The 110,146-nt window shown below is 73.0% G+C and carries 100 protein-coding genes and 1 tRNA gene (2 of these 101 running past the window's edge); 43 read left to right on the top strand and 58 right to left on the bottom strand.

Annotation, left to right across the window (positions count from 1 at the left end):
- Both DRV84_RS02640 and DRV84_RS02635 read left to right on the top strand, forming a co-directional pair.
- A protein-coding gene (locus DRV84_RS02640; protein ID WP_115978308.1) for an efflux RND transporter permease subunit crosses the window boundary here: on the top strand, window positions 1-1,862 show its 3' portion. Its footprint begins 1,264 nt before the window's first position; 1,862 of the gene's 3,126 nt are visible here — the last part of the coding sequence; its start codon lies beyond the left edge, outside the window; the stop codon is at window positions 1,860-1,862.
- Window positions 1,863-1,963: 101 nt separating this feature from the next.
- The gene (locus tag DRV84_RS02635; RefSeq protein ID WP_115978307.1) at window positions 1,964-3,394 is read left to right on the top strand and encodes a hypothetical protein; all 1,431 of its coding nucleotides are present in this window, start codon (window positions 1,964-1,966) and stop codon (window positions 3,392-3,394) included.
- 315 nt (window positions 3,395-3,709) lie between these two features.
- Here the strand turns inward: DRV84_RS02635 and DRV84_RS02630 are convergent, their stop codons facing one another.
- Genes DRV84_RS02630 through DRV84_RS02620 form a run of 3 tightly spaced genes read right to left on the bottom strand, consistent with a single transcriptional unit; the run spans window position 3,710 to window position 7,801 of the window.
- Window positions 3,710-4,759, bottom strand: coding sequence for a lipocalin-like domain-containing protein (locus DRV84_RS02630; RefSeq protein WP_115978306.1), 1,050 nt, complete (start codon window positions 4,757-4,759; stop codon window positions 3,710-3,712).
- Window positions 4,749-7,148, bottom strand: a complete 2,400-nt coding sequence (locus DRV84_RS02625; protein ID WP_115978305.1) for an ABC transporter permease — start codon at window positions 7,146-7,148, stop codon at window positions 4,749-4,751. The genes DRV84_RS02630 and DRV84_RS02625 overlap by 11 nt, the downstream gene beginning before the upstream one ends.
- On the bottom strand, window positions 7,145-7,801 hold the full coding sequence (locus DRV84_RS02620; RefSeq protein WP_115978304.1) for an ABC transporter ATP-binding protein: 657 nt from the start codon (window positions 7,799-7,801) through the stop codon (window positions 7,145-7,147). Before DRV84_RS02620 ends, DRV84_RS02625 begins: the two co-directional genes overlap by 4 nt.
- 147 nt (window positions 7,802-7,948) lie before the next feature.
- Between DRV84_RS02620 and DRV84_RS02615 the strand changes: the two genes are divergently transcribed.
- Complete coding sequence (locus tag DRV84_RS02615) at window positions 7,949-8,587, top strand: alpha/beta family hydrolase (protein WP_115978303.1); 639 nt, start codon at window positions 7,949-7,951, stop codon at window positions 8,585-8,587.
- Window positions 8,588-8,865: 278 nt separating this feature from the next.
- On the opposite strand, the gene DRV84_RS02610 is transcribed toward DRV84_RS02615, so the two are convergent.
- The 4 genes from DRV84_RS02610 to DRV84_RS15545 form a co-directional block, all read right to left on the bottom strand.
- The gene (locus DRV84_RS02610; protein ID WP_115978302.1) at window positions 8,866-10,203 is read right to left on the bottom strand and encodes an HlyD family type I secretion periplasmic adaptor subunit; all 1,338 of its coding nucleotides are present in this window, start codon (window positions 10,201-10,203) and stop codon (window positions 8,866-8,868) included.
- Entirely contained in the window at window positions 10,200-12,698 is a 2,499-nt protein-coding gene (locus DRV84_RS02605) for a type I secretion system permease/ATPase (RefSeq protein WP_239994967.1), read from the bottom strand. Before DRV84_RS02605 ends, DRV84_RS02610 begins: the two co-directional genes overlap by 4 nt.
- Window positions 12,699-12,725: 27 nt before the next feature.
- Complete coding sequence (locus DRV84_RS02600) at window positions 12,726-14,540, bottom strand: hypothetical protein (RefSeq protein WP_115978301.1); 1,815 nt, start codon at window positions 14,538-14,540, stop codon at window positions 12,726-12,728.
- 113 nt (window positions 14,541-14,653) lie between these two features.
- The gene (locus tag DRV84_RS15545; RefSeq protein WP_158547729.1) at window positions 14,654-16,105 is read right to left on the bottom strand and encodes a hypothetical protein; all 1,452 of its coding nucleotides are present in this window, start codon (window positions 16,103-16,105) and stop codon (window positions 14,654-14,656) included.
- Window positions 16,106-16,707: 602 nt separating this feature from the next.
- Here DRV84_RS15545 and DRV84_RS15935 point away from each other — a divergent pair.
- The 8 genes from DRV84_RS15935 (at window position 16,708) to DRV84_RS02555 (ending at window position 23,795) form a co-directional block, all read left to right on the top strand.
- Window positions 16,708-17,307, top strand: a complete 600-nt coding sequence (locus DRV84_RS15935; RefSeq protein WP_158547727.1) for a helix-turn-helix transcriptional regulator — start codon at window positions 16,708-16,710, stop codon at window positions 17,305-17,307.
- The gene (locus tag DRV84_RS02585) at window positions 17,288-17,809 is read left to right on the top strand and encodes a hypothetical protein (protein ID WP_115978299.1); all 522 of its coding nucleotides are present in this window, start codon (window positions 17,288-17,290) and stop codon (window positions 17,807-17,809) included. Before DRV84_RS15935 ends, DRV84_RS02585 begins: the two co-directional genes overlap by 20 nt.
- A gap of 302 nt (window positions 17,810-18,111) precedes the next feature.
- Window positions 18,112-19,110: an ABC transporter ATP-binding protein gene (locus tag DRV84_RS02580; RefSeq protein ID WP_115978298.1), complete on the top strand. Its 999-nt coding sequence runs from the start codon at window positions 18,112-18,114 to the stop codon at window positions 19,108-19,110.
- Between the two features lie 40 nt (window positions 19,111-19,150).
- Window positions 19,151-20,422, top strand: coding sequence for an ABC transporter substrate-binding protein (locus DRV84_RS02575; RefSeq protein ID WP_115978297.1), 1,272 nt, complete (start codon window positions 19,151-19,153; stop codon window positions 20,420-20,422).
- The gene (locus tag DRV84_RS02570) at window positions 20,419-21,369 is read left to right on the top strand and encodes an ABC transporter permease (protein WP_239994966.1); all 951 of its coding nucleotides are present in this window, start codon (window positions 20,419-20,421) and stop codon (window positions 21,367-21,369) included. Before DRV84_RS02575 ends, DRV84_RS02570 begins: the two co-directional genes overlap by 4 nt.
- A gap of 1 nt (window position 21,370) precedes the next feature.
- Entirely contained in the window at window positions 21,371-22,246 is an 876-nt protein-coding gene (locus tag DRV84_RS02565; protein WP_115978296.1) for an ABC transporter permease, read from the top strand.
- Window positions 22,246-22,962 carry an aspartate/glutamate racemase family protein gene (locus tag DRV84_RS02560; protein WP_115978295.1) on the top strand — a complete coding sequence of 239 codons (717 nt, stop codon included), beginning with the start codon at window positions 22,246-22,248 and terminating at the stop codon, window positions 22,960-22,962. The genes DRV84_RS02565 and DRV84_RS02560 overlap by 1 nt, the downstream gene beginning before the upstream one ends.
- Window positions 22,963-22,979: 17 nt before the next feature.
- On the top strand, window positions 22,980-23,795 hold the full coding sequence (locus DRV84_RS02555; RefSeq protein WP_115978474.1) for a GNAT family N-acetyltransferase: 816 nt from the start codon (window positions 22,980-22,982) through the stop codon (window positions 23,793-23,795).
- 68 nt (window positions 23,796-23,863) lie between these two features.
- Here DRV84_RS02555 and DRV84_RS02550 read toward each other — a convergent pair whose 3' ends face one another.
- Window positions 23,864-25,093 carry an MFS transporter gene (locus DRV84_RS02550; RefSeq protein WP_115978294.1) on the bottom strand — a complete coding sequence of 410 codons (1,230 nt, stop codon included), beginning with the start codon at window positions 25,091-25,093 and terminating at the stop codon, window positions 23,864-23,866.
- A gap of 106 nt (window positions 25,094-25,199) precedes the next feature.
- Between DRV84_RS02550 and DRV84_RS02545 the strand changes: the two genes are divergently transcribed.
- Window positions 25,200-25,841: a DNA-3-methyladenine glycosylase family protein gene (locus tag DRV84_RS02545; protein ID WP_115978293.1), complete on the top strand. Its 642-nt coding sequence runs from the start codon at window positions 25,200-25,202 to the stop codon at window positions 25,839-25,841.
- Entirely contained in the window at window positions 25,838-26,503 is a 666-nt protein-coding gene (locus DRV84_RS02540) for an alpha/beta hydrolase (RefSeq protein ID WP_115978292.1), read from the top strand. The genes DRV84_RS02545 and DRV84_RS02540 overlap by 4 nt, the downstream gene beginning before the upstream one ends.
- Window positions 26,504-26,691: 188 nt before the next feature.
- On the opposite strand, the gene DRV84_RS02535 is transcribed toward DRV84_RS02540, so the two are convergent.
- Entirely contained in the window at window positions 26,692-27,624 is a 933-nt protein-coding gene (locus DRV84_RS02535) for an MBL fold metallo-hydrolase (protein WP_115978291.1), read from the bottom strand.
- 160 nt (window positions 27,625-27,784) lie between these two features.
- Between DRV84_RS02535 and gltX the strand changes: the two genes are divergently transcribed.
- Window positions 27,785-29,110 carry a glutamate--tRNA ligase gene (gltX, locus tag DRV84_RS02530; RefSeq protein WP_115978290.1) on the top strand — a complete coding sequence of 442 codons (1,326 nt, stop codon included), beginning with the start codon at window positions 27,785-27,787 and terminating at the stop codon, window positions 29,108-29,110.
- A gap of 231 nt (window positions 29,111-29,341) precedes the next feature.
- Here gltX and DRV84_RS02525 read toward each other — a convergent pair whose 3' ends face one another.
- Window positions 29,342-30,763 carry a protein adenylyltransferase SelO gene (locus tag DRV84_RS02525; protein ID WP_115978289.1) on the bottom strand — a complete coding sequence of 474 codons (1,422 nt, stop codon included), beginning with the start codon at window positions 30,761-30,763 and terminating at the stop codon, window positions 29,342-29,344.
- Between the two features lie 121 nt (window positions 30,764-30,884).
- Between DRV84_RS02525 and DRV84_RS02520 the strand changes: the two genes are divergently transcribed.
- Window positions 30,885-31,421 carry a CBS domain-containing protein gene (locus DRV84_RS02520; protein ID WP_115978288.1) on the top strand — a complete coding sequence of 179 codons (537 nt, stop codon included), beginning with the start codon at window positions 30,885-30,887 and terminating at the stop codon, window positions 31,419-31,421.
- Window positions 31,422-31,484: 63 nt separating this feature from the next.
- Here the strand turns inward: DRV84_RS02520 and DRV84_RS02515 are convergent, their stop codons facing one another.
- From DRV84_RS02515 to mazG, 3 genes are read right to left on the bottom strand one after another with little or no spacing between them, the layout of a single operon-like run.
- Entirely contained in the window at window positions 31,485-31,934 is a 450-nt protein-coding gene (locus DRV84_RS02515; protein WP_115978287.1) for a GNAT family N-acetyltransferase, read from the bottom strand.
- Window positions 31,931-32,872 (bottom strand): nucleoside hydrolase, encoded by a 942-nt coding sequence (locus DRV84_RS02510; RefSeq protein WP_115978286.1) that lies wholly within the window; start codon window positions 32,870-32,872, stop codon window positions 31,931-31,933. Before DRV84_RS02510 ends, DRV84_RS02515 begins: the two co-directional genes overlap by 4 nt.
- 54 nt (window positions 32,873-32,926) lie before the next feature.
- Entirely contained in the window at window positions 32,927-33,739 is an 813-nt protein-coding gene (gene mazG / locus DRV84_RS02505; RefSeq protein ID WP_115978285.1) for a nucleoside triphosphate pyrophosphohydrolase, read from the bottom strand.
- A 60-nt stretch (window positions 33,740-33,799) separates the two neighbouring features.
- Between mazG and DRV84_RS02500 the strand changes: the two genes are divergently transcribed.
- The 6 genes from DRV84_RS02500 (at window position 33,800) to DRV84_RS02475 (ending at window position 39,239) form a co-directional block, all read left to right on the top strand.
- Window positions 33,800-34,957: an amidohydrolase gene (locus DRV84_RS02500; protein WP_115978284.1), complete on the top strand. Its 1,158-nt coding sequence runs from the start codon at window positions 33,800-33,802 to the stop codon at window positions 34,955-34,957.
- Between the two features lie 4 nt (window positions 34,958-34,961).
- Entirely contained in the window at window positions 34,962-35,954 is a 993-nt protein-coding gene (gene speB, locus DRV84_RS02495) for an agmatinase (protein ID WP_115978283.1), read from the top strand.
- Complete coding sequence (locus DRV84_RS02490; RefSeq protein ID WP_115978282.1) at window positions 35,951-36,373, top strand: DUF1499 domain-containing protein; 423 nt, start codon at window positions 35,951-35,953, stop codon at window positions 36,371-36,373. Before speB ends, DRV84_RS02490 begins: the two co-directional genes overlap by 4 nt.
- 122 nt (window positions 36,374-36,495) lie before the next feature.
- Window positions 36,496-37,545, top strand: a complete 1,050-nt coding sequence (gene prfA, locus DRV84_RS02485) for a peptide chain release factor 1 (RefSeq protein WP_115978281.1) — start codon at window positions 36,496-36,498, stop codon at window positions 37,543-37,545.
- Complete coding sequence (gene prmC / locus DRV84_RS02480; RefSeq protein ID WP_115978280.1) at window positions 37,542-38,387, top strand: peptide chain release factor N(5)-glutamine methyltransferase; 846 nt, start codon at window positions 37,542-37,544, stop codon at window positions 38,385-38,387. Before prfA ends, prmC begins: the two co-directional genes overlap by 4 nt.
- A gap of 201 nt (window positions 38,388-38,588) precedes the next feature.
- Entirely contained in the window at window positions 38,589-39,239 is a 651-nt protein-coding gene (locus tag DRV84_RS02475) for a DUF4167 domain-containing protein (RefSeq protein WP_115978279.1), read from the top strand.
- 4 nt (window positions 39,240-39,243) lie between these two features.
- On the opposite strand, the gene rsmA is transcribed toward DRV84_RS02475, so the two are convergent.
- From rsmA to lptF, 6 genes are all read right to left on the bottom strand, one after another.
- A complete protein-coding gene (gene rsmA / locus DRV84_RS02470; RefSeq protein WP_115978278.1) occupies window positions 39,244-40,083 on the bottom strand; it encodes a 16S rRNA (adenine(1518)-N(6)/adenine(1519)-N(6))-dimethyltransferase RsmA in 840 nt (279 codons plus the stop codon).
- 97 nt (window positions 40,084-40,180) lie between these two features.
- Complete coding sequence (pdxA, locus tag DRV84_RS02465; protein ID WP_115978277.1) at window positions 40,181-41,152, bottom strand: 4-hydroxythreonine-4-phosphate dehydrogenase PdxA; 972 nt, start codon at window positions 41,150-41,152, stop codon at window positions 40,181-40,183.
- Window positions 41,149-42,396, bottom strand: a complete 1,248-nt coding sequence (locus DRV84_RS02460) for a peptidylprolyl isomerase (protein WP_115978276.1) — start codon at window positions 42,394-42,396, stop codon at window positions 41,149-41,151. Before DRV84_RS02460 ends, pdxA begins: the two co-directional genes overlap by 4 nt.
- Window positions 42,387-44,525 (bottom strand): LPS-assembly protein LptD, encoded by a 2,139-nt coding sequence (locus DRV84_RS02455; RefSeq protein WP_115978275.1) that lies wholly within the window; start codon window positions 44,523-44,525, stop codon window positions 42,387-42,389. The genes DRV84_RS02460 and DRV84_RS02455 overlap by 10 nt, the downstream gene beginning before the upstream one ends.
- Window positions 44,525-45,616: an LPS export ABC transporter permease LptG gene (lptG, locus tag DRV84_RS02450; protein WP_115978274.1), complete on the bottom strand. Its 1,092-nt coding sequence runs from the start codon at window positions 45,614-45,616 to the stop codon at window positions 44,525-44,527. Before lptG ends, DRV84_RS02455 begins: the two co-directional genes overlap by 1 nt.
- Window positions 45,613-46,740 carry an LPS export ABC transporter permease LptF gene (lptF, locus tag DRV84_RS02445; RefSeq protein ID WP_239994965.1) on the bottom strand — a complete coding sequence of 376 codons (1,128 nt, stop codon included), beginning with the start codon at window positions 46,738-46,740 and terminating at the stop codon, window positions 45,613-45,615. The genes lptG and lptF overlap by 4 nt, the downstream gene beginning before the upstream one ends.
- Window positions 46,741-46,874: 134 nt before the next feature.
- Between lptF and DRV84_RS02440 the strand changes: the two genes are divergently transcribed.
- Together DRV84_RS02440 and DRV84_RS02435 are read left to right on the top strand one after the other, a co-directional pair.
- Window positions 46,875-48,359, top strand: coding sequence for a leucyl aminopeptidase (locus DRV84_RS02440; RefSeq protein ID WP_115978273.1), 1,485 nt, complete (start codon window positions 46,875-46,877; stop codon window positions 48,357-48,359).
- A complete protein-coding gene (locus DRV84_RS02435) occupies window positions 48,359-48,817 on the top strand; it encodes a DNA polymerase III subunit chi (RefSeq protein ID WP_115978272.1) in 459 nt (152 codons plus the stop codon). Before DRV84_RS02440 ends, DRV84_RS02435 begins: the two co-directional genes overlap by 1 nt.
- A gap of 3 nt (window positions 48,818-48,820) precedes the next feature.
- On the opposite strand, the gene DRV84_RS02430 is transcribed toward DRV84_RS02435, so the two are convergent.
- Window positions 48,821-49,702 (bottom strand): hypothetical protein, encoded by an 882-nt coding sequence (locus DRV84_RS02430; RefSeq protein WP_115978271.1) that lies wholly within the window; start codon window positions 49,700-49,702, stop codon window positions 48,821-48,823.
- A 346-nt stretch (window positions 49,703-50,048) separates the two neighbouring features.
- Here DRV84_RS02430 and DRV84_RS02425 point away from each other — a divergent pair, with 346 nt between their 5' ends.
- Entirely contained in the window at window positions 50,049-50,630 is a 582-nt protein-coding gene (locus DRV84_RS02425) for a TetR/AcrR family transcriptional regulator (RefSeq protein WP_115978270.1), read from the top strand.
- A 29-nt stretch (window positions 50,631-50,659) separates the two neighbouring features.
- Here the strand turns inward: DRV84_RS02425 and DRV84_RS02420 are convergent, their stop codons facing one another.
- From DRV84_RS02420 to DRV84_RS02395, 6 genes are read right to left on the bottom strand one after another with little or no spacing between them, the layout of a single operon-like run.
- Window positions 50,660-52,039, bottom strand: a complete 1,380-nt coding sequence (locus DRV84_RS02420) for an FAD-dependent oxidoreductase (protein ID WP_115978269.1) — start codon at window positions 52,037-52,039, stop codon at window positions 50,660-50,662.
- On the bottom strand, window positions 52,036-52,905 hold the full coding sequence (locus DRV84_RS02415) for an isocitrate lyase/PEP mutase family protein (RefSeq protein ID WP_115978268.1): 870 nt from the start codon (window positions 52,903-52,905) through the stop codon (window positions 52,036-52,038). Before DRV84_RS02415 ends, DRV84_RS02420 begins: the two co-directional genes overlap by 4 nt.
- A complete protein-coding gene (locus DRV84_RS02410) occupies window positions 52,905-53,525 on the bottom strand; it encodes a cysteine hydrolase family protein (RefSeq protein WP_115978267.1) in 621 nt (206 codons plus the stop codon). Before DRV84_RS02410 ends, DRV84_RS02415 begins: the two co-directional genes overlap by 1 nt.
- A complete protein-coding gene (locus DRV84_RS02405; RefSeq protein WP_115978266.1) occupies window positions 53,522-55,588 on the bottom strand; it encodes a hydantoinase/oxoprolinase family protein in 2,067 nt (688 codons plus the stop codon). Before DRV84_RS02405 ends, DRV84_RS02410 begins: the two co-directional genes overlap by 4 nt.
- On the bottom strand, window positions 55,585-57,276 hold the full coding sequence (locus DRV84_RS02400) for a hydantoinase B/oxoprolinase family protein (protein WP_192881386.1): 1,692 nt from the start codon (window positions 57,274-57,276) through the stop codon (window positions 55,585-55,587). The genes DRV84_RS02405 and DRV84_RS02400 overlap by 4 nt, the downstream gene beginning before the upstream one ends.
- Window positions 57,273-57,839, bottom strand: a complete 567-nt coding sequence (locus DRV84_RS02395; RefSeq protein ID WP_115978265.1) for a tautomerase family protein — start codon at window positions 57,837-57,839, stop codon at window positions 57,273-57,275. Before DRV84_RS02395 ends, DRV84_RS02400 begins: the two co-directional genes overlap by 4 nt.
- A gap of 143 nt (window positions 57,840-57,982) precedes the next feature.
- Between DRV84_RS02395 and DRV84_RS02390 the strand changes: the two genes are divergently transcribed.
- The 6 genes from DRV84_RS02390 (at window position 57,983) to DRV84_RS02365 (ending at window position 63,780) form a co-directional block, all read left to right on the top strand.
- On the top strand, window positions 57,983-58,786 hold the full coding sequence (locus DRV84_RS02390) for a GntR family transcriptional regulator (protein ID WP_115978262.1): 804 nt from the start codon (window positions 57,983-57,985) through the stop codon (window positions 58,784-58,786).
- Window positions 58,783-60,192 carry a 3-isopropylmalate dehydratase large subunit gene (gene leuC, locus DRV84_RS02385; protein WP_115978260.1) on the top strand — a complete coding sequence of 470 codons (1,410 nt, stop codon included), beginning with the start codon at window positions 58,783-58,785 and terminating at the stop codon, window positions 60,190-60,192. Before DRV84_RS02390 ends, leuC begins: the two co-directional genes overlap by 4 nt.
- Window positions 60,189-60,821: a 3-isopropylmalate dehydratase small subunit gene (leuD, locus tag DRV84_RS02380; protein WP_115978258.1), complete on the top strand. Its 633-nt coding sequence runs from the start codon at window positions 60,189-60,191 to the stop codon at window positions 60,819-60,821. Before leuC ends, leuD begins: the two co-directional genes overlap by 4 nt.
- Window positions 60,822-60,882: 61 nt before the next feature.
- Complete coding sequence (gene dctP / locus DRV84_RS02375) at window positions 60,883-61,902, top strand: TRAP transporter substrate-binding protein DctP (RefSeq protein WP_115978255.1); 1,020 nt, start codon at window positions 60,883-60,885, stop codon at window positions 61,900-61,902.
- A 70-nt stretch (window positions 61,903-61,972) separates the two neighbouring features.
- Window positions 61,973-62,479: a TRAP transporter small permease gene (locus tag DRV84_RS02370; RefSeq protein WP_115978253.1), complete on the top strand. Its 507-nt coding sequence runs from the start codon at window positions 61,973-61,975 to the stop codon at window positions 62,477-62,479.
- Window positions 62,479-63,780, top strand: coding sequence for a TRAP transporter large permease (locus tag DRV84_RS02365; protein ID WP_115978471.1), 1,302 nt, complete (start codon window positions 62,479-62,481; stop codon window positions 63,778-63,780). Before DRV84_RS02370 ends, DRV84_RS02365 begins: the two co-directional genes overlap by 1 nt.
- A gap of 9 nt (window positions 63,781-63,789) precedes the next feature.
- Here the strand turns inward: DRV84_RS02365 and DRV84_RS02360 are convergent, their stop codons facing one another.
- The 5 genes from DRV84_RS02360 to metF form a co-directional block, all read right to left on the bottom strand.
- Window positions 63,790-64,452: an ATP-binding cassette domain-containing protein gene (locus DRV84_RS02360; RefSeq protein ID WP_239994964.1), complete on the bottom strand. Its 663-nt coding sequence runs from the start codon at window positions 64,450-64,452 to the stop codon at window positions 63,790-63,792.
- 90 nt (window positions 64,453-64,542) lie between these two features.
- Entirely contained in the window at window positions 64,543-66,273 is a 1,731-nt protein-coding gene (locus tag DRV84_RS02355; RefSeq protein ID WP_115978250.1) for an ABC transporter permease, read from the bottom strand.
- Between the two features lies 1 nt (window position 66,274).
- Complete coding sequence (locus tag DRV84_RS02350; RefSeq protein ID WP_115978248.1) at window positions 66,275-67,471, bottom strand: ABC transporter substrate-binding protein; 1,197 nt, start codon at window positions 67,469-67,471, stop codon at window positions 66,275-66,277.
- Window positions 67,468-68,097 (bottom strand): CDP-alcohol phosphatidyltransferase family protein, encoded by a 630-nt coding sequence (locus DRV84_RS02345; protein WP_115978245.1) that lies wholly within the window; start codon window positions 68,095-68,097, stop codon window positions 67,468-67,470. Before DRV84_RS02345 ends, DRV84_RS02350 begins: the two co-directional genes overlap by 4 nt.
- A 130-nt stretch (window positions 68,098-68,227) precedes the next feature.
- A complete protein-coding gene (gene metF, locus DRV84_RS02340; protein WP_115978469.1) occupies window positions 68,228-69,097 on the bottom strand; it encodes a methylenetetrahydrofolate reductase [NAD(P)H] in 870 nt (289 codons plus the stop codon).
- 95 nt (window positions 69,098-69,192) lie between these two features.
- Between metF and DRV84_RS02335 the strand changes: the two genes are divergently transcribed.
- Window positions 69,193-70,098 carry a LysR family transcriptional regulator gene (locus tag DRV84_RS02335; protein ID WP_115978243.1) on the top strand — a complete coding sequence of 302 codons (906 nt, stop codon included), beginning with the start codon at window positions 69,193-69,195 and terminating at the stop codon, window positions 70,096-70,098.
- Window positions 70,099-70,104: 6 nt separating this feature from the next.
- On the opposite strand, the gene DRV84_RS02330 is transcribed toward DRV84_RS02335, so the two are convergent.
- Complete coding sequence (locus DRV84_RS02330; protein ID WP_115978240.1) at window positions 70,105-70,311, bottom strand: cold-shock protein; 207 nt, start codon at window positions 70,309-70,311, stop codon at window positions 70,105-70,107.
- 200 nt (window positions 70,312-70,511) lie between these two features.
- Here DRV84_RS02330 and DRV84_RS02325 point away from each other — a divergent pair, with 200 nt between their 5' ends.
- The gene (locus DRV84_RS02325) at window positions 70,512-70,826 is read left to right on the top strand and encodes an ArsC/Spx/MgsR family protein (RefSeq protein WP_115978237.1); all 315 of its coding nucleotides are present in this window, start codon (window positions 70,512-70,514) and stop codon (window positions 70,824-70,826) included.
- Between the two features lie 88 nt (window positions 70,827-70,914).
- Here DRV84_RS02325 and DRV84_RS02320 read toward each other — a convergent pair whose 3' ends face one another.
- The 9 genes from DRV84_RS02320 to DRV84_RS02280 all read right to left on the bottom strand — a co-directional run bounded on the left by DRV84_RS02320 (window position 70,915) and on the right by DRV84_RS02280 (window position 82,510).
- Window positions 70,915-71,229, bottom strand: coding sequence for a phosphoribosyl-ATP diphosphatase (locus DRV84_RS02320; RefSeq protein WP_115978236.1), 315 nt, complete (start codon window positions 71,227-71,229; stop codon window positions 70,915-70,917).
- Window positions 71,226-71,987 carry an imidazole glycerol phosphate synthase subunit HisF gene (gene hisF / locus DRV84_RS02315; protein ID WP_115978234.1) on the bottom strand — a complete coding sequence of 254 codons (762 nt, stop codon included), beginning with the start codon at window positions 71,985-71,987 and terminating at the stop codon, window positions 71,226-71,228. Before hisF ends, DRV84_RS02320 begins: the two co-directional genes overlap by 4 nt.
- Before the next feature lie 152 nt (window positions 71,988-72,139).
- A complete protein-coding gene (hisA, locus tag DRV84_RS02310; protein ID WP_115978231.1) occupies window positions 72,140-72,859 on the bottom strand; it encodes a 1-(5-phosphoribosyl)-5-[(5-phosphoribosylamino)methylideneamino]imidazole-4-carboxamide isomerase in 720 nt (239 codons plus the stop codon).
- Between the two features lie 28 nt (window positions 72,860-72,887).
- Window positions 72,888-73,526, bottom strand: a complete 639-nt coding sequence (gene hisH / locus DRV84_RS02305; protein ID WP_115978228.1) for an imidazole glycerol phosphate synthase subunit HisH — start codon at window positions 73,524-73,526, stop codon at window positions 72,888-72,890.
- Between the two features lie 152 nt (window positions 73,527-73,678).
- Window positions 73,679-76,774 carry a valine--tRNA ligase gene (locus DRV84_RS02300; protein WP_115978226.1) on the bottom strand — a complete coding sequence of 1,032 codons (3,096 nt, stop codon included), beginning with the start codon at window positions 76,772-76,774 and terminating at the stop codon, window positions 73,679-73,681.
- Window positions 76,775-76,938: 164 nt separating this feature from the next.
- A complete protein-coding gene (locus DRV84_RS02295) occupies window positions 76,939-78,522 on the bottom strand; it encodes a Ppx/GppA family phosphatase (RefSeq protein WP_115978224.1) in 1,584 nt (527 codons plus the stop codon).
- A 20-nt stretch (window positions 78,523-78,542) separates the two neighbouring features.
- Window positions 78,543-80,717 (bottom strand): RNA degradosome polyphosphate kinase, encoded by a 2,175-nt coding sequence (locus DRV84_RS02290; protein WP_115978221.1) that lies wholly within the window; start codon window positions 80,715-80,717, stop codon window positions 78,543-78,545.
- A gap of 48 nt (window positions 80,718-80,765) precedes the next feature.
- Window positions 80,766-81,437: an HdaA/DnaA family protein gene (locus DRV84_RS02285; protein ID WP_115978219.1), complete on the bottom strand. Its 672-nt coding sequence runs from the start codon at window positions 81,435-81,437 to the stop codon at window positions 80,766-80,768.
- Window positions 81,434-82,510 (bottom strand): AI-2E family transporter, encoded by a 1,077-nt coding sequence (locus DRV84_RS02280; RefSeq protein WP_115978216.1) that lies wholly within the window; start codon window positions 82,508-82,510, stop codon window positions 81,434-81,436. Before DRV84_RS02280 ends, DRV84_RS02285 begins: the two co-directional genes overlap by 4 nt.
- Before the next feature lie 141 nt (window positions 82,511-82,651).
- Here DRV84_RS02280 and proS point away from each other — a divergent pair, with 141 nt between their 5' ends.
- The gene (gene proS / locus DRV84_RS02275; protein ID WP_115978213.1) at window positions 82,652-83,989 is read left to right on the top strand and encodes a proline--tRNA ligase; all 1,338 of its coding nucleotides are present in this window, start codon (window positions 82,652-82,654) and stop codon (window positions 83,987-83,989) included.
- A gap of 329 nt (window positions 83,990-84,318) precedes the next feature.
- On the opposite strand, the gene DRV84_RS02270 is transcribed toward proS, so the two are convergent.
- Window positions 84,319-87,066, bottom strand: a complete 2,748-nt coding sequence (locus tag DRV84_RS02270) for a hypothetical protein (protein ID WP_115978211.1) — start codon at window positions 87,064-87,066, stop codon at window positions 84,319-84,321.
- Between the two features lie 161 nt (window positions 87,067-87,227).
- Between DRV84_RS02270 and DRV84_RS02265 the strand changes: the two genes are divergently transcribed.
- A complete protein-coding gene (locus DRV84_RS02265) occupies window positions 87,228-87,920 on the top strand; it encodes an SIMPL domain-containing protein (protein ID WP_115978209.1) in 693 nt (230 codons plus the stop codon).
- Window positions 87,921-87,955: 35 nt separating this feature from the next.
- Here the strand turns inward: DRV84_RS02265 and DRV84_RS02260 are convergent, their stop codons facing one another.
- Window positions 87,956-89,257: an O-acetylhomoserine aminocarboxypropyltransferase/cysteine synthase family protein gene (locus DRV84_RS02260; protein WP_115978207.1), complete on the bottom strand. Its 1,302-nt coding sequence runs from the start codon at window positions 89,255-89,257 to the stop codon at window positions 87,956-87,958.
- 490 nt (window positions 89,258-89,747) lie between these two features.
- Between DRV84_RS02260 and DRV84_RS02255 the strand changes: the two genes are divergently transcribed.
- Window positions 89,748-90,206, top strand: a complete 459-nt coding sequence (locus DRV84_RS02255; RefSeq protein WP_115978468.1) for a c-type cytochrome — start codon at window positions 89,748-89,750, stop codon at window positions 90,204-90,206.
- A gap of 3 nt (window positions 90,207-90,209) precedes the next feature.
- Window positions 90,210-90,860: a cytochrome b/b6 domain-containing protein gene (locus tag DRV84_RS02250; RefSeq protein WP_115978204.1), complete on the top strand. Its 651-nt coding sequence runs from the start codon at window positions 90,210-90,212 to the stop codon at window positions 90,858-90,860.
- A 62-nt stretch (window positions 90,861-90,922) separates the two neighbouring features.
- Here the strand turns inward: DRV84_RS02250 and DRV84_RS02245 are convergent.
- A tRNA-Val gene (locus tag DRV84_RS02245) sits at window positions 90,923-90,998 on the bottom strand.
- Window positions 90,999-91,100: 102 nt separating this feature from the next.
- Between DRV84_RS02245 and DRV84_RS02240 the strand changes: the two genes are divergently transcribed.
- Both DRV84_RS02240 and DRV84_RS02235 read left to right on the top strand, forming a co-directional pair.
- Window positions 91,101-91,949 carry a bifunctional allantoicase/(S)-ureidoglycine aminohydrolase gene (locus DRV84_RS02240; RefSeq protein ID WP_115978201.1) on the top strand — a complete coding sequence of 283 codons (849 nt, stop codon included), beginning with the start codon at window positions 91,101-91,103 and terminating at the stop codon, window positions 91,947-91,949.
- Window positions 91,950-92,100: 151 nt separating this feature from the next.
- The gene (locus DRV84_RS02235; RefSeq protein WP_115978199.1) at window positions 92,101-93,105 is read left to right on the top strand and encodes a hypothetical protein; all 1,005 of its coding nucleotides are present in this window, start codon (window positions 92,101-92,103) and stop codon (window positions 93,103-93,105) included.
- A gap of 261 nt (window positions 93,106-93,366) precedes the next feature.
- Here DRV84_RS02235 and DRV84_RS02230 read toward each other — a convergent pair whose 3' ends face one another.
- Together DRV84_RS02230 and DRV84_RS02225 are read right to left on the bottom strand one after the other, a co-directional pair.
- Window positions 93,367-93,753: a HesB/IscA family protein gene (locus tag DRV84_RS02230; RefSeq protein WP_115978197.1), complete on the bottom strand. Its 387-nt coding sequence runs from the start codon at window positions 93,751-93,753 to the stop codon at window positions 93,367-93,369.
- Between the two features lie 72 nt (window positions 93,754-93,825).
- Entirely contained in the window at window positions 93,826-94,188 is a 363-nt protein-coding gene (locus DRV84_RS02225) for an SUF system Fe-S cluster assembly protein (RefSeq protein WP_115978195.1), read from the bottom strand.
- 125 nt (window positions 94,189-94,313) lie between these two features.
- Between DRV84_RS02225 and DRV84_RS15930 the strand changes: the two genes are divergently transcribed.
- Complete coding sequence (locus DRV84_RS15930) at window positions 94,314-94,733, top strand: DUF6525 family protein (RefSeq protein WP_147298820.1); 420 nt, start codon at window positions 94,314-94,316, stop codon at window positions 94,731-94,733.
- Window positions 94,734-94,772: 39 nt separating this feature from the next.
- Here the strand turns inward: DRV84_RS15930 and rimK are convergent, their stop codons facing one another.
- Window positions 94,773-96,182: a 30S ribosomal protein S6--L-glutamate ligase gene (gene rimK, locus DRV84_RS02215; RefSeq protein WP_115978191.1), complete on the bottom strand. Its 1,410-nt coding sequence runs from the start codon at window positions 96,180-96,182 to the stop codon at window positions 94,773-94,775.
- Window positions 96,183-96,386: 204 nt separating this feature from the next.
- Here rimK and msrB point away from each other — a divergent pair, with 204 nt between their 5' ends.
- On the top strand, window positions 96,387-96,857 hold the full coding sequence (msrB, locus tag DRV84_RS02210; protein ID WP_115978189.1) for a peptide-methionine (R)-S-oxide reductase MsrB: 471 nt from the start codon (window positions 96,387-96,389) through the stop codon (window positions 96,855-96,857).
- A gap of 167 nt (window positions 96,858-97,024) precedes the next feature.
- Here msrB and DRV84_RS02205 read toward each other — a convergent pair whose 3' ends face one another.
- Entirely contained in the window at window positions 97,025-97,654 is a 630-nt protein-coding gene (locus DRV84_RS02205; RefSeq protein ID WP_115978186.1) for a J domain-containing protein, read from the bottom strand.
- 74 nt (window positions 97,655-97,728) lie between these two features.
- Here DRV84_RS02205 and DRV84_RS02200 point away from each other — a divergent pair, with 74 nt between their 5' ends.
- Entirely contained in the window at window positions 97,729-97,986 is a 258-nt protein-coding gene (locus DRV84_RS02200) for a BolA family protein (protein WP_115978184.1), read from the top strand.
- Window positions 97,987-97,990: 4 nt separating this feature from the next.
- On the opposite strand, the gene DRV84_RS02195 is transcribed toward DRV84_RS02200, so the two are convergent.
- The 7 genes from DRV84_RS02195 to pepN all read right to left on the bottom strand — a co-directional run bounded on the left by DRV84_RS02195 (window position 97,991) and on the right by pepN (window position 105,689).
- Window positions 97,991-98,410 carry a DUF4177 domain-containing protein gene (locus DRV84_RS02195; RefSeq protein WP_115978182.1) on the bottom strand — a complete coding sequence of 140 codons (420 nt, stop codon included), beginning with the start codon at window positions 98,408-98,410 and terminating at the stop codon, window positions 97,991-97,993.
- Window positions 98,411-98,597: 187 nt separating this feature from the next.
- On the bottom strand, window positions 98,598-98,828 hold the full coding sequence (locus DRV84_RS02190; protein ID WP_115978180.1) for a hypothetical protein: 231 nt from the start codon (window positions 98,826-98,828) through the stop codon (window positions 98,598-98,600).
- A 6-nt stretch (window positions 98,829-98,834) separates the two neighbouring features.
- A complete protein-coding gene (gene gatB, locus DRV84_RS02185; RefSeq protein ID WP_115978177.1) occupies window positions 98,835-100,346 on the bottom strand; it encodes an Asp-tRNA(Asn)/Glu-tRNA(Gln) amidotransferase subunit GatB in 1,512 nt (503 codons plus the stop codon).
- A 66-nt stretch (window positions 100,347-100,412) separates the two neighbouring features.
- Window positions 100,413-101,615, bottom strand: coding sequence for a hypothetical protein (locus tag DRV84_RS02180; protein ID WP_115978175.1), 1,203 nt, complete (start codon window positions 101,613-101,615; stop codon window positions 100,413-100,415).
- Window positions 101,616-101,716: 101 nt separating this feature from the next.
- Window positions 101,717-102,607 carry a lysophospholipid acyltransferase family protein gene (locus tag DRV84_RS02175; protein ID WP_420541632.1) on the bottom strand — a complete coding sequence of 297 codons (891 nt, stop codon included), beginning with the start codon at window positions 102,605-102,607 and terminating at the stop codon, window positions 101,717-101,719.
- Between the two features lie 108 nt (window positions 102,608-102,715).
- Window positions 102,716-103,147, bottom strand: coding sequence for a hypothetical protein (locus DRV84_RS02170; RefSeq protein ID WP_239994963.1), 432 nt, complete (start codon window positions 103,145-103,147; stop codon window positions 102,716-102,718).
- Window positions 103,140-105,689, bottom strand: a complete 2,550-nt coding sequence (gene pepN, locus DRV84_RS02165) for an aminopeptidase N (RefSeq protein WP_115978173.1) — start codon at window positions 105,687-105,689, stop codon at window positions 103,140-103,142. Before pepN ends, DRV84_RS02170 begins: the two co-directional genes overlap by 8 nt.
- A 77-nt stretch (window positions 105,690-105,766) precedes the next feature.
- Here pepN and DRV84_RS02160 point away from each other — a divergent pair, with 77 nt between their 5' ends.
- Together DRV84_RS02160 and DRV84_RS02155 are read left to right on the top strand one after the other, a co-directional pair.
- Window positions 105,767-107,317, top strand: coding sequence for an FAD-binding domain-containing protein (locus tag DRV84_RS02160; protein WP_115978171.1), 1,551 nt, complete (start codon window positions 105,767-105,769; stop codon window positions 107,315-107,317).
- Window positions 107,317-107,484, top strand: coding sequence for a DUF2256 domain-containing protein (locus tag DRV84_RS02155; RefSeq protein ID WP_192881385.1), 168 nt, complete (start codon window positions 107,317-107,319; stop codon window positions 107,482-107,484). The genes DRV84_RS02160 and DRV84_RS02155 overlap by 1 nt, the downstream gene beginning before the upstream one ends.
- Window positions 107,485-107,829: 345 nt before the next feature.
- Here DRV84_RS02155 and DRV84_RS02150 read toward each other — a convergent pair whose 3' ends face one another.
- From DRV84_RS02150 to DRV84_RS02140, 3 genes are all read right to left on the bottom strand, one after another.
- Window positions 107,830-109,347: a methyl-accepting chemotaxis protein gene (locus DRV84_RS02150; protein WP_115978168.1), complete on the bottom strand. Its 1,518-nt coding sequence runs from the start codon at window positions 109,345-109,347 to the stop codon at window positions 107,830-107,832.
- Entirely contained in the window at window positions 109,344-109,871 is a 528-nt protein-coding gene (locus DRV84_RS15540) for a hypothetical protein (RefSeq protein WP_158547725.1), read from the bottom strand. The genes DRV84_RS02150 and DRV84_RS15540 overlap by 4 nt, the downstream gene beginning before the upstream one ends.
- A 72-nt stretch (window positions 109,872-109,943) precedes the next feature.
- On the bottom strand, window positions 109,944-110,146 hold the final stretch of the coding sequence (locus DRV84_RS02140) for a transglycosylase SLT domain-containing protein (RefSeq protein WP_115978165.1). It continues 610 nt past the right edge of the window; 203 of the gene's 813 nt are visible here — the last part of the coding sequence; its start codon lies off the right edge, out of view; its stop codon occupies window positions 109,944-109,946.

Genomic DNA, 110,146 nt, shown 5'->3' with positions numbered 1-110,146 from the left:
CCGCCGCGGCCAAGCGCATGGCCTGGCCGATCATCGCCTCGACGGTGACGACGCTCAGCGTGTTTTTTCCGCTTCTCTTCTGGACCGGCACGGTGGGCGAGTTCATGCGCTTCCTGCCGCTGACGGTGATCCTGACGCTCTCGGCCTCGCTCGCCATGGCGCTCGTCTTCATTCCGGTGCTCGGCGGGGTGATCGGGCGGGCGCAGCCGCAGTCGGCCGCGGCGAAGCGCCTCCTGCACGAATCCGAGGCGGGCGACCCGCGCCGCGCCGGGGGCTGGACGGGGCGCTACGCGCGGCTCGTCGAATGGGCGGTGCTGCGGCCCTGGGCGGTGCTCGGCCTCGCCGTCGCGCTCTTGATCGGCTCGGTGGGCGGCTACGCCGAGTACGGGCGCGGCGTGATCTTCTTTCCGGAGGTCGAGCCCGACTTCATGCAGGTGACGCTGCGCGCGCGCGACAATTTCTCGATCCACGAGCAGGATACCCTCGTGCGCGCGGTCGAGCGCCGGCTCATCCGCTACGACGGCGTCGAGACCGTCTATGCCCGCACCGGCGGCACGCAGCGCGCCGACGAGGAGGTGATCGGCACCCTGCAACTCGAGCTCACGGAGTGGGACAGGCGCCGCCCGGCCGAGGAGATCGGCGCCGACATCCGCGCCGAGATGGCCGAAATTCCCGGCATCGAGGCCGAGGTGCAGGCCCAGCAGCAGGGCCCCTCGCAGGGCAAGCCCGTGCAACTCGAACTGCGCGCCTCCGATCCGGAGGTGCAGGACGCCGCGGTCGAGCAGGTGCTCGCCCGCATGGCCGGGATCGGCGGCTTCACCGACGTCACCGACACCCGCCCGCTGCCCGGCGTGGAGTGGAGCCTCCAGCTCGACCGCAGCCAGGCGGCGCGCTTCGGCGCGGACGTGACGCTCCTCGGGCAGGCGGTGCAGCTGCTGACGCGGGGCATCACCGTGGCCGACTATCGCCCCGGCTACGCCGACGGCACGGTGGACATCCGCGTGCGCTTCCCGTCGGCGAGCCGCAGCTTCGAGGAGCTCCGCGGCCTGCGCGTGCCCACCGCGCAGGGGCTCGTGCCCATCGGCAACTTCGTGAGCTTCGAGCCGGTGCCGCGCACCGGCACACTCAACCGCATCGACCAGCGCCGCGTGGTGACCATCGCCGCCGACGTGGCGCCGGGGCTTCTCGTCAACGACCAGACCGAGGCGCTGCGCGCCGCGCTCGAGGAGACGGAGCTGCCCGACGGCGTGACCTGGAGCTTCGCCGGCGAGGCGGAGGAACAGAGGAACGCGGCGCAGTTCCTCTCGGTCGCCTTCGCCGTGGCGGTGGCGCTCATGTTCACGGTGCTGGTGCTGCAGTTCAACAGCTTCTTCCAGGCGTTCGTCGTGATGTCGGCGATCGTCTTTTCCGTCGCCGGCGTCATGCTCGGGCTTCTGGTGACGGGGCGGCCCTTCGGCGTGGTGATGGGCGGCATCGGCGTGATCGCGCTCGCCGGGATCGTGGTGAACAACAACATCGTCCTGATCGACACCTACAACGTGCTGCGCCGGGAGGGGCAGAGCCCCTTCGAGGCCGCGCTCCGCGCCGGGGCGCAGCGCCTGCGGCCCGTGGTGCTGACCTCGGTGACGACGGCGCTCGGCCTCCTGCCCATGGTGATCGGCGTCTCGATCGACTTCTTCCGCCGCGAGGTCGTCTACGGCGCGCCCTCGACGCAGTGGTGGACCGAGCTCGCCTCCTCCATCGCGGGCGGGCTGGTCGTGGCGACGGTGCTGACCCTGGTGGTGACGCCCGCGCTCCTGATGCTCGGCGAACGCCGGGCCGAGCGCCCGGCCGCCCGCGCCCGCACCGCGCAGGCGGCCTGAGCCGCGCCGCTCGGCGGGCTGCGGGGCCTGTCACGGTCCTGTGACCTCCTCTCTCTCTAAGGCGTGCCCCAGCGGAACGCAGGACAGAGAGGACACCCGCAATGCGCAAGACACATCTGAAATCCGGCCTGTCGGCGGCGGCGCTCGCCCTCGGCGCGCTCGCCACCCCGGCGCTCGCCGAGGCGCCGATCCTCGTCACCACGGCGGCCGACACGGGCGCGGGCTCGCTGCGCGCGGCGCTCGCCGCGGCGGCCGAGCGCGAGGGCGGCGCCCAGATCGCCATCGTCACGGCCGAGGACATCGAGATCGCCGAAACGCTCGACTACGCCGGGACCGGCCCGCTCACCATCCTCGGCAACGGGCAGACCATCTCGACCGCGGCGAACACGACGCTCCTCGCCGCGAGCGCGGGCGCCGATCTGACGGTGACCGATCTCACATTCCGCGGGCCGGGCGGCTTCGACATCGAGGCGCGCGGCGACCTCGACGGCGCCACCGCCGGCAAGGGCATCTTCGTGGACGTGCGCGACGACCAGCAGGGCACCGTGCGCCTGACCCTCGACAACGTGACGGTGGCGGGCGTCGCCAACCACGGCGTCCATGTCTCCGACTGCTCGCTCGCCGACGCCTGCGGCGGCGGGGGCGGCGGCGCGGGCGACGGCTCGCCCGCCTCGATCGCCGTGCATCTGAACGCGGTCACCATCGACGACGTGGGCAACGGCAAGTTCGACGCCGACGGCCTGCGCGTGGACGAGCGCGCCGGGGGCGACATCCGCCTCGTCGCGCTCGACAGCACCTTCACCCGCGTCGGCGCCGACGGCGTCGAGCTCGACGAGGGGCAGGCGGGCCACGTGATCGCCACCATCCGGGGCGCGCGCTTCGTCGATAACGGCGCCTACTGCCACCCGGACCTGCTCGCCGCCTTCATGCCGGAGGCGCCGGAGGGCGAATTCGAGGCCGGCGCGCGCGCCGAGGCCGACATCCCCGGCGACGTCACCGGCACGCCGGACGACCGCTGCTTCGAGCGCGAGGTCGATCTGCACGACGACGGCAGCGTCGCGGAATACGAGATCGGCATCGACGTGGACGACGGCATCGACTTCGACGAGGCGGGCGCGGGCGACCTGCGCAGCCTGATGATCGACAGCGAGATCCGCGGCAACTTCGACGAGGGCGTGGACTACGACGAGGAGGGCGCGGGCCACATCCTCGCGAGCTACCTACGCGCCACCGGCACCGGGAACGCCGACGACGCGTTCAAGCACTCGGAGGCGGACGCCGGCGGCGTCGTCGGCGCGATGACCGCGAGCATCGCGACCGCCAACGGCGGCAAGGGCGCGGTCTTCGAGGAAGAGGACGGCGGCGACGTCACCGTGACCGTGACCGGCACGATCACCGGCAACAACGACGACGGCGACGACACGGGCCTCGAGCTGGTGCAGGAGGACGCGGGCGCGGGCGCCGCCACCGTGACCGGCTCCACGCTCGCCGACGGGATCGACGCCGAGGGCGTGACCGTCACGCGGGACTGACCGTCCCGGCACGGAGATCCGGCAGCCCCGCGGCGCATCGCGGGGCTGTCGGGCGCGCGGGCGGGCCGCTCGCAGAGCACCGTCCGGGGCCAACGCCGGGGCACCGCCCCCTGTGCGGGGCTTCCGGCTTCGCGTTCCGCCCGGGCGCGCCCCGCCGCAGAATCCGGACCCGATCCGCGGCACCGCCCCCTGCGCGCGGCCTCCGGCCTCGCGCCGCCCGAGCGCGCCCCGCCGCACAATCCGGGCCCGACGACACGGCACAGCCCCCGGAGCCCGGCTGCCGGCCTCGCGCGAGCCCGGGCGCGGCGCGCGCGCCTACTCGTAGCCCGTCATCTCGAGATATCCGCGGCCCGCGTGGCTGCCCGCGACGCGCACTGGGCCTTCCCAGTAGGGCACGCTGGTGTCCATCCAGGACCGCGGGTTCAGCGCCGCGACCGTCACCGCGACGTCGCGCGCGGGCACCTCGAGGCGCCAGCGCGTCGGCACCATGCGGCCCGCGACCTGCGTTTCCTCCAGCGGCGTCGCCGTGAGCGCCCCGTCGCCGAGCGCCTCCGTCGTGCCGTCCGGCGCGATCCATGTGCCGGACGCGAAGGTGCCGCCGTCGGTCTGGCGAAGCTGGAAGGCCATCAGCTTCGCGCCGCTCTCGAAGGTGAGCGAGAACCAGTCCCAGCCCGTCTGGTCCGCCGCGAGCGGCTGCGAGGACCACTCCCGGTCGAGCCACGCGCTGCCCGTCACCGCCACCTCGCCCCCGGGCAGCGTCAGGGTGCCGGCGGCGCGGTAGAAGGGCTGCGAATAGTAATAGCTCGCCTGCCCCGCCTCGGACTTGACCGAATAGCCCCCGTCGCCGTGAAAGACGAGCGGCCCCTCGGCCGTGAGCTCCACCTCGTAGGCGAACTCGGGCCCGGTCGCCCTAAGCGTCAGGTCGTCGAAGCTCTCGCCCGCCATGCGCCAGTCGTCGATCCAGGCGGCGAAGGGGTCGGGGCGCACGCCCGCCTGCCCGGTGCCGCCGCGGGCGAAGCGCTCGGCGGCGTGGTGCGCCTCGGGCGTGGTGACGGCGGCGTGGGCGAACCAGATCTGCGGGCTCTCCCAGCCCTCCGCCTCGCCCGGGGCGAGGGCGGAGCGGAAGAGCGTCCATTGCAGCCCGTAGGCCGTGCCCTCCGGCCCCTCGAGGTTGGCGGTCAGGTACCACCATTCGATCCGGTAGTCTGGATGCGCCCCGTGATCGGCCGGAAACTCGAAGCGCGGATCGGGCGCCGGGGTCGCGAAGCCCTCGGCGTCGGTGCCCATCCCGGCGAACCCCTGCGCGCCGGCCGGCAGGGGCGCGGCGAGGAGCGCGGTGAGCGCGAGGAGCGTCTCATGCCTCATTGGCGAACACCTTCAGAAGCGCGGAGGGCGGCGTCCGCGCGAGCCGGAGCGCCGGCCAGGCCGCCGCCGCGAGCGCCGCGGCGAGCGCGAGCAGGCCGAGCCGCGCGTAGTCCAGCGGGAAAAGGAACATCGGCAGCCGCCAGCCGAAGGCCTCCACGTTGACGACGGCGAGCAGCATCCACGCGAGCGCGAGGCCGAGCGGCGCCGCGGCCGCCGCCGTCAGCCCCGCGAGCACCCCGGCGCGCAAGAGCTCCAGTCGCCCGAGCGTGCGCCGCGTCACCCCGAGCGCCCAGGCCGGCGCGAGCTGCGGCACGCGCATGCCGGCGAGCGTCAGGAGGCTCATCAGCATGGCGAAGCCCGCCACGGCGAGGGTGAGCACGTTGAGCGCCGCCGTGACCGTGAAGGTGCGGTCGAAGACCTCGAGCGAGAAGGCCTTGAGCGCCGACTGATCCGTGATCTGCCCGGGGTCGAGCCCCGCCTCCTCGACGAGCGCGGTGCGCAGCGCCTGCGGCGTTTCGGTGCGCAGGCCGAAGCGCGTCGCGGTCTCCTCCGGGAAGAGATCGCGGAAGAGCGCCTCGCCCACGATCACCTGCCCGAGCGGGTTGCCGTAATCGCCCGCGACGCCCGCGACCGGCAGGCTGCGCCCGGGCGCGAGCTCCAGCGTGGCGCCCGGCCAGAGGTCGGCGCGGCGGGCGAGCTGTTCGTTGACGATCACCGCCTCGCCCGCCGCGACCCGGTCCCAGACGGCGCCTTCCCGCGCGAGGAAGGTCCAGTTCTCGGAATAGGTCGGTCCGACGCGCAGCCCGCGCAGCTGCGCCCGGCGCCCGGCGAGACGGGTCTCGACCGTCAGCACGGGCAGGAGCGCACGGGCCTCGCGCGCGGCGAGTGTGCGGAGCGCCGCGCGTTCCGCGGCGCTCTCGGTCTCGACGTAGAGTTCCGCGGTCAGCCGCTGGTCGAGAAAGCCGGTGAAGGTGAGCCGGAAGCTCGACACCATGGTCGAGACGCCCACGTTCGCCGCCATCGCCAGCAGGAGCGCCATCAGCGCGAGGCTGAGCCCCGGCAGCTGCTGGCGCGTGTCGGCCCAGAACCACTCAGCCCGCACGCCGCGCGCCCAGCGCGCGCCGAGCGCGAGCGCCCGGTCCAGAAGCGGCGGCAGCGCCAGCGCCGCGCCGAGCAGAAGCGCGCCGAGCGCCACGAAGCCCGCGACCAGCCCGTCGGCGACCCAGAGCACCAAAGGCGTGGCCGCCATCAGCGCCACCGCAAGCGCCGCCTGCCGCCCGTGGCGCCGCCCCGCCGGGAGGGCGACCGCGCGCCGCCCGCCCCCCGCGAGCACCGGCATCCGCGCGATGCGCCAGAAGGCGCCCGAGGCCGCGAGCGCCGTGCCGAGGAGCGCGATGCCGAGCCCCGAGAGCCACCACGCCGGGCGCAGCGAAAGCGCGCCCGAGACCTGCGCGCCGTAGAGCCCCTCCAGCGTCGCGGCGACGTTCGGCAGGAGGCTCGCGGCGAGCGCGTAGCCGAGCGCCACGCCGATCCCCCCGGCGACGAGCGCGATCGCGGCGAGCTCGGCGGCCATCAGCGCGATCAGCCGGCCGAGCGGCAAGCCGAGCGTGCGCAGCGTGCGCACCATCGGGCGGCGCTGCTCGAAGGCGAGGCCGATCGCGCCGTGCACGATGAAGAGCCCGACGGCGAAGCTCAGCAGGCCGAAGGCGGTCAGGTTCAGGTGGAAGCTGTCGGTGAGCTGCCCGATGTCCGCGCTCTGGCGCGAGGTCTGGCGCACGAGCTCCGGCGCGATCTCGGCGAGCGGCGGGCGGCCGAGGGGTTGCGTCTCGGCCAGCACGAGGCGGCTGAGCGCGCCGGGGCGGTTGAGGATCTCCTGCGCGACGCCGATGTCCGTGATCGCCGTGCCGGGGGCGAGGCCGGGGTCAGCCACCACGGGCCGGGGCAGGGCGGCCGTGAGCGCCCCGGCCACCTCCGGATGGGCGAAGAGCGTGCCCTCGCGGAGGAAGGTGGCGAGCGGCGCGTCGCCCGCCTGCGTCACCGGCCCGGCGCCGCCCGGCATGGTCAGCGGGTCGAGCCCGACGATCCGCACCGATGTCTCGCCCGCGCGGAGGCGTCCCTCGAGCACCGGGCCGGCCTGCCAGCCCGCGCGGCGCAGCGTGAGCCATGTTTCCTGCGGGATCGTCTCGCCCGAGCGGGGGACGAGCTGATCGTAGCGCCCCTCGCCCAAGACGGCCGCCGCGGCGTCGTAGCTCGACCGCGCCTCGGCGTTGAGCGCCTGCACCCCCGACCAGAGCGCCGTGGCCAGCGCGAGCCCCGCCACCAGCGTGAAGAGCTGAAGCGGATTGCGCCGCCAGAAGGACCAGAGCGCCGAGAGCGCGGCGCGGGTCATGCGAGCCGCCCGCGCGAGAGGTGCAGCCGCCGCTCCATCCGCGCGGCGAGCGCCTCGGAATGCGTCACCATCAGGAGCGCCGCGCCCGTCTCGGCCACCAGCGCGAGCATCTCCTCGAGCACCGCGCCCGAGGTCGTCTCGTCGAGGTTGCCGGTGGGCTCGTCGGCGAGCACCAGCTTCGGACGCGCGGCGAGCGTGCGCGCGATCGCCACCCGCTGCTGCTGCCCGCCCGAAAGCTGCTCGGGGTATTTGGCGAGATGCGGCGTGAGGCCCAGCGCCCCGGCGAGGCGCGCGTCGCGTTCGGGCTCGTGCCGCCCGGCGAGGCGCGCCTGAAAGGCGATGTTGGCGGCGACGTCGAGCGAGGGGATCAGGTTGAACTGCTGAAAGACGATGCCGACGCGCCCGCGCCGGAGCGCCGCGCAGCCCGCGTCGTCGAGCGCCGTGACCTCCGCCCCGTCGAGGCGGATGCGCCCGGCCTCGGCCGTGTCGAGCCCGGCGATCAGGTGCAGGAGCGTGCTCTTGCCCGAACCCGAGTCGCCCGTCAGCGCGAGCGTGCGGCCCGCGTCGAGCGCGAGGTCCACCCCGCGCAGCACCTCCACCGGCCCCTCCGGCCCGGCGTAGGACTTGGTCAGCCCGTCGACCTCGAGCAGCATCGCGTTTCCCTCCGTCCGCCGAAGGTATCGCCGGCGGCGGGAATGGAAAGGCGCGAGCGCGCGCCTTTCCGTCGCGTCCGTACGCCTCGCGCGGCACGGGGCGGTCGGTGTAGGCTCGGCCGCGACGCGAGGGTCGGGAGAGCGCGCATGGACGTCCTGTTCGACGGCGAGGCGGACGCGCCCGCGACGGTGCTGCTCGCCCATGGCGCGGGCGCGCCGATGGACACGCCCTTCATGGACGGCGTCGCCGCCGGGCTCGCCGCGGCGGGGCTGCGCGTCGCGCGGTTCGAGTTCGCCTACATGGCCGCGCGGCGGCAGGGCGGGGCGAAGCGGCCGCCGCCGAGGGCCGAGCGGCTATGCGACGACTACCGCGCCGCGGTGGCGGCGCTCGGGGCCGGCGGCCCGCTCGTGATCGGCGGCAAGTCGATGGGTGGCCGGGTGGCGAGCCTCGTCGCGGACGAGCTGCGGGGCGCGGGCCGCGTCGCCGGGCTCCTCTGTCTCGGCTATCCCTTCCACCCGCCGGGCAAGCCCGAGCGGCTGCGCACGGCGCATCTCGAGGCGATCGAAACGCCGACGCTCATCTGTCAGGGCACGCGCGATCCCTTCGGCCGGCGCGAGGAGGTGGAGACCTACGCCCTCTCGCCGCGCGTCTCCCTGCTCTGGCTGGAGGACGGCGACCACGACCTGAAGCCGCGAAAGGGCGTGACGGGGGCGACGCAAGACGACCATCTCGCCGCGGCGGCGCAGGGCGCGGCGGACTGGATCGGCGATCTCGTGAGGGGCTAGGTAGCCACAGGTCGGCGCGGTCGGCGGCGCGTGTCCTGCGCCGTGCGGCAGCGGGTGTGCGTTCGGCCCGCGGACGGGCGCCTTCGCGCCCGGGGCGACCGATGCCCGCGGGAGCCGCTAGCTTGGACGGCTCGGTTATCGCGCGCTGCGCCCCGCGCGTCATCTCTAGCGGGCAGCGCACCCGGCGGTCCCGGCGGTGCATCGGTCGCCTTCGAGAGTGGCGGCGCGGGCATCGCGTCACATTGACGCTGCGCAACAAGCCTTTGAAATGCGCGCCCTCACTCCTCGCGGAAGGCGCGGGCCATGCTGTCCCTGATGGGCTTCACGAGGTAATCGAAGAAGGTCCGCTCCTCGATGCGGATCATGACCTCGGCGGGCATCCCCGGCACCGGCGCCGCGCGGTTCAGCCGGTCGAGCTCTTCCGGCGGCACGTTGACATGCGCGACGTAGACTTCGCGCGGGGCGGTGCCCTCGTCCTGGTGGGTGACGGCGTCGGCGGAGACGTAGCTCACCCGCCCGTCGAGCACCGGCGTCGTGCGCGCGTTGAGCGCCGTCAGGCGGATGTTGGCCGCCTGTCCCATGTGGACCGCGTCGATGTCGGTGCGCGGCAGCAGCGTCTCGATCAGGAGGGGCGCGTCGGCGGGCAGAATCTCGGCCACCGGCTTGCCGGCCTCGATCACGCCGCCGCGGCCGTGATAGTGCAGCCGCACCACGGTGCCCGCGACCGGCGCGGCGATATCGGCGCGCTCGAGGATGTCGGCGGCCTTGCGGGCCTTCTCGCGCACCGAGTCGAGTTCAGCCTGCACCGAGGTCAGCTCGTTGAGCGCGTCGGTGCGCCGCTCGCTCTTGAGCTTGGCGATCTCGAGGACGAGCTTGGAGCGGGCGTGCGCGATCTCCTCGATCTCGGCGTCGAGGCGGGCGATGTGGCCCTCGGTCTCGAGCACCGCCCGGCGCACGGCGTTGAGTTCCGGCAGCCGGATATGGCCCGAGTCGTAGAGCGTGCGCTTGCTCTCGAGTTCCTCGGACAGCAGCACGCCGCGCTCTCGGTAGGCGTCGCGCTGGAGGCGGTAGCCCTCGGACCGGACCTCGAGCGCGCCGACGTTGTTCTCGAGGATCGAGAGCTCGCTGCGGTGCAGGGCGCGCGCCGAGGTGAAGGCGCTGCGCTGGTCGCTGAGGATCTGGCGCACCTCGGGGCTCTCCTGCGCGCGCGCTTCGAGGGCGGGCGGAAAGGAGACCCCGGTCTCCCCCGAGAGCGTGGCCTGAAGCCGTGCCTCGGTCGCCTCGAGCCGCGCCTGGCGCTGGTCGTATTCGCGCAGGTCGGCGCGCGCGGCGGTCCGGTCGAGGCGCACGATGACCTCCCCGGCGGCGACGCGCTGGCCCTCCTCGACGAGGATCTCCGCGATCTGGCCCCCCTCGAGGTGCTGGACGATCGTGTTGCGTCCGGTGGCCATGAAGCTCCCCGGCGCGATCACCGCGGAGGCGAGCGGCGCGGTCGCGCCCCATGTGCCGAAACCGCCGAAGGCGAGCGCGAAGAGCGCGAGGCCCACCGCCGCGTGGCTGCGGATCGAGCGCGGCACCTCCCGGTGCCACTCGACGAGCTCCGTTCCCGTGGTCATGGCTGATCTCCCTGTCTGGGGGCCGGGCTCTGCGATCCGCCGCCCCCACCACCGCCGTCGCGGTGCTGGGCGAGCTGGCGCAGCACCTCGTCGCGCGAGCCCCACATCGCGATGTTGCCGTCGGCGAGCATCATGATCTTGTCCACGACGCTCAGCAGCGCGGGCTTCTGCGTGATCACCACGACGGTGATGCCGTTCTCCTTCGCGTGCGCGATGGCCTGCGCGAGCGCCTTGTCGCCGGCGACGTCGAGGTTCGAGTTCGGCTCGTCGAGCACCAGGAGCCGCGGGTCGCCGAAGAAGGCGCGCGCCAGCGCGATGCGCTGCTTCTGCCCGCCCGAGAGCGGCGATCCGTCGGCGGCGACGACCGTCTCGTAGCCGTGCGGCAGCGAGGCGATCATGTCGTGCACGTCGGCCAGAACCGCCGCGCGGTGGATGTCCTCGTCGCGCGCGTCGTCGCGCATCCGGGCGATGTTGGCCTTGATCGTGCCGGGGAAGAGCTGCACGTCCTGCGGCAGGTAGCCGATGTTCTCGCCCAGTTGGCGCGGGTCCCAGTTGCGCAGATCCATCAGGTCGAGCCGCACCGCCCCGGAGGTCGGCAGGAGCGAGCCCACCAGCATCTTGCCGAGCGTCGTCTTGCCCGCGCCGGAGTTGCCGATCACCGCCAGCGTCTCGCCCGCGGGCAGGCGGAAGGTGAGTGCGTTGAGCACCACGCGCTTCGTGCCCTGCGGCACGTACAGGAGCCGCTCCACGTCGAGCTGCCCCTGCGGCTCGGGCAGCCGCAGCCGCTCCACCTGAAGCCCCGAGCGGGTCAAAAGATCGGCGATCCGCCCGTAGGCCGCGCGCGAGAGCAGGAAGGCGTTCCAGCCCTCGATGGCCCCCTCGACCGGGGCGAGGGCGCGGCCCGCGATGATCGAGGCGGCGATCACCATGCCGCCGGTGATCTCGCCGAGGATCGCGAGATACGCCCCCCAGCCCAGCATCGCGACCTGCGTCAGAAGCCGGATCCCGCGCGAGACCATGGCCGAGATCACGTTGCGGTCCTGCCCGCGCACCTGCGCCGTCAGCGAGGCGGCGGTGTCGCGGCCCCAGATCGTCACCGCCTCGGGGATCATGGCGAGCGCGTTGATGATCTGGCTGTTGCGCATCATCGAATCGAGATGGAGATTGGCGCGCGACTGCGCTTGGTTGGCCTCGGCGAAGGGGCGGGCGGTGAAGCGCTGGTTGATCAGCGCGATCACGAAGAGCGCCACCGCCGTCGTGACCACGATGAACCCGAGGTCGGGGTGCACGAGGAAGATCGCCAGCATGAAGAGCGGCGCGAAGGGCACGTCGAGGAACGACAGCAGCGTGCCCGAGGTGAGGAAGCTGCGCACCTGCTGCAGGTCGCCGAGCGTCTGGTATTCCCGCCCGGAGGAATGCAGCGAGGCGTGCGCCGCCGCCGAGAGCACCGGCCCGCCGAGCCGCGCGGCGACCTCGACCGCCGTGCGCATCAGCATGAAGCGCCGCATCGCGTCGAAGACCGCCTGCAGGATCACCGCGCCCGCGATCACCGCCGTCAGCATGATGAGCGTATCGACCGAGCGGCTCGTCAGGACGCGGTCGGAGATCTGGAACAGGTAGATCGGGATCGAGAGCAGCAGCACGTTGACCGCGAAGGTCATCAGCATGACGTGGACCATGTTGCCGCGCACCGCGGCCTTGCCCTCGCGCAGGCTCTTCTCGAAGCTGCCCGGCGCCATGCGGCGGTGAAAGCGCGCGCCGCCGCCCCCGCCGCCCCCGCCGCCGTCGCGTCCGCCGCCGCGCGGCGGCGTGCTGCCGCCGGCCGCCCGGCGCGGCGAGCTTCTCTCGCGTGTGAGGCTGCGGATCGCCGCCTCGGCGAAGCGCTCCTGATCGACGCCGGGGCGTTCGCGCCGCCGGTCGCGCGCCGTCGGATCGCCCGGCGCCGCGTCGCCCCGGGCCGTCGTCCCGGCGTCGCCGCGGGCCGTGCCCGTGGGACCGTCGGAGGCGGCCGCGTCGTCCGTTCGGGGGGAGGCCGCCGTCCCGTGGGCCTCTTGCGCCGGGTTGTCGGCGCCCGGCGCGGCGGCGGCCGCTTCTCCCTCGCCTTGCGTGGCGTCCTGCGCGGGGCGGTCGGTCCGCGCGCCTGTTTCGGCGCGGGCGCCCGTGCGCTCCGCCGGTTCGTCCGGCGCACCGGAGGCCGCGTGCGGGGCGGCGCGGGACGGCCGGTCCGACGGGGCGCCGGGCGACGGCTCCGCCGCGGTCCTGGCGGGCGGCGTCTGCGCGGCGCGGGTGGCCTCCGGACCCTCCGCCTCCGGGGCGCGCGCGTCGCGGCCGTCGGGCTGTGCGGCGGCGCGGCGGCGGCGCACGGCGGCCGGGCCGGCGGCCTCGTTCTCGCGGATGCGGTGGGCGAGCGCGTCCATCAGCCTGCGCTTGCCCGTGCCGCCCGTTCCGCCAGTGCCGGGTCCGCAGTCCGGCGGGCAGGAGTCGTGATCCTTCATGTCGCCCCCTCGTTCGTCTGTGCCGCCTCAGGCGAGCATGGTCTGCATCGGGTCCGCCGGCATGTCGTCGTGCGGCTGCGCGCTCGTGCCCGGGTCGGAGGTCTGCTCCGCCCCCTCGCCGAGCAACTCGTCGGCGAGGAACACGACCGCCTCCGACGCGAGGGCGGCGCCCTCGGTGCCCGGCGCCTCTCCGGCGATCAGGCCGGCCTGGTGCAGCACCGCGTCGGTGTAGGCGCCGCCGCCGGCGATCACCTGCGAGTCGACGCCCGCGACCTGCAGCATCGCCTCGTTGACGAGCGCGTTGCCGGCCTCCGAGATCGCCGTCGCGCCCGGGATATGCGCCATGTCGTGATCGACGAGCGTGTTGGCCTGCTCGACGACGTGGATTTCCTTGAAGTCCCCGGTGACGTGCAGCACGCGCATCGTGCCGTCGCCCATGAGCGCCGAGGGGAACCGCATGGCCGCGTCGGCGATCGCCGCGTCGTCCCCGGGCGCGGACATGCCCGCCGGCATCGTCGTCAGCGTGTCGGTCGACTGGTGCGTCAGGCGCGCGCTGTTGGCGAGCAGGTTGTCCGGCGTCTCCTCGGCGCCCGGCCAGAGGATCGCGTCCAGATCGGAAAGGGCGTTCGTCTGCAGGATGCCGAAGAGCGACACCATGTCGCCGCCCACCACGATCAGGTCGAACAGCATCCCGTCGGCGAAGAGCGAGGAGATGTTGACCGCGGTGTTCGCCCCGGTCTGGAGCCAGGCGGCCGCGCTCGTCGTCCAGACCGCGTCGGTGTCGTCGAGCGCGTTGACCTGCCGCGTCCAGCTGAAGCTCAGGAGATCGCCGTCGAGCACCGTCGTCTCGATGCGCATTGGCCAGCCGGCGCCGAGGCTCGCGCCGGGGCCGTCCCCCGCCGTCGCGCCCGGCGTCAGCGCCGCGGCGTTCAGCGCCGTCGTGCCGCCGCCCGGGTCGGCGTGGAGCGAGACCTGGCTGACCATGTCGAGGGCCACGGCCTCGCCGCGCACGAGGATGGTGGGCGCGTCGATCCGCTGCACGAGCACGCTCGCGGCGTTGATGGCATGCGTCTCGCCCAGCATGGCCTGTCCCGGCGGCGCGTCCGCGCCCGGCGCGGTGCGCTCGGGCATCAGATCGGCGATCCGCGGCAGCGTGTCGGCGCGCAGGCCGTCGATCCAGAGACCGGCCGCGTCGTCGCCGGTCGCGATCCGCCCCCCTGCCGCGTCGGCCTCGCCGGCGATGCCGTCGATCAGCGCCGTCGCGGCCTCGGTGGTCGCCTCCGCCGGTGTCCGGAAGGGCGAAAGGTCCAGCGGCGACGCCGCCGCCACCCCGGCGGCCAGCACGTCGTGCATGGCGTCGGCCACCGCGTGCCACGCCGCGACCGGCATCGCGTCGCCGTCGAGGGTGTCGCGGTCCGAGAGATGGTTGATCTGCACCGTCACGGTGACGGTCATGTTCGGCGCGAGCGCCCCGGGGCCGAACGGCACCTCCGGCAGCGGGGCGGGGACGGCGACCGGCCCGGCGGGCACGGGCTCGGCCCCGCGCGCGCCGCTGGCCGGCGCCACCACGTCGCCCGGGCCGCCGAGCGGGCCGAGCGGCACCCCCGGCGCGATCGCCGGCAGGTCCGGCGCGCTCGGGCGGTCGGCCACCTCCGGGTCGTAGCCCGGCGGTGCATACTCGAAGCGCTTTAAGAGCTGGTGCAGCGTCAGCGCGTCGAGCTCCGGAGGCGCGCGGTCCGCGTCGAAGGGGTCGTAGCTGATCTGCTGGCGGTCCTGCGCCTCGAAGAGGCGCATCAGCCCGAGGAAGTGCCAGATCGTCTCGGTGGTCCTGTCGAGGAACATGGTCGCTCACGGATTGGCCGGGATCGGCGGGGAGGGAAAGAACGGACCCCGCGCGTGGGGCGCGCACGGGGTCCGCGACGGGAGGGCGCGGGGCGTTGCGCCCTCCCGAAAGGTCAGGCGGCGTCGTCCTCGCCGATCATCGTGGAGGTGGAGGTCAGGTTCGAGCCCACCACCGTCATGTCCACCGTGTTGCCGAGGACGTTCGCGCCCATGGCGATCGACTGGTTGAACGCCATCGTCTCCATGGCGGCGTCTGCGGAGGCGAAGGACTCGCCGCTGACGAAGCCGTCGTCGCCGTTGTTCGACCCCCACATGCCGCCGGAGCCGCCTGCGCCGCCGTCGCCAGCGGTCGCGTTCCCGGCGCTGCCGCCGGTCAGCGTCGCGGTCGAGGGGCCGCCGAAGCCGTCGCCGCCATTGGTGCCGCCGCTCGAGCCGCCGTTGGCTCCGGCGGTGCCTGCGGTGCCGCCCTGGCCGCTCGCGGCGAGGGCGTTGCCCCCCGCGAAGCCGGCGCCGCCCGCATTCGCCGCGGATGCGGCCTGGGCGATCGCGTTGGCCGCGTCGTCGCTCGCCACGAAGTCGAGAAGATCGAGGCTGAGCGCCTCGCTCGGCCCGTCCTCGTCGGCGATCGCGCCGGCCCCGGCGCCGCTGGCGGCGATACCGGTGCCGCTGCCGTCGACGAGGTTGGTCGCGCCGGCGTGCCCGCTGTGGCCGCCGGAGGCATCGGCGTAACCGCCGTGCCCGGCGTCGCCGCCGTAGGCCTTGCCGCCGTCGCCCCAGCCGCCGTCGGCGCCGCCGTAGGCCTTGCCGCCCATCGAGAGCGCCATGCCGCCGGCGGAGCCGCTGCCGCCGTCGGACTCGATGCCCTCGTCGGCCTTCGCCTCACCGCCGGTCACTGTGCCGTTCAGGTTGAAGCCCGCGCCGGCGTTCGACACGTCCGGGTCGTTCAGCGTGTCGTTGTCGTTCAGGCGGTTGCTCATGACGTTGATGGTGCCGGTGTCGTTGCCCATCCCCGTCAGCGCGCCGTTGAGCAGGTCCGACACGTTCACGTCGTCCGCCGTATCGAAGGTCAGGTCGCGCCCGGCCATCGCCACGTCGCCCACCGTGCCGCCGTGGCTCACGTCGAAGTCCGCCACGTCGTCGTCGTTCGGCATGTAACCCGTCATGTCGAACTTGACGTCCACATCGGTGTTCGTGCGGTGCACGCTCGTGCTGTCGTGATCGCTCGTGGACGTGTTGGTGTTCGTGTTGGTGTTCGTGTTGGTGTTCGAGTCGGTGTTCCGGTTGGTGTTGGTGTCGGTGTTCGCGTTCGTGTTGGTGTTCGTGTCGGTGTCCGAGTTGTGGTTGCCGTTGTAGTTCCCGCTGCCGTTGAGGTTCAGGTTGCCGTTACCGTTGCCGTTCAGGTTCACGCTGTCCTGCGACTGGTGCTGGCCCTGGTCCTGGTGCTGGCCCTGGTCCTGGCCCTGAAGCTGGGCCTGCAGTTCGGCCTGAAGCTGCGTCTGGTCCTGAGTTTGATCCATATCGGGGCCAGGCCCCCACCAGTAGGACGTGTTTTTGCTGCCACCCATGAGGTGCACTCCTTGCGTCGCGGGTCCGCCGCCGCCGCGCATCATCTGTAAAGCGGCATCCGTCGGACCGGGTTGGCCGGGCTGTCGGCCCGGGCGCTCCGTCGGGAACGCAGGATCGAGAATGCGCCCCGCCCGCCGGCCGAAACAGTGGGCCGATCGGCCGTCCCCGTCCGGGCAGGTGACGCTGACCGGGTGGACGGGAGGCCGCCGCCGCATCGCCCGGCCGGGCCTGATCGAAGGTGGATACGCCTGCCCGACCGGAGGAGGCCGCCCCCGTCGCGGGATCGATTCGCGCCGCGCGCCGTGGCCGCGACTCGCCCGATCCGACGGGTCGCGCCACGCGCGCGGCAAGGCATGCGCGGCCGACATCGATCGAGGGAGTGGCGCATTTCACTCCCTCTCGGCAACTATTGATCGAAATTTTAGTAGATTCGCTCACGCTTTCGGCGTACCGTTAACTCGGACGGCTCATTCGCGAAGGCGCCGCCTCCCGCTGCTGTTTCGGAGGGGCGCCGCAAAAGTCCTGGAGGGGGCGAATGGGTGGAATGCTTCTTGTCGTCGTGGGGGATGGCGTCTGTGTGCCGGACTCCGCGCTCGGTCTCGTGAAAACCGAATTCCGCGGTCTCACCGTGGAGCGCTACGACAGCGTCGCGGACCTCGCGGCGCTGGAGAGACGGCCCGTGCGGCTCCTGCTCGTCGAGCAGGAGGCGGCGGAGCTCGAGGCCGATCTCGGCCTTCCGGCGCTCGACGCCGTCGCCGCGCACACGCTCGCGCTCAGCTACCGCGACGAGGCGCTGGCCGCGCGATTTCTCGAACGCGCGCTCATGCGGGAGGACAGCGCGCGCATCGGCTTCCTGCCCGTGAACCTGCAGCTCGATTGCTGGCTCTCGACGCTGCGGCTCCTGTTGCTCGGCCATCCGAGCGTGCCGCAGTCGCTCTTTCGCCGCCTCCACCGGCCGCGCCCGGCGGCGGACGGCGGCGACACCGCCGAGGCGGCGCTGCCGCTGACGCGCCGCGAGCGGCAGGTCCTCGAGCTCGCCAGTCTCGGCAAGCAGAACAAGCTGATCGCGGCCGACCTCAGCCTGTCGGAGCACACGGTGAAGCTGCACATGCACAACATCATCCGGAAGATGGGCGCGACCAACCGGACGGAGGCGGTGAGCCGTTTCCTCGCCGCGCGGCATGCCTGCGCGAGCGCCTGAGGCCCCCGGCGGGGCAGGCGGCGAGTCCTTCGACCGCCTGCTCGCGCTGGTCGGGCGGCTCAACTACACGTGGTCGAACACCGAAAGCCTGCTGGTCCACCTGATCGCGGGGCTCGCCGGGACGGACACCGAGACGGCGCTTGTGGTGTTCCTGACGCTCAACACGAGCCGGGCGCGGGTGGACCTCGTCGAGCGGCTGGCCAAGCTCGACCGCGTGCCGGAGGACCTGCGCCGCGACATCCTCGATGCGACGGGGGCGCTGATGCGCCAGCAGCCGCTGCGCAACCGCTACAATCACTGCATCTACGCCTTCGATCCGGACGGCGAGGCGGCGCACACGATCCTCATGCGAATCGCGGATCGGAAGGACCGGCTCAAGGTCGGGGCGACCGCCCGCATCGACGCCACCGCGCTCTCGGAGATCGGCGCCGCGATCCGCGCGCTGGAGGAGACGAACCGCGCCATCTGGCGCATCGTCGTGGACCGCGGATTCCCGGTCTGACGCCCCGCCGCCGTCGTTCGGGCCGTGCGCGCGGGGCGCGACGGTGGCGGGACGCGCGCCCGCCCGACCTGAGCGCGCCGGCGGGCGTCGTGGCCGGCGCGGACCGTGCGCCGCCGCGGTCGCCGGGTGGCGCCGGGCGATCGATGCGTCGGCCGCTCCCTTCTCAGGCAGATACCGCCGTCGTGCGTCTGAATCTTGTGCATTGGCGAAATACGATCGGGAAAGCGGCGCGATCGTGCGCCATGCCGGTTGAGCCTGTCCGACGCGCGCTGTCACGTGTCGGTCACCAACGGGAGCGACCGATGACAGACGCCAAGGCCGTGGAACTCGCCGCCGTCACCAAGCGCTACGACGCCGCGCTGGCCGTCGACGCCGTGAGCCTGAAGATCCGCGCGGGGAGTTACTGCTGCCTGCTCGGTCCCTCCGGCTGCGGCAAGACCTCGACGCTGCGCATGATCGCCGGCCACGAGAGCGTCACCGACGGCGACGTGCTGATCGGCGGCCGCGCCGTGACCGAGGACCCGCCGGCCCGGCGCGGCACGGCGATGATGTTTCAGAACTATGCGCTCTTCCCGCATCTGAGCGTCGCCGAGAACGTCGCCTTCTCGCTCCGGATGAAGGGGGTGAGCCGCACGGCGCGGCTGACGCGCGCGGCGGAGCTTCTCGAGCTCGTCTCGATGAGCGACTACGCCGAGCGCAAGCCCAACCAGCTGTCGGGCGGCCAGCAGCAACGCGTGGCGCTCGCGCGGGCGCTGATGACGGAGCCCTCCGTCCTGCTCCTCGACGAGCCGCTCTCGGCGCTCGATCCCTTCCTGCGGGTGCGCATGCGCTCGGAGCTGCGCCGCATCCAGCGCGAGCTCGGCATCACCTTCATCCACGTCACCCACAGCCAGGAGGAGGCGATGGCGCTCGCCGATCTGGTGGTGGTGATGAACGAGGGCCGGATCGCGCAGGCCGGCCCCCCGCGCGAGGTCTACAACGCGCCCCGCACGCCCTTCGTGGCGCGCTTCATCGGCGGTCACAACATCCTCGACGACGGCGGGCGCACGATCACGCTGCGCGCCGACGCGCTCGCCCTCGCGCCGGCCGACGCCGCGGGCGAGGCCAACCGCCGCGCCACCGTGCGCGAGATCGAGTATCGCGGCCCCGACGTGCGCGTCGGGCTCGAGACCGACCGCGGCGAGAGCCTGAGCGCCGTGCTCGCCGAGCGCGCCTTCTTCGAACGCCCGCTGGAACCCGGCGCCGCCGTCGCCGTGGGCTGGCGGCCCGACGCGGTGCACGAGCTCACGCCCGACGGCTGAGCCCGACTCCGCCAACGACCCGACCAACAGGAGAGAGACCATGACCAGACCGACAGGACGCCCCGGCCCCAGCCGCCGCGCCGTGCTCAAGGGGGGCGCCGCGATGGCCGGCGCCGCCGCCTTCCCCGCGCCCTTCGTGCACGCGCAGGACCCGGTGACGCTGCGCTATCTCTCGACGGCGGTGAACCAGTCGCCGGCGATCGCCGCGAAGGCCTCCGAAGAGCTCGGCATCAACATCGAGTACATCGCGGTGAACACCGACGAGGTGGCGCGCCGGGTGATCACGCAGCCGAACTCCTTCGACCTCGTGGACACCGAGTACTTCGCGCTGCCCAACCTCGTGCCCTCGGGCAACATGAAGGGGATGGACGCCAACCGCATCGACCGCATCGGCGACCTGGCGAGCGTCATCGCCTCGGGCACCGTCGAGGGCGAGGCCGTGGGCTGGGACGGGACCGCCCCGCACGAGGTGCTCTATCTCGAGGATCAGATGGGAACCTCCTTCGCGGGCGCGCCCACCGACTGGATCACGCTGATCCCGACCACCTACAACGCCGACACCCTCGGCATCCGGCCCGACCTGATCGACAAGGACATCACGAGCTGGGCCTCGCTGCTCGACCCGGATTTCGCGGGCAAGTCGGCGATCCTGAACATCCCCTCCATCGGCATCATGGACGCCGCCATGGCGCTCGAGGCGCGCGGCGACATCACCTATGGAGACAAGGGGAACATGACCCGCGAGGAGATCGACTTCACCATCGAGAAGCTGATCGAGGCCAAGCGCGCCGGGCAGTTCCGCGCCTTCTGGTCGAACTTCCAGGAAAGCGTGAACCTGATGGCCTCGGGCGAGGTGGTGATCCAGTCGATGTGGTCGCCCGCGGTGACGGCGGTGCGCACGCAGGGCATCCCCTGCATCTACCAGCCGCTCGCGGAAGGCTACCGCGCCTGGGCCTCGGGCTTCGGTCTGCCGCGCACCATCGACGGGCGCAAGGAGGACGCGGCCTACGAGTTCATCAACTGGTTCCTCTCGGGCTGGGCCGGCGCGCATCTCTCGAAGCAGGGCTACTACCCGGCCGTCCTCGAGACCGCACAGCAGTACATGGAGCCCTACGAGTGGGCCTACTGGTACGAGGGCGAGGCGGCCGCCGAGGACATCTACGCCCCCGACGGGCGCCTGCTCGAAGAGGCCGGCGCGGTGCGCGACGGCGGCTCCTACGTCGAGCGCATGGGCTCGGTCGCCTGCTGGAACGCGGTCATGGACGAGAACCAGTACATGGTCCGCAAGTGGAACGAGTTCATCGCGGCGTGAGCGACGCGGCCGACACCATCGCGGAGACCCGGGGAAACCGGGTCTCCGCCCGCCCCCGGCGCGCCTCGCGGCGCGAGGGGCACGGCGCCGCGCCCTACCTGCAGGCGGCGCCCATGGCGCTCGTCTTTCTGGTGTTCTTCCTGCTGCCGCTCGCGGCGACGATCGTCGTCAGCTTCTGGCAGTACACGCAATACTCGATCGAGCCGGCTTTCACCGCGCAGAACTACGGCGACGTCTTCCGCGGCTGCCTCGCCGACCTGCCCGATCTCTGCACGACCTTCGTCACCTATCTCTCGACGCTGAAATTCGGCGTGATCGTCTGGGCCTGCACGCTGACGCTCGGCTTCACGATCGCCTATTTCCTCGCCTTCCACGTGCGCACGCTGAAGGTGCAGGTGATCTTCTTCCTGCTCTGCACGATCCCCTTCTGGACCTCGATCGTCATCCGCATGATCTCGTGGATCCCGCTTCTGGGGCGCAACGGGCTGATCAACCAGACGCTGATCTCGATGGGCGTGATCGACACGCCGCTCGAGGGGCTGCTCTATTCCGATTTCGCGGTCGTCCTCGCGCTGACGCATCTCTACACGCTCTTCATGGTGGTGCCGATCTTCAACTCGCTGATGCGCATCGACCGCTCGCTGATCGAGGCGGCGCGCGACGCGGGCGCGAGCGACCTGCAGACGCTGGTCTCGGTCATCATCCCGCTCGCGCGGCCCGGCATGCTGATCGGCTCGATCTTCGTGACGACGGTGGTGCTGGGCGATTTCCTGACCATCGGCATCATGGGCGGGCAGCAGATCGCGAGCGTGGGCAAGGTCATCCAGACGCAGATGCAGTTCCTGCAGTTCCCGCTCGCCGCGGCGAACGCGGTGATCCTGCTCCTCGCCGTGCTCGCCGGGGTCTGGGCGCTGCTGAAACTGGTCGACATCCGCAAGGAGCTCTGACGTGAAAGAGACCCGCCCGCGTTCCTTCTACGTGCTCTCGTGCGTCTTCGCCCTGTTCCTGCTCTTTCTCTACGGGCCGATGATCTCGATCCTCGTGCTCTCCTTCCAGGGGCCGGAGGGCGGGCTGGTGTTCCCGATGAACGGCGTCTCGCTGCACTGGTTCGAGAAGCTCCGCGAGGGCGGTGGGCAGGTCGAGATCGGCCCGGCGCTCCGGCGGTCCTTCCGGCTCGCGCTGGTGGTGATGGTGCTCACGGTCACCTTCTCGGTGCTCGCCGGGCTCGCCTTCCGGCGCGGTTTCCGGGGGGCGACGCTCCTGCTCTACGTCGCCATCGCGAGCCTGATCGTGCCCTCCATCGTCGTCTCGCTCGGCATCGCGCTCGAGTTCCGGCTGATCGACGAGGGGATCAAGGCGCTCGGCGCGGCCTGGGGCATCGAGTGGATTCAGCGCGATTTCGTCTCGGCGCTCGGCCCCTTCACTTCCGGGCTCGGCGCGCATCTGACCTGGACGCTGCCCTTCGGGCTCCTGATCATGTTCGCGGTCTTCAACCGCTTCGACCCGGCGTACGAGGAGGCGGCGCGCGACCTCGGCGCGACGCCGTGGCAGACCTTCCGCCACGTGACGCTGCCGATGATCGCGCCCTTCCTGATCGGCGTCGCCGTCTTCGGCTTCACGCTGAGCTGGGACGAGCTCGCCCGCTCGAGCCAGGTGATGGGCGCGGACAACACCCTGCCGATGCAGCTCGCCGCCAAGACGACGACGGTCACCGACCCGGAGATCTACGCCCTCGGCACGGCGACGACCGGAAGTTCGATCCTCCTCGTGCTCGTCACCTTCACCGTCGCCACGCTCCTGCAGCGGCGGAGGCAGCGCGGCTGATGCACATCCACGTCGTCAACCCGAACGCGAGCGCCGCGATGACCGAGGGCATCGCCCGCGCCGCCGAGGCCGCGGCGCCCGCGGGCGCGCGGGTGACCACCACCGGCGCGGCCGGCGGGCCGCTCTCGATCGAGGGGCCGGTGGACGGGGCGCGCGCGGTGCCCTGGATGCTGGAGCGCATCGAGGCGGCGGAGGCCCGTGGCGCCGACGCGCCCGACGCCCATGTGATCGCCTGCTTCGACGACACCGGGCTCGACGCCGCGCGCTGCCTCGCCCGCGCGCCGGTCGTCGGCATCGGCGAGGCGGCGGCGCATTGCGCGACGCTGGTGGCCGACCGCTTCGCCGTGGTCACCTCGGTGCCCGAGGCGCTGCCGGTGCTGCGCGGCAACCTCGCGCGCTACGGGCTCGCGGCGCGCTGCGCGGGGCTCCGCGCCGCCGGCGTGCCTGTGCTCGACATCGACGTCGGGACGCCGGAGGCGCTCGCCGCAATCCGGCGCGAGACCGCCGCCGCGCTGACCGATGACGGCGCGGAGGCCATCGTGCTCGGCTGCGCGGGCATGGCGACGCTCGCCGCCGATCTGTCCGAGGAGTTCGGCTGCCCCGTGATCGAGGGGATCTCCGCCGGTCTCGCGCTGGCCGGCGCGCTCGCGGGGGCGGGGCTGCGCACCTCGAAGCGCGGGGCCTATGCCCCGCCGCGGGCGAAGGCCGCGCCGTGACGCCCGCGATCCGCACCATGAGCGCGGCGGATCTGGCCCGCGTCCTCGCCTGGGCCGAGGCGGAGGGCTGGAACCCGGGCGTCGCCGACGCGGCGGCCTTTCACGCCGCCGACCCCGAGGGCTTCCTGATCGCCGAGGTCGCGGGCGCGCCCGCTGCGAGCCTCTCCATCGTGCGCTTCGGCGACGCGACCGCCTTTCTCGGGCTCTACATCTGCGCGCCGGAGCACCGCGGGCGGGGCCTCGGCTACGCGCTCTGGGAGGCGGGCATGGCCCGACTCGCGCCGGCGACCACCGGGCTCGACGGCGTGCTCGCGCAACAGGCGAACTACGCGCGCTCCGGCTTCGCGCTCGGGCACCGGAACCTGCGGTTCTCCGGCGTCGTCACGCCGGAGGGGCCGGACGCGACCCTGCCGCTCGCGCCCGCCCATCTCGAGGCGGCCTGCGCGCTCGACCGGGCGGTGACGGGCTTCGACCGGCGCGCCTTCTTCGCCGACTGGCTGACGGGCGACCCGTCGCGGCAGGCCCGCGTACTCCTGCGCGACGGCGCGCTCGCCGGGATCGGCGTGCTGCGCGCCTGCGTTGAGGGCTGCAAGGTGGGCCCGCTCTTCGCCGCGGACCGCGCCGCCGCCGAGGCCCTGCTCGACGGGCTCGCCACGGCGGCCGGTGGCGCGCGGCTCAGCCTCGACGTGCCGGAGCCCAACGCCGCCGCCATGGCGCTGGCCGAGGCGCGCGGGCTGGTGCCGGAGTTCGAGACGGCGCGCATGTGGCGCGGCCCGCCGCCCGCGCAGGATCTCGCGCGTACCTTCGGGATTACCACCTTCGAGCTCGGCTGAGCGCGGCGCCGCAACAGCCGGAGCAGCGCCGGCGCCGTGCGCCGTCGCGGCCGGGCCGCGCGGGGGCGTCAGACCGGCCGCGCCTGCGGGCGCAGCCAGAGCCAGATCAGCGCGCCGCCCGCGAGCGCGAGGAAGGGCGCCATGGCGAGGTTGACCGCGGTCCAGCCGGTCTCGGCGGTGCCGCCGGTGCAGTTCATCAGCCCGCCCGAGGAGAGCGAGGCGAAGGTCACGCCGCCGAAGACGATCAGGTCGTTGAGGCCCTGCATCCGCCCGCGCTCGTGCGGGTCGTGCTGCCCGGCGAGCATCGTCGTCGCGCCGATGAAGCCGAAGTTCCACCCGATGCCGAGGAGCACGAGCGCGACGAAGAAATGCTCGAGCTCCACTCCCATGAGCGCCACGCCGCCCGCCGCGGCGAGGATGGCGAGGCCGGTGGCCACGATGGTCTGCGTGCCGAAGCGCGCGATCAGGTGCCCGGTGAAGAAGCTCGGCACATACATGGCGAGCACATGCGCCGTGACCACGTCGGCGGCGTTGCCCGCGTCGAAGCCGCAGCCCACCACGGCGAGCGGCGTCGAGGTCATCACGAGGTTCATCAGCGCGTAGGAGACCGTCGCGCAGATCACGGCGACCGCGATGGCGGGCGTGGTGATGAGCTCGCGCCGCGAGCGGCCCTTGGGCGCGTCGGCCGAGGGGCGCGGCGGGCGCGGGATGTCGAGCCCGAGGAAGAGGAGCGAGCCCACGACGTTCACCGCGATCACCGCGAGATAGGTGCCGAGGAAGGGGATCACGAAGGCGTCGCTCGTCACCTTCACCAGCTGCGGCCCGACGATCGCCGCGAGCAGTCCGCCCGCCATGACGTAGGAGATCGCCTTCGGCCGGAAGGCGTCGGAGGCGGTGTCGGCGGCCGCGAAGCGGTAGAAGTTGTGCGCCGACATGTAGAGCCCCGTCAGCAGGCTCCCGGCGAGGAACACGGGGAAGGAGCCGAGAAAGAGCCCGATCGCCCCCACGATGCCGCCCGCCGCGCCGCCGGTCGCGCCGATGAAGAAGCCGGTGCGCCGCCCCCAGCGCTGCATCGCGGCCGAGAGCGGCGTCGCCGAGAGCATCGAGCCGAGCACGATCAGCGAGATCGGCAGCGTCGCGAAACAGGCGTTGGGCGCGAGCGACTGTCCGGCCAGCCCGCCGACGGTGAAGATCATCGGCATCTGCGCGCCGAGCAGCGCCTGCGCGGCGACGAGCACGGCGACGTTGCGCTTCGCGCGGGCGTCGGTGGACGGGGCAGGGGCGGCGGCGTCGGTCATGGGCGAGGGGTAGCCCCTGCGCCCGGCCGGGGCAAGCAGTCACATGCGGGGCGCGCGATGTGTCGGGCGGTGGCCCTCGGCCCGCCGCGCCGTTAGGGTGGCGCGCATGGGCGAGCGTATCGGCGAGCGGATCATCGAGACGGAGGCCTGCGTGGCCGAAGGGGCGGCCTGGCTCGCGCGGGCCGAGGCGCGCTTCGCGCGGGCGATCGAGCTGACGGGGCCGCTGCCGCTCCGCCGCCGGCCCGACGGTTTCGACCAACTCCTCGCCGCCATCGTGAGCCAGCAGGTGAGCGTCGCCGCCGCCCGCACCATCCAGGGCCGGCTGGAGGCGGCGGGGCTGACCGCGCCCGAGGCGATCCTCGCGGCGGCCGACGAGGAGATGCGCGCCGCCGGGCTCTCGCGGCAGAAGATCCGCTACGCCCGCGCGCTCGCCGCCGCCGGGATCGACTACGCCGCGCTGCGCGCCGCGCCGACCGACGAGGTCGTGCGCACCCTCACCGCCGTGCCCGGCATCGGCGTCTGGACGGCGGAGATCTACGCGATGTTCTCGCTCGGGCGCGCGGACGTCTTCGCGCCGGGCGACCTCGCGCTGCAGGAGGCGACGCGGCGGCTCTTCGACCTGCCCGCGCGGCCGCGGCCGAAGGCGCTGCGCGACATGGCCGAGGCCTGGTCGCCGTGGCGCGCGGTTGCGGCGCGCGCGCTCTGGGCCTACTACCGCGTGGAAACGGAGCGGGAGGGCGTGGCATGACGCGCGCGTTGCAGGCAGGCCGGGTGGAGCCGCGATCGGGGTCCACCCGCTCGGTGGTGATCTTCCTGCACGGCTACGGGGCGAACGGGCAGGACCTGCTGGGCCTCGCGGAGCCGCTGGGCGAGCATCTGCCCGACACGCTTTTCGTCGCGCCCGACGCGCCCGAGACCTGCGCGGCCTCGCCCATGGGCTTCCAGTGGTTCCCGATCCCCTGGATCGACGGCTCTTCGGAGGAGGCGGCGGAACAGGGGATGCGCGCGGCGGTGGACGATCTGCAGGCCTTCCTCGATGGGGTGATGGTGGACGAGGACGTGCTGCCCGAGCAGGTGGCGCTCTTCGGCTTCAGCCAGGGCACGATGATGGCGCTCCACGTCGCGCCGCGCCGCGAGGACGCGGTGGCCGGGGTGGTCGGCTTCTCGGGGCGGCTGTTGAACCCCGAGCTTCTCGCCGACGAGCTGCAGGTGCGCCCGCCGGTCCTGCTGGTGCACGGCGACCAGGACGACGTGGTGCCGCCGCAGTCGCTGCCGGAGGCGGCCGAGGCGCTGCAGGAGGCGGGCTGGAAAGAGGTCTACGCCCACGTCATGAAGGGCACCGCCCACGGCATCGCGCCCGACGGGCTGAGCGTGGCGCTGGCCTTCCTGCGCGACCGGCTCGGGATGTAGCCGCCGGGGCTTGAGGGGGGCGCTGCCCCCCGTCGCGCCTGTCGGCGCGACTCCCCCCGGAGTATTTTGGCCAAGATGATGGGGCCGGGGCGCCGCCGCCGGCGGAGGTGCGATCCGTGCCGTCGGCCCCGCGCGCGGCCGGGGCCGTGGCGCGGGGCGGGCCGGCGGTGGCCGGCCCGGGCGGCGGGTCACTCCATCGTCAGCTGGTAGCTGTGCGGCACGTAGCGGAAGCCGTCGCCCGCGGTCTCGACGAAGCCAAGGCCCGGGAAGGGCATGTGGTAGCCCACAAAGGGCACCTCGTCGGCGGCGAGCATGCCGAGGAGGCGCCGGCGGGTCGCCGCGGCCTGCTCCTTGTCGCGGTCGAAGAGCACCTCCCAGTCGGGGTTGGCGAGCGACCAGACGTAGTGGTTGGCGAAATCCGCGCCGAGGAGAAGCTGGCGCCCCTCGCTTTCCAGCATGAAGGCCATGTGGCCGGGCGTGTGCCCGAAGGCGGCCATGGCGGTCACGCCCGGGGTCACGGCGTCGCCGTCCTCGAGGAACTCGAGCTTGCCCGCGTCGGAGAGCGGGCGGACCTTCGCCTCGAAGGTCTCGTCGCCGGAGAAGTCCCAGGCGTCGAACTCCGCCGCGCCGGTGAGGTAGCGCGCGCCGGCGAAGGTCTCGGCGCCGTCCTCCATGAGCCCGCCGATGTGGTCGCCGTGCATGTGGGTGAGCGCGACGTGGCTCACCTGATCGGCGGTGTAGCCCGCCGCCTCGAGCGCGGCGACGGTCGCCGCCGGGGCGAGGCCGGTGTCGAAGAGGATGAGCGCCGCGCCCGTGTTCACCACCGTCGGCGTGAAGAAGAAGCGGCTGGTGTCGGCGGGGATCATCGCGGCGGCCGAGGCCTCGGCGAAGGTCTCCTCGGAGACGTTCAGCCCGAAGATCTCCTGCGGGTTGGGCACCATCCGCGTGCCGGCGAGCAGCGTCGTGACCTCGAAGCCGCCGAGGCGGAAGCGGGCGTGGGTCGGGAAATCCGGCCCCATCATCGGCGCGCTGGCGCGGGCCGGGCCGGTGGCGGCCGCGGCGAGCGGCAGCGCGGCGGCGCCGGCGAGCGCCTGGCGGCGGGTGATCCTGGCGTCGGTCATGGGTCTCCTCCTCTGTCGGTGTCGGGCGAGAGAGTAGCGGGGTCGCGCCCGATCCCCTTGTGCGGGTCCGCACAGCCTTTGTGAAGCCCCGCAGGGCGACCGCCCGCGCTGGACAAGGCCGGGGGCTTGTGACAGGGGACACGCCCGACAGGAGACGCCGATGACCACCACCCGCTTCGCCCCGTCGCCCACGGGTTACCTGCATGTCGGAAACCTGCGCACGGCGCTGATGAACTACCTCGTCGCGCGCAAGGCGGGCGGCACCTTCATCCTGCGCATCGACGACACCGATCCGGAGCGCTCCCAGGAGGGCTACGTCGCCGCGATCGAGGAGGACCTCGCGTGGCTCGGCCTGACCTGGGACCGGATGGAGCGGCAGTCGGCGCGCCTCGACCGCTACGCCGCGGCCGCCGACCGCCTGCGCGCCGCGGGGCGGCTCTACGAGTGCTTCGAGACGCCCGAGGAGCTCGAGCTCAAGCGGCGCAAGCAGCTCGCCATGGGGCGCCCGCCGGTCTACGACCGCGCCGCGCTCGCGCTCCCGGACGAGGAGAAGGCCCGCCTGCGCGCCGAGCGCGGCGCGGGGCACTGGCGCTTCCGGCTCGATCACGCGCGCATCGAGTGGGAGGACGGCATCCTCGGGCCGCAGTCGATCGATGCCGCCTCGGTCTCCGACCCGGTGCTGATCCGCGCCGACGGACAGGTGCTCTACACGCTCGCCTCGGTGGTGGACGACACCGAGATGGGGATCACCGACGTCGTGCGCGGCGCCGACCACGTGACCAACACCGCGACGCAGATCCAGATCATCGCGGCGCTGGGCGGCACGGCCCCGCGCTTCGCGCATCACTCGCTGCTGACCGGCCCGCAGGGCGAGGCGCTCTCGAAGCGGCTCGGCACGCTCAGCTTGCGCGACCTGCGCGCGCGCGGCGTGGAGCCCGCGGCCCTCGTCAGCCTGATGGCGCGGCTCGGCACCTCCGACCCGGTCGAGCTCGAGAGCGACCCGGACGCGCTCGCCGCGGCGTTCGATCTCTCCAAGTTCGGCGCCGCGCCCACCAAGTTCGACGAGGCGGACCTCGCGCCGCTCACCGCGCGCCACCTGCACGCGCTCCCCTTCGAGGCGGTGGCGGACGAGATCGCCGCCCTCGGCGTGCCGGACGATCTGGCCGAGCGCTTCTGGCGCGTGGTGCGCGAGAACATCGAAACGCGCGCGGATCTCGCCGACTGGTGGGCGCTCTTCCGCGACGGCGCCCAGCCCGAGATCGCGCCGGAGGACGCCGACTTCGTCGCCGAGGCGATGGCGCTCCTGCCCGATCCGCGCTACGGCCCCGACACCTGGGCCGAATGGACCGCCGCCGTGAAGGCGCGGACCGGGCGCAAGGGCAAGGCGCTCTTCATGCCGCTGCGCAAGGCGCTGACGGGCCGCGCGCGCGGCCCCGAGATGGCCGACCTGATGCCGCTCCTCCAGCGGGTGCGCGCCAAGGACTAGGCGCCGCGCGTCCACCGAGGGCCCGGCGTCCTGCCCTCCGGCGAACGCAGGGGCGACTGGGCGGACCCCCGGCGCCACTCTGCACGGCCGGGCGCCGCCGCGATCCCTTCTTCTTGGCGAAAATATCCCGCGGGGGTGTGGGGGCGCGAAGCCCCCACTGGCTCGGTTTTCCCGGGCGCGACCTCCCCCGGCACGCCGCCGCGCCGGATCGCCCGCGCCCCGCGAGGCGGCTCAGGTGCCGCAGAAGGTCGCCGCGACCCGCTCCTCCGGCCGCGGCGGCGCGGCGAGCGTGGGCTCCCCGGGCGTCTCGTAGGGCGTCGCAAGCGCCGCCATGAGCTGCCGGAACGGGCCGAGGTCGCCGCCGACGGCGGCCTCGATCATGTGCTCGATCTGGTGGTTGCGCGGGATCACCGCCGGGTTCGCGGCGCGCATGCGCGCCTCCGGGTCGCTCGCCTCGGCGGCGAGGCGCGCGCGCCATCGCTCCTCCCACGCGTCGAAGGGCGCCGGGTCGGTGAATTCGCGCCGCGCGGTGCCCTCGGCCAGCCCGCGGAAGGTGTTGGTGAAATCCGCGCCCTGCGCCGCCATCATGTCGAGCAGCTCCGAGATCAGGCCCGCGTCGCCCGCGTCCTCCGCGGTGAGGCCGAGCTTCGCGCGGAAGCGGGAAAGCCATTCGGCGCGGATCATCTCCGGCATGGCGTGGACCGACTGCGTGAAGGCCTCCACCGCCGCGTCGCGGTCGGGCATGAGCGGAACCAGCGCCGTGGCGAGCTGCGCCATGTTCCAGACCGCGATGTCGGGCTGGTTGGCGTAGGCGTAGCGCCCCATGCGGTCGATCGAGGAGAACACCGTCTCGGGATGGTAGTCGTCGACGAAGGCGCAGGGGCCGTAGTCGATCGTCTCGCCCGAAAGCGCGCAGTTGTCGGTGTTCATCACCCCGTGGATGAAGCCCACGCTCATCCACTGCGCCACGAGCCGCGCCTGCGCTGCGATCACCGCGTCGAGCAGCGCCTGCGGCCCGTCCGCCTGCGGGTAGTGGCGCGCGATGGTATGCTCGCAGAGCGCGCGGAGCCCCTCGGTGTCGCCGCGGGCGGCGAGCACCTGGAAGGTGCCGACGCGGATGTGGCTCGCCGCGACGCGTGTCAGCACCGCGCCGGGCAGGACCGTTTCGCGCACGACCGGCTCGCCCGTGGCGACGGCGGCGAGCGCGCGGGTGGTGGGGATGCCGAGCGCGTGCATCGCCTCCGAGACGACGTATTCGCGCAGCACCGGCCCCAGCCAGGCGCGCCCGTCGCCCATGCGCGAATAGGGCGTGCGCCCCGCGCCCTTGAGCTGGATGTCGCGGCGCCGGCCATGCCGGTCCACCACTTCGCCCAGAAGATGCGCGCGCCCGTCGCCGAGCTGCGGGTTGAACTGCCCGAACTGATGGCCGGCGTAGAGCTGCGCGAGCGGCGCAGCGCCCTCGGGCACCTCGTTGCCGGCGAAGACTCGCGCCAGCGTGGCCTCGTCCGTGTCGGCCGCGATGCCGAGCTCGCGGGCGAGCGCATGGTTGAAGGCGAGGAGCTCCGGTTCGCGCACCGGCGTGGGCGCGACCCGCGTGAAAAGCCGCTCGGGCAGCGCAGCGAAGGTGTTGTCGAAGGGAATGGCCACGGTCATGGCCCCAAGGTAGGCTCCGCCGCCCGCCCGTGCCAGTCCGCCCGTGCCCGTCCGCGCGGCTTGCTCTCGCGTCATGCGCGCTAGGCTTCTCTTTAATCAAGACACGACAGAGGAGATCCCGATGACGGCGAGCGACCACGCGCGGATGCAGCTCCGCGACCGCCCCGAATACGCGAGCAAGCCCGCGCCGCTGACCTTCGGCGCCGAGGCCACCGTCGCCGAGGCCGTGGCGGCGATGAGCGACCGGGGCTACGGCTCGGTCGTGGTGACCGAGGCCGACGGCGTGGTGATCGGCGTGGTGACCGAGCGCGACGTGATGCGCCGGATCGTCAACGCCGGCCGCGACGCGGCGACGACGACGCTCGGCGAGGTGATGACCCGCGAGATCCGCGTCGCGCGCGAGACCGACGACATGCTCGACTGGCTGCGCATCATGTCGAACGAGCGCTTCCGCCGCCTGCCGGTCGTGGACGAGACGGGCCGGATCAAGGCCGTCTTCACGCAGGGCGATTTCGTCTCCTACACGTGGCCGGACCTCGTGTATCAGGCCAAGGAGCTGACGAAGGCCAGCCTCGCGCGGAACAAGGCGCTCTGGATCGTGATCGGCGGGCTGATGCTCTACTCGATCGCCATGGTGATCGTCGTCGGCAGCCTCTGAGCGGCCACCCCATACAGGCGCCGCGGCCGCGGCGCGACGCGGTTTGCAAACCGCGTCGGCGCTTCAGAGCAGGCGGGTCATGGGCAGCGCGCCCTCGCGCGGTGCGAAGCGGGCGCGGGCATAGAGGCGCTGCGCGGCCTCGTTGTCGCGGTCGACCTCCAGATGAAGCGCGACGAGGCCCGCGTCGCGCAGCGCGCGGGCGAGCGCGTCGAGGGCGTCGGCGGCGATGCCGCGCCCGCGCACCGCGCGGCGCACGTAGATCTCGTCGATCACCGCGTCGAGCCCGCCGTAGGCGACCGACCAGCCGAAGGTCACCACGAGATAGCCGATCGGCGCGCCGCGCGGCCCGATCAGGTAGACCGCGCCGTGCGGCGAGCCCTCGAGAAGCGGCGCGAGCGCCGCGCGGCGGCCCTCCTCGTCCTGCGCCGTGCCCTGTTCGCCATGCATCGCCGCGACCATGGGCAGGAGCCGCTCCAGGTCCTCGGGGCGGGCGAGGTGCAGCGCCGCGCTCACAGCCGCCCCAGCCGCTCGGTCAGAAGGGTGAAGACCCCCTCCGCGTCCACCGCGCCGAGGAAGGTCGCGTTGGGCGCCCGGTCGGTGACGCCCCACCAGTCGGCCACCGTCATGCCGAGGGTGAGCTCCGAGGTGGTCTCGATCTCGACGTTGACGTGGCGCCCGGCGAAGAGCGCGGGCCGGAGCAGATAGGCGATCACGCAGGGGTCGTGCAGCGGCGCGCCCTCGGCGCCGTATTTCTCCTTGTCGAAGCGTTCGAAGAATTCCGTCATCTGCGCCACGGCGAGGCCCACCGGCGTGCCGAGCGCGCGGAAGGCCGCGTTGCGCGCCGGCGTCACCAGCGCCCTGTGCGTCACGTCGAGCGGCACCACCGTGATCGGCGCGCCGGATCGGAAAACGATATCAGCGGCTTCGGGGTCGACGTGAATGTTGAACTCCGCCGCCGGCGTGACGTTGCCGACCTCGAAGTAGGCGCCCCCCATCAGCACGATCCCGGCCACGCGTTCCGCGATGTCGGGCGCGCGGCGGAAGGCGGTGGCGATGTTCGTCAGCGGCCCGAGCGGGCAGAGCGTCACCGTGCCGGGCGCCTCGCGCCGCAGCGTCTCGACGATGAAATCGACGGCGTGCGCCTCTTCGAGCGCCATGCGCGGCTCGGGCAGTTCCGGCCCGTCGAGGCCGGTGCGGCCGTGCACATGCTCTGCGGTAACCAGCGGGCGGGCGAGCGGGCGGTCGCAGCCCGCGAAGACGCGGATATCCGGCCGCCCGGCGAGCTCGCAGACGATCCGCGCGTTGCGCGCGGTGAGCGTGAGGGGCACGTTGCCGGCCACGGCCGTGATCCCCAGAACCTCGATCTCCTCGGGGCTCGCAAGCGCGAGCAGGATCGCCACGGCGTCGTCCTGACCCGGGTCGGTGTCGATGATGATCCTGCGGGGCGGCATGGCGGTCCTGTGCTGCGGCCCGTCAGAGGTGGCAGAAGCGGGGGCGCGGCGCAATCACCCGCCGCGCTCCGCGCGCTTCGCCGCCTCCCAGAGGGCGTCCATCTCGGCGAGGTCGGAGTCCTGCGGGGTTTTGCCCCTTGCATCAAGCGCGGCCTCTACCGCGTTGAAGCGCCGCATGAACTTGGCGTTGGCGCTGCGTAGAGCCGCCTCCGGATCGACGCCGAGATGGCGCGCGAGATTGGCCATGACGAACATCAGGTCGCCGAACTCCTCCGCGATCTCGGCCACACCCAGCCGGTCGCGGGCCTCGGTGAGCTCGCGCGCCTCCTCGGCGATCTTTTCCAGCACGTCGCCCGCCTCGGGCCAGTCGAAGCCCACCCGCGCCGCGCGCGTCTGCAGCTTCACGGCCCGCGTCAGCGCTGGCAGGCCGAGCGCCACGCCGTCGAGCACGCCGGTCTCGGCCCGCGCGGCGCGCTCGGCGGCCTTCACCGCCTCCCAGTCGCGGGTCTGCTGCGCGGCGCTCTTGTCGCGGCTCTCGTCGCCGAAGACATGCGGGTGGCGCGCCACCATCTTGTCGGCGATCCGTTGCGCCACGCGGTCGAAATCGAAATGCCCGGCCTCCTCGGCCATCTGCGCATGATAGACCACCTGCAGCAGCAGATCGCCGAGCTCGCCCTCGAGCTCGTCCCAGGCCTCGCGCGCGATGGCGTCGGCGACCTCGTGGGCCTCCTCGATGGTGTAGGGCGCGATGGACGCGAAATCCTGTTCGATGTCCCAGGGGCACCCCGTCTCGGGATCGCGGAGGCGGGCCATGATGGCGCGCAGGCGGGGCAGCCCGGTCAGGCCGGGGAAGGGATCGTCGGGCATTGCGGCGGGCACCGTGTTGCTGTTCAAGTGGAAATCTGACCTGCGAGAGAAAGGGAGTCCATGCCCGTCATCAACCGCATCGCCGCGCTCTCGGACGAGATGGCCGGCTGGCGGCGCCACCTGCACGCGCACCCCGAGATCGGCTTCGACTGCCACGCGACGGCGCGCTTCGTGGCCGAGCGCCTGCGCGCCTTCGGCGTGGACGAGGTGCACGAGGGCGTGGCGCGCACCGGCGTCGTCGCCGTGATCCGGGGGCGCGCCGACGGCCCGGCGGTGGGGCTGCGCGCCGACATGGACGCGCTGCCGATGCCGGACGAGAGCGGGGCGGCCTGGGCCTCCACCGTGCCGGGCCGCGCGCATGCCTGCGGCCACGATGGGCACACCGCGATGCTCCTCGGCGCGGCGCAGTATCTGGCCGAGACGCGCAATTTCGCCGGGCGCGCGGTGCTTCTCTTCCAGCCGGCCGAGGAGGACGGCGGCGGCGGCGGCGTCATGGTGGACGAGGGCGTGCCCGACCGCTTCGAGCTGCGCGAGGTCTACGCGCTCCACAACCGCCCCGGCCTGCCCGAGGGCCACGTGGCCACCCGCGCGGGCCCGATCATGGCGGCGGTGGACGATGTCCGGCTGACGCTGACGGGGCGCGGCGGGCACGCCGCGCGCCCGCACGAGGCGCGCGACCCGATCGGCCCCGCGCTCGCCATCGCGCAGGCGATCCGCAGCCTGCCGGCCGAGGCCGACCCGCGCGCCGAGCTGCGCGTGGCGCTCACGCAGATCGAGGCGGGCACGACGACGAACGTGATCCCCGAGGTCGCGCGCCTCGCCGGGACGGTGCGCAGCTTCGACGCCGGCTGGCGCGACTGGGCGGAGGCGCGGGTGCGCGCGATCGTCGAGGGCGTCGCGGCGGCGCATGGCGTGACCGCCGCGCTCGACTACGACCGCTGGTATCCCGCGACCGTCAACCACCCGCGCGAGACGGCCTTCGCCGCCGAGGTCGCCCGCGACGTGGTGGGCGAGGCGGTGGACCTTGAGACCGAGCCGAGTATGGGCGCGGAGGACTTCGCCTATCTTCTCGAGGCGCGGCCGGGGGCCTATCTCCTCGTGGGGCAGGGGGAGACGCCGATGTGTCATCACCCGGCCTTCGACTTCAACGACCGGATCGCGCCGGTGGGCGCGAGCCTCTACGCCCGCCTCGTCGAGCGGGCGCTGCCCGCGGAGTGAGCGCATGGCCCTCGAGGACGCCGCGAAACAGATCGACCACGCCTTCACCCGGGAGGACCTGAGGGGCGCGAGCTTCGAGAACACCTTCGCCGGCGCGACCTCCTTCCTGCGCCGGCGCTACACCAAGGACCTGCGCGGCGTCGACGTCGCCGTGACTGGCGTGGCCTTCGACCAGGCGGTGACGAACCGCCCCGGCGCGCGCCTCGGCCCGCGCGCCATCCGCGAGGCGAGCGCGCTGCAGACCTACGACCCGCCCTGGGGCTGGGGCGGCTGGAACCCGATGGAGGCGCTGGCGATCGCGGATCACGGCGATCTGGCTTTCGACTATGCGCGCCCCGCCGAGGCGCCGGAGGCGATCCGGGCGCATGTCGCGGGTATCCTCGAGAGCGGCGCGGCGAGCCTGACGCTCGGCGGGGATCACTCGATTTCTCTCCCGATCCTCGAGGCTTACGCGGCGAAGTTCGGGCCGCTCGCGCTCATCCAGTTCGACGCGCACACCGACACCTGGGCCGACGACGCCCCGGCCCGCGTCGATCACGGCACGATGTTCTACAAGGCGGTGAAGCGCGGGCTGATCGAGCCGGCGCGCTCGGTGCAGATCGGCATCCGCACCTACAATCCCGACCCCCTCGGCATCGCGGTGATCGACGCGCGCGAGGTGCACGAGAACGGCGTCGCCGCGGTCGCCGCGCAGGCGCGGCGGATCGTGGGGGCGGGGCCGGCCTACCTCAGCTTCGACATCGACGCGCTCGACCCGGCCTTCGCGCCGGGGACCGGCACGCCGGTCTGGGGCGGGCTGGCGAGCTGGCAGGCGGCGGCGCTCCTGCAGGGCCTCGCCGGGCTCGACATCCGGGGCGGCGACGTGGTCGAGGTGGCGCCGCCCTTCGACACGACGGGCGCGACGGCGGTCGCGGGCGCGCATGCGGCGGTGGAAATCCTGTGTCTGATCGGGCAGGCGCGGCTCGCGCGTGCGGCCGGGGAAGGAACGGAGACGTGAAGGTGGTGATCTGGCTCGGGGTTCTGATCCTGCTGGTGGCGGCGAATTTCGCCGCCTGGGTGCGCTTCGCGCCGAGCGATCCGGCGCGCTGGCACGTCGCGCCTGAGGTCACGGGGGACGAGGACCTGACGGGCGGCGTCAAGCGGCGCGTCGCGGGGGCGGGGCCGGAGGCACTGCGCCGCTTCGACGCCATCGCGCGGGCGACGCCGCGGACGCAGGTGCTCGCCGGGTCGGTCGCCGAGGGCATGGTGACCTACGTCACGCGCTCGGCGCTCTGGGGTTTTCCGGATTACACGACCGTGGCGCAGGAGGGCGACGACCTGATAATCCACGGCCGGTTGCGCTTCGGGACCTCGGACATGGGCGTGAACCGCGCCCGCGTCGATCGCTGGATCGCCGCGCTGCGGGCGGAGAGCTGAGGCCGGGGCGTCTTTGACCGCCCCGGCCAAGCGGTTTCGAAACCGCTTGGCCCAAGCCGCTTCCAAGCGGCTTGGGCGGCGCCCACTTGACCCGGTGACGCGGATGAAGGACTGACGCGCGCATGATCCCCGAGGACCGGCTGGAGCAGATCGCGCAGCGCTTCTCCTATGTCGAGGCGCGGCTCGCCGAGGGCGGCGGCGACCCCGTCGCGCTCGCGCGCGAGCACGCCGAGCTGCGCCCGGTCATGGCCGCGATCGACCGCTGGCGCCGCCTCTGCGCCGCGCTCGCCGAGGCCGAGGCGCTCTGCGACGACCCAGAGATGGCCGCGCTCGCCCGTGAGGAGGTGGACCGCCTGCGCGCCGAGCTGCCCCAGGCCGAGCAGTCGGTGAAACACGCGCTCCTGCCGCGCGACGCCGCCGACGCGCGCCCCGCCGTGCTCGAGATCCGGCCCGGCACCGGCGGCGAGGAGGCGGCGCTCTTCGCCGGGGACCTTCTGCGCATGTATCAGCGCTACGCCGAGGCGAAGGGCTGGCGCGTCGAGGTGGTGGAGCTCGCCGAGAGCGATCTCGGCGGCGTCCGCGAGGCCGTCGTGCGCATCAGGGGCGAGGGCGTCTTCGCCCGGCTCAAGTACGAATCCGGCGTCCACCGCGTGCAGCGCGTGCCGGCGACCGAGTCGGGCGGGCGCATCCACACCTCGGCCGCCACCGTCGCCGTGCTGCCCGAGGCGGCCGAGGTCGACGTGGCGATCGACCCGGCGGACCTGCGCATCGACACCATGCGCGCCTCCGGCGCCGGGGGGCAGCACGTCAACACCACCGATTCGGCGGTGCGCGTCACGCATGTGCCCACCGGCCTCGTCGTGACGAGCTCGGAGAAGTCGCAGCACCGCAACCGCGAGATCGCGCTCGAGGTGCTGCGCGCGCGCCTCTACGACATGGAGCGCCGCCGCGCCGCGGAGGCGCGCGCCTCGGAGCGCCGCGCGCAGGTGGGCGGCGGCGACCGCTCCGAGCGCATCCGCACCTACAATTTCCCGCAAGGGCGGCTGACGGATCACCGGATCAACCTCACGCTCTACAAGCTCGACCAGGTGATGCAGGGCGACCTCGACGAGGTGATCGACGCCCTGCAGGCCGAGGCGCAGGCGGCGCAACTGGCCGAGATGGAGGAATGAGCGTCGCCGCGGCGCTGGCCGAGGGGCGCGCGCGGCTCGCGGCGGCGGGGGTCGAGAGCCCGGCGCGCGACGCGCGGCTGCTGCTGGCCGAGGCGCTCGGCGTGGAGGCCGGCCGCCTCGCGATCATGGGGCCCGACCCGGTGGACGCGGCCGCGGCGGCGGCCTACGCGGCGATGCTCGACCGGCGCGCGGCGCGCGAGCCGGTGGCGCATATCCTCGGCCGGCGCCTCTTCTGGGGGCGGAGCTTTCGCGTGACGGCGGATGTGCTCGATCCGCGGCCCGAGACCGAGAGCCTCGTTGCCGCCGCGCTGGAGGCGCCCTTCGCCCGGGTGCTCGATCTCGGCACCGGGAGTGGCGCGCTCGCCGTGACGCTGCTCGCCGAGCGGCCGGAGGCGACGGGCGTGGCGACCGATCTCTCGCACGCCGCCCTCGAGGTCGCCGCGGAGAACGCCGCGCGCCACGGCGTCGCGTCCCGATTGACGCTCCGCCGCGCCGACTGGGCCGAGGGGATCGCGGGGCCCTTCGAACTGATCGTGTCGAACCCGCCCTACCTCGCCGAGGCGGAGATGGCCGAGGTCGCGCCGGAGGTCGCGCGCGAGCCGCGCATGGCGCTGACGCCCGGGGGCGACGGGCTCGCCGCCTATCGCGCGATCGCCGCGGCGGCGCCCCGGCTGCTCGCTCCGGCCGGGCGGCTTCTCGTGGAGATCGGCATGACGCAGGGCGCGCCGGTGGCGGCGCTCCTGCGCGCGGCGGGGCTCGACGCGGTGGCGGTTCGCCCCGATCTCGACGGGCGGGATCGCGTGGTGGCGGCGCGGCGACGGCCGGCGGAGGCGCCGGAATGACGCAACTTTCCGGCAGATTGCCCCTTGTAACGGCGAGGCTGACGTGTTTAGTCAGAGACAAGCCGCGCAGCGGGACGCCCGACCGGAGCGTCGCTCGAGGCCTCAAGCCAAAAACACCGCCTTGGCAGACATGAACGGCGCGGACACCGCGCGACATAGGCGCACAGGGCGGGATCGGACACTCAGGCTGGACAGGACTGCATGAGATCTTCCAAACCCAGGTCGCGGTCGAAATCGAACCGCTCCCGTTCGGTGGGCAACGTCGTCAACCGGGTCTTCGACAGCTCGGGCCCGGAGGGCAAGGTCCGCGGCACGCCGCAGCAGATCATCGACAAGTACAACCAGCTGGCGCGCGATGCGGGGCTGGCGAACGATCGCGTCGCGGCCGAGAACTTCCAGCAGCACGCCGAGCACTACCTGCGGCTCCTTTCCGAGGCGCAGCGCGAGCAGGACGCGCGCCGCGAGCAGCAGGAACGCGAGAACCGCGAACGCCAGGCGCAGCGCGACCGTGAGCGCGCCGAGCGCCAGGAGCGCGAGAGCGGCGGCAAGGGCGGCGCCGCCGAGGCGGCCGCGGCGCCGGCCGAGACGCCCGAGGGCGCCGCGCCCGAGGGCGACAGCACGCTCGTCGAGACGCCGGAAGAGGCGCCGAAGCCCAAGCCGCGCGCCCGCAAGCCCCGCAGCCGCAAGAGCGACGGCGCGAAGGGGGACGCCGCGAAAGGCGAGGCCGGCAAGGGCGAGACCGACAAGGGCGGCAAGTCCGGCGGCGGACAGTCGCGCGAGACGGGCGCGTCCGAGGGCGGCGAGAGCTCCGGCGGCGAGGGCTCCGAAGGCGGCAAGGCCGCCGCCGAGTGAGCGCCTAGCGCGCCAGCGCGCGGGCGAGGGCGCAGAACTTCTCGAGCGGCACGGTCTCGGCCCGCGCGGTGGGGGCGATCCCCGCCTCGGCGAGCCGGTCCTCGATGTCCGGGGCGAGGCCCTTGAGCGCGGCGCGCAGCATCTTCCGGCGCTGGTTGAAGGCCGCGGCGGTCAAGCGCTGCAGCGCTTCCGCGGGCGCGGGAAAGCGCGGCGCCGGCAACGCCTCCAGATGCACCACCGCCGAGGCCACCTTGGGGGGCGGGGTGAAGGCCGCGGGCGGCAGCGTGAAAGCGATCCGCGCGTCGCAGCGCCACTGCGCCAGCACGGCCAGCCGGCCGTAGGCCTTGCTGCCCGGCTCGGCCACGATCCGATCGGCCACCTCGCGCTGGAACATGAGCGTCAGGCTTTCCCACGCGGGCGGCCAGACCGGCGGCGTGAGCCAGCGCACGAGGAGCTCGGTGCCGACGTTGTAGGGCAGGTTGGCGACGATCCGGATCGGCGGCGTGAGATGATCGCGCGGGTCGATCTCCAGCGCGTCGCCCTGCAGGACGGTGAGCCGGCCCGGCGCGGCGGCGGCGATCTCCTCCAGCGCGTGCAGGCAGCGCGGGTCCTTCTCCACGGCGAGGACATGCCGCGCCCCCTCCATCAACAGCCCGCGGGTGAGCCCGCCGGGGCCGGGGCCCACCTCGAAGACGTCCGCGCCCGAAAGGTCGCCCGCGGTGCGCGCGATCCGGCGGGTCAGGTTCAGATCGAGGATGAAGTTCTGCCCGAGCGCCTTGCGCGCGGCGAGCCCGTGGCGCGCGATCACCGCGCGCAGCGGCGGCAGGTCGGCGAGCGCGCTCATCCGGCTCGCGCGGCGCAGGGCGAATTTTCGTACGAAAATTCGCCGACGGACGAGGCGCGCCGAAAATTCCTCGGACGAAGAATTTTCTCCGCGACGCTCATGCCTCACCTCCCGCGAGCTCCGCCGCGAGGCGCAGGGCCGCCACGGTGGAGGCGGCGTTCGCCCGCCCGGTGCCGGCGATGTCGAAGGCGGTGCCGTGATCGGGCGAGGTCCGCACGAAGGGCAGCCCGAGCGTCAGGTTCACGCCGCGGTCGAAATCCAGCGTCTTGATCGGGATCAGCGCCTGGTCGTGGTACATCGCCACCGCCGCGTCGTAGCCCGCGCGGGCGGCGGCGTGGAACATCGTGTCGGCCGCGCGCGGGCCGTCGAGGTCCATGCCCTCGGCGCGGAGTCGGTCGAGGACGGGGGCGATCACCTCGATCTCCTCGCGGCCCATCCGCCCGCCTTCGCCGGCATGCGGGTTGAGCCCCGCGACCGCGATGCGTGGCCGGGCGAGGCCGAAGCGTGTGCGAAGGCCGTCGTGCGTGAGGCGCAGCACGGTCTCGAGGTGCGCTGCGGTCAGCGCACCGGGCACCTCGGACAGGGGAATGTGGATCGTCGCCGGCACAACGCGAAGCTCCGGCGAGGCGAGCATCATCACCACATCGTCCACGCCCGCGAGCGCGGCGAGGTATTCGGTGTGCCCCGGGTAGGCGAAGCCCGCCCCCTCGGCCAGCGCCTGCTTGTGGATGGGCAGCGTGCAGACCGCGCCGGCAGCGCCCTCCTGCACGAGCGCGACGCCCCGCGCGATCGCGTCGATCACGCCTTGGGCGTTGCGCGGGTCGGGGCGGCCCGGCGTCGCGGCGGCCGGGAAGGGATGCGCGAGGACGGGCAGACCGTGCGCCGCCGCGCCCGCGGCCTCCTCCGGTGCCGCGATCTCGGCGACGGGCGTGCCGGCGGGCAGGTGGCGGGGGTCGCCGATCAGGAAGAAGGGCAGGGTGGCGCCGAGCTTTTCCCAGGCCTTCGCCGCGAGTTCCGGGCCGATGCCGGCGGGCTCGCCGCAGGTGACGGCGACGGGGCGCGCGCTCATGGTTCGACGATGCGCGCGTTCGCCCTGAGCTGCTGCAGGTACCCTTCGGCAAGCGATTCGAGGCGGCGGTTGAGCAGGGCGCGCGCCACCTCGTCGCGGGGCGTGTCCACCACCGCGGCGGGCGTGCGCTGGCAGAGCGTGAGGACCATCAGCGCGGGGGCGCCGTCCGGCCCGGTCCGCGTGAGGGCGGTGGATACTTCGCCGGCGTCGAGCCGGGCCAGTTCCAGCGCCACGTCCCGCGGCAGATCCCCGGGCGCGGCGCTCTCGCGGACGAGCCGCTCGTCCGGTTGCTCCTTGGCGATGCCGTAGAGGTCGTCGCAGCGGTCCACCTGCGTGCGGATGCGGCGAGCCTCGGTGAGCGCGCTCTCGCTGCGCCCGCCGGGGATCAGGTAGGTGGCGTAGTCGATTTCAGCGACCTCCGGCGCCTCGTAGGCGGCTTCGTCGATCGCGCGCAGTTGCAGGAGGGCGACCGCGCCCTCGAGCGGGAGCGGGTCCGTCACCTCGCCGGGGGCGAGCGACAGAAGCGCCGGGCGCAGTTGCTGCGGGTAGCGGGTGATCGGCTGCCAGTCGAGCCGGCCGCCGTCCCGCGCCGAGGGGCTCGCCGAGAGCGTGCGCGCGGCCTCCGAGAAGGCCTCGACCGAGGTGATCTCCGAGAGGCGCTCCGCCTCGGCCCGCGCGGCCTGCGCCTGTCCGGGCGGCGCGGGCAGCACGATCTCGGACAGAAGCACGCGCAGGTTCGACGTGGCGCCCGCGCCGGCGATGGCGCGGTCCACGGCCGCCTCCGACGGCCGCGCCCGGCCGCCGAAGCGCGCGCGCACGACGCCCCGCCAAGCGACGCCGGCGCGCACGAAGCGCTCGAAGGTGGCGGCGTCGACCCCCTGTTCGGCGAGGAGCGCGACGAAGTCCTCGGTGCTCAGGTCGCCGCGGGCGGCGAATTCGGCCATGCCGCGCTCGACGGCCTCCGCGTCGGGCAGGCGATCGAGGCGCGCCGCCTCGGCGAGTTGCAGGCTCTCGTCGATGAGCTGCTCGCGCGCCGTCGCCTCGATGTCGCCGGGCGTGTTGAGCAGGGAGAGAAACCGCGCGCGCTGCTCGACGTCGAAGCGCGAGATCACCGTGTCGTTCACCACGATCGCCGGCGAGAACAGGCCCTGCGCTGCCGTGGCGCCGGCGGCGAGGATGGCGGCGAGCGCCAGACACCCGGCGGCCAGGAGACGCGTGGCGGCGGTCGGTCGCGTCAGTTGCATCTGCGTCGGTCCTCCTTGGCGCTGTCGCCCGTGCTAAACCCTTTCAGCGCGACGGTCAGCCCGAAATCCGTGCTGCCCTCGAGCGTAACGGAACTGGCGAAGGTCCGCGAGGCGGAAAGGCGGACCGCCACGCACTCGTTCGTGTAGACGAGATCGAGGTCCGCGCGCGCCGCGCTGTCCTGCGCCAGATCGTAGCGATACCCGGCCGAGCCGGTCCAGTGCCGCGTGAGGCGGTAGCGCCCGTCGAGGCCCCATTCCGACAGCGAGTCGTCCCGTCCCTCGGCCGCGTCCTTTTCCAGAAGGAGGTAGGTCGCCGAAAGATCCAGCCGCTCCGTGCGCCAGCGCGCCCGCGCCTCGGCGCGCGGCACGTCGAATTGCGGGCCGATGATGCCGCGCGCGGCGATGTCCAGCCCGTGCGCGAGGTCCAGTTCCCCCGCCAACAGCCAGTCCGAGCGCCGGCCGTCGAGCCCGGAGGTGGCGCTGAAGGCGTCCTCCGCCTCGCGCCGCCAGACGCGCCCCAGCGTCAGGCCCACGTCCGGCCCCTCGGGCGCGACGCGCCGCCAGCGCAGCCCGCCGGCCGCGCGCCAGCCGCGCTCCTGCCGGTCGGCGCTGGGGAACCGGCTGAGCGCCAGCAGGTTGGCGGTGTCTAACTCGGGCGTGGTGCTCGCCTCGTTGGGCACGTCCGGGCGCGACCCCCCGGACCAGGCGACCATCGCGACCGGCTCCAGCAGGTGACGCGCGCCGCCGGCCCGCCGGCGCAGGAGGGGCCAGCGCAGCGTCGCCCGGGCGGCGGGCGTGACCACCGCCGCGCGCGGCGCCGCGGCGCTGTCCTGGCGCACTCGGAACCCGTCCGCGCGCAGCCCCGCCGTCAGCCCGAAGCGCAGCCCCGCCGCGCCGGTCCAGGCCCGTGTCCAGAGCGCGCCCGCCGAGAGGCGCGCCATGTCGCGTCCGACGCCGTCCCGGTCGGAGGCGCGGCGGTGGGCGTGCAGATCCGCGAAGAGGCGCAGGTCGCCGCCGATGCGGGGCAGGGCGACCCGGCGCTCGCGCGCGGCGTCGAGGACGAGCGAGGGCAGCGTCGCGTTCGCCTCGCCGGCGCGCAGGGACTGGTAATAGGCGAGCCGCGCCGTGTCGACGCCGGTCCGGCGGACCCGCGAGATCGCCACCTCGCTCTGCAGCCGGTCGGTGTCGGTCACGCCGTATTCGGCGAGGTAGAGCTCGTCCGAGGTCGTCTTGAGCCCGAAGGTGAGGCGATATCCCCGCCCCAGCGCCACCTCGCCGTCCGCGAACAGATAGCCGCGCAGCCGGTCCGGGCGCAGGTCGTCCGAGCTCAGCGCCCCGCGCAGCATGAGGTCGCCGCGGCGCATGGCCTGCCGGTAGCGGAAGAAGAGCGTGCGCGTCTCGGGCGAGAGCAGCGGGGCCACCGTCAGGTCGCGATGCGGGCCGAGCGGGATGAAATAGGGCAGGCGCAGACCCGCCCCGATCTGCGTGGTGCTGCGGACCTCGGGCACCAGAAAGCCGCGGGCGCGGCGGTTCGTCGGATCGGGCAGCCGCAGCCGGGGCAGGTAGAGCACCGGCACGTCGAAGACCCGCAGCTGCGCGCCGTCGAAATAGAGCTGCCGGGCCGCCTCGTCGTGGAGGACGCGCCGCGCCCGGATCTGCCAGAGCGGCGCGCGGCCCCGGGCGCAGACCTGGCAGGAGGTGACGGCGGTGTCGGTGAGCACGGTGTAGCGCCCCGCGCGGCGGTCGATGCGCGCCGCGGCGAGCTGAAGCTGGCGGTCGAGCACCAGCCGCGCGCTGCGGATCAGCCCGTCGCGGAGATCCAGGTCGAGCGCGGCGGCTTCGGCGATGAGCACCGCCGCGCCGTCCCCGTCGGTCAGCCGCAAGGGGCCCTCGATCGCGACCCGCTCCGCACTCGCGTCGTAGGTCACGCGCGCGGCCTCCAGCCGGCGCGCGCCCTGCACCACCTCGACGCCGCCCTCGGCGATGAGGCGCGTCTCGCCTTCGAGGTAGATGGTGTCGGCGACGAGGATCGCCGGGGCTGCGGCCGCGTCCTGCGGCTGCGCCTCGGCGCCCCAGGCCGCGAGGGCGAGGGCGAGAGCGGCGGCGACGGCCCGAAGCCCCCCGCGCATCAGCCTTCCTCCCGTTGCAGGAGAAGCCCGAGCGCGAGGAGCAGCGCCGCCACCGGCGGCGTCCAGGCGGCGATCCACGGCGCGATCTGGCCCGTCTCGCCCAGCACCTGCGCGAGGTTGCGGATGTAGTGCAGCCCGAAGCCCAGAAGCACCGCCGCGAGCACGTTGACCCCCGTGCGCCCGGCGCGGGGGTGGCGCATTGTGAAGCCCGCCGCCACGATCACCAGCGCCACGAGAAAGACCGGCCGCGCGAGCTCCATCTGCAGCCAGACGGCGTGCCGGCGCGCCGAGAAACCCGCCGTCTCGAGGTCGCCGATGAACGCGGGCAGCCGCCAGATCGCCACCGCGTCCGGCTGCCCGAACCGGTCGCGGATCCGCTCCCGCGTGAGCGTCGTGGGCACCGTGAGCCGGTCGTGGCGCTCTGCGCCCGCCTCCGGCGTGACGCCGGGGCCGAGCGGCCAGAGCTTGGCGTCCGAGAGGGTCCAGCCCTCGTCGCCGAGCGCGGCGCGCGCCGCCTCGATCCGGCGCACCGGCCCTCCGGCCTGGGCGTAGTCCACGAAGCTGACGTCGAAGAGCACCGTGGCGTCCGCATTGGTGCGCGCCGCGCGGATCACGGTCTGCCCCCCGGCGCCGCCCTCGCGCAGCCAGAGCCCCTCGCGCCCGATCGAGAGCACGGAACCGTCGCCGGTGTAGATCTCGCGCAGCTCGGAATAGCGCTTCGAGGTCGCGGCGACGATCGGGTTCAGCATCGCCACCGCGAGCGCGCCGATCACCGCGGCGACGATCACCGGGCCGATGAGCACCGCGAGCCCCGAGCGCCCCGCCGCGCGGGTCACCACAAGCTCGGAGGACCGCGCGAGGCCGAGGAAGAGCGCGATCGCGGCGAGGATCACGACGAGCGGCAGGAATTCGTAGACGCCGGTCGGCAGGTTGAGGAGCGTGAGCGTCAGCACCTGACCGAACCCGAGCGCCCCGTCGGCGCGCCGCACCTGCTCGACGAGGTCGATCAGCCCGACGAAGAGCGCGATGGCGGCCGCCGTGGCCAGAAACAGCACGGCGAAGCGGCGCGCGAAGTAGCGATGCAGCGTCATGCCGCCGCGCCCTCGCTCGCGGCCGGCCGCCGCCGGGTGCGCGCGGCGAAGGCCAGGAGCGCCCCCGCGATGGCGAGCCCCGCGACGCTCGGCAGATAGACGGCCGGCCAGGCCCGCGCGACGCTCTGCACGAGGTTGCCGAGCGCGCCCTCGATCATCTTGACCGCCACGAGAAAGAGCACGGCGAGCGCCATCTGCGGGCCGAGCCCCATGCGGCTGAACCCCCCGGCGAGCAGCGTCGCCGCGCCGATCAGCGCCGCCACGACGGCGAGCAGCGGTTGCTGCAGCCGCATGTGCGCCTCTTCCAGCACGCGGGCGGTGGAGGTGCCGATGCGCTCGGCCACGCCCGCGGGATCGCGCAGGAGCGTGAGGGTCGGCAGGTGCGAGCGGCGGTCGCGCGCCGGGCGCGCCGCGGCGATCAGGCGGCTGACGTCGTAGGAGAACTCGGCGAAGCGGGTGACCGAGAGGCGCTGCGCCCCCGCCTCCAGCGTCTGCGCGAGGCCGTCCACCATGACGAGCTGCGCGCTCTCGCCGTCGCGCACGAGGAACGCGCGCTCGGCGGTGTAGGTCACCGGGCGGTCCGCGCGCCGCCGGTCGGACAGATAGACGTCGCGCAGCGCGCCCTCCGGCGTGATCTCGCGGATGTAGAAGGTCACGCCGCCGGTCGGATGCAGGAAGGTGCCCTCGCGCAGGAGCCGCGCCGAGACGGAGGCGGAGATTTCGACCTCCCGCCGGTCGAGCTCCGCCTCCGCCGCGGGGACCAGAAAATTCGTCAGCACCGCCATCAGGCTCGCCACGATCAGCCCGAAGAGCGCGACGGGCCGCGCGATCCGCCACGGCGAGAAGCCGGTGGCCTGCATCACGGTCAGCTCGCTCTCGCCGGCGAGACGGTTGATCACGTAGACCGTCGCCGCGAAGGCCGCCATCGGCAGCACGAGCGCGATCACCTTGGGCAGCCAGAGCAGCGTGAACTCGAGGAAGATCGACGCGGCGTGGCCGTCCGCCACGAGGTCGTCGAAGAGGATCACCGCCCGGTTGACCCAGTAGACGCCGACGAGGACGAGCGAGAAGAAGCCGAACAGCACCATGAGCTGTCCGATCAGATATCGGTCGAATCTCGCCAAGCGCTCCCCCTCGGGCGTGGTGCGTCCCGGAACCTACCGGAACCCGCCGGGGGGGTGAACTCCAATCTGGTCATCGGCCGGGACGCGCTCTAGGACTCGGGCGAGCCGTATCCGAGCAGAGAAGAGGACCTTCCATGACCGTGCCCGCCTCCGTCCGTTTCGAAGCCCCCGACGCCGACGCGCTCGCCGAGCGGGGCGGGCGCATCGCCGTCCTCGCCGAGCCGGGCGCCCGGCTCGATCAGGTGGCGCGGCGGCTCAACCGGCTAACGAAGGGCGCCGTGGAGCGCGCGGTCGCCGCGCCCGCCTTCGAGAAGGTCAAGCGCGGCGAGGCGATGACGCTCTCCTGGCCCGCCGGCGTCGCGGCCGAGGGGATCGAGATCGTGAACCTGCCGCCCCGCCCGACCGTGGCGGACGCGCGCAAGGCCGGCGCGGCGCTCGCCCGCGCGGCGAAGGGCGGCGAGATCACCGTGATCGGCGCCAACCGCCGGCAACTGCACGAGCTCGCCTTCGGCGCCGCGCTGCGCGGCTACGCCTTCGACGTCCACAAGTCGAAGGGTGAGGACGCCGACGACCCGGAGACCCCCGGCGCGATCACCGTCTGGACCTCGAAGCCCGAGGAGGCCGAGGACGCCTTCGCCCCCCGGCGCGCCGTGGCCGAGGGCGTGTTCTTCACCCGCGATCTCGTCAGCGAGCCCGCCAACGTGCTGACGACGACCGAGTTCGCCGATCGGCTCGCCGCGCTCTCCGACATGGGCATCGAGGTCGAGGTGCTCGAGGAGGCGGAGCTCGAAAAGCTCGGCATGGGCAGCCTGCTCGCCGTGGGGCAGGGCTCGGCGGCGCCCTCCAAGGTGGTCGTCATGCAGTGGAAGGGGGGCGAGGCCGACGCCGCGCCGCTCGCGCTCTGCGGCAAGGGCGTGGTCTTCGACACCGGCGGCATCTCCCTCAAGCCCGCGCAGGGCATGGAGGACATGACCATGGATATGGGCGGCGCGGGCGTCGTCGCCGGCGTGATGAAGGCGCTCGCGGGGCGCAAGGCGAAGGCCAACGTCGTGGGCCTCGTCGGGCTGGTGGAAAACATGCCCTCGGGCACCGCGATCCGCCCCGGCGACGTTCTGACCTCGATGAAGGGCGACACGATCGAGGTCATCAACACCGACGCCGAGGGCCGGCTCGTGCTGGCCGATGTGATGTGGTACGCGCAGGAGCGGTTCGCGCCCGCCGGCATGATCGATCTCGCCACGCTGACTGGGGCCATGATCATCGCGCTCGGGCACGAGCGCGCCGGGCTCTTCTCCAACGACGATCCGCTCTGCGGCGCGCTCGAGAAGGCCGCCGAGGCGGAGGGCGAGGGCGCGTGGCGCCTGCCGATGGGCGAGGGCTACGACGCGCTCCTGAAGTCCGACATCGCCGACATGAAGAACGTGGGCGGCCGCTCGGCGGGATCGATCACGGCGGCGCAGTTCTTGGGCCGTTTCGTGAAGGAGGGCACGCCCTGGGTCCATATCGACATCGCCGGCGTCGCGCGGGTGGCCAAGGACACCGCGCTCGCGCCCAAGGGCGCGACGGGCTGGGGCGTCATGGCGCTCGACCGGCTAGTGGCCGACCGCTTCGAGGGCTGATGGGCGAGGCCTACTTCTACCACCTCACGCGCCGCCCGCTCGAGGCGGCGCTGCCTCAGCTTCTGGAGGCCTCGCTCGCGCGCGGCTGGCGGGTGGCGGTGCGCGGGCGCGAGGCGGCGCGCCTCGACTGGCTCGACGAGAAGCTCTGGCTCGGCCCGGAGGAGAAGTTCCTCCCCCACGGCCGGGCCGGCGGTCCGCACGACGCGCGCCAGCCCGTGCTGCTGACGACCGGGCGGGAGGCCCCGAACGGCGCCGCCTGCCTGATGGCGGTGGACGGCGCCGAGGTCGCCCCCGAGGAGGTCACGGCGCTGGAGCGGGTCTGCATCCTCTTCGACGGCAACGACGAGGCCGCCGTGCAGCACGCCCGCGGGCAGTGGGCTGCGCTGACCAAGGCCGGCTGCCGCGCGCAGTACTGGTCCGAGGAGTCGGGCCGCTGGGAGAAGAAGGCCGAGCGCTGAGGCTCAGACCGACAGCAGCGTCACCCCCTCCATCCGCCCGATCCGCGCCACGTCCGCGTCGTAGGCGGCGGTCAGATCGGCGACCGTCTCCTCGGTCCAGCCGGGGACGTCGAGCTCCTGCTCGACCATGTCCGGCCGGGCGTATTTGTCGAGGAAGGCGAGCATCGCGCGCCGCCGGAGCGCCTCCGTCAGATCGGGATGCGCCGAGAGATAGGCGCGCATCCGGGCGACGCCCTCCTCCGACATGATCTCTTCGAGCAGGTCGAAGGCGCCGGACACCTCGCTCTCCGCCTCCGCGCCGGCGAGGTCGCGCAGGAGCGCGCCCCAGAGCACCGGGCTGTCCTCGTCGCACCAGACGGTGATCGGCACCTCGGGCACGCTGTCGCGGAGCCGCGCGATCAGCCCGGACCAGCGCAAGTCCTGCGGCGCGAGGCCCTCCATGATCTCTTCGAGCGTCTCGCTTTTGCGCACCGCCATCACCGCCGGCAGGAAGGTCGCCGGGTCGCGGATCGCGAGGCGCAGCTCGATCGGGTCCTCCGGGAAGAGCCGGCGCAGGTTGGCCAGCCGCTCCTCGGCCTGCGGGAAGAGCGCGCCGCCGGCGAAGGCTTGCTGCGGCGCCGCGAAGAACCGGTCGTTCGAGAGCACGAGGCGCGCGACCTCCGTCTCGGGGCGGTCGAGCATCGCGTCGAGGAGCACCGCGCGCGCGTCCGGCGCGGGGGCGGCCCGGCGCATGGAGACCAGCGTGTCGCGCAGGAGCGTGCGGTAGCGGTCCGGCGGCGGCAGCGCCACGCCGCGCGCCGCATGCGCCTCCGCGTCGCGCCGCAGCGTCGCGATGAGCCGCCCCTCGTCGGTCGTCACCGTGCCGGCGTGTAGGATGATGCGCATGTCTGCCGTTCCTGCCTGCCTGTCCCGCGCCGAGGATAACCGGGTTGCGCGCCGCCGGAAACCGCTCCGCCGCGCGGCGGGGCGAAGGGGGAGCGCCCCGGAAACGAGCGACCGTCTCTGCAAATTAAAAACGAATATGGATCGTTAAGTTTCCTGCGATCAATCTGGCGATCGCGAGCCGACCGCGCGGCGAAAGAGGGGGTCAGCCCTTCGGTCGGGCGTGCTTAGAGTCTGGCTCAAAACCGAATTTTATTCGGTGTCTGCATGGGTTTACTCGACGCCGCCGGCGGGCGTAGAACCGTGTGCGTTTATCGCGCGAAACATTTTTGAAACAACCCAGAGCGTCATGGTGCAGAAAAAGAAACCCGAGGTCCGGGAGGCCATTCTGGCCGCGGCCTACGATCTGTTCAGGGAGCGCGGTTATACGCTTTCCACGATCGGGGCGATCGCGCGGGCGGCGGATATTTCGGCGGCGAACATCTACGTCTATTTCGACTCCAAGCTCGATATCCTTCTCGAACTTTACGAACCGTGGCTGATGGAGCGAATCGAGGCGCTGCACGCCCGGGTGCGGGGGCTTTCAGACCACGACGCGCGGGTCCGGGCGCTTCTCACGGCGCTCTGGCACGATCTCCCGGCGGCGGAGAACGGCTTCGCCGCGAATCTCGTGCAGGCGCTCGCCACTGCGCCGGAGGACGACGCGCGCATCCGCGAGCTTTCGCACCGGGCCGAAGCGCGGATCGCCGAGATTCTCGAGGATACGCTGCCCGAGGAGCGCCGCCACATCGCCGGCGACGGCGCGCTCGCGCGCTTGCTCGCCGCGGCGACCGACGGGTTCTCCGTCAATCACGCCGACGACGGGGCGGCGCGGCTGACCCGGGCGACCGTCGATGTGGTCGCGGACCTGATGCTGGGACGGCCGGGCTAGCGCCACGGCCGCCGTGGCCGGCCCCGGGCTCACGCCCGCCCGCGCCCGGCGATGCGCCCGAGCGCCACGGCCGCGAGCAGCCCGTTGCCCGAGAGATAGCCCGAATCGCCCGCCCCCGAGACGCCGACCGCGGCGCCGCCGGTGGCGAAGAGGCGGCGGCAGGGCGTGCCGTCGGCGCGCATGGCTCGCGCCTCCGGCGTCACGGCGAGCCCGCCCTGCGTGTGAAAGAGCGCGCCGGTGACGCGCACCCCGCAGTAAGGCGCGGCGAGCGGCGCCACCGCGCCGAAGCGACGGCCGAAGGCGTCCGCCGTCCCGGCGGCGCGCGCGGCCTCCGCCTCGGTCAAGGTCTGTTCGAGCGCCTCCGCCGGCAGCCCGAAGGCGGCGGCGAGCTCGGCCACCGTGTCCGCCGTCTTGATCACGCCCTGCGCCTCGGCGGCGCGGAAATCGGCGAACTGCCGCGCCACATCCGCGATGCGCGCGTCGAAGACGGTCACCGCTTGCCCGCCGGGCTGGGCGAGGACGGCGCGCGCGGCCTCGGAATAGCCCTGCGCCTCGTTCCAGAAGCGCCGGCCGTCGGCGTTCACCTGCACGCCGCCCTCCGTGATCACCGCCCAGGTGATCAGGATGCCGTGCGGGTGGGCGACGTTGCCGTGCCCCTGGTAGGCGCCGAGATGCGCGGTCGCGAGCCCCAGCGCCTCGGCCCAGTCGAGCGCCTCGCCCTGGTTGCCGGCGTGCCCGAAGTAGAGCGCATCGGCGATCCCGGGCATGTGGCGCGCGACGCGGGTCTTGTTGCCGCCGTAGCCGTTGCAGGCGAGGATCACGCGCTCCGCGCCGATCTCCTCCACCGTGCCGTCGGGCAGGCGGGCGGCGACGCCCGCGACCTCGCCCCCGGCATCGGTGAAAAGCGTCTCGACCCGCCGCTCGCAGACGATGGGCACGCCGCGCGCCTCGCACCGCGCGCGCAGCGCATCGACGAGGGACGCGCCCGCGCGGTCGGGCAGCCCGTGCATCCGGCGGCGCGAGTGGCCGGGGTAGTCGAAGTCCTCCACCACCGTCAGCGGCAGGCCGAGCCCCTCGGTCAGCCATTCGACCGCCTCGGGGATCGCCCCGGTCAGCGCGGCGACGAGCGCCGGGTCGGCTTCTCCATCCGCCTTCTTCTGGATGTCGGCGGCGAAGCGGTCCGGGTCGTCCGCGATGCCCGCGGCGCGCTGCTGCGCGGTGCCGGCGGCGGGGATCAGCCCGGCCGAGAGCGCGGTGGAGCCCGCGGGCACCGCGTCGCGCTCCAGCACCAGCACCTCCTCGCCCGCCTCGTGGGCCGAGAGCGCGGCCACCATCCCCGCCGCGCCGGCGCCGATCACCAGCGTCTCGACCTCGAGCGGCCAGGCCGGCGGGGCAGGGCGGACGCTCACCCCTCGCCTCCGTCGTAGCGCGCGCCCGCCTCCAGCATCTCCGGCGTGCCGATGCGCGCGTTGAGGTCGGCGAAGTCGAACATCCGATCCGCGAAGGGCCGGTTCGTTCCGTGGGCGGCGAGGCTCGCGTAGTAGTCCTCCGCCGCGCGGGCGAGCGCGCGCACGATCCCGCCCGGGAAGATGACGAGCGCGTAGCCCATCGCGCCGAGGTCGGCGGCCGAGGTAACGGGCGTCACGCCGCCCTCGACCATGTTCGCCATGAGCGGCACGCGCCCCGCGAAGCGCGCGGCCACCGCGCGCAGCTCCTCGCCCGAGCGCGGCGCCTCGACGAAGAGCGCGTCGGCCCCGGCGGCGACGTAGGCCTCGGCGCGCTCCAGCGCGGCCTCGAAGCCCTCGACCCCGATCGCGTCGGTGCGCGCGATGATGAGCGTCTCGTCGCTCTCGCGGGCGTCGGCCATGGCGCGGATCTTGCCCGTCATCTCGGCGACCGGGATCAGCCGCTTGTCGGCCAGATGCCCGCAGCGCTTCGGAAAGCTCTGGTCCTCCACCTGCAGCGCGTTGGCGCCCGCGCGCTCGTAGGTGCGCATGGTGCGCTGCGCGTTGAGCGCGTTGCCGAAGCCCGTGTCGGCGTCGATCACGATGGGCAGCGCCACGCGGTCGCGGATCGCCGCCAGCGTCTCGGCCATCTCCGACATGGTGGTGAGCCCGATGTCGGGCCGCCCGAGCCGGGTGTAGGCGACCGCCGCGCCGGAGAGGTAGAGCGCCTCGAAGCCCGCCGCCTCGGCGAGGGTGGCGGTGAGGCCGTCGTAGACGCCGGGCGCGACGAGCGCGGGGGCGCGGGCGAGGCGGGCGCGCAGGCTCTCCATCACGCGAGCCCCGGCAGGCGGCGCGCGTCCTCGCAGCTTTCCTGCTCGGTGACCGAGGCGAGCGCGATCAGCGTGGCGTCGTGCACCTCCGGCTTGAAGGCGCCGCAGCCGTCGGTGAGGAGGATCGTCCGGTAGCCGCGCATGTGCGCGTCGCGCACCGTGCTCGCCACGCCGCCGTTGGTGACGATGCCGCCGACGATCAGCGTCTCGATGCCGAGGGCCTTCAGGATGTACTCGAGCCGCGTCTGGTAGAAGGCGGAATAGGCGACCTTTTCCACCGTGTGGTCGGGCGGCTGCAACAGGTCCACGGCGGCGTTGCCCCAGCTGCCGGGCGCGAAGTCGCCGGTGGTCAGGAAGGGGCGCAGCGCCTTCAGGTGCGGCGCGATCAGCGGCTCCGCGCCGCCGGGCCGCGGCACCAGCGTGAACTGCGCCGAGACGAAGAGCCCGCCCGCCGCCCGCACAGCGTCGATCACCGGTTTCACCCGCGCGGGCAGCTCCGGCAGGCCCGGTCCCGTCTGCCCGGCGCGGCCATAGGCGCCCTCGGGGTGCAGGAAATCGTTCTGCAGATCGATGGTCAGCACCGCCGTGCGGGCGGGATCGAGGGGGGCGTCATGGCTCATGCCGCGCTCTCCTTGGCTGTCAGAAGGACGTTGCCGTGCGCGTCCACCTCCGCGGCGAGCCATGGCTCGACGAAGATCGTGGCGTCGGGCTGTTCCAGCACCGCCGGCCCGTCGATACGCGCGCCCACGGGCAGGGCGAGGCGGTCGAAGACCCGCGCCTCGTGCCAGGCGCCCTGCGCATAGACCGGCCGCGCGCCCTTGGCGGCGGTCTCGACGCGCGCGCCGGGATCGGGGGCGAGGGTGGCGAGGTCGAACTTCGGCCGCTTGCCGATCACCGCGGTGCGCAGGTTCAGCACGCGGATCGGGCTCGTCAGCAGGCGGCCGTAAAGCTCACGGTAGGTCGCCTCGAAGGCGGCGCGGATGGCACCCGCCGAGACGGGTTTCACCGTCGCGCCGTCCATTTCCACGGAGACCGGCACCGCGACGGTGTGCGTCTGCCCGAGATAGGCCATGTCGAGCTCCACCCGCACCTCGCGCGCGGCGAAGCCCGTGTCGGCGGCGTCGAGCGTGGCGTTGCCCTCGTCGACGTGCGCCTGCACCCGGTCGCGCAGCGCGGCGAGGTCGAGCTCGTCCAGCATCGCGCCCAGCGTCTGCACGAAATCCTGCCGCATGTCGGCGATCACGCAGCCGAGCGCCGAGGTCACGCCCGGGTAGCGCGGCACCAGCGCCCGGGCGAGGCCCACCTCCGCGATCATCGCGCCGGCGTGCAGCGCGCCGCCGCCGCCGAAGGGCATGTAGACGAAGCGCTCCGGGTCGAAGCCCCGCTCGATCGAGACGAGGCGGATCGCGCCGGCCATGGCGGAGGTGGCGACGCGCACGATCGCCTCCGCCGCCTCCATGAGCTCGAGGCCGAGCGGCTCGGCCACGTGGCGGCGGATCGCCGCCTTCGCGGCGTCCAGATCCAGCGCGCCCAGCCCGTCGCCCAGCGGCCGGGCCGGGTCGATCCGGCCGAGCACGATGTTGGCGTCGGTCACCGTGGGCCGGTCGTTGCCGCGCCCGTAGGCCACGGGGCCCGGATCGCTGCCCGCGCTTTCCGGGCCGATCTGCAACAGCCCGCCCGCGTCCACGGAAGCGATGGAGCCGCCGCCCGCGCCGATGGTCGCGATCTCGATCATCGGCGTGCGCACGACGAGGCCGAAGTCGATCGCCGTCTGCGGGCTGAGCACCGTCTCGCCCCCCGCGATCAGCGAGACATCGAAGCTCGTCCCGCCCATGTCGCCGGTGATGACGTTGGAAAACCCGGCGCTTTCGGCGATGTAGCCCGCCGCGATCACGCCCGCGGCCGGGCCGGAGAGCGCCGTGCGCACCGGCAGGCGGCAGGCGGTATCCACCGACATCACGCCGCCGTTCGACTGCACGATCAGGAACTCGCCGCCGAAGCCCTCGCCCTCGAGCGCCCCTTCCAGCCGGTCGAGGTAGCCCGCGACCTCGGGCTGCAGGTAGCCGTTGAGCGCGGTGGTCGAGAAACGCTCGAACTCGCGGATCTCCGGCAGGATCTCTGAGGAGGCCGCGACATGCGCGTTGGGCCAGATCTCGCGCAGGGCGGCGGCGGCGCGCGCCTCGTTCTCGGGGTTGGCGTAGGCGTTGACGAAGAGCACGACGACCGACGCGCAGCCCTGATCGAGCAGCGCGCGGCCCGCCGCGCGCACCGCGTCGAGGTCCACAGCCCGCTCCACCGTGCCGTCGGCGAGCACCCGCTCGGGCACCTCGAGGCGCAGGTCGCGGGGCACCACCGGCACGAAATCGCCCCGGAGGCCCCAGGTCCGCGGCCGGTCGCGGCGGCGCATCTCGAGCACGTCGCGGAAACCTTCGGTGGTGATGACGCCCGTCCGCGCGCCCTTGCGCTCCAGCAGCGCGTTGGTCCCGGCGGTGGTGCCGTGCACGACCGTCGCGATCTCGCCCAGGCTTTCCACCTCGTGGCGCAGCCCCGCGAGGAAGCCGCCCGACTGGTCCGGCCGCGTCGTCGGCACCTTGGCGACGCCCGCCCGTCCGCTCTCCGTGTCGAGGGAAAAGACGTCGGTGAAGGTGCCGCCCACGTCCACCCCGATGATCCGCCGGCTCATGCGCGCTCCTCCCGCCATGCGGCGCCGTGGCCCGCGTCCGCCGCACCTTCGCTCAGGTAGCCGAGCGCCACGTCGCGGGCGACGTCGCGCGCCGGACGCGCTGCGGCCGGGCCGTAGCCGCCGCCGCCCGGCGTCTCGAGGCGCACGCGCTGGCCCTGCCTGAGCCGGATGCCGACCATCTTCGAGACGAGCGGCGGCGCCGCCCAGCCGTCGCCCTGCTGAAAGGTGAAGCGGTTGCAGGCGCCCTCGGCCCCGCCCGCGACGCCCTTCGGCGCGAAGCGTCCGCGCTCGCCGAAGAAGAAGACCTCGGCGCCGTTCTCCTCGAGTACCTCGATCTCGTAGGTCGCGCCGAGCCCGCCGCGACGCGCGCCCGCGCCCGCGCTGTCCGGGCGCAGCGCCCATTGCCGGAAGGCGACCGGATAGGCCGATTCGAGGATCTCCACCGGCGGGATCGTCGCCATGCTGATCGGCGCGTTGCCGTGGTTGAGGCCGTCGCTCTCGGCCGTGGCGCCGTGCCCGCCGCCGTAGAAGCTGAACATCACCCAGCGCCGCCCGTCGCGGCGCTTTCCGGCGATGGAGAGCGCGTTGATCGTGCCGTAGGCGTTGGCGATCGCGCGCTCCGGCGCGGCCTCGGCGGCGGCCGAGAAGATTACGTCGATCATGCGCAGGATCGTCTCGGTGTAGCCGCCCGTCGGCGTCGGGAACTCCGCCGAGAGGAGCGAATCCTCCGGGATCGCGATGTCGATGGGCCGCAGCACGCCCGCGTTGGCGGGCAGGCTGGGGAAGAGGTGCTTTATCGCCACGTAGACGCAGGCGATCGCCGTGGGGCGCGCGATGTTGATCGGCCCCGTCACGCCGCCCGCCGTGCCCGCGAAGTCGAGGCGCAGGCGCTCGCCCTCGATCTGCAGCGCCACGCGGATCGGCAGCGCCTCGGGCGCGATGCCGTCGTTGTCGAGGAAATCCTCCGCCTCCCAGCGTCCGTCGGGGAGCGCGGCGACCGCCTGACGCAGGAGCGTCTCGGCCCGGTCGCCGAGCGCGGCGAGCGCCGCCTGCACGGTCCCCGCGCCGTACTCGTCCAGAAGCGCGTCGAGCCGCCTCACGCCGAGGTCGAGCGCGCCCAGCTGCCCGTTCAGGTCGCCCTCTGCCGACATGGGCAGGCGCGTGTTGCGCATCAGGATGTCGAGCACGTCCGTCTGCACCTCGCCCCCGCGCACGAGGCGCACGGGCGGGATGACGACCGCCTCCTGAAAGGCCTCCGTCGCGGCGGGGTTGTAGTTGCCCGGCACCGCGCCGCCCACGTCGTGCCAGTGCCCGACCGAGGCGAGCCAACAGAAGAGCTCTCCGTCCCGGAAATAGGGCCGCACCAGCCGCATGTCCGATAGGTGCGTGCCGCCCATGTGCGCGTCGTTGAAGATCCAGACGTCGCCCGGCTGCGGGCCGCCCTGCTCCGCGGCCTTGTCGATCACCGCCTTCACGGCGAAGGCCATGACGCCCACGAAGATCGGCAGGCCGGTCTTGCCCTGCACCAGCGTCTCGCCCGTCTCGGCGTGGTAGAGCCCGTGGGAGGCGTCGTGCGCCTCGGCGATGATCGGGTTGAAGGCCGCGCGGAAGAGCGTCGCGTCCATCTCGTCGGCGATCTGCTCCATGCGGCCGGCGAGCACGGCGAGGGTGATGGGATCGAGGCTCATGCCGATTGCGCCTTCGCTTCGGCCATGTCGTTCCAGACGTCCTGCCGGGTGAAGCGACCGCCCTCGATCTCGAAGCGGTCGATGAAGCGGATGCCCTCGAAGGGCGTGCCGTCGAGCCATTCGCCCGAGAGCGTGCCGAAGCAGTAGCAGATGGAGGTCGCGCCGTCCTGCAGCGAATCGAACCGTTCGTAGGTCTTGGTCACGAAGCGGTAGCGCGGCTTCGACCACGCGACGAGTTCCTCGAGCGTCGCCATGCGCTGCCCGCCCGGGAAGGTCATGGTGAAGCCCGGCGCGAGCATGGCGCGTGCCGCGTCGAGGTCGCGCGCCTCCATCGTGCGCAGGAAGGTCCCGACCATCTCCGCCGGGTCGGGCCGCGGCGGGCCGGGGCGCCGCGTCGCGCCGCCGCGCATGTAGCTCGCCGGGTCGAGCTCGGGCATCAGCACGGTGATCGCCTCCGGCGCGGCGTCGAGCACGCCCGCGACCGCGTTGGTCAGAGCCGTGCCGAGGCGCGCGCGCGTCGCGGCGTCGTAGCCTTCGAGAAGGGTGATGGTGACGACTGGCATCGAGGGGTCCTGTCCGTAAACCTGTATTATGGATAGGACAGGTCAGCGCCTATTGAAAGGACAAAAATCCCGGCGCGGAGGAGACAAAATTCTTGCATCCTCGCAGAACACGGCTAACCATCGCCGGCGAAGGAGGGCCGAGCGTGCCGGACGATCGCCATCGCAGCAGCCTGCCGGAGGGCAGCAAGGCGCACCGCATTTTCCTGCTTCTGCAGGAGGATATCGCGCGCGGCACGCTGGCGCCCGGCGCCGCGCTACCGGGGGAGTTGCGGCTGGCCGAGGATTACGGCGTGAGCCGGGTCACGATTCGCCGCGCGCTCGAGGCGCTCGAGGCGCAGGGCGTGGTCGAGCGCCGCGCCGGCAGCGGCACGGTCGTGCGCGCGCGCCCCGGCGACGGCGTGCGCCTCGCCGGCGATCTCGCCACGCTGATGCCGCAGCTCGTCGAGATGGGGCAGACGACCGAGGCGCGGCTGATCGATTTCTCCTACACCCGCGCCGCCGCGCCTGTGGCGCGCGCGCTCGGCCTCGAGGCGGAGGGGCGCGTGCAGCGCGCGGTGCGCGTCCGCCTGATCGAGGGGACGCCCTTCTCGCATCTGACCACCCATGTCCCCGCCGACATCGCGGCCAATTACTCCGAGGCCGATCTCGCTACGACGCCGCTCCTGCGGCTGATGGAGCGCGGCGGCGTGCGCATAGGCCGCGCCGAGCAGGAGGTGAGCGCGACGCTCGCCGCGCCGCAGGTCGCCGAGGCGCTCGAGGTGGAGGTGGGCGCGCCGCTCATCTCGCTCACCCGTCTCGTGCGCGACGAGGCGGGGCGCGGGGTGGAGCATCTCTCGGCGCTCTACCGCCCCGACCGCTTCCGCCTGCGCATGGAGCTCGACCGCGTGGGCGCGGGCGAGGCGCGGCACTGGGCGCCGGCGGCGATGACGCAGGGGGCGGCCGAATGACCGCGCCGCGGACCCTCTTCGCCAAGCTCTGGGAGGCGCATGTCGTCACCTCGGCCGGCGACAAGGATCTGCTCTGGGTGGACCGGCATTTCGTGCACGAGGGCTCGCACCACGCCTTCGCCAAGCTTGCCGACCGCGGGCTGCCGGTCGCCGAGCCGGGCCTCACCTTCGGGGTGGCCGATCATTACGTGCCGACGCGCCACCGGGACCGGCCGATCGCCGACCCGGACATCGCGCGCATGGTCCGAACGCTGGAAGAGAACGCCGCCACTCACGGATTTTCTCTCTTCGGGCTGCATGATTCGCGTCAGGGGATCGTGCACGTCGCAGGCCCCGAGGCCGGGCTCACCCTGCCCGGGTGCCTCGTGGTCTGCGGCGACAGTCACACCTCCACCCACGGCGCCTTCGGCGCGCTCGGCTTCGGCATCGGCGCGACCGAGGTGGCGCATGTGCTCGCCACGCAGACGGTCTGGCAGAAGCGGCCGAAGGCGATGCGCCTGACGATCGACGGCCCGCTCGCGCCCGGGGTCGGCGCGAAGGACATGGCGCTCGCCTGGATCGCGAAGCTCGGCGCGGACGGGGCGCGGGGCCACGCGGTGGAATACGCGGGCAGCGCCGTGCGCGGGCTTTCGATGGCGGGGCGCATGACGCTCTGCAACCTCTCGATCGAGGGCGGCGCGCGTATGGGGCTCGTGGCGCCGGATGCGACGACCTTCGACTGGCTCGCCGGGCGGGCCTCGGCGCCGCGGGGCGCGGACTGGGACGCGGCGATGGCGTGGTGGGCGGATCTCGCCACGGACGCGGGCGCGGCCTACGACCGCGAGGTGACGCTCGACGCCGCCGAGATCGCGCCGGTCGTCACCTGGGGCACTTCGCCCGAGGACGCGGCGCCGATCACCGCCACCGTCCCCGACCCGGCGAAGGAGGCCGACCCCGCGCGCGCCGAGAAGATCCGCGCTGCGCTCGATTACATGGGGCTCGTCCCCGGCCGGCCGCTCGAGGGCACGCCGGTGGATCGCATCTTCATCGGCTCCTGCACCAACGCACGGCTCGAGGACCTGCGCGCCGCGGCTTCGGTGCTGAAGGGGCGCGAGGCGCGCGTGCCCGGCACGATCTCTCCGGGCTCCAGCGCCGTGAAGCGGCAGGCGGAGGAAGAGGGGCTCGACGCCATCTTCCGCGCGGCCGGGCTCGACTGGGTGGAGTCGGGCTGTTCGATGTGCGTCGGCATGAACGGCGACCACGTGAACCCGGGCGAGCGCTGCGCCTCGACCACCAACCGCAACTTCCGCGGCCGGCAGGGGCCGGGCGCGCGCACGCATCTCATGTCGCCCGTCATGGCCGCCGCGGCGGCCGTCACCGGCACGCTGACCGACGCGCGCCCCTTCCTGAAGGAGCGCGCGGCATGACGGGCTGGCGCCGGCACGAGGGGCTCGCCGTGGCGCTGCCGGTGGAGGGGATCGACACCGACCAGCTGATCCCGGCGCGCTTCATGTCGCGCCCGCGGTCGGCGGGCTACGGCGGCTATCTCCTGCACGACATGCGCCGCGACGCCGAGGGGCATCCCGTCCCGGCGTTCCCGCTCGAACGCCCCGAGACCGCCGGCGCATCGATCCTCGTGACCCGGCGCAACTTCGGCGGCGGCTCCTCGCGCGAGGCGGCGGTCTACGCGCTGATCGACGCGGGCTTCCGCGCAGTGGTCGCGCCGAGCTTCGGCGACATCTTCGCCGGCAACGCGGTCAACAACGGCCTGCTGCCCGCGCAGGTCTCGGCCGAGGACGCCGAGCGGCTGCTCGCCGCGCTCGCCGCGGGGCCGCTCGGGGCGGAGGTCGACATCGACGCCGGCGCCGTGACGCTCGGCGGGCTCGCCTGCCCTTTCGCGCTTTCGGAGGCGCAGCGCGAGAAACTCGTCAACGGCTGGGACGACATCGACGTCACCCGCCGCCACGAAGAGGCGATCGCCGCGCACCGCGCGGCGCTCGCCGCCGCCCGCCCCTGGCTCTGGCCGGGGGCGACGCGGGATCAGGGGGCGCGCTGAGACGGCGCCCCGCCACAGGGAGGGGCCGCGAGGCCCGCGACAAAGAGAAGGAGACGACGCCATGACGCTCACCATCAGGGCCGGCCTCATCGCCGGAAGCGCGCTCGCCGCCGCGCCCGCCGCGGCCGAAGACGTGCTTTCGGCGGTGCACGCTTTTCCGGAGACGCTGGTCTACACGCAGTCCTTCCTCGACTTCGTCGACAAGGTGAACGAGGCCGGCGAGGGCGTGGTGCGCATCGAGGTGCGCGGCGGGCCGGAGGCCATCGGCATGTTCCAGCAGCCCGAGGCGGTCCGCAACGGCGTGGTGGACATGGTCTACACCCCCGGCAGCTTCTACGCCGGCGCGCTGCCCGAGAAGGACGCGCTCGTGGCCGCCAACGTCACCGCCGCCGAGGCGCGCGCTGCCGGCGGGCTCGACCTCATCGACGAAATCCACCAGGAGAAGATGGGCGTCAAGTATCTCGGCTGGTTCGACTCGGGCGTGAGCTACAACCTCTGGACGGTCGACGAGCCGATGCTCGACGCCGAAGGCAACCTCGACGTCTCGGACTGGAAGCTGCGCGGCAACCCCGTCTATAACGCCTTCTTCACCGAGTATCTCGGCGCGAGCGTCATCGACATCCCCACCACCGACGTCTACTCGGCGCTCGAGCGCGGGATCGTGGACGCCACCGGCTGGACGCAGATCGGCCTGCTCGATCTCAAGTGGGACGATTTCGTCAACTACCGGATCGAGCCCGACTTCTTCTCGACCGACCTCGGCGTGATCGTGAACCTCGACACCTGGGAGGGGCTCTCGGAGGAGGCGCGCGCGATCCTCACCGAGACCGCGCTCGAGCACGAGCGCACGAGCGCCGAGGCGCTCGCCGAGCTCCGCGACGAGGAATTCGCCGAACTCGAGGCGGGCGGCATGCAGGTCGTCACGCTCGAGGGCGAGGCGGCGCAGAACTACCTCGACGCCGCCCGCGAGAAAACGTGGGAGCGGATGCGCACCCAGATGGAGAAGCATCCCATGGGGCTCGAGCATTACGACGCGCTGATCGAGGCCTTCTACGACCCCTCCAAGGACCCGGGCAGCTGATCGCGGTCCGCCCACCGCGGCGCCGGAGTCCCGGCGCCGCCTCCCCCGACCCCGTGCGGAAAGGCCCGCGATGACCCGCGCGCTCAAGCTCTACGAAGGCCTGCTGAGCGCCTTCGCGCTGATCGCGGGGGCGCTGCTCGTGTGGCTCATGGTCTCGATCCTGATCTCGGTGACCATGCGCAACCTCGGGCTTCAGCCCTTCCCGTGGCTCTTTCTCTCGGGCGAATACGGGCTCTTCTACCTGACGATGCTCGGCGCGCCGTGGCTCGTGCGCAAGCGCGGCCACGTCCATGTCGAGCTCGTCACCGCGATGCTGCCGGCGCGCGCGCAGGCCTGGCTCTCGCGCGCGGTCGCCGCGGCCTGCGTCGCCGTCTGCCTGCTCCTCGCCTACGCGGGCTACGAGCTCGTGCGCCAGGACATCGCGCGGTCGAACTTCGACGTGCGCGCCTATTTCACCCCGAAGTGGTGGCTGACCGTCGCCTTCCCGGTCTCCTTCGGGCTCATGGCGCTCGAGTTCGCGCGCTTCGCCGTGGGGCCCGCGCGCATGCACTCCGGCGAGGCGGGGATCCACGAATGATGGAATGGTACTGGGCGCTCGCGCTCCTCATCGGCTCCATCGTCGTGCTGATGGCGCTGGGGATGCCGGTCGCGATCGCCTTCCTCGCCGCCAACATCGCCGGCGCCTGGGTCTTCATGGGCGGCTTCGACGCGGTGGTGCTGATGCTCGACAACGGCTTCGGCGCGCTCTCGCGCTTCGCGCTGATTCCGATCCCGCTCTTCCTGCTGATGGGGGAGCTCTTCTTTCACACCGGGCTCGGCGCGCGGATGTTCAACGCGATCGACCGGCTGCTCGGCCGCGTGCCCGGACGGCTCTCCTACGTCACGGTCCTTGGCGGCACGGGCTTCGCCACGCTCTCGGGCTCGTCGATGGGCTCCACCGCGCTGCTCGGCTCGCTCATGGTCCCCGAGATGCAGCGGCGCGGCTACCGCGCGAAGTTCTCCATTGGCCCGATCCTCGGCACCGGCGGCCTCGCCATCATCATCCCGCCCTCGGCGCTCGCGGTGCTTCTGGCGACGCTGGCGCAGATCGACGTGGGCGCGCTCCTGATCGCGGGGGTGGTGCCCGGGCTGGTGCTCGCGGCGCTCTACGTCGGGCTCATCTGGCTCCAGACGCGCCTCGACCCGCAGGGCGCGCCCGTCTACGACATGCCGCCCGTGCCGCTCGCCGAGAAGGCTGGCCTCGTCCTGCGCGACGTGGTGCCGATGGCCGGCGTCATGGTCGTCGTCGTGCTGATGATGCTCTTCGGCTTCGCCACGCCCTCCGAGGCCGCGGCCTTCGGTGCGCTCGGGGTGATCCTGCTCGGCCTCGCCTTCCGCTGCCTGACGTGGGAGGCGCTGACCAAATCGGTCACCGGCGCGCTGCGCGTGACGCTCATGGCCTACCTGATCGTCTTCGGCTCGGCGACCTTCAGCCAGCTGCTGGCCTTCTCCGGCGCCTCCTCCGGGCTCATCGACTGGGCGACGGGCTTCGACCTCGCGCCGCTCTGGATGCTCGCGGCGATGTTTCTGGTGCTGCTCCTCCTCGGCATGTTCATGGAGCAGATCTCGATCATGCTGCTGACGGTGCCGATCTTCTTCCCGCTCGCCGAAAGCCTCGGCTTCGACCTCGTCTGGTTCGCGCTCATCATGCTGCTCGCGCTCGAGATCAGCTTCACGACGCCGCCCTTCGGGCTCCTGCTCTTCGTGATGAAGGGCGTCGCGCCGCCGGGGACGACGATGCGCACGATCTACACCGCGGCGCTTCCCTTCATCGCCTGCTCGCTGATCCTCGTCGCGCTCCTCGTGGCCTTCCCCGGCCTCGCTCTCTGGGCGCGCTGATCCGCCCGCTCACCCCGCGCCGAGGCGGACCACCGGGCCGCCCGCGGCCGCCGCGTCGGCCGGGTCGTGGGTGACCATCAGCACCGGCAGCCCCCGCGCCGTGGCGCGCGCGAAGACGAGCCGCCGCATCCGGTCGCGCCGGTCCTGGTCGAGGCTCGAGAACGGCTCGTCGAGCAGGAGCGCCCGCGGCTCGGCCAGCAGCGTGCGCATCAGCGCCGCCCGCAGCCGCTCGCCCCCCGAGAGCGTCGCCGGATCGCGCCCCGCCATCCCGGCGAGCCCCGCCTCCGCCAGCGCCGCCTCGACCGCCGCGCGCCGCGCCGCGCGCCCGCGCACCCGACGCGACAGCCCGAAGGCGAGGTTCTCGCCCACCGAGAGATGCGGAAAGAGCAGATCGTCTTGAAAGAGGATGCCGATGCCGCGCCGCTCGGGCGGCGCCGCGGTGACGTCCCGCCCGTCGAGCGTCACGCGCCCGCGCAGCGCGAAGGGCGGCGCGAGCGTGCCCATCACCGCGGCGAGCAGCGTCGACTTCCCCGCGCCCGAGGGGCCCATGACCGCCACCACCTCGCCCGGCGCCACCGCGAGATCGAGCGCGAGCAGCGTCGCCCCGCCGGCGCGCTCGATCCGCACCCCCTCGAGGCGCAACCCCCTGTCCGTCGCATCCGCGCCCATCATCTTGGTTCAAATACTCCGGGGGTGAATTGGCCGCGAGGCCAAGAGGGGGCAGCGCCCCCTGCGCCCCCTGAGCCCCGGCCGCCGCGCGCCTCACGCATCCTGCATCCCCCGCCGGTTCCGCCAGACGAGCCGCGGCAGCGCGAGCGCCAGCGCGAAGGGCAGGAGCGCCGCGCCCGTCTGCGCCAGCGCGTGCACCCCGATCGCGCGGCGGTCGCCGCCCGCGGCGAGCGCCACCGCCTCCGTCGTCACCGTCGCCACGCGCCCGCCGCCGACGAGGAGCGTCGGCAGGTACTGCCCCACCGAGACGGCGAAGCCCACCGCGAAGGCCGTCAGCGCCGGCCCGAGCAGCATCGGCAGCCGCACGCGCCAGAGCACGCCCCCGGTCCCCGCGCCGAGGCTCCGCGCCACGGTGGCGAGCCGCGCGTCCCAGGCCCGCCAGGGATCGCCGAGCGACAGGAAGACATACGGAAAGACGAAGACCAGATGCGCGGCGGTGACCGCCACGAGCCCCGGCGTCGTCCCCGCCGTCAGGAAGGCCCCCTGCAGCCCCGGCAGGAAGGCGACCTGCGGCACGAGAAGCGGCGCGTAGAGGATCCAGAGCCCCCCGCGCCGGATGCTGAGCCCGTACCGCGTCTCCGCTTCGAGGCAGCCCACCGCCAGCACGAGCGCGGCGAGCGCCGCGAGTCCCGCGATCGCGCCAGTCGTCGCGAGAAGCCGCGCGAGCTCCGGCCCGTGCCGCGCCCAGCTCCGGAGCGTCAGCGCCTCCGGCGCGGCGTCGGGAAAGGCCCAGAAGGCCGCCACCGACCAGAGCGCGAGCACTCCGAGCCCGGCGAGCACCACGCCCGCCGCGAGGCCCGCGAGCGCGAGCGAGAGCGCCGCCGGCCCGCGCCCGCGCGGCCCCCGCCGCCCCGAGCGCACCCAGGCCCGGCCGAGCGCCGCGACCCCGGCCTCGCCCGCGCGCCAGAGCCCGAGCGCCGCGGCGACGAGCGCGAGTTGCACCACCGCGCCCGCCGCCGCGCGCAGACGCAGCGCGAGGTCCGGGTCGTTCATCCAGCGCACGATCTGCACGGAGAGCGGTGGCGGCGTGGTGGGGCCGAGGATCGCCGCCACGTCGACCACCGTCATCGAATAGGCGAGCACGACGTAGACCGGCAGGCGGATCTGCGCGTAGAGCCGCGGAAAGACCGCGCGCAGCCAGCCCGCCTCGCGCCCGTGGCCGAGGCTGCGCGCCACCGTCGCCGCGCGGCGCGCGTCGGTCTGCCCGAGCGCGGCGATCGACATCAGCAGCAGGAAGGGCACCTCCTTGGCCACGAGCCCCGCGATCAGCGCGAGACCCCAGGGGTCCTGCACCACGAGCCAGTCGGGCGGGCGCTCCATGCCGGTCGCCCACGGCGAGAGCGCGCGCATCGCCCAGCCCGAGGGCGCGATCAGGAAGGCGAGCCCGAAGGCCGCCGCTGCGTGCGGCACCGACAGGAGCGGGGCGAGCGCGCGCCGGATCGCGCCGAAGGCGCGCGTCTCCGACCAGCTCGCGAGGATCGCCACCGTCACCGCGAGCGCGAGCGCCGTCGCGGCGAGGCCGGTCACCGCCGACAGCCGCAGCGCGTCGGCGAGGCCGGGCCAGGCGAAAAGATCGCGAAAGGGCCCGAGCCCCGGCGCCGCGTGGCCGAGCGCGGGCATCACCCCGATCGCCGGCAGCGCGGTGCCCAGAAGCCCCGCGCCCACCGGCACCGTGAGCACCGCCACCGTCAGGAGCGGCACCGCCGGCAGGAGCCGGAGCCGGGCCCCGCGACCGGCGGGCGCGGGCAGGGCGCGCGCCCGCATCTCAGTCGCCGGTGCCGAAGCGCGCGATCCAGTCCGCCTCGATCCGCTCCATCCACGAGGGATGCGGCTCGGGCAGGGTCGGGCCGAGCGCCTCGGGCGGGAGCGTGGCGACGCCGAGCGGCACCTCCTCGAAGCGCGCGCGCGCCGCGGGCGGCAGCTTGCCCATGTCGAGCACCGTGCCGTAGCCCAGCACCTCCGGGTCGAGCGCGTGCGCCTGCGCCTCGGGCGAGAGCAGGACATTCGCCACCACCATCGCGCCCGCCTTGGCCGAGGCGTTGTAGGGGATCGCCACGAAGCTCGCGTTGCCGATGGTGCCGCCCTCGGAGACGAAGGTGCGCACCGTGTCCGGAAGCCGGAAATCCGCGATCGCCGCCGAGGCCTCGCCGGGGCTGAAGGAAATGGCGAGGTCGATCTCGTCGTCGGCCATCAGCTGCAACTGGCGCGGCCCGCTCTGCGGATAGGCGCGCCCCTGCCGCCAGAGATGCGGCGTGAGCTCCTCGACGAAGTCCCAGAGCGGCGCGGTGACGGCGGCGTAATCGGCCTCGTCCGCGGGCTGGAGCAGCACCTCCGGGTCGTCCACGAGCCCGTAGAGCGCCTGCTTGAGAAAGGTCGCGCCGAGGAAGTCGGGTGGCTGGGGATAGGTGAAGCGGCCCGGGTTCGCCTTCGCCCAGTCGAGGAGCGCCGCCATCGAGGGCAGCGGCTCCATGTCCGCGGAATCGTACATGAAGACCACCTGCGCCGCCGCCCAGGGGCTCTCGTAGCCCTCGGTCGGCACGGTGAAATCGGTGCGCACCGGCTTGCCCTCGACATCGACGTAGCGCCAGTTCGGCAGGTCCTCGGCGAAGGGGCCGAAGAGGAGGTCGGCCTCCTTCATCGCGGCGAAGTTCTCGCCGTTGATCCAGATGAGATCGACGGCGCCGCCGGTGTCCTGCCCCGCGCTCTTCTCGGCGAGCACGCGGCTCACCGCGTCGGCGGTGTCGGCGAGCTTGACGTGCTCGACGGTGACGCCGTGATCCTCTGCGACCCGCTCGCCCACCCAGGCGATGAAGTCGTTCGTCGCGGTCGAGCCGCCCCAGGCGCTCCAGTAGACGGTCTGGCCCCGCGCGGCCTCCAGCACCGCGTCCCAGTCGGCCGGGTCGGGCTCGGCGAGGGCGAGGCCGGGCAGCGCGACGAGCGCGGCGGGGAGCGTGCGGATCATCGGATGTCCTCCGGGCTGTGCGTGGGAAAGACCTTGCGCGCGAGCAGGACGCGCGCGCCGGCGGTGAGAAAGCAGAGCGCGCCGAAGACCCAGGCGAGCGGCGCGAAGTGCTGCGGCACGAGGCACAGAAGGACGAAGAAGCCGATGGTCTCCGCCCCCTCCAGAAGCCCGCCGGTGAAATAGAGCGATTTCACCCCGCGCGCGTCGGTGCGCATCCGCGCCTTCTCGGCGAGGATCGCGAAGCCGAGGAAGGTCGCCCCGTTGAAATAGAAGGCGGCGAGCAGGAAGGCCCCCGCGGCGCCGTTGCCCGCCGGATCGGCGAGGACGAAGGCGAGCGGCACCGCGCCGTAGAAGAGAAAATCGCTCGTGATGTCGAGAAAGCCGCCGAAGTCCGAGGCCCGGCTCGCCCGGGCCACGGCGCCGTCGAGCCCGTCGGCGATGCGGCTGAGCAGCAGCGGCGCGAGCGCCCAGCCCGGGTGCCCGGCGGCGACGAGCCCGGCAGCGATCAGCCCGAGCGCGAGCCCCGCGAGCGTGACGGCGTCCGCGCCGACCCCCGCGCGCGCGACGCGGCGGCCGAGTCGGTCGAGCGGCGGGTCGATGAGCGGACGAAGGCGCGCGTCGAACATGGGCGCGACCTTAGGAGAGACCTGCCCGCGCGACGAGTCGCATTTCCGTGACGCGACTCGCGGCCACGGGCCGCGGGCAAGCGATTTTCAAATCGCTTGCAAGGCGCTTCGAAGCGCCTTGCGCCCGGCTTCAGGCGACGTGCTCGAGCCGCGCCTCGGGCTTGACGCCCAGCGCGGCGCAGACGTCGCGCGTGAGCTCGGGCTTGTTCAGCGTGTAGAAATGCAGCTTGTCCACGCCGTTCTCGAGGAGCTCGGTGCACATCTCGGTGCAGAGCGAGGTGGCCAGCAGGTCGGCGCGCCCGTCGCGCTCGGCCTTGGCGAAGGCGTCGTCGAGCCATGCGGGGATGTAGGCGCCGCAGGCCTTGGCGAAGCGCTTGACGCCGGCCCAGTTCTCGATCGGCATGATGCCCGGCACGATCGGCGCGTCGATGCCCGCCTTCTCGCAGCGGTCGCGGAAGCGGTAGAAGGCCTCCGTCTCGAAGAAGAACTGCGTGATCGCCTCGTCCGCGCCGGCGTCGATCTTGCGCTTGAGCCAGTCGACGTCCGCCCCCTCGTAGGGCGCGTCGGGGTGCGGGTCGGGGTAGGCGCCCACCCGGATGGTGAAGCGCCCCGTCTCGGCGAGCGCCTCGACCAGCTCCGCCGAGTTGGCGAAGCCGTCGGGGTGCGGCGTGAAGCCGCCTGAATCCTTCGGCGGGTCGCCGCGCAGCGCGACGATCTGGTTGACGCCCGCGTCGGCGAAACCGTTGGCGATGGCGAGCGTTTCCTCCCTCGTGGCGTTCACGCAGGTCAGATGCGCCGCGACGTCGAGGCCGGTGTGCTTGTGCAGGGTGCCGACCGCGTCGCGCGTCAGCTCCCGCGTGGTGCCGCCGGCCCCGTAGGTCACCGAAACGAAGCGCGGCGCGAGCGGCGCGAGCACCTGCACCGTGTCCCAGAGGCGGAAGGACGCCTCCAGCGACTTGGGCGGAAAGAACTCGAAGGAAACCTCCGGCGCGTCGGTCATGCTGACCCCCTTTTGGTGATTGGCGCCCTTGTCGCATGGCGCCATGCGTGAAACAAACTCATATCCTTCAAGACGAACATGAGCGGCGTGAGAAGATGCACCTCGAACTCCGGCACCTGCGCTCGATCAAGGCGATCCACGAGGAGGGCGGCCTCGCCCGCGCCGCCGAGCGGCTGAACGTCACGCAGTCCGCGCTCAGCCATCAGATCAAGGGCCTCGAGGATCAGACCGGCGTCGAACTCTTCGTGCGCCGCTCCAAGCCGCTGCGCCTCTCGGCGGCGGGCCAGCGCCTCCTGCGCCTCGCCGAGAAAGTCCTGCCCGAGATCGAGGCGGCGCAGGCGGAGTTCGCGGGGCTGCGCGCGGGAAGCTCCGGGCGGCTCCATATCGCGATCGAGTGCCACGCCTGTTTCGAGTGGCTCTTCCCGGTGCTGGAGGCGTTCCGCAAGTCATGGCCCGAGGTGGACGTGGACATCCGGCCCGGCCTCGCCTTCGACGCGCTGCCCGCGCTCGAGAAGGAGGAGGTCGACGTCGTGATCTCATCGGATCCGGAGGAGCTGCCCGGCGTGACCTTCACCCCGCTCTTCGACTACGCGCCCGTCTTCGTCGCCTCCGCGCAGCACCCGCTCGCCCGGAAGCGCTTCATCGAGGCGAAGGACTTCCGGGCCGAGACGCTCATCACCTATCCGGTCGAGCGCGCGCGCCTCGACGTCTTCAGCCAGCTCCTGACGCCGGCCAAGGTGGAGCCCGCCGCGATCCGCCAGGTCGAGCTCACGGCGGTGATCCTGCTGCTCGTGGCCTCGAACCGCGGTGTCGCCGTGCTGCCCGACTGGGTGGTGCGGGAGGTGAAGTATTCCTCGGACTACGTCACCCGCCCGCTGACGGCGAACGGGCTCACGCGGCGGCTCTACGCGGCGACGCGCGCCGACGACACGCGCAAGCCCTTCATGACCGATCTTCTCGCCCTCGCGCGGGACGAGGCCGCGCGGATGCAGGCCGCCTGAGCGATGTCAGAGCACCTTCAGATCGGCCGCCATGGTGCGCCCGTCGCGCCCCTCGCGCAGCTCGTAGGACACGCGCTGATCGTCGGCGAGCCCGGTGAGCCCCGAGCGCTCCACCGCCGAGATGTGGACGAAGACGTCCTTGCCGCCCTCCTCGGGCGCGATGAAGCCGTAGCCCTTGGTCGTGTTGAACCACTTCACGGTGCCGGTCGGCATTGTCCCGTGTCTCCCTTCGTTCCAGACTCCGCCCCGCGCCGCACCCGGCGGGGCACGGTCGCCGGCTTCAGGACCGGCTTCGGCGAAGGGCGAGTCGGAAACTGAAGGACGGAGGCCGCGTCCGGAGGATTGCACGGCGTCTGTAAAAAGCAAGCGAAACCGCGGCACGATGCCGCACCCGCGCGAGGAGGGACCGCGCCATGATCATCTACGGGCTGACCACCTGCGACACCTGCCGCACGGCGTCGAAGACGCTCGACGGGATGCGCTTCGTCGACATCCGCGCCGAGGGCTTCCCCGAGGGCCTGCTGGAGCGCGCCGCCGAGACCTTCGGCGCGGCGCTGGTCAACCGCCGCTCGCGCACCTGGCGCGACCTGCCGGAAGAAGAGCGCGCGCTTTCGGTCGTGGAGCTGGTCCGGCGCCATCCGACGGTGATGAAGCGGCCGCTGATCGAGACCGAGGCGGGGCTCCACCTCGGATGGACATCCGAAGTGCGCCGGGCGCTGGAGGGCTGAGGCGCGGGGGAGAGGGGGCGCTGCCCCCTCTTGGCCTGCGGCCAATTCACCCCCGGAGTATTTGGGCCAAGATGATGGGCCGGTCCGGTCAGCGATTGCGCCGCGCCTTTTCCTCCAGTCCGGACGTGCCGGCGCGGCGGTCGAGCTCGGCGAGGACCTCGTCGAGGGTCACGCCGCGGGCCTGCAGCATCACGAGGAGATGGTAGAGCACATCCGCCGCCTCGGCCGTCAGGCGGTCGCGGTCGCCCTTCACCGCCTCGATCACGGCCTCGACGGCTTCCTCGCCGAATTTCTCGGCGCATTTCTCGGGGCCCCTGGCGAGAAGCTTCGCCGTCCAGGAGCCGTCCGGGTCGGCGGCGGCGCGGGCGGCCACGGTCGCGGCCAGGCGGTCCAGCGCGCTCATGACGGCCTCACGGCGAGGCCCGCGGCGGCCATGTGCGCCTTCGCCTCCGCGATGGAGTAGGTGCCGAAATGGAAGATGGAGGCGGCGAGCACCGCGCTCGCGCCGCCCGTCTCGATGCCCGCGACGAGGTGATCGAGCGTGCCGACGCCGCCGGAGGCGATCACCGGTATGCCCACTGCGTCCACGACCGCGCGGGTGAGCTCGAGGTCGAAGCCCGATTTGGTCCCGTCGCGGTCCATGGAGGTGAGCAGGATCTCTCCCGCCCCCTCGCGTTCCACGCGCCGGGCGAAGTCGAGCGCGTCGACGCCGGTCGCCCGCCGCCCGCCGTGGGTGAAGATCTCCCACTTGCCCGGCTCGACCAGCTTGGCGTCGATGGCGACGACGATGCACTGGCTGCCGAAGCGGTCGGCGGCGCGCGCCACCACCGTCGGGTCGGCCACCGCGGCGGAGTTGAAGCTCACCTTGTCGGCCCCCGCGAGCAGGAGCGCACGCACGTCCTCGGGGCCCTTGACCCCGCCGCCGACGGTCAGCGGCATGAAGCAGTGCTCGGCCGTGCGGCGCACCACGTCGAACATCGTGCCGCGGTTCTCGTGGGTGGCGTTGATGTCGAGAAAGCAGAGCTCGTCGGCGCCGGCGGCGTCGTAGGCGATCGCGGCCTCCACCGGGTCGCCCGCATCCACGAGGTCGACGAAGTTCACGCCCTTGACCACGCGGCCGTCGGCCACGTCGAGACAGGGGATCACACGGGTCTTGAGCATCGTGGCGTCCTTTCGTCCCTCCTCTGCCACGCCGCCGGGCGCGGCGCCAGCCCCATGCCCCGGTCCGTCTTCCTGGTGGCGCATACCCCGGGGGAGTCGGATTAGCCGATGGGGGCGGCGTCCCCTGCGCGGGCGGCCGTCCGGCGCCGCCGTCAGCCCAGCGCGGCGAGCGCCTCCGCGAGGTCGAGCTCGCCGTCGTAGAGCGCGCGCCCTGAGATCGCCCCCGCGATCACGCCCGTGTCGCGCAGCGCGATCAGGTCGGCCAGCGCGGCGACGCCGCCCGAGGCGATCACCGGGATCGAGACGGCGCGCGCCAGCGCCTCAGTGGCCGCGACGTTCGGCCCGCCCATCGCGCCGTCGCGCTCGATGTCGGTGTAGACGAGCGCCGCCACGCCCGCGTCCTCGAAGCGCCGGGCGAGCTCGGTCGCCTCCACCTCGGTCTCCTCGGCCCAGCCGCGGGTGGCCACGCGCCCCGCGCGCGCGTCGATGCCGACGGCGATGCGCCCCGGGAAGGCGCGGGCCGCGGCGCGCACCAGCTCCGGGTCCTCCACCGCCACGGTGCCGAGGATCACCCGCGCCAGCCCCTTGTCGAGCCAGGTCTCGATGGTGGCCATGTCGCGGATACCGCCGCCGAGCTGCGCCGGCGTGTCCGGACAGGCGGCGAGGATCGCCTCGACCGCCGCGGCATTGACCGGTCGCCCGGCGAAGGCGCCGTTCAGATCGACCAGATGCAACCAGCGCGCGCCCGCCTCGACGAAGGCGCGCGCCTGCGCCGCCGGGTCGTCGTTGAAGACCGTGGCCGCGGCCATCTCGCCGCGCAGGAGCCGCACGGCCTGCCCGTCCTTCAGGTCGATCGCGGGGTAGAGGATCATCGCGCTCTCCGGTCTCGCGCCGCCGCTCTCAGGGCCGCCAGCGCAGGAAATTGGCGATCAGGCGCAGGCCGGTGGCCTGGCTCTTCTCGGGGTGGAACTGCGTGCCGAGGATGGTGTCGCGCCCCACCACGGCCGTGACCGGCCCGCCGTAATCGGCATGCGCCAGACGATGCGCCGGATCGGCCAGGCGCATCTGGTAGGAATGCACGAAATAGGCGTGATCGCCCGTGGCGATGCCCTCGAGCACCGGATGCGGCCGATCGACCACCAGGTCGTTCCAGCCCATGTGCGGCACCTTGAGCGCCGCATCCGCCGGCGCGATGCGCTCCACCGTGCCGGGGATCCAGTCGAAGCCCGGCGTCTCGGCGTATTCCATGCCCCGGCTCGCGAGCATCTGCATCCCGATGCAGATGCCGAGGAAGGGCCGCGCCCGGTGCAGCGCCGCCTCCTCGAGCGCCTCGAAGAGCCCCGCGCGCGCGAAGAGCGCCCGCCGGCACGCCGGAAAGGCGCCGTCGCCCGGCAGCACCACGCGCTCCGCGGTCGCCACCACCTCGGGATCGGCGGTCACCACGACCGCGCCCGCACCCGTCTCGGCGGCCATCCGCTGAAACGCCTTCTCGGCAGAGTGCAGATTGCCGCTCTCGTAATCCACGATGACCGTGGTCATGACCGCGTCTCCGATCCCGCGCCGGCGCCTGCCTAGACGAGCCGCCGGCGGTTGCCAAGGACGGCGCCCCCGCCCATCATCTTGGCTCAAATACTCCGGGGGTGAATTGGCCGCGAGGCCAAGAGGGGGCAGCGCCCCCTCCCGCCGGCGGCTCAGCCCAATTCCGACAGCCGATCGAGCGCCTCGCCGATGCGGGCGCGCTCGTCCTCGCGCGCGGCGAGGTTCTCGCGCGCCTCCTCGACCACCTCCTCGGGCGCGTTCGCCGCGAAGTCGGGATTGGAGAGGCGCCCCCGGAGCCCCTTGATCTCCTTGTCGAGCCTGGCCTTCGTCTTGTCGAGGCGCGCCTTCTCCTCGGCGACGTCGATCAGCCCCTCGAGCGGCAGGCCGAGCGTCGTGCCCTCGAGCGCGACGGTCGCCGTGCCCTTCGGAAAGGCCGTCGCGTCCTCGAGGCTCGCGATCCGCGCGAGGCGCTTGATGAGCGCTTCGTTGCGCGACCACGCCGCGCGACCGCGCGCGTCCATCTCGGTGGCCAGCACGGGCACATAGGTGCCGGCCGGCACGTGCATCTGCGCGCGCACGCTGCGCACCTCCTCGATCATGGCGATGACCCAGCGCATTTCGGCGTCGGCCTCCGCGTCGGCGAGATCGGCGGAGGCCTCCTCGGGCCAGGGCGCGTGGATCAGCATCGTCGAGCGCTCGGCCAGCACGTCCCAGAGCTCTTCGGTGATGAAGGGCATGAAGGGATGCAGCAGGATCAGGCACTGGTCGATCACCCAGCCCATGACGCGCTGCGTCTCGGCGCGCAGGGTTTCGTCCTCGCCCTGCAGGAGCGGCTTGGAGAACTCCACGTACCAGTCGCAGACCCGGTGCCAGGTGAAGGCGTAGAGCGCGTTCGCCGCGTCGTTGAAGCGGAAGGCGGCGAGCGCGGCGTCGACCTCCTCGCGCACGCGGGCCGTCTCGCCGAGGATCCAGCGGTTGACCGGCGCGGTGGCCTCGGGAACCCCGTCCTGCCCGCAGACCGCGCCGTTCATCTCGGCGAAGCGCGCGGCGTTCCAGAGCTTCGTGCCGAAGTTGCGGTAGCCCGCGATCCGGTCCTTCGAGAGCTTGATGTCGCGCCCCATCGCCGCGAGCGCGGCGAGGGTGAAGCGCACCGCGTCGGCGCCGTATTCCTCGATCAGGTCGATCGGGTCGAGCACGTTACCGAGCGACTTCGACATCTTCTTGCCCTTGGCGTCGCGCACGAGGGCGTGGACATAGACCGTGTCGAAGGGGCGCTCGCCCACGACGGCGTATTGCATCATCATCATCCGGGCGACCCAGAAGAAGATGATGTCGAAGCCGGTGATCAGCACGCTGGTGGGGAAGTACTTGCGCAGCTCCGCCGTGTCCTCCGGCCAGCCGAGCGTGCCGATCGGCCAGAGCCCCGAGGAGAACCAGGTGTCGAGCACGTCCGGGTCCTGCCAGACCGGGTAGACGAGCTGCGTCGGGTCCTGGCTCACGCTGTAGCGCGCGAGGCTCTCGGCGATGGCGTGGAGCGCCGCCTCGCGGTCGGCCACCTCCACCACCCGCGCATGGTCGAGCGGCGTGGGCAGCCCGGCGAGCACGTCGTCGAACTGGCCCCGCACCGCCTCGAAGCTCTCGGCGGCGTGCTGGCGCTCCTCGCCGGAAAGCAGGTGCTGATGCGACAGGAGCCGCCCCACCTCCACCGGGTCGAGCGCGCCGTCGCCCTCGTCGTCGCGGAACCCCTCCCGGGCGAGGTCGAAACCGTACCACACGGGGATGCGGTGGCCCCACCAGAGCTGGCGCGAGATGCACCAGGGCTCGATGTTCTCGAGCCAGTGGAAATAGACCTTGCGGTCGGCCTCGGGCAGGATCGTCGTCGCGCCGGTCTTCACCGCCTCGATCGCGGGGCCGACGATCTTCTCGGCGTCCACGAACCACTGGTCGGTGAGCATCGGCTCGATCACCACCTTGGAGCGGTCGCCGTAGGGCGCCATGATCGTCTTCTTCTCGACGAGCGGCACGGCCTCGCCCGCCTCGTCGGTGGTCATCACGGCGAGGCCTTCCCCGGTGATCGCCTCGACCACCCGCGCGCGCGCCTCGAAGCGGTCGAGCCCGCGCAGCTCGTCGGGCACGAGGTTGATCGCGTCGATCTCCGCCTCGGAAAGTTCGAGGCCCGAGACGATCTCCTGCGCGCGCATCGCGGCCTCGGCGTAGGCGTCGCCGTCGTCGCGCATGCGGCCCTGCGTGTCCATCAGCCGGTAGCAGGGGATGCCCGCGCGCCGCGCCACCGCGTAGTCGTTGAAGTCATGCGCGCCCGTGATCTTCACCGCGCCGGAGCCGAAGTCCGGGTCGGGATACGCGTCGGTGATGATCGGGATCAGGCGCCGATGCTCGCGCGGGCCCACTGGGATCTCGCAGAGCTTGCCGACGATGGGCGCGTAGCGCGCGTCCGAGGGATGCACCGCCACCGCCCCGTCGCCCAGCATCGTCTCGGGCCGGGTCGTGGCGATGGAGATGTAGTCGCGCTCCTCCTCCAGCACGACGTTGCCGTCCGCGTCGCGCTCGACGTAAGTGTAGGTCTCGCCGTTCGCGAGCGGGTACTTGAAGTGCCACATCGCCCCCTCGACCTCGAGGTTCTCCACCTCCAGGTCCGAGATCGCGGTCTCGAAATGCGGGTCCCAGTTCACCAGCCGCTTGCCGCGGTAGATCAGGCCCTTGGCGTGCATATCGAGAAAGACGCGGATCACCGCGTCGTGGAAATCCTGCCCGCCCGGCGCGCCCTCCGGGTCGCCCGGCGCGCCCGCCATGGTGAAGGCCTCGCGCGCCCAGTCGCAGGAGGCGCCGAGGCGCTGGAGCTGCGCGCGGATGTTGCCCCGCGAGCGGCGCTTCTGCTCCCAGACGAGATCGAGGAACGCCTCGCGCGAAAAATCCGTGCGCCGCTTGCCCTCGGCGGCGAGCTCGCGCTCGACGACCATCTGCGTGGCGATCCCCGCGTGGTCGGTGCCCGGCTGCCAGAGCGTGTCGAAGCCGCGCATCCGGTGCCAGCGCACGAGGATGTCCTGCAGCGTGTTGTTGAAGGCATGCCCCATGTGCAGGCTGCCGGTCACGTTCGGCGGCGGGATCACGACCGAGAAGGTCTCGTCGCGCCGCGCGGCGGCGCCGGCGGCGAAGGCGCGCGCGCCCTCCCATTCGGCGTAGATGCGCGGCTCGGCCTCGGCGGCGTCGAAACTCTTCGGAAGCGTCATCCCGGCAATCCCTCGGTGCGTGGGCGGATCGGTCCGTCCCTTACCCGAGCGCGGGGCCGAGGAAAAGCCGCGCCGCGCCCCTTCTTCTTGGGTCAAATATCCTCGGGGGGTGAATTGGCCGTTAGGCCAAGAGGGGGGCAGACAGCCCCCCTCCCGCGGCGCAGTCAGCGCCGCGCGGACCTCTCGCGCACGCATCCCTCCGCGCCGAGCGCGGCGCAGAGCGCGCGGAACCGCGCCTCGGCGACCTCGCCGTAAAGCGGCACGGCCGCCTCCGAGAGGCGCAGCTCCAGCACCTTCTTCTTGGGAAACCAGCGCATCTCGACCGGGCGGTCGTCGTCGTCGGAAATCCAGAGCATCGCGCCGAAGCGCATCGCCTTGCCGAGGACCTCTGCCTCGGCGCGGTCGGCCTCGGGCAGGAGGCCGAAGAGATGTTCGAAGGGCGAGCCCGCGCGCTTGTTGCGGTAGCGGTGCATCAGCGCGAGGCCGAGGTAGACGCGCTCGGAATGCTTCAGCCCGCCGAGGTTGCCGCGCGTGGCGTTGTCGAAGCAGGTCTCGGCGCGGTAGTCGGGATGCGCGCGCCAGCTCACGTCGTGCAGCAGGCACGCGGCCTTGACGAGGCGCCGGCGGGCGTCCGGCACGTTGCGAAAGAGCGGCGCGACGAAGTCGTAGAGCCGCCGCCCCGAGCCCGGGATGCGCGCGTCCTTCGCCTCGGAGAAGAGGCAGGCCTCGATCAGCGGGTCGCGGTCGCGCAGGCGCTGCGGCATCCGCTCGTACAGAAGGCCCTCGCGGATGCCGTAGCTCGACAGCGCGATGTCGCGCGGCCGGAAGGTCTTGACCAGCCGGTGCAGCACGTCCGCCGCGACCGGCACCAGCGCCATGCGCGAGGACGAGATGCCGCAGGCGGCGCGCAGCGTCTCCGGGTCGGAGGTCTCGATGAACCTGACCGTCTCGGCGACGGATTTCCGGTCCATGCGGTACTCGTGCAGCACGCGCAGCGGATAGGCGCGCCGGTGCATGTCGATCCGCGCGATCGCGCGCCAGGAGCCGCCCACGAGAAAGAGGCGGTTGTGCTGCGGCCCGAGCTCCTTCGCGAGCCGCTCGACCACCTTGCGGACATGCGCCTGCCGCCCCTTCCGTCCGCCGGGCAGATCGGCGAGCTTGAGCGGCCCCAGCTCGGACGAGAGGCGCTTGCCCACGCGGCCGTCCGCGATCTCGGCGAGTTCCATGGACGAGCCGCCGATGTCGCTGACGAGCCCGTAGGCCCCCGGCCAGCCGAGCAGCACCCCCTGCGCCGAGAGCCGCGCCTCCTCGCGCCCGTCGATGACGCGCAGCTCGAGCCCCGTCTCGCGCGCGACCTCGGCGCAGAACTCCGGCCCGTCGGCGGCGTCGCGCACCGCGGCCGTGGCGGCCACGGTGAGCGGCGTTGCCTCCATCCCCTCGGCGAGCGCGGCGAAGCGGCGGAGCGCGCGCAGCGCCCGCGCGCGGCCCTCGGGGTTGAGCCGCCCGGTCTCGCGCATGCCGGCGCCGAGGCCGCACATGATCTTCTCGTTGTAGAAATAGGCCGGGCTGCGCGCGGCGCCGTCGAAGACCACGAGCCGCACCGAGTTGGAGCCCACGTCCACCACGCCCACGCGCGCCAGCGCCCGCGCCTGCGCGTCGCGGAAAAGCGGTTGCCCGAAGGGTCCGGCTTCGCCCCTGTCCTGACCGTCCACGCCGTCCACCGTGTCGTGCCCGTCGCGCCCGACCATGCGCCGGGGCGCCGCCGGGGTCAATCGGCGGCGTGGGTGAGGTGCGGCACGTCGCCCGCGCCCGCCGAGCCGCGCCCCGAGAGCGAGGGGTTCTCCATGAAGAAGCGGTGACAGCTGAAGCCCGTCTCGCCCGCCTCGAGCGGCGCGCGGTGGAAGCTGCCGTCCGGCGCCATCACCCAGCTCTGCGCTGTATCGGCGAGGTTGGCCGCCATGATCTGATCGACGATCTGCGCCTTCACGGTCGGGTTCGCGATCTCCACCAGCGTCTCGATCCGCCGGTTCAGGTTGCGCCCCATCCAGTCCGCCGAGGAGATGTAGACGCGCGCCTCCCGCGACGGCAGGCCGTGGCCGTTGCCGAAGCAGACGATGCGCGAGTGCTCGAGGAAGCGGCCGATGATCGACTTGACGCGGATGTTCTCGCTCATCCCGGCGATGCCGGGGCGCAGGCCGCAGATGCCGCGGATCACGCAGTCGATCTTCACGCCCGCCTGGCTCGCCTCGTAGAGCGCGTCGATCATGTCGGGTTCGATCAGCGAGTTCATCTTGAGCCAGATCCGCGCGGGCTTGCCGGCGCGGGCGAACTCGGCCTCGCGCGCGATCATCTCCAGCATGCTCGGCTTCAGCGTGTGCGGCGAGATGGCGAGGTTCTCGAGATCCTCGGGCAGCGCGTAGCCCGAGAGGTAGTTGAAGACCTTGGTCGCGTCCCGCCCGAGCGCCGCGTCGCAGGTGAAGAAGCTGAGGTCGGTGTAGATCTTGGCGGTGATCGGGTGATAGTTGCCCGTTCCGTAGTGCGTGTAGGTCACCAGCCTGTCGCCCTCGCGGCGCACCACGGTGCTGATCTTCGCGTGCGTCTTCCAGTCGATGAAGCCGTAGACGACATGCGCGCCCGCGCGCTCCAGCATTCGGCTTTGGCGGATGTTGGCGGCCTCGTCGAAGCGCGCCTTGAGCTCCACGAGCGCGGTGACCGACTTGCCCTCTTCGGCCGCCTCGCAGAGCGCGGCGACGATGGGGCTGTCGCGCGAGGTGCGGTAGAGCGTCTGCTTGATCGCCACCACGTCCGGGTCGTTCGCCGCCTGATGCAGGAAGCGCACCACCATGTCGAAGGTCTCGTAGGGGTGGTGCAGCAGCATGTCCTTCTGCCGGATCGCGGCGAACATGTCGCCGTCGTGATCCTGTACCCGCTCGGGCACCCGGGGCGTGAAGGAGGGCCAGAGCAGATCGGGCCGCGCGTCGAGCACGAGTTCCTTCAGATCGGCGAGGCCGATGACGCCCGGAATCTCGATCACCTCCTCGGGGATCACCTCGAGCTCGCGCATGATCACCTCCTTGAGCGCGTCGGGCGCGCCGGCGGAGATCTTCATGCGCACCACCTCGCCCCGGCGGCGGCGCTTCAGCGCGACCTCGAATTCCCGCACGAGGTCCTCGGCCTCTTCCTCGACTTCCAGATCGCTGTCGCGCAGCACGCGGAAGGTGCAGTGCCCGATCTCGCGGTAGCCGGGAAAGAGGCTGTCGAGATGCAGCAGCAGCAGCTCCTCGAGCGGCAGGAAGCGGTGCCGCCCCTCGGGCGCGGGCAGCGCCACGAAACGGTCGATCTGGTGCGGGATCGGCAGGAGCGCCTGCAGCGGCCAGCCGTCGCGCTTGCGCTCCAGTTGCAGCGCGAGGCTGAAGCCCGCGTTCGGGATGAAGGGGAAGGGATGCGCCGGGTCGATGGCGAGCGGCGAGAGCACCGGGAACACCTTGTCGAGAAAGACCGTCTGCAGGTGGTCGCGGTCGTCGGCGCCCAGATCGCCGCGCTCCAGGACGGTGATGCCCTCGTCCTCCATCTCGCCGCGCAGTGTGTCGAAGACCGCCTGCTGGCGCTCCATCAGGCGCCGCGCGTCCTCGTCGATCAGGCGCAGCTGCTCGGCCGGCGTCAGCCCGTCGGCGGCCGGCGTCGTGATACCCGCCTTGGCGAGCTCGCGCAGGCCCGCGACGCGCACCGTGTAGAACTCGTCGAGGTTGGTCGCCGAGATCGAGAGGAACCGCAGCCGCTCCAGCAGCGGCACGCCCGCGTTCTCGGCTTCCTCCAGCACGCGCCAGTTGAAGCCCAGCCAGCTGAGCTCGCGGTTGAAGAAGCGCTTCGGCCCGGCGGTCGCGCTTTCGGGCAGCGCGTCGGGCGCGGGGGTGGGCGAGGCGAGGAAGTTGGCGGTGCTCATGTGGCCCTCGTGACGGGTGGAGGTGACGCGCGCATGACGCCCGGCGCACTATCCCGCATCGAGCACCTGCGCCGCAAGCGCGCGGGTCAGCGGGCGCTGCGCGGCGAGCGCCGCCTGATCGAGCCGCGCCACCGCCGCCGCCGCGGCGGCGAAGGAGCGGTCGATGCGCCGCATGACGTAGGTCAGCGTCGCCGGGCTCGGCGTGAGCTGGCGGTCGGCGAAGAGCTTCGCCAGAAGCGCCGTCAAAAGCGCGTCGTCCGGCGGCAGGAGCCGCGCGTGCCCGGCCGCCTGCAGCCGGCTTTCCAGATCGGGCAGGGCGAGGCCCCAGCGCCCCGGCGCGTCGCGCGCGGTGACGAGGAGCGCGCGCCCCTCGGCGAGCGCGAGGTTGTGCAGGTGAAAGAGCGCTGCCTCTGCCGCCCGGTCGCCGGCGATGCGGTCGGCGTCCTCCACCGCCACCGGCGCGCGGGCGAGCGCGGCGACGTCGGCGCCGGCGAGATCCGCCGCCCGCACGATCGCCGCGCCGGCGAGCCCGGCCCAGACGTGGGCGAGATGCGTCTTGCCCGCGCCCTCCGGTCCGGTGAGCACCATCTTGCCGCCGGGCCAGTGACCCCATGCGTCGAGCGCGGCGAGCGCGGCGGCGTTCGCCTCGGACACGAAGAAGTCCTCCCGCCCGAGCGCCGGGCGCACGGGAAGCTCGAAGGCGAGCTGGCGCACGGTCATTCCTCCTCGCCGTCCTGCAGGGCCTCGCGCCCGCGATAGAGCCGGCTCATGCGGTATTGCTCGATGCCGAACCGCGCGAGCACGCCGAGCGCCGCGGCCACCGGTACCGCCAGCAGAAGCCCGACGAAGCCGAAGAGCGAGCCGAAGACCGAGAGCGCGAGCAGCAGCCAGACCGGATGGAGCCCGACCGAGGTGCCCACGAGGCGCGGCGTCAGCACGTTGCCCTCCACGAACTGCCCGGCCTGAAAGATCACGGCGACCGCCACGATCCAGTGCCACTCGCCCCAGAACTGGAAGAGCGCGAGCCCGATCGCGAGCGCCCCGCCGACGATGGCGCCCACGTAGGGAATGAAGGTCAGCACGCCCGCCACGAAACCCACGACGAGGCCGAAGTTCAGCCCGACGAGCATCAGCGCCACCGCGTAATAGGTGCCGAGGATCACGCAGACCGTGCCCATCCCCCGCAGGAACCCCGACATCGAGGCGTCGATCTCGGCCGCGAGGCGGCGGATCACCGGCGCGTGATCGCGCGGCAGCAGCGTGTCGATCCGGGCCACCATGCGGTCCCAGTCGAGCAGCATGTAGACCGCCACCACCGGCACGATCACGAACAGGAGCACGACGTTCAGGATCGAGCCCACCGAGGCGAGGACCGTGTTCAGAAGCTCCGCGCCGCGGGACTGCACCGTCTGGCCCACCTGGTCGAAGGTCTGCCGGAGCTGGCTGTCGGGCACGACGATGTCGGGAAAGCGGCTCACCAGAAAGTCGCGCAGCTGCGCGACGAGCACCGGCGCGATCTCGATCAGTTCGGTCGCCTGCCGGATCAGGCTCGGGATCACCAGCAGCGCGAGCACCACGAAGAGCACCACCGCCGCCACCGCGATCAGCGCCGTCGCGAGCGCGCGCGACAGCCCGAGGCGCTCCAGCCGGTCGGCGACGGGGTCGAGGAAATAGGCGATCGCCGCGCCGAGCACGAAGGGCAGCATCACGTCGCCGAGATACCAGAGCACGACGAGGAACACCGCCGCGGCGATGCCCCAGTAGGTGACCTGTTCGCGCGCCGGCAGCGCCATCGGTGCGTCCCTCCCGCTCGGCCTCGCGTCCTCTCTCGCCGCTTTCCCCGGCCCGTTCAAGGGCGGGCGTCGGCGCGGCTTGCCTCGCAGGGGAGGCTCGCCTACACCGCGCGCGCAGTGCAGATCCAGAGAGGCCGCCCCATGCGACTGTCGCGCTACTTCCTGCCCGTCCTCAAGGAGACCCCCGCCGAGGCGCAGATCGCGAGCCACCGGCTGATGCTGCGCGCCGGCATGATCAAGCAGGCGAGCGCCGGCATCTACTCGTGGCTGCCGCTGGGCTACAAGGTGCTGCGCAACATCGAGCGCATCGTGCACGAGGAACAGGCGCGCGCCGGCCACATCGCGATGCTGATGCCCACGCTGCAGTCGGCCGACCTCTGGCGCGAGAGCGGGCGCTACGACGCCTACGGGCCGGAGATGCTGCGCATCCGCGACCGGCACGAGCGCGATCTCCTCTTCGGGCCCACCAACGAGGAGCTGATCACCGACATCTTCCGCGGCCACGTCTCGAGCTACCGCGAGCTGCCGCTGACGCTCTACCACATCCAGTGGAAGTTCCGCGACGAGATCCGCCCGCGCTTCGGCGTGATGCGCGGCCGCGAGTTCTACATGAAGGACGGCTACAGCTTCGACCTCGACCGGGAGGGGGCGCTGCACGCCTACAACCGCCACTTCGTGAGCTACCTGCGCACCTTCGAGCGCATGGGGCTGCAGGCGATCCCGATGCAGGCCGAGTCGGGCCCGATCGGCGGCGACACCACGCACGAGTTCCTCGTGCTCGCCGACACGGGCGAGTCGGAGGTCTTCTACGACGCCGCCGTCACCGACATCCGCATGGGCGCGCGCGACATCGCCTACGACGACCGCGCCGCCTGTCAGGCGGTGGTGGACGAGTTCACCGCGCTCTACGCGCGCACCGACGACACCCACGAGGACGCGGTCTTCGAGGCCGAGGTGCCCGAGGACCGCCGCCGCCGCGGCCGCGGCATCGAGGTCGGGCAGATCTTCTACTTCGGCACCAAGTATTCCGACCCCATGGGCGCGAGCGTGACCGACCCCGAAGGCCACCGCGTGCCCGTGCACATGGGCAGCCATGGCATCGGCGTCTCGCGCCTCGTCGGCGCGCTGATCGAGGCCTTTCACGACGAGGCCGGCATCACCTGGCCCGAGGGGGTGACGCCCTTCCACTGCGGCATCGTCAACCTGCGCCAGGGTGACGCCGCGACCGACGCCGCCTGCGAGGGGCTCTACGCCGCGCTCGCCGCGAAGGGGCTCGAGCCGCTCTACGACGACACCGAGGAGCGCGCGGGCGCGAAGTTCGCCACGATGGACCTGATCGGCCTGCCGTGGCGCATCACCGTCGGGCCGCGCGGGCTCAAGGCGGGCAAGGTCGAGCTCACCTCCCGGCGCACCGGCGAGAGCGAGGAGCTCTCGCCCGAGTCCGCCGCCGACCGCATCGCGCAGATCTACGGCGTCTGAGGGCCCGCTCCTCCGGCCCGCGCGGGCCGTCGTCGCGCCGCGCCGCCTCCGCCGGCTCGGGGAAGGTCCGTGCGCGGCTCATGTCCGCAGGCCACGCGATTTGCTGTCGGTCGCGAGGACGCCCGCAAGGGCGGAAGAGCGGCACGGAGGGCGACGGGCGCGCGAGCGCCCCGGCCGACTCCTCCGCAGGCCCGAGCGCGGCGCTGTGTGCATCTCATCCGCGGTCGCCCACGCGGCATGCCGATGCCGCGGATCCGATCTTTCGGCGCTGAAAAAGGGGCGAAGCGTGCCGCCGCCCGAGCGAGACGGAGCGCCCGCGGCGCGGCTCCTCAGCCCTGCGGCATCCGCAGCACGAGGTTCCGCCCGTCCTTGACGTAGCGCAGCTGATCCTCGCCGATCGCGCTGATCCGGCCGCCGTCGAGGCGGTCGCCGACCTGGACCTTCTCGTACCGCCCGTCGGAGAGCCGCACCAGCGCGCGGCGGTTCGCGGGCTCGCCGTAGACGCCGATCAGGTTCACGCGGCGCAGGTCGATCGCGTCGGCCTCGGTCGCCGCGCGGGCGACGGAGGCGTTCGAGGGGATATCCGGCGCGACGCTCTGCGCAGTCGCCGGCGCGGGCAGGGCGGGCGCGGCGGCCACGACCTCGGCGAGGGAGCCGGGGCGCACCGCCGGCTCGGGCGAGGCGCGCACAGCCTGCCGGGTCCCGGCGTCCCCGTCGACCGTTTCGCGACCGGCCCCGTCGTCCCCGTCGGGCGCCTCGGCCGTCGCGTCCGGCGCCTCGGGGGTGATGTCCCCGGGTCGGAGCGGGGGATCGAGCGCGGCGAGCGGGTCCGCCTCAGCGGGGGCCTCGGCCTCCTCGTCATCCGGACCGAGCCCCGCGGGACGGGCGAGCGGGCGCAGGCCTTCGAGGGCCGCGCGCCGGGCCGCGGCCGCGCGCGCCGCCTCGGCCGCGCGGCGTTCCTCGGGCGTGGCACGCTCGGGGGGCGCGACCGGCGGGCGGCCGGCGATCACGCGCACGCCCTGCGGCGTCAGCGCGCCCTCCGGCGTCGCGACCACGAGGCCGCGCGCGTCGAGGTCGAAGACCGTCCCCGGTGGCGGCGGCACGGCCGGGCTTTCGGGGGGCGCGTCGGTCGCGCGCTCCGGCGGGCGGAGCACGCCCGCCTTGGGCGCGGGCACGGCGGCGTCGATCCCCGCGACGGCGAGCCCGGCGAGGCTGCCGGCCGCGGGCGCCCCGGGACGCTCCGGCGCTTTCTGCCAGAGGCCGGTCGCGGCGTAGCGCGCGGCGGCTTCGTCCGTGTCGAGCGGGCGCGGGGCCGGTGCCGGGGGCTCGGCCGGGCGGTCCGGCCGCGCCGCCGGCGCCGTGTCGGTCGGCCGCGCGTCGGAAGGCGTGGGCCGCTGCGCATCCGTCGTCCCGGCGGGGCCGTCGCGCGCCGTCTCCGCGACGGAGGGGGCAGGCGGGGGCGCCACCGTCGCGACGGGCGCGGGCGGCGCGCCGGGGATCAGGCGGGACAGGGCGTCCGGCGCGAGGAGGGCGGCCGACGCGCCGAGGCCGATCACGCCGACCAGAGCCACCGCAGCGATCCGCGCGCCACGCCGGCGCGGGCGCCGGTCCGGGCCGCGCCGCGCCGCGCGTTCGCCGAAACGGGTGAGGTGCAACGCCTCGTCCCCCTCCGGCCCCGCCGGGGCGGCTGCGCGCGGCGGAGCGGCCTGCGGAGGCAGGTCCGCGTCCGGCCCGGTCCCCGCGTCGCCGGTCCCCGCATCGGGCGCCCCGGCCTGCGCGGCCGCGATGTGGCGCAGGATGCGGTCCCGGCGCGCGGTCGCCTCGGGCGTGGGGGTGCCCGGCGGCGGCCGCTGCCCCGGCGTGGCCTCGCTGCGCGGCGGCTGCGCCCCGTGCGCGCGCGCCTCCGGTGCCCGGCGGAGCGAGACGGCGGGGGGCGGCCCATCCTCCCCGCCCGCCCGTCGCGTGCTGCGGAATTCCGGAACGGGCGTTTGCGGCCCTGGGCGTGGCTCCTCAGGTCCTGCCGGTGCGTCCGGGTCGGGGGCGGCGGGCGTGTCCTCAGGGCTGTGCGTCCCGCCGCGGGGCGCAATGGCCGGCCGGTCCGTGGCCGTCCGTTGCCCGCGGTCCGCGGCGTCCCCCCTGGACGGCGGCGTCGCGGACAGCCGCGGTGCGGTCGCGCGCGGGGGCTCCGTGTCCCGGCGCGGGGCGCCGCGGGTGGCGGCAGGGGGCTCGTCCGGACCGGGCACCGCCTCTCCGTCTGGCGGAGCGGCGGCGCCCTCAGCCGCGGTTCCGGGCGGGCGGGGCGGCGCGTCCGTCGCGCTGCCTTGCCGGGGTCCGCCCTCGGGCGCCGGGGCGGGGGACGCGTCCGGATGGGCGTCCGGCGACGCAGCGTCGGTCCCGTCCGGCCCGGTGGCCGGCGCGTCCGCTGGCGGCGGGCGCATCCCGGACGCGGGATCGTGTGTCGCGCCGGCCGAGGTGGAGGCGCTCGAGGGGTTACCCTCCGCCCCGGCGGCTTCCGGCGCGGGCAGGGGGGCGTCGCCGGTCACCCGCACCGGGGCCGCGTCGCGCTCCACCCGGGCGCCGCGTGCCAGAAAATCCCCGGCCGAGGCCGTCTCGCCGAAGGAGACCTCCCGCGCGAAGCCGCCGCCCTGCGGGGCCGCCACGAAAGCGACCGGGTTGAAGCGGTGTTCGAGCGCGAAGGCCTCCGCCTCCTCGAGCGTCTCGCGCGCCACGGCGGCCACATGCGTGCGCGCGCCCTCCGCCTGCCAGTCGAAGACGAGCTCCTCGACAGCATAAGGCGTCGCGCCGTCGAGCGCATCGCGCACCAGCCGCGCGCGGAGGCGATCGTCGACCGCGCCGGTCTCGATCGCCTGATAGCGGATCTGGGCGTCGGGAATTATGAGCTTCGTCAGGAGGCCGTCCGGGCGCAGCGCGCGCGCCCGCTGGCGCAGGTCGGCGAGCGCCCCCGCGAGATCCGCCGCCTCGAGCGGGACTTCGCCGACGCGCAGCCATCCATCCGGGCCGCGCAGCAGCAGAGCGATCCCGTCGAAGGTGAGCGAAAGGGCGAAATCCGGTTTCATCGCCCCGTCTTTACCATCTTTCGGTTACCAAGGTGTAGCCCCGCGGGCGTCTCGGGTCGGCTGCGGGGCGCCGGCGGCCGCCTCGCCGCGGCGACGCGCTCTTGCCGCGGGCGGCGCGCGCGCCGAGACTGCGGCCATCGCAACATCTTCGGGGGTCCGTCATGCCTATCCGCCTCGCCGCGTCCACGCTCCTCCTTCTCGCGCTCGCCACGGCCCCGGTGCAGGCCGCGGAGCGCCTCATCTCGGTGACCGGCCGCGGCGAGGTGACGGCCCCGCCCGACATGGCGGTGATCCGCCTCGGCGTGGTGGAGGAGGCTGCGACCGCGCAGGCCGCGATGCAGGCGGCGAACGACGCGGCCGCGGCCGTGCTGGCCCGGCTCCGGGCGCGCGGCATCGCGCAGCGCGACATGCAGACGAGCGAGCTGCGCCTTGCGCCGGTCCGGGCGTCGGGGCCGCAGGACGAGGGCCGGCGCATCACGGGCTTCACCGCGTCGAACGCGGTCACCGTGCGGCTGCGCGATCTCGCCGCGCTGGGCGGCGCGCTCGACGCCGTGGTGGGCGAGGGGGCGAACCGCCTCGACGGGCTGCGCTTCACCGTGGCCGACCCGGCGCCGCTGATGGAGGAGGCGCGCCGCGCCGCGGTCGCCGACGCCATGGCGCGCGCGGAGACGCTCGCCGCGGCGGCGGGCGTGACGCTCGGCCCGGTGCGGAGCATCGCGGAGCGCGGCGGCGGCGCGCCCCGGCCGATGATGAGGGAGGCGGCCCGGTCGGGCGGCGGCGTGCCGGTCGCGCCGGGCGAGATCGAGATCACGGTCGAGGTGGCGATGGAGGTCGCCATCGGCGCCGCCGAGTGAGCGCGCCGCGGGGGGCGGACCCGCGGCGCGCCGGCTCAGGCCGCGGCGGCGGTCGCGGCCTCGAGCCCCTGCGCGAGATCGGCGATCAGGTCGTCGGCGTCCTCGATCCCGATGGAGATGCGCACCACGTCCGGGCTTGCCCCCGCGGCCACCTGCTGCTCCTCGGTGAGCTGGCGGTGGGTGGTCGAGGCCGAGTGGATGATCAGCGAGCGCGTGTCCCCGAGGTTGGCGACGTGGCTGAAGAGCTGGAGGCTGTCCACGAGCTTCACGCAGGCGTCGTAACCGCCCTCGAGCGCCACGGTGAAGAGCCCGCCCGCGCCCTTGGGGCAGATGCGCGCGACGCGGTCGTGATAGGGCGAGGAGGGCAGCCCCGCGTAGGTCACCGCCTTGACCGCCGGGTGCGTCTCCAGCCAGCCGGCGACCTTCTCGGCGTTCTCGCAATGCCGCTGCATCCGGAGCGACAGCGTCTCGATCCCCATGAGCGTGTAATGCGCCGCCTGCGGGTTCAGCGTCATGCCGAGGTCGCGCAGCCCCACCGCGATGCCGTGGAAGGTGAAGGCGAGCGGCCCGAAGGTCTCGTGGAACTTGAGCCCGTGATAGGCGGGCTCGGGCGCGCTCAATGAGGGGAACTTGTCGCTCGCCGACCAGTCGAACCTGCCCGAATCCACCACGACGCCGCCCGTCACCGTGCCGTTGCCGGTCAGGAACTTGGTCATCGAATGGACGACCAGCGTCGCGCCGTGCTCGATCGGGCGGCAGAGGTAGGGCGTGGCCGAGGTGTTGTCGACGATGAGCGGCAGCCCCGCCTCGTCCGCGATCGCGGCGATCGCGTCGAGATCGGTGATGTAGCCGCCGGGGTTGGCGATCGCCTCGCAGAAGACGGCGCGCGTGTTCTCGTCGATGGCGGCGCGCACCGCGTCGAAATCGTCGAAGTCCACGAATGTCGCCGACCAGCCGAAGCGCTTGATCGTCTGGCTGAACTGCGTGACCGAGCCCCCGTAGAGACGCGTCGAGACCACGACGTTCAGCCCCGGCCCCATCAGCGGGAAGAGCGCCATGATCTGCGCCGCGTGCCCCGACGAGCAGCAGACCGCGCCCGCGCCGCCCTCGAGCGTCGCCATCCGCTCCTGCAGGACCGCGACCGTCGGGTTGGTCAGGCGCGAGTAGATGTAGCCCACTTCCTGCAGGTTGAAGAGCGCCGCCGCGTGATCCGCGTCGCGGAAGACGTAGGCCGTCGTCTGATGGATCGGCGTCTGCCGCGCGCCGGTGGCCGGGTCCGGGCGGCTCCCGGCGTGGATCTGAAGCGTGTCGAAACCATAGGCGGGTCCGTCGGACATCTCGCTCTCCCTTGCGTCATCGTGTTTGCGACGGTGTAGGGCCTTTCGGGGCCGCTCTCAATCGCGGCGCGTGCGGGCGCGGAGAAAAGGACGGCCGGTGCGCGGGACGCGCCGCGGGTGGTCCGGCGGCCCGCTGCGCAGGGGGCGCCGCAGAACGCGGTCGCGCGCGCGGCCGGGCAGGGCGGACAGGCGGCCCCGGCGGGCGCCACGGCATCGCGGCGTGCCGCCGCGCCGCCGCATTTCGAAACGTAATTTCCCGATCTGCGCGGGACCATTTCCAGCCGCCGCGCCGGGGCTTTCCAATCCTTCGGCCTGAATGAATTATATGCGACAAGGGTATGATTTTCATTGAAAATCCCGCGCGGCAGAACGTCTCATTCCGCTTTCATTCCGGATATTGCATCCGTTCGGTCGAGTGTCACCCGGGACCACCGGCCCGCGCGGGCCGGCCCGACGCTTCATAACCCGATCCGCAACCATGGAGATTTCGATGAAGACGACGACCTTCGCCGCCTGCCTTTTCGCCGCGCTGCCCGGCCTCGCCGCTGCCGACGGGCTCGAGGATATCGCCGAGGCGCGTCGCGGGTATTACAAGCTGCTGGGCTCCGACATGGCCGCGCTCGCCGCGATGGCCAAGGGCGAGGTCGAATACGACGCCGCCGTGGCCGAGACGCGCGCGCGCAACATGCAGATCCTGACGACCTACGACCGCGCGGGCCTCTACGTGCCGGGCACCTCGACCGCGGACCTGCCGGGCGAGACCCGCGCGCTCCCCGCGATTTGGGAGGACATGGCCGGCGTGCAGGAGGACGGCAAGGCCTTCGTCGCCGCCGTCGAGGAGCTTCAGGCGGCCGCCGGCGAGGGGCGCGCGGCGCTGGGCGCCGCGGTGCAGAAGGTGGGCGGCACCTGCAAGAGCTGCCACGACGACTACCGCGCCAAGGACTTCTGAGGCATGGGCGCGCCCGATGACGCGCGCGCGGGCGCCGGCGGGGGGACCGCCGGCGCCGATCCGTCGCGCGAGACCGAGACGATCCGCCTCTGGGACCCGCTGCTGCGGGTCTTTCACTGGGCGCTGGCCGCGGGCGTCGCGGCGGCCTGGCTTCTGGGCCGCTTCGGGCCGCTCGACATGACGCTGCATTTCTGGGCCGGCTACGCGGTGCTCGGCCTCCTGGCGTTCCGCGTGGTCTGGGGGCTGATCGGCCCCGCGCCGGCGCGCTTCGCGAGCTTCCTCTACCGACCAAGCGCGATCGCCGCCTACGCCCGCGGCCTCTTCCGCCGCCGCCCGAGCGGCTGGCGCGGACACAACCCGCTCGGCGGGGTCTTCGTGGTGGCGCTCCTCGTCGCCGTGGGGGCGCAGGCGATCACGGGCCTCTTCGTCGATCCGGAGGATTACATCAACGTGGGTCCCCTCGCGCAGCACGTCTCGACCGACGCCGCGCGCACGGCGCTCGCGTGGCATTCGGCGCTGGCGAAGGTGGTGCTCGCCCTCGTGGCGCTGCACGTCGCCGCGATCGTCTTCTACCGCCTGTGGAAGCGCGAGGACCTCGTCCGCCCGATGATCACCGGCCGCAAGACCGTCACACGCCACGACCCGCGCGCCTGAGCCCGGGTCCGGCGCGCCACGCAGGGGGCGCGTCGCACGACCGTACCGAACCCTCGAAACCGTGGTGGGCGGTGAGGGAGTCGAACCCCCGACATCTTCGGTGTAAACGAAGCGCTCTACCAGCTGAGCTAACCGCCCCCCGCACGCGCTTTACGCAGCGCGGCGCCGGCTGACAAGAGGCGGCGCGCCCCTCTTGCGGCGCCGGCCCGCGGGCGCGACACTCCGCGCGGAGGGACAGCCATGACACCACCTTACGCCGCTCCCGCGGGCGGCCATCCGCCGCAATCCGACCTGCTCACGGGCCGGGCCGTCTTCACCGAGGCCTACGCGGTGATCCCGCGCGACGTCCAGCGCGACATCGTGACGAGCCGCCTGCCGCACTGGGAGGGCACCCGCCTCTGGGTGCTCGCCCGGCCGATGACCGGCTTCGCCGAGACCTTCTCGCACTACGTGATGGAGGTGGCGCCGGGCGGGGGCTCCGACCGCCCGGAAAGCGACCCGCGCGCCGAGGCCGGGCTCTTCGTCACCGAAGGCGCGGTCCGGCTCACACTCGACGGCGCGGCGCAGGACCTCGGCCCCGGCCATTTCGCCTACCTGCCGCCGGGCGCCGACTGGCGCCTGCACGCGCGCGGCGAGACGCCGGCGCGCTTCCACTGGATCCGCAAGGCCTGGGTGCCGGTGGAAGGCCTCGCGCCGCCCGCGCCCTTCGTCGCCGACGAGACGCGCATCGCGCCCGAGCCGATGCCGGGCACCGAGGGGCGCTGGGCCACCACCCGCTTGATGGACCCGGACGACCTCGCGCACGACATGCACGTCACCATCGTGACGCTCCAGCCCGGCGCCGCGATCCCCTTCCTCGAGACGCACGTCATGGAGCACGGGCTCTACGTCCTCGAAGGGAAAGGCGTCTACCGGCTCAACCGCGACTGGGTGGAGGTGGAGGCGGGCGACTACATGTGGCTGCGCGCCTTCTGCCCGCAGGCCTGCTACGCGGGCGGCCCCGGGCCCTTCCGCTACCTGCTCTACAAGGACGTCAACCGCCACGCGGGCCTGGGGCCGGTGGCGGCGGGCGGACCTTCTTCTTGGTGAAAATATCCCCGCCGGAAGCCCGCCTGGCCGGGGCGCGACGCTCCGGCCGAGTGGTCGCCGCACCATGGGGCGGCGCCCCCGGCGACGCCCCGTAGTGCGTTGCGGGGCCTCGGGCGGAGACGAAGTCGCGCACGGGGAGGGCGCGCGCGACATGACCCACCAGGGCGCCGGCAGCGACACGTTCGACATCGTCGTCGTCGGGCAGGCGGGGCGGATCGGCTACGAGGCCGCGCTCTTCGCCGCCTCGCTGCGCCGCTGCAGCCCCGGCTTCGCGGGGCGGCTCTACGTGGCCGAGCCGCAGCCCGGCCCGCTCTGGCCGCGCGACCCGCGAATCGGCTGCGCGGCGACGCGCGCCCTCCTCGACGAGCTCGGGGCGGAGATCCTCCCCTTCGAGAGCCGCCACTTCGGCCATGCCTACCCTTACGGGAACAAGATCGAGGCGCTCACCGCGCTGCCCGCCGGGCGCCCCTTCGTCTTCTTCGACAGCGATACGCTGATCCTCGACGAGGTGACCCGCGTGCCCTTCGATTTCGACCGCCCCGCCGCATCGCGGCGCGTGGAGGGGACCTGGCCGAAGATCGAACTCTACGGGCCGGGCTACACCGCGATCTGGAAATCGCTCTACGACCGCTTCGGGCTCGACTTCGAAAGCTCGCTCGATCCCGCGCAGCCCGACGAGCACTGGCGGCGCTATCTCTATTTCAACGCGGGGTTCTTCCACTACCGCTGCCCGCAGACCTTCGGGCGGCGCTTCCTCGAGACGGCGCTCGCCATCCGCGACGACCCGCCGCCCGAGCTCGTGCTGCAAAGCCTCGACCCGTGGCTCGACCAGGTCGCGCTGCCGCTCGTCATCCACGGCCTCGGCGGCGGGCGCGACGCGCTCGAGCCCGGCTGGATCGACGGGCGGACGAGCTGCCACTACCGGCTGCTGCCGCTCCTCTACGCGCGCGAGCCCGACCGCGTCGTCGTGGCGCTGGAAGAGGTGGCCGCGCCGAACCGAGTGAAGAAGGTGCTCAAGCTCCACGCGCCCTTCCGCAAGATGATCTACCACGGACAGGGTCGGCGGGTGCGCGCCATGTTCGACCGCGACGACCTGCCCCGCCGCGAACAGGCGCTGCGCAACCGCATCAAGCGGGCGGGGTTCTGGATGCGCTGACGCGCCGCGCCCGGTCCGGCGCGACGTGAAATGAGCGCGCTGGCGCGCGCGAGCCCTCTGGCACTTCGTGCGATCCTCGGGGGCGCTGCCCCCGAACCCCCGGAGTATTTGTGCCAAGATGATGGTGCCTCAGGGTCGTGCCGGCCCATCATCTTGGCTGAAATACTCCGGGGGGAGTCGCGCCGACTGGCGCGACGGGGGGCAGCGCCCCCCCCATTGCGCCATCGTCGGCCGTTCGACGACTGACTGCGTGGCGCGGGGTCAGCCGCGGGCCTGCTCCTGTTCGGCCTTCAGCTCCTCGACGTCCTTGAACTTGATCGACTCGCCGCAACCGCAGGCGTCGGCGACGTTGGGGTTCCGGAAGTGGAAGCCGGACTCGAGGAGCGACGTCTGATAGTCGATTTCCGTGCCGAAGAGGAACATCTGCGCCATCGGCGCGACGAGCACGCGGGCGCCGTCCTGTTCGACCACCTCGTCGTTGGCGTCGGGCGTGTCCACGTAGTCCATGGTGTATTCCATGCCTGCGCAGCCGCCCTTCTTGACGCCGATGCGCAGGCCGTGGCGCCCGTCGCGCTCCATGAGCTTGGTGATCTGGGCGACCGCCGCCGGGGTGAGGGTGACGGCCTGCTTGCCGGGGATGCCGAACATCTGGCCTCCTTTGCCTTTGGACCGAAGATAAGCTTCGGTGCCCTTTGGCTCAATGGGCGCCGCGGCGCGCGCTCACATGAAGCCGAGTTCGAGCCGCGCCTCGTCGCTCATCATGTCCATGCCCCAGGGCGGGTCGAAGACGAGGTCGACGTCCACCTGCTTGACGCCCGGCAGCGGCTCGATCGCGTCGGCGACCCAGCCGGGCATCTCGCCCGCGACGGGGCAGCCCGGGGCGGTGAGGGTCATGATGACACTGACGGCGCCCTCGGCGTCGATCTCCACCGTGTAGATCAGGCCGAGGTCGAAGATGTTCACCGGGATCTCCGGGTCGTAGACCCCGCGCAGCGACTCGACGATCGGCTCGTAGAGGGGGTGATCCGTGCTGGACGGCTTGATCAGCGGCGTGCCCTCGAGCGGTTGGGGTGCGTCGTTCATGAGGACCTTCTCCCGGTCTTTCCGACCGAAGATATAGGGAATGCGGGCGGGAGCGTAAAGGGACCGGGGCGGTTGCCTGTCGCGGCGGGGGCGATAGCTTGACGGGGGACGACGACCGGCGGGCGATGACGATGCGACGGGTGAGCCGCACGCTCTCGAGGACGTTGCGCCGCCTCCGGCGCCCGGCCCATCGCCGCCCCGGGGCGAATGCGGCGGCGAGCACGCTGCTCGGCCGGTCGGGGGACAATTCGCTGGCCGAGTACGACGCGCTGCCCGCGCCGCTGCGCCGGTGGCTCGCCGAGGCGGCGATGCCCTGGTCGCCGCGCTCGGCGCTCCGGATCTGGCGACGGGTGCTGCGGCGCTCGGGCGGCGACGTGGCGAAGGCGCAGGCGGAGATGAGCCGGATCGAGGCCGAGCGGCTGGCCGAGGACGTCGCCCGCGTCTGGGGCCCGCGCCATCCCTATCTCTCCGAGGGCCCGGCGCGCGACCGGCCGCGGGTGCGCGCGCCCTCCGCGCCGGAGATGCGCCGGGGGCCGCGGCGCTGAGGCGCGCTCCGGCCGGCGCTCACGCGCCGTGGTCGCGGGTCATCGCGCGGAGGGGGACGTCGCGGTGCGGCGCTTGCGCACGGGCGTCGGGCGCACGCGGCGCTCGATCTCGTCGTAAAGAAGGCCGGCCACGTTCTTGCGGCTGACGGTCTCGATCCCCTCGAGCCCGGGCGAGGAGTTCACCTCGAGCACCTTCGGCCCGCTCTCGGAGCGCAGCAGGTCGACGCCGGCGAGGTTGAGGTTGAAGGCGCGCGCCGCCTTCAGCGCCGTCTCGCGCTCGGTCTTGGTGATGCGCACGCGCACCGCCGAGCCGCCGCGGTGCAGGTTGGAGCGGAAGTCGCCGTCCGCCCCGGTGCGCTTCATCGAGGCGACCACCTTGTTGCCGACGACGAGGCAGCGGATGTCCTCCCCCGCCGCTTCCTTCACGAAATCCTGCACGAGGAAATTGGCCTTCAGCCCGCGGAAGGCGTCGATCACCGACTGCGCGGCCTTCTTGGTCTCGGCCATCACGACGCCCTTTCCTTGCGTCGATTCGAGGAGCTTCACGATCAGTGGCGCGGTGCCGACGAGCTTGATCAGGCTGTCGGTGTCCTTGGGGCTCGAGGCGAAGGCGGTGTTTGGCATGCCGATGCGGTGGCGCGCCATGAGCTGATGGGCGTAGAGCTTGTCGCGGCTCGCGGCGATCCCCTCGGAGCCGTTGACGCAGAAGGTGCCGATGGTCTCGAACTGGCGCACGACGGCGGTGCCGTAGGGCGTGACCGAGGCGCCGATGCGCGGGATTACCGCGTCGTAGCGCGGCAGGCGCTTGCCGTCGTAGTGCACCTCCGGCGAGAGCGCGTTGATCGCCATGTAGCAGCGCGTGGTGTCGATCACCTCGACCGTGTGGCCGCGCCCCTCGCCCTCTTCGCGCAGGCGCCGGGTGGAATAGTTGTCCTCCCGCGAGAGCACGGCGATGCGCAGCGCCCGGTTGGGCGCGACGCTGCGCATCTTCGGGCTGTGGTAGACGTCGTAGCTGAGCTCGGGCTGGCAGAAGCGGTCGGTGGCGATGATCGTGATGTGATCCTTGAGCGCCTCGCGGCCGAGCAGCATGCGGCTCTGCATCGTCGCGCGGTTGGTGAGGGTGAGCTCGATGCGCCAGCTGTGATCGGCGACCCGGAGCGTCGAGGCGATGACGTAGCGGCTTTCGCTCTCGCCGTTGGACGAGGTCACCGTGCGCCGGTCGAGGATCACCGCCGAGCAGGGGATCACCACGTCGTCGCGCCCGGGGATCGGGTGGACCGTGAAGCGCACCCGCGGCTTGGAGGCCGGCCCGAAGGTCTCGATGTCCGAGGCGTGGAGCGCGGAGGTCCGCGCGCCGGTGTCCACCTTCGCCTTGAGCGCGGGCAGGCCGAGATCGGGCAGCGCCACCCATTCCTCCCAGCCGAAGCGGATCAGGTCGTCGTCGGCCATGCGGCTCTCCTTTCGGATCCGAGCGTAACGGGATCGCGGCGCGTGTCCATCGCGCTCATGCCGCCGGGCGCTCGCGCGTGCAAGCGGGATCGCCGGGCGGGCGCATCGGCGGGCGCGTGGGCAGGCGCACGGGCAGGCGCGGGGGCGGACGGCATTGATCGGCGGGGCGGGGCCGCCCACATGCACGGGGAAAGGAGACGACCGATGCAGCGCAGACGCTTTCTCGGCGGCGCGCTCGCCGGCCTCGGGGCCGGGGTCGCGCCGGCGGTTCAGGCAGAGGAGACGTTCGAGGTGACGCGCACCAAGGAGGAATGGAAGGCCCGCCTCTCGGATCTGGAGTACCGGGTCATGCGGCAGGAGGGGACGGAGCCCGCCTTCTCCTCGCCGTTGCACGATCTGAAGACCGAAGGCACCTACCACTGCCGCGGCTGCGACCAGCCGCTCTACTCCTCCGAGCACAAGTTCGACAGCGGCACCGGCTGGCCGAGCTTCTACAGGGCCGTCGCGGAGGACGCGGTGGCCACCAAGCGCGACTGGAAGCTGATCGTGCCGCGTACGGAGGTGCATTGCGCCCGCTGCGGCAGCCACCTGGGCCACATCTTCGACGACGGCCCGCCGCCCACGGGCAAGCGCCACTGCATCAACGGCGTCTCGCTCGTCTTCCGCGAGGCGTGAGCGCCGAAAAATCTTGAGCAAGATTTTTCGGCCCCGGCCGCCGCCGGGATCGCGCGCATCCCATGGCGCGCCCGGCATGGCCGGGGGCAGGGCGCGCCGCCGCGACGGGCGCCCCCGGCGGCGCGGCGTGAAAAACCTTCAAGGTTTTTCCGCCCGCCGCTCCCCGCTCACTTGAAGTGCCGGCTGTCCTTGAGCTGTTCCCAGGCCCACATCACGAGTTGCAGCTGCTCCTCCTGGCTGCGGTCGCCGCCGTTCATGTCCGGGTGCAGCACCTTGATGAGCGCCTTGTAGCTCTTGCGGATCTCCGCCTTCGACCAGTCGTCGCGCCCCTCGAGGATCTCGAGCGCGCGGCGCTCGGTCGGCGGCAGGCGCCGTCCCGTGGTCGCCCCGCTCTCGCGGCCCGGGTTGCGCGTGGCGTTGTCGCCGAGCACCTGGTGCGGGTCCTCGATGCCCAGCCGCGCCCAGGCGCGCGCCTCCGGATCGCGGAAGTCACGCGTCTTGCGGTCCCAGACCTTGTCCTTCGACATCTGCGCGTTGAGCTCGGCCTCGGTCGTGCCCTCGAAGAAGTTCCACTTCGTGTTGTACTCGCGCACGTGCGTCTTGCAGAACCAGTAGAAGTCGTCGAGCACGTCGGGCGCCTTGGGCGCGCGGTAGAGGCCCGGCTCCTCGCAGCCCTCGTGGTCGCAGACGCGGGTCGAGGTCTCCGACGCGCCGGACATGGCCTTCCGCCCGCGCGGCTTCTTCTTCTTCGCGGAGGACACCGAGATGTCGAATCCGAAAGGGTCGGGTTTGCGCATCGTCTCACCTTTTCGACTCGGAGGCGGGAGTTTAGACTTCGGGGCGTGAATTTGAAGGGGGCAGGGGACCAAAAGTGTCACGCACAGAAGAGATACGTCACGCGCTCGAGGCGGCCTTCGCGCCTACAGAGCTCGAGGTGGTCGACGAGAGCGAGCGCCACCGCGGCCACGCGGGCTACCAGGAGGGCGGCGAGAGCCACTTCCGCGTGACCATCCGCGCCCCGGCCTTCGCCGGGCAGTCGCGCCTCGCCCGGCACCGGGCGGTGCACGCCGCGCTCGGGGCCGATCTGGTGGGGCGCATTCACGCGCTCGCGCTCGACATCGACGCCTGAGCGGTCAGCCGTCCCCGTCCGCATCGCCGCGCCGCACGGACCAGAGGCGCCGGCCCGCGGGAGGGGCGCCGGGCTCCTCGCAGCCGGCGCGCAGGACGCCGGGCAGGGGCATCGCCTCGGCCGGCGCGGCGCGGTCTGGCGCCGCGCCCGGGGCGGCCTGCGGAGCGCCCGCGTCGTCCCGGCGGCTCTCGCGCACCGCGCGGCGGAAGATCAGCACCGTGCGCCACTGCGTCGTCCGGCCGCCGAGGCCCTTGCGCTCCTCCGAAGGCAGGGTCTCCGCGCGGAGGTACTCCCATCCTTCGGCCGCCTGCGCGTTCATCAGGTTTTCGACCGAGCGCGCGAAGCGGGCCTCCGGCGCGCGGACGCCCTTCACTTTCTCCGCGCGCGCCGGCGCGGGCACGACCTTGTATTCGTAGGCGGACATCGCGGCCTCCAGCCGTTGGCGGAGGCGACGCTAGCAGGGCCGGGGGGCGAAGGCCAGCTTGCGGCGCGGCCTCACTCCGCCGGCGGACGACGGCGGGCGTCGATGCGCCGCGCCTCGGCGCGCAGGAGCGCGATGCCGACGCCCGCCACTGCGAGCGCGAGGAGGGGAACGGCGAATTCGAACAGGGTCATGCGCGGGGCTCCTTCCTCAGCATGCCCGGAATATGGTGCGCCGCGGCGTGTAGTGCCAGTCCGGCGACGCTCCACCAAAGCGTGATCCGGCCAAGCACCGCGCCCTGCTCGACCAGCGGGCGGATCAGGGCGAATGCGATGAGCCCCAGTCCCACCGCGTTCAGAAAGCCCGAGAAGAGCTTCACCCGCTCGTTGTGGACGAGGATCTCGTCACGCAGCGGGCGCATCGGGCCTCAGAGCCCCAGCTTCGCCGCCACGATCTCGTTGACCGCCTTCGGGTTGGCCTTGCCGCCGGTGGCCTTCATCACCTGTCCGACGAACCAGCCGGCGAGCTTGGGGTTGTCCTTGGCTTTCTCGACCTGCGCGGGGTTCGCGGCGATCACCTTGTCGACCTCCGCCTCGATCGCAGCGGTGTCGGTGACCTGCTTCATGCCGCGCGCCTCCACGATCTCGGCCGGGTCGCCGCCCTCGGTATAGACGATCTCGAAAAGGTCCTTGGCGATCTTGCCGGAGATGTCGCCGCCCGTGATCAGGTCGATCACGGCGCCGAGCTGCGCGGGGCTCACCGGGCTTTCGGTGATGTCGCGCTCATCCTTCTTGAGCCGGCCGAAGAGCTCGTTGATGACCCAGTTCGCGGCCTGTTTGCCGTCCCGGCCCTCCGCCACCTGCTCGAAGTAGTCGGCCGCGGCGACCTCGGCGGTCAGCACGCCCGCGTCGTACTCGGTGAGCCCGTAGTCGGTCACGAAGCGCGCCTTCTTGGCGTCGGGCAACTCCGGCAGGCCGGCCGCGATGTCGTCCACCCAGGCCTGCTCGAGTTCCAGCGGCAGGAGGTCCGGGTCGGGGAAATAGCGGTAGTCGTGCGCCTCCTCCTTGGAGCGCATCGAGCGCGTCTCGCCCCGGTCGGGGTCGTAGAGGCGCGTCTCCTGAACTACCTCGCCGCCCTCCTCGAGAAGGGCGATCTGGCGGCGCGCCTCGTAGTCGATGGCCTGCTGGATGAAGCGCATCGAGTTCATGTTCTTGATCTCGCACCGCGTGCCGAGGTGCGAGGGATCGCCCGTTTCCATGAACTTCTCGTAGGCACCCGGACGGCAGACCGAGACGTTCACGTCCGCGCGCAGGTTGCCCGACTGCATGTTGCCCTCGCAGGTGCCGAGGTAGCGCATGATCTGCCGCAGCTTGGTGAGATAGGCCGCCGCCTCCTCGGGGCCGCGGATGTCGGGGCGCGAGACGATCTCCATCAGCGCGACGCCCGTGCGGTTGAGGTCCACGAAGGACATGGCCGGGTCCATGTCGTGGATCGACTTGCCGGCGTCCTGCTCGACGTGGATACGCTCGATCCGCACGCGCCGCGCGACGCCGGGGGCTATGTCCACCAGCACCTCGCCCTCGCCGACGAGGGGGTGGTAGAGCTGGCTGATCTGGTAGCCCTGCGGCAGGTCCGGGTAGAAGTAGTTCTTGCGGTCGAAGGCGGAGCGGAGATTGATCGCCGCCTTCAGGCCGAGCCCCGTGCGCACGGCCTGCGCGATGCAGTACTCGTTCACGACCGGCAGCATGCCGGGCATCGCCGCGTCGACGAAGGCGACGTTGGAATTGGGCTCCGCGCCGAACTCGGTCGAGGCGCCGGAGAAGAGCTTGGCCTTCGAGGCGACCTGCGCGTGCACCTCCATGCCGATGACCAGCTCCCAGTCGTGGCGGGCGCCGGCGATGACCTTGGGCTTGGGCGGTTCGTGGGCGAGATCGAGCATGAGACGCTCCCGGAGCTGCGACGGCCCCGAGGTAGCCAAAGCCGCGGCCGGGCGCAATCCTGCGCGTCAGCCCGCCTGCATCAGCCCCGCCGCCTCGTCGAGCGCGGCCCGGGCGAGGCGCTCGCCCGTCTCCATCGCCGACATGCGGTCTCCGGTGTGACCCGCCGTCTCGGCCCAGACGACCGGGTGGATCTCGCTCATCTGCGTGCGCAGGATGTGCTGCCCCGCCTCGCGCACCGCGGCGCGGCGCGCGGCGATGGCGGCGGTGTCCGCCGCGCCGGCGCGGCGGTCGGGCGCGAGCACGCAGAAGGCGGCCAGCTGGTTCAGCAGGTGCTGGTCCTCGTGACGCAGCAGGATGTCCTCGATCCCGCGGAGGAGGTGCGCGCTGTCCACCCGCTCGAAGCCGCGCGGATCGGCGAGCAGCGCGTCGCGCCAGCACCAGGTGTAGCCGCCCGCGCCCCAGATGTCGGCGGTGCGCTCCGCGGTGTCGCGCGCCGCGCGCTCGAGGACCGGTAAGGCGCCGAGCCCGCGCGCCCGCAGCGCCCGGCCGAGCGCGCGCATGTGGCGCGGGTTCGCCGGGTCGAGGTCGATCAGGTCCTCGTAGAGGTCGGTCAGATGTGCGGCGTCGGCCTGCCAGACCGGGGCGAGGACGCAATGCGCCGCGGCGATCGCCGGGCTGTCGAGGGCGATCGGGTCGAAGTCCTCGAGGACATGGGCGGCCTGCGCGAGGTGGGAATGGTAGTCCATGCGGCGTTCGACCGGCAGATCGGCGGGCGCCGCGCCGTCCCGCGCGGCCTCGGCGGTGGCGATCTCGGCCCAGGCCACGGCGAGCGCGAGGCCGGGCTGGTCGGCCGCCTCGGCGCGCAGATCGTGCAGCCAGGCGAGACCCGGCGCCGTCGCGCCGTCCGGTCCCGGCTCCAGCGCATCGGCGACCGCGCCGCGCGCCAGCAGCTCGGCGACGAGCTCCCCGCCCGGCGTGGCGGCGCGTGCCGCGTCGGTCTCGCGGATCAACGCGTCGAGCTCGTCCCAGCGGTCCTGCCGCGCGAGGAAGAGGCCCTGTCCGTGGTAGCTCTTGGCGTCGTGCTCGTCGCGGGTCACGTCGCGCACCGGCAAATCCGCGGCGCCGAGTGCGGCGCGCCGCCGCGCCGCGCGCGAGGGGCCGAGGCGGAGGGCCGGTCGCGCCTCCCCGGTCGGGGTCTCGGCGGCTGCGTCCGCGGGCGCGCGCACCGCGCCGAGAACCCGTCTGAAGATGATTCCGAGGGCGCTCATGGCGCGCCATCCCTTCCCGTTGCGCCTCGCTCCCGTTGTCGCGGGGCAATCGGGCAGAAATCGGGCAGGGGCGCGAAATTCTTCGCGCTCTGCGTGTCCGCTCAGTTCGAGGTGGTCTGACGAATCCAGGAGGGCCGGCGCGTGTTGTCCACGAGCGAGACCGCCGGCGCGCGGTGCCCGCCGAGCGCGAGCGTCGCCCGGCGCAGGAGCGCGATGCCCTCCTCCGATTTCGCCGGCAGCGAGCGGGGCGAGATCGCCTCGCCCACGGTGATGCGGTAGGGCTGGCGGTCCTTGTTCAGCGTCTCGTGGAAGAGCGTGATGTCGCGCAGCGTCGGGTGCATGAGGTCGAAGAGATAGAAGAGCGCGGAGTTGCGCGCCCGGATGTTCACCGGGATCACCGGCAGGTCGAACTTGCGCGCGATCATCGCCGCCGAGGGCATCCACTCGCGCTCGTGCAGGCTGAGCCCGCGGCGCTTGGCGAGCCGGCCGGAGGGGAAGATCACGCCGAGCCGCCCTTCGTCCACGGCCTGCCGGGTATAGGCCATCGTCTCGCGCGTCTTGCCGTGGGTGCGCTTTTCCCGGCGCCACTCCACGGGCGCGATCATGCGCTCCATCTGCGGCATGACGCGCAGGATGTCGTGGTTGGCGAAAAAGTAGAGATCGGGCCTGAGCTCGCCGAGCGCGGCGTGCAGCATGATGCCGTCGGCGATTCCCGTCGGGTGGTTGGCCACCACCAGCGCCGCGCCCTGCCGCGGGATGTTGTCGAGGCCCGAGGCCTCCATGTCCCGCGCGAGGCGGCGCGCCATCTCCTGCATGATGCGCTCGGGCGGGAGATGCTCCAGCGCCTCGCCCAGGGCCACGGTGCGGTCGTAGCCGAGGATCGCGTTGAGCACGGCGCGCGCGGGCGCGACGCCGGGCCTGTCCGAGAAAAGCCAGGGCGCGCGTTCGGCGATCAGCGGGTCGATCCGGTCCTTCATGGCGCCCTTGAACATCTGCGTTGCGACGATCCTGTGACTGTGCGCGGAAAATTGCACGGATCGACCGAAGCTGGAACCCCCAAGAGCGCGATCCGGTTCCCGATGGCGACCTGCCGCCCGGCGCTAGAAGAGCGCGAAGTGATGGCGCTCGGTCCGCAGGCCGCGCGCGGCGAGCGCCGCCTCGAGCCTGCGCCAGGGCGGGAGGCTCTCCTGCGGCAGCCGGATCTTGCGGCCCGAGTGCAGCACCAGCGTCACCTTCACAGTGAGATCGAGCCGCGTGTCGAAGCGCACCCGGTCGATCCGGGCGAAGGCCACCTCGCCCTCGGCGCGCCCTGCGTGCCAGCGGATGCGGTCGTCGTCGAGCGCGAGCCCCGCCCGGCGGTCCGAGACGAGATCCCAGACCGCCGGCAGCGTGAAGAGCGCCGGCACCGCCATCACCCAGAACGCCGCGTCGAGCACGAGGACGGCCGCCCCCATGGCGGCCCAGACCGCCACGAGGGCGAGCGCCGTGCGCCGCGTACGGCCCGTGCGCTCGAAGCGGAGGGGCTCAGGCAAGCATCCGGCCGACCATCTCGGCCCCGTCGCGCGAGAGCCCCGGCGTGGCCGCGATGCGCTCCAGCGCGGCCCGGGCGTGCGCCTGCCGCCCCGCGTCGTAGCGCCGCCATGTCTGGAAGGCGGTCATCATGCGTGCCGCGGTCTGCGGGTTCACCGGGTCGAGCCGGATCAGCCAGTCGGCGAGCAGCGCGTAGCCCGCCCCGTCCGCGCGGTGAAAGCCCGCGTGATGCCCGGCGAGCGCGCCCAGCACCGCGCGGAAGCGGTTGGGGTTCTTCATGTCGAAGGCCGGGTGCCCGGTCAGCCGGCGCGCGGTCTCGACGGCCGCCTCGGGCGTGGCTTCCATGATCTGCAGGCCGAACCACTTGTCCATCACGAGGCGGTCGTCCTGCCAGCGCTCGTGGAAGGCGGCGAGCTCGGGACTGCCCTTGCCCGCGCGCAGGAGGCAGGCGAGCGCGGCGAGCGTGAGCGTCATGTTGTCGGCTTCGGCGTATTGCCGCGCCGCCCGCTCGCCGCCGTCGCGCCGGGTGATGAGCCCCAGCATCGCGTTGGCGAGCGTGCGCTTGCCCGACTGCTCGGCGTCGGGGATGTAGGGTCCGGTGACCCGCATCGCGTCGTAGAGCGCCGGCGCGAGATCGGCGAGGTGCAGCGCCAGCGCCTCCTTCAGCCCCTCGACCGCGCCCCAGATCGCGTCCGGGTCCGGCGTCTCGCCCCGGTCGGCGAGCGACTGCGCGAGCTCGGACTGCGTGGGCAGCGCGAGCATCTGCGCGCGGAACGCCGGCTCGAAGCTTTCGTCGCGCAGGATCGCGGCGACCCCCTCGAGCCAGGCGGCGTCCGGCGCGGCGCCCGTGCGCACCGTGGCGATCAGGCTCTCGCGGGCGAGGGCGCGCCCCGCCTCCCACTTGTTGAAGGGGTCGGTGTCGTGCGCCATCAGGAAGGCGCGCTCGTCCCGGTCCGCCGCCCGCTCCAGCACCACGGGCGCGGAGAAGCCGCGCAGGATGGAGGGCACCGGCTTCGACGCGAGCCCCTCGAAGGTGAAGCTCTGCCGCGCCTCGGTCATCTCGAGCACCCGCGTCGGCACGACCTCGTCCCCGTTGGGCGAAAGAAGGCCCAGGGCGATCGGCAGGACCAGCGGTTTCTTCTCTTCCTGTCCCGGCGTGGGCGGCGTGTGCTGCGTGAAGGTGAGGGTATAGGTGCCGCCCTCGAAGCTTTCCTCGACCGAGAGGCGCGGCGTGCCGGCCTGTTCGTACCAGAGCTTGAACTGGCTCAGGTCGCGGCCCGTCGCGTCCTCGAAGACCTTGAGCCAGTCCTCGATGGTGCAGGCCTGCCCGTCGTGGCGGTCGAAGTAGAGATCGAGCGCCTTCGCATAGCCGTCGTCGCCCACGAGGCGCTTGAGCATGCCGATCACCTCGGCGCCCTTCTCGTAGACGGTCGCGGTGTAGAAGTTGTTGATCTCCTGATAGCTTTCGGGGCGGACGGGGTGCGCGAGCGGGCCCTGGTCCTCGGGGAACTGGCGCGCGCGCAGCATGCGCACGTCCTCGATCCGCTTGACGGCGGCGGAGCGCAGATCGGCCGTGAATTCCTGATCGCGGAAGACCGTGAGCCCCTCCTTCAGGCAGAGCTGGAACCAGTCGCGGCAGGTGATGCGGTTGCCCGTCCAGTTGTGGAAATACTCGTGCGCGATGATCGATTCGATGCGCTCGAAATTGGCGTCGGTCGCCGTCTCCGGGCTCGCCAGCACGGCGGCGGAGTTGAAGATGTTGAGCCCCTTGTTCTCCATCGCGCCCATGTTGAAATCGTCCACGGCGACGATGTTGAACACGTCGAGGTCGTATTCGCGCCCGTAGCGCTCTTCGTCCCAGCGCATGGATGTCCCGAGCGCCTCCATCGCCCAGGCGCATTTGCCCTCGTCGCCCGGGCGCACCCAGACGGCGAGATCGACGGTCCGGCCCGAGCGGGTGACGAAGCTGCCGCGCTCGGCCACCAGATCGCCGGCCACCAGCGCGAAGAGATAGGCGGGCTTCGGCCACGGGTCGTGCCACTCGGCCCAGCCCTCGCCCACGCCCACCGGGTTGCCGTTCGAGAGCATCACCGGCGCCTCGCCCTCGATCCGCACGGTGAAGGGCGCCATGACGTCGGGGCGGTCGGGGTAGTAGGTGATCTTGCGGAAGCCCTCGGCCTCGCACTGGGTGCAGTACATGCCGCGCGACATGTAGAGCCCCTCGAGCGCGGTGTTGGCCTCCGGCGCGATCTCGACCTCTGCCTCCCAGGTGAAGGGGCCGTCGGGCACCGTGCAGGTCAGGCCCGCGGCCGTGAGCTCGGGCGTCACCTCCGCCCCGTCGATCGCCGCGCGGATGAGCGTGAGCTCCTCGCCATGCAGAAAGAAGGCGCCGCCGGCCGCATCGGGGTTCGGACGGAAGCAGATGCGGCTCAGAACCCGGGTCGCCCGGGGCGCGAGGCGGAAGGTCAGATGCACCTCCTCCACCAGGAAGGCGGGCGGCGCGTAATCGCTCAGGTGCACGGTCTGCGGCGCGGCGTCCTTCATGGCGGTCTCCTCTGGTCTTTTCCGGGGTCGGGGCCGATCTACCCTTCGTAGGAACACGGGGCAGGCACGGCAAGACGATGGGCGGGACAACTGGCGCGGCGATCCTCTGGTTCAAGCGCGATCTGCGGGTGGACGACCACCCGGCGCTCGCCCGCGCGGCGGCGCGCGGGGCGCCGGTGCTGCCGCTCTACATCGTGGAGCCCGGCCTCTGGGCCGAGGCGGACGCGAGCGCGCGGCACTACGCCTTTCTCGGCGAGGCGCTCGCGGACCTGCGCGGCGATCTCGCCGCGCGCGGCGCGGCGCTCGTGATCCGGGTGGGGCGCGCGACGGAGGTGCTGGAGGACCTGCGCCGCGCCCACGGGATCACCCGCCTTATCAGCCACGAGGAAACCGGCAACGCCTGGACATACGCGCGCGACCGGGCCGTGGCGGCGTGGGCGCGGGCGCAGGGCGTTTCGTGGGAGGAGGTGCCGCAATCCGGCGTCGTCCGCCGCCTCGCGGGGCGCGACGGCTGGGCCGCGCGGCGCGACCGCTTCGTCTTCGGCGATCCCGTTCCCGCGCCCGCCGCGCTCACGGCGCTCTCGGCGGAGAGCGACCCGTGGCCCGCGCCGGAGGCGCTGGGCCTCGCGCCCGATCCCTGCCCGGGGCGGCAGCGGGGCGGGCGCGCGGAGGCGCTGCGCACGCTCGACAGCTTCCTCGCCGAGCGCGGGCGCGACTACCGCCGCGCCATGTCCTCGCCGCGCGAGGGCGCGACGGCCTGCTCGCGCCTCTCGCCGCATCTGGCGCTCGGCGCTCTCTCGGTGCGCGAGGCCGCGCAGGCCGGCGCCGCGCGCCAGCGCGCGGTGAAGGGCACGCGCGACGGCTGGGCGGGCAGCCTCAAGAGCTTCCAGTCGCGCCTCGCCTGGCGCGACCACTTCATGCAGAAGCTCGAGGACGAGCCGGCGCTGGAGCATCGCTGCCTGCACCCGGCCTACGAAGGGCTGCGCCCGCGTCCGGGCGACGCCGCGCGCCTCGAAGCCTGGGCCGCGGGGGAAACGGGGCTGCCATTTGTGGACGCCTGCATGCGGATGCTGCGCCACACCGGCTGGATGAACTTCCGCATGCGCTCGATGCTGGTGGCGGTGGCCTCCTACCACCTCTGGCTCGACTGGCGCGAGACCGGCCCGGTGCTCGCCCGTCTCTTCACCGACTACGAGCCCGGCATTCACTGGCCGCAGATGCAGATGCAGTCGGGGACGACGGGCATGAACACCATCCGCATCTACAACCCCGTGAAGCAGGGGCGCGATCAGGACCCGAGCGGCGCCTTCACCCGCGCCTGGGTGCCCGAGCTCGCCCCGGTGCCCGACGCCCATCTTCAGGCGCCCTGGCGCTGGGAGGGGGCGGGCGGCGTGCTGGGCCGGGTTTATCCCGAGCCCATCGTCGACGTCGCCGCCGCCGCCCGCGCGGCGCGCGAGGCGGTCTGGGGCGTGCGCAAGGGCGCGGGCTTCCGCGACACGGCCTCGGCGCTCGTCGAGAAACACGCGAGCCGCAAGGACGGCGCGGGCCGCTTCGTCGACGACCGCGCGCCGCGCAGGCGCCGCCGAGGCGCGCCGGCCGACGACCGGCAGGGGAGCTTCGGCTTCTGATGGCGCGGATGCGCAAGAAGGGCGACCTGCCCACCAAGACCTGCGCGACCTGCGGCCGCCCCTTCGCCTGGCGGCGGAAGTGGGCGCAGGTCTGGGAAGAGGTGCGCCACTGCTCCGACCGCTGCCGCCGCGAGGCCCGGCGTCGCGCCCGGTCCGGCCGTTCCTGAGCGGTGCGCGCTGACGCGCGCGCGGTCTCTGGCACTGCGTGCGGTTTTCGGGGGCGCTGCCCCCGAACCCCCGGAGTATTTCGGCCAAGATGATGGACGGGGGGGGGGGGGCGGCCGCCGGCGCGATGCACGCGGAGAGGGGACCGGCGGCGCGGATCGCAAGGCACGATGGCGCCCGATCGAGGCCGGCGCGGCAGGCGCGCGGTCCGCGCGACCGGCGGCGGCCTTTTCGTGACTGGTGGGCTGCGCGGCCCGGGCCTGCCGGCCGCCGCGACCGGGCGGGCGGCTCGGGCGCCGAGAGAGGGGCGCGGCCGGGCCGGTGGCTCGGGCGCGCTCTCGGCGGGGTCACTCGGCGGCGAGCCGGAGGTGGCCGGTCCGCGGACCCTCCTCGGCGGCGTCGGTGGCAGAGGGATGCGCGTCTGCCGCGTCGCCGGAGCCGGTGCGGAAGCGGGCGGCCACCGCTCTGAGGCTTTCGGCCTGCGCCGCGAGCGTCCGGACTGCGCCGTCGGCCCGTTCCAGCATCGCGCTGTTGTCCTGCGTCAGCTGGTCGATTTCGCGGATCGAGTGGTTGATCTCGTCGATGCCGGTCGACTGCTCGGCCGTGGACGAGGCGATCTGGGAGATGCGCGTGCCCATGCCGGAGACGGCGTCCGAAATCTCGGCGAGCGCCTGCGCGGCGCGCTCGACCATCTCGGAGCCCGATGTGACATGCGCGCCGGAGGCGGCGATCAACCCCTCGATGCGCTCGGCGGCCTCGCTCGATCGCTGGGCGAGGCTGCGAATCTCCGCCGCGACCACGGCGAAGCCCTTGCCGGCCTCGCCGGCCCGCGCGGCCTCGACATTCGCGTTGAGCGCCAGGAGGTTGGTCTGAAACGCGATTTCGTTGATGAGACTGGTGATCTGCGCGATCTCGGACGAGGAGGCCTCGATCTCGCCCATCGCCGCGCGTGCGCCCTGGACCACGTCGTCGGAGGTGGAGGCGCGCGCCCGGGCGTCGCTGGCCAGCCCGTCGGCGACGCCGGCCGCCTCGGCCGCCTGGCGCACGCCCTCGACGATGGTGCCCATCGCGGTCGCGATTTCCTCCATGGTGCTGGCCTGCTGCTCGCTGCGGGTGTTCAGCTCCTCGGAGGCCTCGGCGAGGCTGCGCGCATCGCGCTCCACCGCTTCGGCGTTGCGGCGCACGGTGCCGAGCGCGTCGGCGAGCGTGTCGCAGGTGCTGTTGAAATCGTGACGCAGGCCTTCGTAGCTCGCGTCGAAGGGCGTTTCGATGCGCGCGTCGAGGTCGCCGGAGGCGAGCTTTTCCAGACCGCCGCGCAATCCGGCCACCACGGCGCTCTGCGCCTGCGCCATGCGGTTGCGCCCGCGGATCATCCACCAGAGAACGGCGGCTTCGGCGATCACGACGACGCCGTGGAAGGCCGCGCGCTCCAGATCGACGACGAGCCCGGCAGAGGGGTAGATGAGCGCCGGCGTCAGCACCGTCAGCGTGACGTGATGCACCGCGATGGCCGCGGCGGCGAGGAGGACGGCGATTTCGTCGGACATCAGCATCGTCATGGCGAGCACGGCGAAGAAGGCCATGTGGCTGTCGAGCTGCCAGGGATGGCCGGTGAGCGCGGCGGTCAGCGCCATCGGTTGGCCGACGAGCGCCAGCGCGATCGCAATCCGGCCCAGCCGCCCCCCGACGAGAAGGCCCAGACCGCCGATCCCGGCGAAGAGCGCTGCGGCGACGAGGACGGGAAACACGTTGTTGCCGACGAAGGCGGCCGTGGCCGCGGAGACGGGCACGAGCGCCGCGGCGAGACCGAGCGTGACGCGCGCCCCGCGCGCCCGGGAAGCTTCGAAAGAGGTGTCCTTCGTCATGTCTGGACTCCGCAAAGGTTTGCTATGGTTTCGCCCTCGGCCACGGCGATCGCGCCTGCACGTCGCAAGGCGCGCGGAAAATCGAGGGTCTCGGAGGTGGCGAGGAGCCCGAGATGCGCGACCGTGGGGCCGACGGGGCGGCCGCCGGCGGCGCGCACGATCGCCGGGCCGTCCTGCCACGGCGCAATGATCACGAGGACGGGGCCGCCGGGCCTATGCGGCGCGGCCGTCACGGCCAGCACGGGTCCGGCAAGGGGCACCACGGTCAGCATCGCGAGGACGAGCCATCGCTTCAGCCAGTGTCGTGCGCGGAGCCTGTCCATGGTGCGTCTCGCTCGTTTCGGGCCGCCTGTTCCCTGTAACGGTCGGTCTTCCGGAATCTTGAGCGCGTGCCCGAGGCCGTCCGTGAGGCGCGCCGCGGTCCGGCGGTATCCTGCGCCGAACGCGGGCGGGCGCGACGCGCAGGTCCGGCGACGCGCGGCGGGTCGCCGGCCCGAGGCCTGCGCGACCTCGAGGCGCAGCACCGCGCTCCCTCCGGCAAGGGCGGGCGGCGCGTGGCGGACCGGCGCGGCCGGAGCTGTGCGGTCGCGGGTGGATCAGGGCAGGACAGCCCCCGCTTCGAACGCCGCGCGCAGGTCCAGAACCCGGCGCCAGCGCCGGGCGAGGTGCAACGGCACCTGATCCCGTCGCCGCAGCGCGCCGCCCTCCGTGGTCGGCATCTGCGGCGGCCGCCCTGCGGGCAGGGCGGCGGTGACCTGTGTCGCCTCGGCCGACATGCCGGGGACGAGCGCCCTGCCGG

The organism is Rhodosalinus sediminis, from assembly GCF_003385555.1.
Taxonomy (GTDB): Bacteria; Pseudomonadota; Alphaproteobacteria; order Rhodobacterales; family Rhodobacteraceae; genus Rhodosalinus; species Rhodosalinus sediminis.
This window is presented reverse-complemented; position numbering and strand designations above follow the sequence as displayed.

Excerpts from the sequence above, each read along its gene's own strand:
- DRV84_RS02635 (WP_115978307.1), top strand. The coding sequence starts at position 1,964 with ATGCGCAAGACACATCTGAAATCCGGCCTGTCGGCGGCGGCGCTCGCC.
- DRV84_RS02630 (WP_115978306.1), bottom strand. The coding sequence starts at position 4,759 with ATGAGGCATGAGACGCTCCTCGCGCTCACCGCGCTCCTCGCCGCGCCC.
- DRV84_RS02625 (WP_115978305.1), bottom strand. The coding sequence starts at position 7,148 with ATGACCCGCGCCGCGCTCTCGGCGCTCTGGTCCTTCTGGCGGCGCAAT.
- DRV84_RS02620 (WP_115978304.1), bottom strand. The coding sequence starts at position 7,801 with ATGCTGCTCGAGGTCGACGGGCTGACCAAGTCCTACGCCGGGCCGGAG.
- DRV84_RS02615 (WP_115978303.1), top strand. The coding sequence starts at position 7,949 with ATGGACGTCCTGTTCGACGGCGAGGCGGACGCGCCCGCGACGGTGCTG.
- DRV84_RS02610 (WP_115978302.1), bottom strand. The coding sequence starts at position 10,203 with ATGACCACGGGAACGGAGCTCGTCGAGTGGCACCGGGAGGTGCCGCGC.
- DRV84_RS02605 (WP_239994967.1), bottom strand. The coding sequence starts at position 12,698 with ATGAAGGATCACGACTCCTGCCCGCCGGACTGCGGACCCGGCACTGGC.
- DRV84_RS02600 (WP_115978301.1), bottom strand. The coding sequence starts at position 14,540 with ATGTTCCTCGACAGGACCACCGAGACGATCTGGCACTTCCTCGGGCTG.
- DRV84_RS15545 (WP_158547729.1), bottom strand. The coding sequence starts at position 16,105 with ATGGGTGGCAGCAAAAACACGTCCTACTGGTGGGGGCCTGGCCCCGAT.
- DRV84_RS02585 (WP_115978299.1), top strand. The coding sequence starts at position 17,288 with ATGCCTGCGCGAGCGCCTGAGGCCCCCGGCGGGGCAGGCGGCGAGTCC.
- DRV84_RS02580 (WP_115978298.1), top strand. The coding sequence starts at position 18,112 with ATGACAGACGCCAAGGCCGTGGAACTCGCCGCCGTCACCAAGCGCTAC.
- DRV84_RS02575 (WP_115978297.1), top strand. The coding sequence starts at position 19,151 with ATGACCAGACCGACAGGACGCCCCGGCCCCAGCCGCCGCGCCGTGCTC.
- DRV84_RS02560 (WP_115978295.1), top strand. The coding sequence starts at position 22,246 with ATGCACATCCACGTCGTCAACCCGAACGCGAGCGCCGCGATGACCGAG.
- DRV84_RS02555 (WP_115978474.1), top strand. The coding sequence starts at position 22,980 with ATGAGCGCGGCGGATCTGGCCCGCGTCCTCGCCTGGGCCGAGGCGGAG.
- DRV84_RS02550 (WP_115978294.1), bottom strand. The coding sequence starts at position 25,093 with ATGACCGACGCCGCCGCCCCTGCCCCGTCCACCGACGCCCGCGCGAAG.
- DRV84_RS02545 (WP_115978293.1), top strand. The coding sequence starts at position 25,200 with ATGGGCGAGCGTATCGGCGAGCGGATCATCGAGACGGAGGCCTGCGTG.
- DRV84_RS02540 (WP_115978292.1), top strand. The coding sequence starts at position 25,838 with ATGACGCGCGCGTTGCAGGCAGGCCGGGTGGAGCCGCGATCGGGGTCC.
- DRV84_RS02535 (WP_115978291.1), bottom strand. The coding sequence starts at position 27,624 with ATGACCGACGCCAGGATCACCCGCCGCCAGGCGCTCGCCGGCGCCGCC.
- gltX (WP_115978290.1), top strand. The coding sequence starts at position 27,785 with ATGACCACCACCCGCTTCGCCCCGTCGCCCACGGGTTACCTGCATGTC.
- DRV84_RS02525 (WP_115978289.1), bottom strand. The coding sequence starts at position 30,763 with ATGACCGTGGCCATTCCCTTCGACAACACCTTCGCTGCGCTGCCCGAG.
- DRV84_RS02520 (WP_115978288.1), top strand. The coding sequence starts at position 30,885 with ATGACGGCGAGCGACCACGCGCGGATGCAGCTCCGCGACCGCCCCGAA.
- DRV84_RS02510 (WP_115978286.1), bottom strand. The coding sequence starts at position 32,872 with ATGCCGCCCCGCAGGATCATCATCGACACCGACCCGGGTCAGGACGAC.
- mazG (WP_115978285.1), bottom strand. The coding sequence starts at position 33,739 with ATGCCCGACGATCCCTTCCCCGGCCTGACCGGGCTGCCCCGCCTGCGC.
- DRV84_RS02500 (WP_115978284.1), top strand. The coding sequence starts at position 33,800 with ATGCCCGTCATCAACCGCATCGCCGCGCTCTCGGACGAGATGGCCGGC.
- speB (WP_115978283.1), top strand. The coding sequence starts at position 34,962 with ATGGCCCTCGAGGACGCCGCGAAACAGATCGACCACGCCTTCACCCGG.
- prfA (WP_115978281.1), top strand. The coding sequence starts at position 36,496 with ATGATCCCCGAGGACCGGCTGGAGCAGATCGCGCAGCGCTTCTCCTAT.
- prmC (WP_115978280.1), top strand. The coding sequence starts at position 37,542 with ATGAGCGTCGCCGCGGCGCTGGCCGAGGGGCGCGCGCGGCTCGCGGCG.
- DRV84_RS02475 (WP_115978279.1), top strand. The coding sequence starts at position 38,589 with ATGAGATCTTCCAAACCCAGGTCGCGGTCGAAATCGAACCGCTCCCGT.
- rsmA (WP_115978278.1), bottom strand. The coding sequence starts at position 40,083 with ATGAGCGCGCTCGCCGACCTGCCGCCGCTGCGCGCGGTGATCGCGCGC.
- pdxA (WP_115978277.1), bottom strand. The coding sequence starts at position 41,152 with ATGAGCGCGCGCCCCGTCGCCGTCACCTGCGGCGAGCCCGCCGGCATC.
- DRV84_RS02460 (WP_115978276.1), bottom strand. The coding sequence starts at position 42,396 with ATGCAACTGACGCGACCGACCGCCGCCACGCGTCTCCTGGCCGCCGGG.
- DRV84_RS02455 (WP_115978275.1), bottom strand. The coding sequence starts at position 44,525 with ATGCGCGGGGGGCTTCGGGCCGTCGCCGCCGCTCTCGCCCTCGCCCTC.
- lptG (WP_115978274.1), bottom strand. The coding sequence starts at position 45,616 with ATGACGCTGCATCGCTACTTCGCGCGCCGCTTCGCCGTGCTGTTTCTG.
- DRV84_RS02440 (WP_115978273.1), top strand. The coding sequence starts at position 46,875 with ATGACCGTGCCCGCCTCCGTCCGTTTCGAAGCCCCCGACGCCGACGCG.
- DRV84_RS02435 (WP_115978272.1), top strand. The coding sequence starts at position 48,359 with ATGGGCGAGGCCTACTTCTACCACCTCACGCGCCGCCCGCTCGAGGCG.
- DRV84_RS02430 (WP_115978271.1), bottom strand. The coding sequence starts at position 49,702 with ATGCGCATCATCCTACACGCCGGCACGGTGACGACCGACGAGGGGCGG.
- DRV84_RS02425 (WP_115978270.1), top strand. The coding sequence starts at position 50,049 with ATGGTGCAGAAAAAGAAACCCGAGGTCCGGGAGGCCATTCTGGCCGCG.
- DRV84_RS02415 (WP_115978268.1), bottom strand. The coding sequence starts at position 52,905 with ATGGAGAGCCTGCGCGCCCGCCTCGCCCGCGCCCCCGCGCTCGTCGCG.
- DRV84_RS02410 (WP_115978267.1), bottom strand. The coding sequence starts at position 53,525 with ATGAGCCATGACGCCCCCCTCGATCCCGCCCGCACGGCGGTGCTGACC.
- DRV84_RS02405 (WP_115978266.1), bottom strand. The coding sequence starts at position 55,588 with ATGAGCCGGCGGATCATCGGGGTGGACGTGGGCGGCACCTTCACCGAC.
- DRV84_RS02400 (WP_192881386.1), bottom strand. The coding sequence starts at position 57,276 with ATGAGCCTCGATCCCATCACCCTCGCCGTGCTCGCCGGCCGCATGGAG.
- DRV84_RS02395 (WP_115978265.1), bottom strand. The coding sequence starts at position 57,839 with ATGCCAGTCGTCACCATCACCCTTCTCGAAGGCTACGACGCCGCGACG.
- leuC (WP_115978260.1), top strand. The coding sequence starts at position 58,783 with ATGACCGCGCCGCGGACCCTCTTCGCCAAGCTCTGGGAGGCGCATGTC.
- leuD (WP_115978258.1), top strand. The coding sequence starts at position 60,189 with ATGACGGGCTGGCGCCGGCACGAGGGGCTCGCCGTGGCGCTGCCGGTG.
- dctP (WP_115978255.1), top strand. The coding sequence starts at position 60,883 with ATGACGCTCACCATCAGGGCCGGCCTCATCGCCGGAAGCGCGCTCGCC.
- DRV84_RS02370 (WP_115978253.1), top strand. The coding sequence starts at position 61,973 with ATGACCCGCGCGCTCAAGCTCTACGAAGGCCTGCTGAGCGCCTTCGCG.
- DRV84_RS02365 (WP_115978471.1), top strand. The coding sequence starts at position 62,479 with ATGGAATGGTACTGGGCGCTCGCGCTCCTCATCGGCTCCATCGTCGTG.
- DRV84_RS02360 (WP_239994964.1), bottom strand. The coding sequence starts at position 64,452 with ATGATGGGCGCGGATGCGACGGACAGGGGGTTGCGCCTCGAGGGGGTG.
- DRV84_RS02355 (WP_115978250.1), bottom strand. The coding sequence starts at position 66,273 with ATGCGGGCGCGCGCCCTGCCCGCGCCCGCCGGTCGCGGGGCCCGGCTC.
- DRV84_RS02350 (WP_115978248.1), bottom strand. The coding sequence starts at position 67,471 with ATGATCCGCACGCTCCCCGCCGCGCTCGTCGCGCTGCCCGGCCTCGCC.
- DRV84_RS02345 (WP_115978245.1), bottom strand. The coding sequence starts at position 68,097 with ATGTTCGACGCGCGCCTTCGTCCGCTCATCGACCCGCCGCTCGACCGA.
- metF (WP_115978469.1), bottom strand. The coding sequence starts at position 69,097 with ATGACCGACGCGCCGGAGGTTTCCTTCGAGTTCTTTCCGCCCAAGTCG.
- DRV84_RS02335 (WP_115978243.1), top strand. The coding sequence starts at position 69,193 with ATGCACCTCGAACTCCGGCACCTGCGCTCGATCAAGGCGATCCACGAG.
- DRV84_RS02330 (WP_115978240.1), bottom strand. The coding sequence starts at position 70,311 with ATGCCGACCGGCACCGTGAAGTGGTTCAACACGACCAAGGGCTACGGC.
- DRV84_RS02325 (WP_115978237.1), top strand. The coding sequence starts at position 70,512 with ATGATCATCTACGGGCTGACCACCTGCGACACCTGCCGCACGGCGTCG.
- DRV84_RS02320 (WP_115978236.1), bottom strand. The coding sequence starts at position 71,229 with ATGAGCGCGCTGGACCGCCTGGCCGCGACCGTGGCCGCCCGCGCCGCC.
- hisF (WP_115978234.1), bottom strand. The coding sequence starts at position 71,987 with ATGCTCAAGACCCGTGTGATCCCCTGTCTCGACGTGGCCGACGGCCGC.
- hisA (WP_115978231.1), bottom strand. The coding sequence starts at position 72,859 with ATGATCCTCTACCCCGCGATCGACCTGAAGGACGGGCAGGCCGTGCGG.
- hisH (WP_115978228.1), bottom strand. The coding sequence starts at position 73,526 with ATGACCACGGTCATCGTGGATTACGAGAGCGGCAATCTGCACTCTGCC.
- DRV84_RS02300 (WP_115978226.1), bottom strand. The coding sequence starts at position 76,774 with ATGACGCTTCCGAAGAGTTTCGACGCCGCCGAGGCCGAGCCGCGCATC.
- DRV84_RS02295 (WP_115978224.1), bottom strand. The coding sequence starts at position 78,522 with ATGGTCGGGCGCGACGGGCACGACACGGTGGACGGCGTGGACGGTCAG.
- DRV84_RS02290 (WP_115978221.1), bottom strand. The coding sequence starts at position 80,717 with ATGAGCACCGCCAACTTCCTCGCCTCGCCCACCCCCGCGCCCGACGCG.
- DRV84_RS02285 (WP_115978219.1), bottom strand. The coding sequence starts at position 81,437 with ATGACCGTGCGCCAGCTCGCCTTCGAGCTTCCCGTGCGCCCGGCGCTC.
- DRV84_RS02280 (WP_115978216.1), bottom strand. The coding sequence starts at position 82,510 with ATGGCGCTGCCGGCGCGCGAACAGGTCACCTACTGGGGCATCGCCGCG.
- proS (WP_115978213.1), top strand. The coding sequence starts at position 82,652 with ATGCGACTGTCGCGCTACTTCCTGCCCGTCCTCAAGGAGACCCCCGCC.
- DRV84_RS02270 (WP_115978211.1), bottom strand. The coding sequence starts at position 87,066 with ATGAAACCGGATTTCGCCCTTTCGCTCACCTTCGACGGGATCGCTCTG.
- DRV84_RS02265 (WP_115978209.1), top strand. The coding sequence starts at position 87,228 with ATGCCTATCCGCCTCGCCGCGTCCACGCTCCTCCTTCTCGCGCTCGCC.
- DRV84_RS02260 (WP_115978207.1), bottom strand. The coding sequence starts at position 89,257 with ATGTCCGACGGACCCGCCTATGGTTTCGACACGCTTCAGATCCACGCC.
- DRV84_RS02255 (WP_115978468.1), top strand. The coding sequence starts at position 89,748 with ATGAAGACGACGACCTTCGCCGCCTGCCTTTTCGCCGCGCTGCCCGGC.
- DRV84_RS02250 (WP_115978204.1), top strand. The coding sequence starts at position 90,210 with ATGGGCGCGCCCGATGACGCGCGCGCGGGCGCCGGCGGGGGGACCGCC.
- DRV84_RS02240 (WP_115978201.1), top strand. The coding sequence starts at position 91,101 with ATGACACCACCTTACGCCGCTCCCGCGGGCGGCCATCCGCCGCAATCC.
- DRV84_RS02235 (WP_115978199.1), top strand. The coding sequence starts at position 92,101 with ATGACCCACCAGGGCGCCGGCAGCGACACGTTCGACATCGTCGTCGTC.
- DRV84_RS02230 (WP_115978197.1), bottom strand. The coding sequence starts at position 93,753 with ATGTTCGGCATCCCCGGCAAGCAGGCCGTCACCCTCACCCCGGCGGCG.
- DRV84_RS02225 (WP_115978195.1), bottom strand. The coding sequence starts at position 94,188 with ATGAACGACGCACCCCAACCGCTCGAGGGCACGCCGCTGATCAAGCCG.
- DRV84_RS15930 (WP_147298820.1), top strand. The coding sequence starts at position 94,314 with ATGACGATGCGACGGGTGAGCCGCACGCTCTCGAGGACGTTGCGCCGC.
- rimK (WP_115978191.1), bottom strand. The coding sequence starts at position 96,182 with ATGGCCGACGACGACCTGATCCGCTTCGGCTGGGAGGAATGGGTGGCG.
- msrB (WP_115978189.1), top strand. The coding sequence starts at position 96,387 with ATGCAGCGCAGACGCTTTCTCGGCGGCGCGCTCGCCGGCCTCGGGGCC.
- DRV84_RS02205 (WP_115978186.1), bottom strand. The coding sequence starts at position 97,654 with ATGCGCAAACCCGACCCTTTCGGATTCGACATCTCGGTGTCCTCCGCG.
- DRV84_RS02195 (WP_115978182.1), bottom strand. The coding sequence starts at position 98,410 with ATGTCCGCCTACGAATACAAGGTCGTGCCCGCGCCGGCGCGCGCGGAG.
- DRV84_RS02190 (WP_115978180.1), bottom strand. The coding sequence starts at position 98,828 with ATGCGCCCGCTGCGTGACGAGATCCTCGTCCACAACGAGCGGGTGAAG.
- gatB (WP_115978177.1), bottom strand. The coding sequence starts at position 100,346 with ATGCTCGATCTCGCCCACGAACCGCCCAAGCCCAAGGTCATCGCCGGC.
- DRV84_RS02180 (WP_115978175.1), bottom strand. The coding sequence starts at position 101,615 with ATGAGCGCCCTCGGAATCATCTTCAGACGGGTTCTCGGCGCGGTGCGC.
- DRV84_RS02175 (WP_420541632.1), bottom strand. The coding sequence starts at position 102,607 with ATGTTCAAGGGCGCCATGAAGGACCGGATCGACCCGCTGATCGCCGAA.
- pepN (WP_115978173.1), bottom strand. The coding sequence starts at position 105,689 with ATGAAGGACGCCGCGCCGCAGACCGTGCACCTGAGCGATTACGCGCCG.
- DRV84_RS02160 (WP_115978171.1), top strand. The coding sequence starts at position 105,767 with ATGGGCGGGACAACTGGCGCGGCGATCCTCTGGTTCAAGCGCGATCTG.
- DRV84_RS02155 (WP_192881385.1), top strand. The coding sequence starts at position 107,317 with ATGGCGCGGATGCGCAAGAAGGGCGACCTGCCCACCAAGACCTGCGCG.
- DRV84_RS02150 (WP_115978168.1), bottom strand. The coding sequence starts at position 109,347 with ATGACGAAGGACACCTCTTTCGAAGCTTCCCGGGCGCGCGGGGCGCGC.